This is a genomic window from Roseomonas sp. CAU 1739 (genome assembly GCF_039839775.1).
In the GTDB taxonomy this organism is placed as follows: Bacteria; Pseudomonadota; Alphaproteobacteria; order Acetobacterales; family Acetobacteraceae; genus Neoroseomonas.
On the sequence record NZ_JBDOQQ010000016.1, the window covers coordinates 1 to 113,804 of the forward strand.

99 protein-coding genes and 3 pseudogenes (1 of these 102 running past the window's edge) are annotated in these 113,804 nt (G+C 69.0%); 47 read left to right on the forward strand and 55 right to left on the reverse strand.

What is annotated here, in order from left to right; genetic code table 11:
- Window positions 1–244, reverse strand: a 244-nt coding sequence (locus AAFN86_RS22165) for a helix-turn-helix domain-containing protein (RefSeq protein ID WP_347545741.1), incomplete at its 3' end; no start/stop codon positions are given.
- A gap of 99 nt (window positions 245–343) precedes the next feature.
- A pseudogene (locus tag AAFN86_RS22170) lies at window positions 344–574 on the reverse strand (transposase); the annotation flags it as partial.
- Between the two features lie 118 nt (window positions 575–692).
- Here AAFN86_RS22170 and AAFN86_RS22175 point away from each other — a divergent pair.
- Window positions 693–839, forward strand: a pseudogene (locus tag AAFN86_RS22175) (IS3 family transposase); the annotation flags it as partial.
- A 295-nt stretch (window positions 840–1,134) separates the two neighbouring features.
- Here the strand turns inward: AAFN86_RS22175 and AAFN86_RS22180 are convergent.
- Entirely contained in the window at window positions 1,135–2,211 is a 1,077-nt protein-coding gene (locus AAFN86_RS22180; RefSeq protein WP_347545742.1) for an LLM class flavin-dependent oxidoreductase, read from the reverse strand.
- A gap of 121 nt (window positions 2,212–2,332) precedes the next feature.
- Between AAFN86_RS22180 and AAFN86_RS22185 the strand changes: the two genes are divergently transcribed.
- The 6 genes from AAFN86_RS22185 (at window position 2,333) to AAFN86_RS22210 (ending at window position 8,802) form a co-directional block, all read left to right on the forward strand.
- Window positions 2,333–3,214, forward strand: coding sequence for a LysR family transcriptional regulator (locus tag AAFN86_RS22185; RefSeq protein ID WP_347545743.1), 882 nt, complete (start codon window positions 2,333–2,335; stop codon window positions 3,212–3,214).
- A 57-nt stretch (window positions 3,215–3,271) separates the two neighbouring features.
- Entirely contained in the window at window positions 3,272–4,237 is a 966-nt protein-coding gene (locus AAFN86_RS22190; protein ID WP_347545744.1) for a tripartite tricarboxylate transporter substrate binding protein, read from the forward strand.
- 76 nt (window positions 4,238–4,313) lie between these two features.
- Window positions 4,314–4,931, forward strand: a complete 618-nt coding sequence (locus AAFN86_RS22195; protein WP_347545745.1) for a TetR/AcrR family transcriptional regulator — start codon at window positions 4,314–4,316, stop codon at window positions 4,929–4,931.
- A gap of 210 nt (window positions 4,932–5,141) precedes the next feature.
- A complete protein-coding gene (locus tag AAFN86_RS22200; protein WP_347545746.1) occupies window positions 5,142–5,912 on the forward strand; it encodes an enoyl-CoA hydratase/isomerase family protein in 771 nt (256 codons plus the stop codon).
- A 2-nt stretch (window positions 5,913–5,914) separates the two neighbouring features.
- A complete protein-coding gene (locus tag AAFN86_RS22205; RefSeq protein ID WP_347545747.1) occupies window positions 5,915–8,023 on the forward strand; it encodes an acetate--CoA ligase family protein in 2,109 nt (702 codons plus the stop codon).
- 11 nt (window positions 8,024–8,034) lie between these two features.
- A complete protein-coding gene (locus AAFN86_RS22210; protein WP_347545748.1) occupies window positions 8,035–8,802 on the forward strand; it encodes a glucose 1-dehydrogenase in 768 nt (255 codons plus the stop codon).
- Window positions 8,803–8,808: 6 nt separating this feature from the next.
- Here the strand turns inward: AAFN86_RS22210 and AAFN86_RS22215 are convergent, their stop codons facing one another.
- Entirely contained in the window at window positions 8,809–10,377 is a 1,569-nt protein-coding gene (locus tag AAFN86_RS22215; RefSeq protein ID WP_347545749.1) for an ABC transporter substrate-binding protein, read from the reverse strand.
- Window positions 10,378–10,613: 236 nt separating this feature from the next.
- On the opposite strand from AAFN86_RS22215, the gene AAFN86_RS22220 reads away from it, so the two are divergent.
- The 8 genes and pseudogenes from AAFN86_RS22220 to AAFN86_RS22255 form a co-directional block, all read left to right on the forward strand.
- Window positions 10,614–11,612 carry a tripartite tricarboxylate transporter substrate binding protein gene (locus AAFN86_RS22220; protein WP_347545750.1) on the forward strand — a complete coding sequence of 333 codons (999 nt, stop codon included), beginning with the start codon at window positions 10,614–10,616 and terminating at the stop codon, window positions 11,610–11,612.
- A gap of 27 nt (window positions 11,613–11,639) precedes the next feature.
- Window positions 11,640–12,410 carry an enoyl-CoA hydratase/isomerase family protein gene (locus AAFN86_RS22225; protein ID WP_347545751.1) on the forward strand — a complete coding sequence of 257 codons (771 nt, stop codon included), beginning with the start codon at window positions 11,640–11,642 and terminating at the stop codon, window positions 12,408–12,410.
- A gap of 5 nt (window positions 12,411–12,415) precedes the next feature.
- On the forward strand, window positions 12,416–13,594 hold the full coding sequence (locus tag AAFN86_RS22230) for an acyl-CoA dehydrogenase family protein (protein WP_347545752.1): 1,179 nt from the start codon (window positions 12,416–12,418) through the stop codon (window positions 13,592–13,594).
- Between the two features lie 4 nt (window positions 13,595–13,598).
- Window positions 13,599–14,669, forward strand: a complete 1,071-nt coding sequence (locus tag AAFN86_RS22235) for an acyl-CoA dehydrogenase family protein (protein ID WP_347545753.1) — start codon at window positions 13,599–13,601, stop codon at window positions 14,667–14,669.
- Between the two features lie 10 nt (window positions 14,670–14,679).
- Window positions 14,680–16,773 (forward strand): acetate--CoA ligase family protein, encoded by a 2,094-nt coding sequence (locus AAFN86_RS22240; protein WP_347545754.1) that lies wholly within the window; start codon window positions 14,680–14,682, stop codon window positions 16,771–16,773.
- 31 nt (window positions 16,774–16,804) lie between these two features.
- Window positions 16,805–17,785 carry a tripartite tricarboxylate transporter substrate binding protein gene (locus tag AAFN86_RS22245; protein WP_347545755.1) on the forward strand — a complete coding sequence of 327 codons (981 nt, stop codon included), beginning with the start codon at window positions 16,805–16,807 and terminating at the stop codon, window positions 17,783–17,785.
- 4 nt (window positions 17,786–17,789) lie between these two features.
- A complete protein-coding gene (locus tag AAFN86_RS22250; protein WP_347545756.1) occupies window positions 17,790–18,680 on the forward strand; it encodes an SMP-30/gluconolactonase/LRE family protein in 891 nt (296 codons plus the stop codon).
- A gap of 89 nt (window positions 18,681–18,769) precedes the next feature.
- A pseudogene (locus tag AAFN86_RS22255) lies at window positions 18,770–18,937 on the forward strand (IS481 family transposase); the annotation flags it as partial.
- 159 nt (window positions 18,938–19,096) lie between these two features.
- On the opposite strand, the gene urtE reads toward AAFN86_RS22255, so the two are convergent.
- From urtE to AAFN86_RS22310, 11 genes are all read right to left on the reverse strand, one after another.
- Window positions 19,097–19,789, reverse strand: a complete 693-nt coding sequence (gene urtE, locus AAFN86_RS22260; protein WP_347545757.1) for an urea ABC transporter ATP-binding subunit UrtE — start codon at window positions 19,787–19,789, stop codon at window positions 19,097–19,099.
- Between the two features lie 234 nt (window positions 19,790–20,023).
- Window positions 20,024–20,761 (reverse strand): urea ABC transporter ATP-binding protein UrtD, encoded by a 738-nt coding sequence (gene urtD / locus AAFN86_RS22265; RefSeq protein WP_347545758.1) that lies wholly within the window; start codon window positions 20,759–20,761, stop codon window positions 20,024–20,026.
- On the reverse strand, window positions 20,758–21,852 hold the full coding sequence (gene urtC, locus AAFN86_RS22270) for an urea ABC transporter permease subunit UrtC (protein ID WP_347545759.1): 1,095 nt from the start codon (window positions 21,850–21,852) through the stop codon (window positions 20,758–20,760). The genes urtD and urtC overlap by 4 nt, the downstream gene beginning before the upstream one ends.
- Window positions 21,849–23,420 (reverse strand): urea ABC transporter permease subunit UrtB, encoded by a 1,572-nt coding sequence (gene urtB / locus AAFN86_RS22275; protein ID WP_347545760.1) that lies wholly within the window; start codon window positions 23,418–23,420, stop codon window positions 21,849–21,851. Before urtB ends, urtC begins: the two co-directional genes overlap by 4 nt.
- 42 nt (window positions 23,421–23,462) lie before the next feature.
- On the reverse strand, window positions 23,463–24,707 hold the full coding sequence (gene urtA / locus AAFN86_RS22280) for an urea ABC transporter substrate-binding protein (protein ID WP_347545761.1): 1,245 nt from the start codon (window positions 24,705–24,707) through the stop codon (window positions 23,463–23,465).
- 291 nt (window positions 24,708–24,998) lie between these two features.
- Window positions 24,999–25,397, reverse strand: coding sequence for a hypothetical protein (locus AAFN86_RS22285; RefSeq protein WP_347545762.1), 399 nt, complete (start codon window positions 25,395–25,397; stop codon window positions 24,999–25,001).
- 4 nt (window positions 25,398–25,401) lie between these two features.
- A complete protein-coding gene (locus tag AAFN86_RS22290) occupies window positions 25,402–25,728 on the reverse strand; it encodes an NIPSNAP family protein (RefSeq protein WP_347545763.1) in 327 nt (108 codons plus the stop codon).
- Between the two features lie 17 nt (window positions 25,729–25,745).
- The gene (locus tag AAFN86_RS22295) at window positions 25,746–26,711 is read right to left on the reverse strand and encodes a tripartite tricarboxylate transporter substrate binding protein (protein ID WP_347545764.1); all 966 of its coding nucleotides are present in this window, start codon (window positions 26,709–26,711) and stop codon (window positions 25,746–25,748) included.
- Window positions 26,712–26,776: 65 nt separating this feature from the next.
- Entirely contained in the window at window positions 26,777–28,318 is a 1,542-nt protein-coding gene (locus AAFN86_RS22300) for a hydantoinase/oxoprolinase family protein (protein ID WP_347545765.1), read from the reverse strand.
- Window positions 28,315–29,388, reverse strand: coding sequence for a DUF917 domain-containing protein (locus tag AAFN86_RS22305; protein WP_347545766.1), 1,074 nt, complete (start codon window positions 29,386–29,388; stop codon window positions 28,315–28,317). Before AAFN86_RS22305 ends, AAFN86_RS22300 begins: the two co-directional genes overlap by 4 nt.
- On the reverse strand, window positions 29,388–30,047 hold the full coding sequence (locus AAFN86_RS22310) for an AroM family protein (protein WP_347545767.1): 660 nt from the start codon (window positions 30,045–30,047) through the stop codon (window positions 29,388–29,390). The genes AAFN86_RS22305 and AAFN86_RS22310 overlap by 1 nt, the downstream gene beginning before the upstream one ends.
- A gap of 120 nt (window positions 30,048–30,167) precedes the next feature.
- Here AAFN86_RS22310 and AAFN86_RS22315 point away from each other — a divergent pair, with 120 nt between their 5' ends.
- Entirely contained in the window at window positions 30,168–30,893 is a 726-nt protein-coding gene (locus tag AAFN86_RS22315; RefSeq protein ID WP_347545768.1) for a transporter substrate-binding domain-containing protein, read from the forward strand.
- A gap of 30 nt (window positions 30,894–30,923) precedes the next feature.
- Here the strand turns inward: AAFN86_RS22315 and AAFN86_RS22320 are convergent, their stop codons facing one another.
- The 7 genes from AAFN86_RS22320 to AAFN86_RS22350 form a co-directional block, all read right to left on the reverse strand.
- Entirely contained in the window at window positions 30,924–31,883 is a 960-nt protein-coding gene (locus AAFN86_RS22320) for an ABC transporter ATP-binding protein (protein WP_347545769.1), read from the reverse strand.
- Window positions 31,880–32,866, reverse strand: a complete 987-nt coding sequence (locus AAFN86_RS22325) for an ABC transporter ATP-binding protein (RefSeq protein ID WP_347545770.1) — start codon at window positions 32,864–32,866, stop codon at window positions 31,880–31,882. Before AAFN86_RS22325 ends, AAFN86_RS22320 begins: the two co-directional genes overlap by 4 nt.
- On the reverse strand, window positions 32,863–33,753 hold the full coding sequence (locus AAFN86_RS22330) for an ABC transporter permease (RefSeq protein WP_347545771.1): 891 nt from the start codon (window positions 33,751–33,753) through the stop codon (window positions 32,863–32,865). The genes AAFN86_RS22325 and AAFN86_RS22330 overlap by 4 nt, the downstream gene beginning before the upstream one ends.
- A complete protein-coding gene (locus tag AAFN86_RS22335; protein WP_347545772.1) occupies window positions 33,753–34,760 on the reverse strand; it encodes an ABC transporter permease in 1,008 nt (335 codons plus the stop codon). The genes AAFN86_RS22330 and AAFN86_RS22335 overlap by 1 nt, the downstream gene beginning before the upstream one ends.
- Window positions 34,757–36,349 carry an ABC transporter substrate-binding protein gene (locus AAFN86_RS22340; protein WP_347545773.1) on the reverse strand — a complete coding sequence of 531 codons (1,593 nt, stop codon included), beginning with the start codon at window positions 36,347–36,349 and terminating at the stop codon, window positions 34,757–34,759. The genes AAFN86_RS22335 and AAFN86_RS22340 overlap by 4 nt, the downstream gene beginning before the upstream one ends.
- Window positions 36,346–40,251: a hydantoinase B/oxoprolinase family protein gene (locus tag AAFN86_RS22345; protein WP_347545774.1), complete on the reverse strand. Its 3,906-nt coding sequence runs from the start codon at window positions 40,249–40,251 to the stop codon at window positions 36,346–36,348. Before AAFN86_RS22345 ends, AAFN86_RS22340 begins: the two co-directional genes overlap by 4 nt.
- Before the next feature lie 228 nt (window positions 40,252–40,479).
- Entirely contained in the window at window positions 40,480–41,070 is a 591-nt protein-coding gene (locus AAFN86_RS22350; protein WP_347545775.1) for a glutathione S-transferase C-terminal domain-containing protein, read from the reverse strand.
- A gap of 94 nt (window positions 41,071–41,164) precedes the next feature.
- Between AAFN86_RS22350 and AAFN86_RS22355 the strand changes: the two genes are divergently transcribed.
- The 3 genes from AAFN86_RS22355 (at window position 41,165) to AAFN86_RS22365 (ending at window position 44,101) form a co-directional block, all read left to right on the forward strand.
- Window positions 41,165–41,911 carry a dienelactone hydrolase family protein gene (locus AAFN86_RS22355; protein WP_347545776.1) on the forward strand — a complete coding sequence of 249 codons (747 nt, stop codon included), beginning with the start codon at window positions 41,165–41,167 and terminating at the stop codon, window positions 41,909–41,911.
- An 18-nt stretch (window positions 41,912–41,929) separates the two neighbouring features.
- The gene (locus AAFN86_RS22360) at window positions 41,930–43,087 is read left to right on the forward strand and encodes an MFS transporter (protein ID WP_347545868.1); all 1,158 of its coding nucleotides are present in this window, start codon (window positions 41,930–41,932) and stop codon (window positions 43,085–43,087) included.
- A 204-nt stretch (window positions 43,088–43,291) separates the two neighbouring features.
- Window positions 43,292–44,101 (forward strand): transglutaminase family protein, encoded by an 810-nt coding sequence (locus AAFN86_RS22365; protein ID WP_347545777.1) that lies wholly within the window; start codon window positions 43,292–43,294, stop codon window positions 44,099–44,101.
- Between the two features lie 365 nt (window positions 44,102–44,466).
- Here AAFN86_RS22365 and AAFN86_RS22370 read toward each other — a convergent pair whose 3' ends face one another.
- Window positions 44,467–45,504 carry an alpha/beta fold hydrolase gene (locus tag AAFN86_RS22370; protein ID WP_347545778.1) on the reverse strand — a complete coding sequence of 346 codons (1,038 nt, stop codon included), beginning with the start codon at window positions 45,502–45,504 and terminating at the stop codon, window positions 44,467–44,469.
- A gap of 22 nt (window positions 45,505–45,526) precedes the next feature.
- Complete coding sequence (locus AAFN86_RS22375; protein WP_347545779.1) at window positions 45,527–46,879, reverse strand: MFS transporter; 1,353 nt, start codon at window positions 46,877–46,879, stop codon at window positions 45,527–45,529.
- Window positions 46,880–47,004: 125 nt separating this feature from the next.
- On the opposite strand from AAFN86_RS22375, the gene AAFN86_RS22380 reads away from it, so the two are divergent.
- The 5 genes from AAFN86_RS22380 (at window position 47,005) to AAFN86_RS22400 (ending at window position 58,610) form a co-directional block, all read left to right on the forward strand.
- Window positions 47,005–49,146, forward strand: a complete 2,142-nt coding sequence (locus AAFN86_RS22380) for a peptidase domain-containing ABC transporter (protein ID WP_347545780.1) — start codon at window positions 47,005–47,007, stop codon at window positions 49,144–49,146.
- Window positions 49,147–49,151: 5 nt separating this feature from the next.
- Window positions 49,152–50,486 (forward strand): HlyD family type I secretion periplasmic adaptor subunit, encoded by a 1,335-nt coding sequence (locus AAFN86_RS22385; protein ID WP_347545781.1) that lies wholly within the window; start codon window positions 49,152–49,154, stop codon window positions 50,484–50,486.
- A gap of 157 nt (window positions 50,487–50,643) precedes the next feature.
- Window positions 50,644–54,825, forward strand: coding sequence for a heme utilization protein (locus AAFN86_RS22390; protein ID WP_347545782.1), 4,182 nt, complete (start codon window positions 50,644–50,646; stop codon window positions 54,823–54,825).
- Window positions 54,826–54,876: 51 nt separating this feature from the next.
- Window positions 54,877–56,847: an O-linked N-acetylglucosamine transferase gene (locus AAFN86_RS22395; RefSeq protein WP_347545783.1), complete on the forward strand. Its 1,971-nt coding sequence runs from the start codon at window positions 54,877–54,879 to the stop codon at window positions 56,845–56,847.
- A 2-nt stretch (window positions 56,848–56,849) separates the two neighbouring features.
- Window positions 56,850–58,610, forward strand: a complete 1,761-nt coding sequence (locus AAFN86_RS22400) for a glycosyl transferase family 1 (RefSeq protein WP_347545784.1) — start codon at window positions 56,850–56,852, stop codon at window positions 58,608–58,610.
- 116 nt (window positions 58,611–58,726) lie between these two features.
- Here AAFN86_RS22400 and AAFN86_RS22405 read toward each other — a convergent pair whose 3' ends face one another.
- The 4 genes from AAFN86_RS22405 to AAFN86_RS22420 are packed head-to-tail and all read right to left on the reverse strand — an operon-like array spanning window position 58,727 to window position 62,986.
- Window positions 58,727–59,833 (reverse strand): alanine racemase, encoded by a 1,107-nt coding sequence (locus AAFN86_RS22405; RefSeq protein WP_347545785.1) that lies wholly within the window; start codon window positions 59,831–59,833, stop codon window positions 58,727–58,729.
- 13 nt (window positions 59,834–59,846) lie between these two features.
- On the reverse strand, window positions 59,847–60,296 hold the full coding sequence (locus AAFN86_RS22410) for a hypothetical protein (RefSeq protein WP_347545786.1): 450 nt from the start codon (window positions 60,294–60,296) through the stop codon (window positions 59,847–59,849).
- A gap of 60 nt (window positions 60,297–60,356) precedes the next feature.
- Window positions 60,357–61,862, reverse strand: a complete 1,506-nt coding sequence (locus tag AAFN86_RS22415; RefSeq protein ID WP_347545787.1) for a M81 family metallopeptidase — start codon at window positions 61,860–61,862, stop codon at window positions 60,357–60,359.
- On the reverse strand, window positions 61,862–62,986 hold the full coding sequence (locus AAFN86_RS22420) for a pyridoxal-phosphate dependent enzyme (RefSeq protein WP_347545788.1): 1,125 nt from the start codon (window positions 62,984–62,986) through the stop codon (window positions 61,862–61,864). The genes AAFN86_RS22415 and AAFN86_RS22420 overlap by 1 nt, the downstream gene beginning before the upstream one ends.
- Before the next feature lie 53 nt (window positions 62,987–63,039).
- Here AAFN86_RS22420 and AAFN86_RS22425 point away from each other — a divergent pair, with 53 nt between their 5' ends.
- Window positions 63,040–64,137, forward strand: coding sequence for a M20/M25/M40 family metallo-hydrolase (locus tag AAFN86_RS22425; protein ID WP_347545789.1), 1,098 nt, complete (start codon window positions 63,040–63,042; stop codon window positions 64,135–64,137).
- A 216-nt stretch (window positions 64,138–64,353) separates the two neighbouring features.
- Here the strand turns inward: AAFN86_RS22425 and AAFN86_RS22430 are convergent, their stop codons facing one another.
- Entirely contained in the window at window positions 64,354–65,349 is a 996-nt protein-coding gene (locus AAFN86_RS22430; RefSeq protein WP_347545790.1) for an asparaginase, read from the reverse strand.
- Window positions 65,346–66,611, reverse strand: a complete 1,266-nt coding sequence (locus tag AAFN86_RS22435) for a glycosyltransferase family 4 protein (RefSeq protein WP_347545791.1) — start codon at window positions 66,609–66,611, stop codon at window positions 65,346–65,348. The genes AAFN86_RS22430 and AAFN86_RS22435 overlap by 4 nt, the downstream gene beginning before the upstream one ends.
- Window positions 66,612–66,742: 131 nt before the next feature.
- Here AAFN86_RS22435 and AAFN86_RS22440 point away from each other — a divergent pair, with 131 nt between their 5' ends.
- Together AAFN86_RS22440 and AAFN86_RS22445 are read left to right on the forward strand one after the other, a co-directional pair.
- Complete coding sequence (locus AAFN86_RS22440) at window positions 66,743–67,477, forward strand: SDR family NAD(P)-dependent oxidoreductase (protein WP_347545792.1); 735 nt, start codon at window positions 66,743–66,745, stop codon at window positions 67,475–67,477.
- Window positions 67,478–67,576: 99 nt separating this feature from the next.
- Window positions 67,577–68,071, forward strand: coding sequence for a hypothetical protein (locus AAFN86_RS22445; RefSeq protein ID WP_347545793.1), 495 nt, complete (start codon window positions 67,577–67,579; stop codon window positions 68,069–68,071).
- Window positions 68,072–68,244: 173 nt separating this feature from the next.
- Here AAFN86_RS22445 and AAFN86_RS22450 read toward each other — a convergent pair whose 3' ends face one another.
- From AAFN86_RS22450 to AAFN86_RS22465, 4 genes are read right to left on the reverse strand one after another with little or no spacing between them, the layout of a single operon-like run.
- Window positions 68,245–68,649 (reverse strand): polyketide cyclase, encoded by a 405-nt coding sequence (locus tag AAFN86_RS22450; protein ID WP_347545794.1) that lies wholly within the window; start codon window positions 68,647–68,649, stop codon window positions 68,245–68,247.
- Window positions 68,646–69,071 (reverse strand): alternative ribosome rescue aminoacyl-tRNA hydrolase ArfB, encoded by a 426-nt coding sequence (arfB, locus tag AAFN86_RS22455; RefSeq protein ID WP_347545795.1) that lies wholly within the window; start codon window positions 69,069–69,071, stop codon window positions 68,646–68,648. The genes AAFN86_RS22450 and arfB overlap by 4 nt, the downstream gene beginning before the upstream one ends.
- Complete coding sequence (gene eutC, locus AAFN86_RS22460) at window positions 69,068–69,859, reverse strand: ethanolamine ammonia-lyase subunit EutC (RefSeq protein ID WP_347545796.1); 792 nt, start codon at window positions 69,857–69,859, stop codon at window positions 69,068–69,070. Before eutC ends, arfB begins: the two co-directional genes overlap by 4 nt.
- Window positions 69,856–71,220 (reverse strand): ethanolamine ammonia-lyase subunit EutB, encoded by a 1,365-nt coding sequence (locus tag AAFN86_RS22465; protein ID WP_347545869.1) that lies wholly within the window; start codon window positions 71,218–71,220, stop codon window positions 69,856–69,858. Before AAFN86_RS22465 ends, eutC begins: the two co-directional genes overlap by 4 nt.
- An 86-nt stretch (window positions 71,221–71,306) precedes the next feature.
- Here AAFN86_RS22465 and AAFN86_RS22470 point away from each other — a divergent pair, with 86 nt between their 5' ends.
- The 5 genes from AAFN86_RS22470 to AAFN86_RS22490 are packed head-to-tail and all read left to right on the forward strand — an operon-like array spanning window position 71,307 to window position 75,851.
- Complete coding sequence (locus AAFN86_RS22470; RefSeq protein ID WP_347545797.1) at window positions 71,307–71,858, forward strand: phosphonopyruvate decarboxylase; 552 nt, start codon at window positions 71,307–71,309, stop codon at window positions 71,856–71,858.
- A gap of 4 nt (window positions 71,859–71,862) precedes the next feature.
- The gene (locus tag AAFN86_RS22475) at window positions 71,863–72,465 is read left to right on the forward strand and encodes a thiamine pyrophosphate-dependent enzyme (protein ID WP_347545798.1); all 603 of its coding nucleotides are present in this window, start codon (window positions 71,863–71,865) and stop codon (window positions 72,463–72,465) included.
- A 52-nt stretch (window positions 72,466–72,517) separates the two neighbouring features.
- Entirely contained in the window at window positions 72,518–73,486 is a 969-nt protein-coding gene (locus tag AAFN86_RS22480) for a tripartite tricarboxylate transporter substrate binding protein (protein ID WP_347545799.1), read from the forward strand.
- Between the two features lie 8 nt (window positions 73,487–73,494).
- Entirely contained in the window at window positions 73,495–74,469 is a 975-nt protein-coding gene (locus AAFN86_RS22485) for a hydroxyacid dehydrogenase (protein ID WP_347545800.1), read from the forward strand.
- Window positions 74,470–74,480: 11 nt separating this feature from the next.
- Window positions 74,481–75,851 carry an MmgE/PrpD family protein gene (locus tag AAFN86_RS22490; protein ID WP_347545801.1) on the forward strand — a complete coding sequence of 457 codons (1,371 nt, stop codon included), beginning with the start codon at window positions 74,481–74,483 and terminating at the stop codon, window positions 75,849–75,851.
- 77 nt (window positions 75,852–75,928) lie between these two features.
- Here the strand turns inward: AAFN86_RS22490 and AAFN86_RS22495 are convergent, their stop codons facing one another.
- The 6 genes from AAFN86_RS22495 to AAFN86_RS22520 all read right to left on the reverse strand — a co-directional run bounded on the left by AAFN86_RS22495 (window position 75,929) and on the right by AAFN86_RS22520 (window position 79,772).
- On the reverse strand, window positions 75,929–76,159 hold the full coding sequence (locus AAFN86_RS22495; RefSeq protein ID WP_347545802.1) for a hypothetical protein: 231 nt from the start codon (window positions 76,157–76,159) through the stop codon (window positions 75,929–75,931).
- 20 nt (window positions 76,160–76,179) lie between these two features.
- Window positions 76,180–76,350 carry a hypothetical protein gene (locus AAFN86_RS22500; protein WP_347545803.1) on the reverse strand — a complete coding sequence of 57 codons (171 nt, stop codon included), beginning with the start codon at window positions 76,348–76,350 and terminating at the stop codon, window positions 76,180–76,182.
- Window positions 76,351–76,513: 163 nt separating this feature from the next.
- Entirely contained in the window at window positions 76,514–76,720 is a 207-nt protein-coding gene (locus AAFN86_RS22505; RefSeq protein ID WP_168043352.1) for a cold-shock protein, read from the reverse strand.
- Between the two features lie 198 nt (window positions 76,721–76,918).
- Window positions 76,919–77,881, reverse strand: a complete 963-nt coding sequence (locus AAFN86_RS22510; RefSeq protein ID WP_347545804.1) for a tripartite tricarboxylate transporter substrate binding protein — start codon at window positions 77,879–77,881, stop codon at window positions 76,919–76,921.
- A gap of 98 nt (window positions 77,882–77,979) precedes the next feature.
- Complete coding sequence (locus AAFN86_RS22515) at window positions 77,980–78,957, reverse strand: tripartite tricarboxylate transporter substrate binding protein (RefSeq protein WP_347545805.1); 978 nt, start codon at window positions 78,955–78,957, stop codon at window positions 77,980–77,982.
- 32 nt (window positions 78,958–78,989) lie between these two features.
- Window positions 78,990–79,772, reverse strand: a complete 783-nt coding sequence (locus tag AAFN86_RS22520) for an enoyl-CoA hydratase/isomerase family protein (RefSeq protein WP_347545806.1) — start codon at window positions 79,770–79,772, stop codon at window positions 78,990–78,992.
- A gap of 123 nt (window positions 79,773–79,895) precedes the next feature.
- Between AAFN86_RS22520 and AAFN86_RS22525 the strand changes: the two genes are divergently transcribed.
- Window positions 79,896–81,068: a CaiB/BaiF CoA-transferase family protein gene (locus AAFN86_RS22525; protein ID WP_347545807.1), complete on the forward strand. Its 1,173-nt coding sequence runs from the start codon at window positions 79,896–79,898 to the stop codon at window positions 81,066–81,068.
- A 6-nt stretch (window positions 81,069–81,074) separates the two neighbouring features.
- Here AAFN86_RS22525 and AAFN86_RS22530 read toward each other — a convergent pair whose 3' ends face one another.
- Entirely contained in the window at window positions 81,075–81,623 is a 549-nt protein-coding gene (locus AAFN86_RS22530) for a chlorite dismutase family protein (RefSeq protein ID WP_347545808.1), read from the reverse strand.
- 120 nt (window positions 81,624–81,743) lie between these two features.
- On the opposite strand from AAFN86_RS22530, the gene AAFN86_RS22535 reads away from it, so the two are divergent.
- The 3 genes from AAFN86_RS22535 to AAFN86_RS22545 are packed head-to-tail and all read left to right on the forward strand — an operon-like array spanning window position 81,744 to window position 84,411.
- A complete protein-coding gene (locus tag AAFN86_RS22535) occupies window positions 81,744–82,922 on the forward strand; it encodes an enolase C-terminal domain-like protein (protein WP_347545809.1) in 1,179 nt (392 codons plus the stop codon).
- Window positions 82,919–83,566 (forward strand): class I SAM-dependent methyltransferase, encoded by a 648-nt coding sequence (locus AAFN86_RS22540; RefSeq protein WP_347545810.1) that lies wholly within the window; start codon window positions 82,919–82,921, stop codon window positions 83,564–83,566. Before AAFN86_RS22535 ends, AAFN86_RS22540 begins: the two co-directional genes overlap by 4 nt.
- The gene (locus AAFN86_RS22545) at window positions 83,563–84,411 is read left to right on the forward strand and encodes a MipA/OmpV family protein (RefSeq protein ID WP_347545811.1); all 849 of its coding nucleotides are present in this window, start codon (window positions 83,563–83,565) and stop codon (window positions 84,409–84,411) included. The genes AAFN86_RS22540 and AAFN86_RS22545 overlap by 4 nt, the downstream gene beginning before the upstream one ends.
- Before the next feature lie 72 nt (window positions 84,412–84,483).
- Here AAFN86_RS22545 and AAFN86_RS22550 read toward each other — a convergent pair whose 3' ends face one another.
- The 6 genes from AAFN86_RS22550 to AAFN86_RS22575 form a co-directional block, all read right to left on the reverse strand.
- The gene (locus AAFN86_RS22550) at window positions 84,484–84,957 is read right to left on the reverse strand and encodes a copper chaperone PCu(A)C (RefSeq protein WP_347545812.1); all 474 of its coding nucleotides are present in this window, start codon (window positions 84,955–84,957) and stop codon (window positions 84,484–84,486) included.
- Window positions 84,958–84,981: 24 nt separating this feature from the next.
- Window positions 84,982–85,314: a hypothetical protein gene (locus AAFN86_RS22555; RefSeq protein WP_347545813.1), complete on the reverse strand. Its 333-nt coding sequence runs from the start codon at window positions 85,312–85,314 to the stop codon at window positions 84,982–84,984.
- A 2-nt stretch (window positions 85,315–85,316) separates the two neighbouring features.
- Window positions 85,317–85,823, reverse strand: coding sequence for a YcnI family protein (locus tag AAFN86_RS22560; protein WP_347545814.1), 507 nt, complete (start codon window positions 85,821–85,823; stop codon window positions 85,317–85,319).
- A 65-nt stretch (window positions 85,824–85,888) separates the two neighbouring features.
- Complete coding sequence (locus AAFN86_RS22565; protein ID WP_347545815.1) at window positions 85,889–86,263, reverse strand: DUF2946 family protein; 375 nt, start codon at window positions 86,261–86,263, stop codon at window positions 85,889–85,891.
- 219 nt (window positions 86,264–86,482) lie between these two features.
- On the reverse strand, window positions 86,483–87,034 hold the full coding sequence (thpR, locus tag AAFN86_RS22570; protein ID WP_347545816.1) for an RNA 2',3'-cyclic phosphodiesterase: 552 nt from the start codon (window positions 87,032–87,034) through the stop codon (window positions 86,483–86,485).
- Between the two features lie 30 nt (window positions 87,035–87,064).
- Window positions 87,065–87,667, reverse strand: coding sequence for an arylesterase (locus tag AAFN86_RS22575; protein WP_347545817.1), 603 nt, complete (start codon window positions 87,665–87,667; stop codon window positions 87,065–87,067).
- 76 nt (window positions 87,668–87,743) lie between these two features.
- Between AAFN86_RS22575 and AAFN86_RS22580 the strand changes: the two genes are divergently transcribed.
- From AAFN86_RS22580 to AAFN86_RS22595, 4 genes are all read left to right on the forward strand, one after another.
- Window positions 87,744–88,472 (forward strand): ABC transporter ATP-binding protein, encoded by a 729-nt coding sequence (locus AAFN86_RS22580; protein WP_347545818.1) that lies wholly within the window; start codon window positions 87,744–87,746, stop codon window positions 88,470–88,472.
- Between the two features lie 631 nt (window positions 88,473–89,103).
- Window positions 89,104–91,602, forward strand: a complete 2,499-nt coding sequence (locus AAFN86_RS22585; RefSeq protein WP_347545819.1) for an FtsX-like permease family protein — start codon at window positions 89,104–89,106, stop codon at window positions 91,600–91,602.
- A gap of 155 nt (window positions 91,603–91,757) precedes the next feature.
- Window positions 91,758–92,360 carry a hypothetical protein gene (locus tag AAFN86_RS22590; RefSeq protein ID WP_347545820.1) on the forward strand — a complete coding sequence of 201 codons (603 nt, stop codon included), beginning with the start codon at window positions 91,758–91,760 and terminating at the stop codon, window positions 92,358–92,360.
- Window positions 92,361–92,619: 259 nt separating this feature from the next.
- Window positions 92,620–93,411, forward strand: a complete 792-nt coding sequence (locus tag AAFN86_RS22595) for a Bax inhibitor-1/YccA family protein (RefSeq protein WP_347545821.1) — start codon at window positions 92,620–92,622, stop codon at window positions 93,409–93,411.
- A 90-nt stretch (window positions 93,412–93,501) separates the two neighbouring features.
- Here AAFN86_RS22595 and AAFN86_RS22600 read toward each other — a convergent pair whose 3' ends face one another.
- From AAFN86_RS22600 to AAFN86_RS22615, 4 genes are all read right to left on the reverse strand, one after another.
- Window positions 93,502–94,308, reverse strand: a complete 807-nt coding sequence (locus tag AAFN86_RS22600) for a CarD family transcriptional regulator (RefSeq protein WP_347545822.1) — start codon at window positions 94,306–94,308, stop codon at window positions 93,502–93,504.
- A gap of 398 nt (window positions 94,309–94,706) precedes the next feature.
- The gene (gene fdxA / locus AAFN86_RS22605; protein ID WP_347545823.1) at window positions 94,707–95,033 is read right to left on the reverse strand and encodes a ferredoxin FdxA; all 327 of its coding nucleotides are present in this window, start codon (window positions 95,031–95,033) and stop codon (window positions 94,707–94,709) included.
- A 237-nt stretch (window positions 95,034–95,270) separates the two neighbouring features.
- Complete coding sequence (locus AAFN86_RS22610) at window positions 95,271–95,576, reverse strand: RNA-binding S4 domain-containing protein (protein ID WP_347545824.1); 306 nt, start codon at window positions 95,574–95,576, stop codon at window positions 95,271–95,273.
- Window position 95,577: 1 nt separating this feature from the next.
- Window positions 95,578–98,463 carry a helicase-related protein gene (locus AAFN86_RS22615; protein ID WP_347545825.1) on the reverse strand — a complete coding sequence of 962 codons (2,886 nt, stop codon included), beginning with the start codon at window positions 98,461–98,463 and terminating at the stop codon, window positions 95,578–95,580.
- A 91-nt stretch (window positions 98,464–98,554) separates the two neighbouring features.
- On the opposite strand from AAFN86_RS22615, the gene AAFN86_RS22620 reads away from it, so the two are divergent.
- A complete protein-coding gene (locus AAFN86_RS22620; protein ID WP_347545826.1) occupies window positions 98,555–99,670 on the forward strand; it encodes an MFS transporter in 1,116 nt (371 codons plus the stop codon).
- A gap of 271 nt (window positions 99,671–99,941) precedes the next feature.
- Entirely contained in the window at window positions 99,942–100,355 is a 414-nt protein-coding gene (gene rnk / locus AAFN86_RS22625) for a nucleoside diphosphate kinase regulator (protein WP_347545827.1), read from the forward strand.
- Window positions 100,356–100,422: 67 nt separating this feature from the next.
- Here the strand turns inward: rnk and acnA are convergent, their stop codons facing one another.
- Window positions 100,423–103,119 (reverse strand): aconitate hydratase AcnA, encoded by a 2,697-nt coding sequence (gene acnA / locus AAFN86_RS22630; RefSeq protein ID WP_347545828.1) that lies wholly within the window; start codon window positions 103,117–103,119, stop codon window positions 100,423–100,425.
- Window positions 103,120–103,221: 102 nt separating this feature from the next.
- Here acnA and ccmA point away from each other — a divergent pair, with 102 nt between their 5' ends.
- From ccmA to AAFN86_RS22650, 4 genes are all read left to right on the forward strand, one after another.
- A complete protein-coding gene (gene ccmA / locus AAFN86_RS22635; RefSeq protein ID WP_347545829.1) occupies window positions 103,222–103,833 on the forward strand; it encodes a heme ABC exporter ATP-binding protein CcmA in 612 nt (203 codons plus the stop codon).
- Window positions 103,830–104,489, forward strand: coding sequence for a heme exporter protein CcmB (ccmB, locus tag AAFN86_RS22640; protein WP_347545830.1), 660 nt, complete (start codon window positions 103,830–103,832; stop codon window positions 104,487–104,489). The genes ccmA and ccmB overlap by 4 nt, the downstream gene beginning before the upstream one ends.
- A gap of 815 nt (window positions 104,490–105,304) precedes the next feature.
- A complete protein-coding gene (locus tag AAFN86_RS22645; RefSeq protein WP_347545831.1) occupies window positions 105,305–109,243 on the forward strand; it encodes a Hint domain-containing protein in 3,939 nt (1,312 codons plus the stop codon).
- Between the two features lie 385 nt (window positions 109,244–109,628).
- The gene (locus AAFN86_RS22650) at window positions 109,629–109,901 is read left to right on the forward strand and encodes a hypothetical protein (RefSeq protein WP_347545832.1); all 273 of its coding nucleotides are present in this window, start codon (window positions 109,629–109,631) and stop codon (window positions 109,899–109,901) included.
- Between the two features lie 232 nt (window positions 109,902–110,133).
- On the opposite strand, the gene AAFN86_RS22655 is transcribed toward AAFN86_RS22650, so the two are convergent.
- The 3 genes from AAFN86_RS22655 to tsaD form a co-directional block, all read right to left on the reverse strand.
- Window positions 110,134–111,117 (reverse strand): NAD(P)H-dependent glycerol-3-phosphate dehydrogenase, encoded by a 984-nt coding sequence (locus AAFN86_RS22655; RefSeq protein ID WP_347545833.1) that lies wholly within the window; start codon window positions 111,115–111,117, stop codon window positions 110,134–110,136.
- 343 nt (window positions 111,118–111,460) lie between these two features.
- On the reverse strand, window positions 111,461–112,285 hold the full coding sequence (locus AAFN86_RS22660) for a 23S rRNA (adenine(2030)-N(6))-methyltransferase RlmJ (protein ID WP_347545834.1): 825 nt from the start codon (window positions 112,283–112,285) through the stop codon (window positions 111,461–111,463).
- The gene (tsaD, locus tag AAFN86_RS22665) at window positions 112,282–113,331 is read right to left on the reverse strand and encodes a tRNA (adenosine(37)-N6)-threonylcarbamoyltransferase complex transferase subunit TsaD (RefSeq protein WP_347545835.1); all 1,050 of its coding nucleotides are present in this window, start codon (window positions 113,329–113,331) and stop codon (window positions 112,282–112,284) included. Before tsaD ends, AAFN86_RS22660 begins: the two co-directional genes overlap by 4 nt.
- A gap of 204 nt (window positions 113,332–113,535) precedes the next feature.
- Between tsaD and hemC the strand changes: the two genes are divergently transcribed.
- On the forward strand, window positions 113,536–113,804 hold the beginning of the coding sequence (gene hemC / locus AAFN86_RS22670; RefSeq protein WP_347545836.1) for a hydroxymethylbilane synthase. It continues 721 nt past the right edge of the window; the window shows 269 of its 990 coding nt (coding positions 1–269); it begins with the start codon at window positions 113,536–113,538; its stop codon lies off the right edge, out of view.

Below are 113,804 nucleotides of genomic sequence, written 5' to 3' on the forward strand. Positions count from 1 at the left end.
TCGGGCCGGGCGCCTTGCGGTCGATCAGGCCCTCGGGCCCCTCGCCGTTGAACCGCACCGCCCAGTCCCTGACGATCTGCAAGGTGACGTTGCCTAGGCGCGCCGCCTCCGAGCGCGTGCCACCGTCATAAATCGCCGCCAGCGCCAGCAGGCGGCGAGCTTGCGCCGCATCCTTGCTCCGCCGCGCAAGGCGACGAAGCTCGGCAGCGCTGAAGTCGGAACGCAGGGCGATAGCGCGCGCCATGGTGAGCCTCCGATGCTCACCAGTTTGAATCACATCGCGGTCGCGTCGGGGAATCCCCCTCGTGAGTCAAAGGCTACGGAAGTTGGTATTACCCCACGCCGTGCTCTTTGGCGGCAAGTCCTTGGGCAGCGCCTGCCACTGGCAGCCCGCCGAGAGCACATAGAAAACCGCGTTCAGCACCTCGCGCACATCCACGCTACGCCGCCTGCCACCGCGCTTCGCTGGGCCGATCAGCGGCGCCGCCAACACCCATTCGGCATCCGTCAGGTCAGAGGGGTCGCGCAGCCCGCGCCGGTCCGCCGCTCGTCGATGTTCCGCTGTCCATGTCATCCCGCCCCCGCGAATCGAACACAGGGATAGCGAATCACATCCGATTCAACGGATTCAACTTCTTCTTGGACGGGCTCTAAACATCTAGCAGGCTGAAGTTTGCGAACCTGCGGTGCGGATGGTGTTGGAGCATGAGACCCAGTACCCATCGCGATGGGCGATGATCCTGTCTATCGCGGCCAAGATCGGCTGCACCAACCTGAAGCTGAACGAGTGGGTGAAGCAGGCGGAGCGTGATTGGGGCCGCAGGCCTGGCCCAGCTACGTCGCCGGCGAGCTCGAGCAGTGGCTGGCCGACAGCGCCATGGATCACGTCCGCGGTGCGCACTGACATCCGCAGACCCAAGGCAAGATCGAACAATGGCGCCAGACGTTGAAGAATCGCATCCTGCTGGAGAGCTAACGTCTGCCCGGCGTCTCGGAATCGCCGGTCGAAGCCTTCATCGCCCGCTACAACCACCAGTGCTGCCAAAAGAACCTGCGCAATCTCGCCTCAGCGAATCTCCATTTTGGCCGTAGCCAGATCATTCTGCTCGACTGTGAACGTGGATCAGCGTGCTCCTATTCTGCGGCGATCGACGAGGCGGGGCCCCGCACACCGAGTTCCTTGCGAATGGCGGGGATGATCCGATTGCCCCAGAGCTCGATCTGCCGCAGCGTCGCCCGCGCGTCGAAGTCGCCGGGTTGTACCTGGATTGCGACGTGCTTCGGCTTGAGGATGCGGATCTCCTCGACCATGCGTTCGATCACCTGGTCCACGCTGCCCACCGGCAGGTTGGCGCGCATCTGGTCGAAGGGGATGTCGTTGGGGCTCGCTTCCTCGCGCACCAGGAAGCCGTCATCGGAATGGGCGCGGCGAAACTTCAGCGCTTCCGATATGCGGCGCTGGTAGCGGGCATTCTCAAGGTAGCTCGTGATCTCGGCATCGTTGTCACTCGCGAAGGCGCAGCGCAGCAAGCCGACGCGCGTGTCGTCGATGTCGCGCCCTTCCTTCGCTGCGATGGCGGCAAGGCCATCGCGCATCTGCCGCAAGCGGTCCGCGCCATTCAACAGCGCAGTGACGAACAGGGAATGGCCCTCGCGGACCGCGAGCGCCTGCGTCTCCGGATTGCCGGTGGCGATCCAGATGGGCGGCATCGGCTTCTGCACCGCGCGCATACTGATCGAGGACAACGGGAAGCGCAGATGCTGGCCTTCATAAGTGAAGCCCTTCTGCGTCATCCCCTTCTTCAGCACCTCGAGGAATTCGTGGAAGATTGCCGGCGCATCCTCGATCTTCACGCCGAAGCGTTCGAATTCGTAGTTCTGGTAGCCGGAGCCGATGCCCAGTTCGAGCCGACCATTGGAAATTGCGTCGCAGAAGCCGGCCTCGGCCAGCAGGCGCGCCGGATGGTACATGGGCAGCACGCAGACCGCGCTGCCGAGCCGGATGCGCTTCGTCAGCCCCGCCACATGCGAGACCATCATCAGCGGCGAGGGGCAGAGCCCGTAATTCGAGAAATGGTGTTCGGCATACCAGGCGGTGTCGAAGCCGGCCTGATCGGCGGCAACGGTCTGTTCGACCGCCGCGCGCAGCACCTGGTCCGAGGTCTGATGATAGCCGCGCTGCTGCATCAGCATGAAAATGCCGAATTCCATGGAGTCCATTCCCTCGCTTTGAGCCGAGAGTAAGACCTCGCCATCCACCGCAACAATCCGGTATCTTCTCACAGTATCTGTGCGTTTTTCGTAAAGGTGACGGATGCGGCGGCTGCAGGCCATGGAGCTCTTTGCGAGCGCGGTGCGGGAAGGCAGCTTTTCCGCCGCGGGGCGCCGGGCCGGCCTGTCCCCGGCGTCGGTCTCGCGCCAGGTCGCAGCCCTCGAAGCCAGCCTGAACGTGCAACTCCTGAACCGCACCAGCCGGGCGCTCAGCCTGACGGATGCCGGGCGCGAATACCTCGCGCGGCTGGAACCGATCCTGCAGGACATCGCCGAGGCCGAGGCCGCGGCGGCAGCGCTGCAGGCCACGCCGCGCGGTACGCTGCGCGTGCATTCACGGCTGATGTTCGGCATGCGCGTCGTTGCACCCCTGATTCCTGCCTTCCAGGCCCGCTACCCTGAACTGCGTGTCGAACTGCGCCTGACCGAGCATGCAGCCCGCATGGCCGAGGACGAGGTGGATATCGACCTGCGGTTGAGCCCTTCCCCCGATGCGCAATTGATGCAGCGGCGGCTGCTCCGCTGCGAGCGGATGCTTGTCGCAAGTCCGGACTATCTGGCCCGCATGCCGCAGGTCGCGGTGCCGCGCGACCTGCGGGCGCAACATTGCCTGACCTACTGGCAGGGGCCGGACGACGTGGTTTGGCGCTTCCTCGACCAGGGCGTGCTGGAAGAACTCACCATCGCCTCGCATTTCGCCACCAACAATGGCGAGGTGCTGCGGGACATGGCGCTGGCCGGCCATGGCATTGCGCTGCTCGACGACTACACCGTCCGCGCGGATCTCGCCTCGGGCCGGCTGGCGCGGCTGCTGCCGCGGTTGCGCGTCACCAATACGGGATTCGACCTCGGCATCTATGCAGTGTTTCGGCAGGCCAGCTTGCTGCCGGCCAAGACGAGGGTGTTCCTCGACTTCCTCGTGGAAGCGGTATCCAGCGATTGACCGACCGGTCGGTCACCTTCTAGATACCGCCCGTCCAATCAAGATGGAGGAATCGTCATGGCGTTCCGCATGCATCGTCGTGCTGCCCTAGGCGCGGCCGTGGCGCTGGTCGCCGGCCGCCCGACCCTGGCGCAGGCCCGGCCGATCCGCCTGGTGGTCCCTTACAGCGCCGGCAGCGGGCCCGACCTGTTTGCCCGGCAATTCGCGCAGGGCCTCGCCGCGCGTCTCGACAGCCCGGTCGTGGTGGATAATCGCGGGGGTGCCACGACCATCATCGGGGCGGAATTCGTCGCCAGCGCGCCGGCGGATGGGCTGACCTTGTTCATGGGGACCTCCACCACCTTCCTGACCAACCCCTTCCTGTTCCGCCGCCTGCCCTACGACATCGCGAAGTTCCAGCCCATCTCGCTGCTGATCCGCACGCGGCTCGCGCTCTATGGCAGTCCCGATCTGGCGGCGGACGACATGGCAGGCGTCGTCGCGCTGGCGAAGGCGGCCACGAACCCGATGCACTACGGCATCACCGGCCGCGGCAACTCCACCCACCTGACCGGGGAGGCGCTGCAGATCGCCGCCGGCATCAGCCTGGTCGACGTGCCCTTTCGCGGTACCGGCATGATGCAGCAGGGGCTGATCCGCAATGACCTCCCGCTCGCGATCGACGGCATTCCGGCCTGGCTCAGCCTGGCCGCGGAACGCCGCGTGAAGGTGATCGCCGTGACGGGCGACACTCGCGTCGGCGCGCTGCCCCAGACGCCGACCTTCGCCGAGGCCGGGATCAGCGACCTCGGCCGGCAGCACTGGTACGGGCTGTTCTCACCGGCCGGTATCCCCGCGCCGGCCCTCGCCCGGCTGAATGCCGCGACGATCGCGACCATGCAGGATGTCGCGCCGTGGCAGAGCCTGGTCCATGACGGCGGGGTCATCGAGACCAACAGCCCCGAGGCGTTCAGCGCCATGATCGGCGAGGAGAAGGATATCTGGGGGGCCATCATCCGGCGAGTCGGGCTGACGCTGGAATGACGCCTGTTGGCGCGGTGGTTTGCCCTGTGCGACACTGCCCCCCGCTGACCGCTCGGTCGGAGGATGGAGGTATTCGATGGCGCGTGCGGCAGTGAAGGCGGTGACGGGGGAGGCGACCGACACCTCCGATCGCATGCTCCAGATCCTAGCGGAATCAGCCCGGCTCTTCGCGACCAATGGCTATGACGGGACCTCGATGCGCGACATCGCCGAGGCCTGCGGCATCTCGAAGTCGCTGCTGTACCATCACTTCACCGACAAGGACGAGATTTACGCCCGCATCGCGCTGGGTTCGACGCAACGGCTGTTCGAATTCGTCCAGGATCGGCTGCCGGAAGGTGGATCGCCGCCCGACCGGGTGCGCGCCTTCATGACCGCGACCGGCGACTACTTCCAGCGCTACCGCTCGAACTGGATCGCCTCGACCGCCGCTTTCTGGAGCGACCCGGAATTGCGCCGCCACAAGGAACGCGTGATGTGGCGCGACCGCTACGAAGGCCTGATCCGCAGGCTGATCCAGGACGCCGTCGATGCCGGCGATTTCCGGCCGGTCGACGTTCCGTTGACCGGCCGGCTGGTGCTCTCCACGCTGAACTGGATGCACCGCTGGTACAGGCCGGACAAGGGCATGACGCCGGCGCAGATCGCCGATTCCTATTTCGACCTGATCTTCAATGGCCTCAAGGCGCGCTAAAGCAGATCGCATGCGGATGGAATCATCTGAACGCGTAAAGATGACCGCAAAACAATAAGTTAGAGCAGGCGGCGTGAACGCATGCGCACGCAGCTTGGCCTAGGCGCCGGCCGGGCGGTTGCACTGCCAACGGGGCCGCTGTATGAATTGACTGACCGGCCGGTCAGCATATGCAGGCGGCCGGCTGCAACCAAGGGGAAGGAACCGTTCATGGCCGAGGACATCGTCAAGCTTGAGGTCTCCGACCACATCGCCCTGGTCACGTTGAACCGTCCCCCGGTCAACGCGCTGAACCGCGCGATGCGCGACGCGGTGATCGAGGCCTTCGACGCCGTCTCGGAACGCGACGACATCCGCGTGGCGGTGCTCACCGGCGCGGGCAAGGCCTTCTGCGCCGGTGCCGACCTCAAGGACCGGCCCGACCCGACCAAGACCGGCGCCTTCCACGCCCATAACCGCGTGACGCGCGAGACCGGCAACGCGATCCGCGAATGTGCCAAGCCGGTGATCGCAGCGGTGAACGGCGCGGCGCTCGGCGCTGGGTTGGGACTGATGGCAGCCTGCGACATTTACCTCGCCGCCGAGGATGCCGTCTTCGGCATGCCCGAAATCGATGTCGGCCTGGCCGGCGGCGGCGCGATGCTGCGCACCATCTTCGGCCGTTCGGCGATGCGCACCATGATGTACACGGGCTGGCGGCTGACCGGCGCCGAACTGTATCGCCGCGGCATCATCGAGAAGGCCACGAAGCCCGAGGAACTGCTGGCCGAGGCGATGCGCTATGCGGAAAACATCGCGAACAAGAGCCCGCTTGCGATCAACTACGCCAAGACATCCGCCAACATGGTGGATCTGATGCCGCAGCGCGACGCCTACCGCTTCGAGCAGAACTTCACCGTCGCCCTGTCGCGCACCGAGGATGCGAAGGAGGCCCGCACGGCCTTCGTCGAGAAGCGTAAGCCCAGCTTCAAGGGCCGCTGACCGTGGCGGCGCTCGGGGCCGGGCTCGAAGCCATCTTCGCCCCTCGGTCGATTGCCATCATCGGCGCGTCACAGGACGCGACGAAGATCGGCGGGCGGCCGGTGGAGTTGCTCCGCCGCTTCGGCTTCCCGGGCGCCATCTACCCGGTCAATCCTCGCGCGACGGAAGTCCAGGGCCTGCCGGCCTTCCCCTCCGTCGAGGCGCTGCCCGAGGCGCCGGACCTCGCCATCATCTCCGTCGCTGCCGAGGCCGCGAACGCGGCACTCGATGCCTGCGCGTCGAAGGGTGTGAAGGCAGCGGTGATCTTCTCCTCGGGCTTCGCCGAACTGGGCGAGGCCGGCCTTGCCATGCAGGACCGCCTGCGCGCGACGGCGCAGCGCAGTGGCATGCGCGTCCTGGGGCCGAACTGCCTTGGTGCGGCCTCCGTCGCCGAGCGCAGCATCGCCACCTTCTCCGTCGTGCTGGAAAACGGATTGCCGCCGGTCGGGCCGCTCGGCATCGCGTCGCAGAGCGGCAACATCGGCAGCTACACGGCGCTGCTCGCGCGTGAACGCGGCATCGGCGCCAGCCGCTTCATCACCACCGGCAACGAATGCGACGTCGACATCGCGGATGCGATCGCATTCCTCGCGCGCGACGATGCGACGAAGGTGATCCTCTGCGTGCTGGAAACCTGCCGCGATGCCGCGCGGCTGACCGGTGCGCTGGAGATGGCGCGCGAAGCCGGCAAGCCGGTGATCGTGCTGAAGATCGGCGCGTCGGAAGCAGGTCAGGCGGCGGCCGCCTCGCATACCGGCGCGCTCGCCGGATCGAATGCGGTGTTTGACGCTGTGTTCCGCCGCGCCGGCGCGGTGCGTGTCTACAGCGTGGAGCAACTTCTCGACCTCGGCCATGCGGCGGCCGTGCTGGGTGACCGGCTGCCGGAGGGTCGGCGCACCATGCTGCTGACGGCCTCGGGCGGCTTCGGCGTCCTGCTGGCCGATGCGGCGTCTTCCGCCGGGCTGTCGCTGCCCTCGCCGTCGGAGGCGACGCAGCGGCGTATCCTCGATGTCGTGCCTTACGCCTCGCCGCGCAATCCGGTGGATGCGACGGCGCAGATGTCGAGCCGGCCGGAAATCCTGGAGACGATCCTCGCCGCGCTGCTTGAGGACGATGCCTGCGACGCGCTGCTGGTGCTGATGTCCGCCTCGCTCTACCTGCCGCGTCTGCGCGGCGTGTACATGCCGACGCTGCGCGCGGTGCGGGAAAAGCATCCGGACAAGGTGGTGATGCTTGCCGTGCACGGCCCGGCGGATGCCGTGGCGGAACTGACCGCCATGGGATTTCCGGTGGTTGATGGCGTCGGGCCATCGACGCAGACGCTGGCCGGGCTGTGCGAGCTGGCCGCCGCGCGGTCACTGCCGCCGTTGCCTCCGGCGCTGCCACCCGCGCCGCCGCTCGATGCCGAGGCCCTGCGCACCGAAGCCGGAGCGAAGCGCATCCTGGCCGCCGCCGGCGTGCCGGTGCTGCCGGAACGCGTCGTCGCCAGCGCCGCCGAAGCCTCCGAAGCGGCAGCCGCCATGGGCTTCCCGGTGGTGCTGAAAATCGTCTCGCCCGACCTGCCGCACAAGACGGAGGTCGGCGGCGTGGTGCTCGGCGTGGGCGATGTGGAAGCCGTCGCGGCGGCGCATGACGCCATGCTGGCCCGCGTGCGCGCAGCCGCACCGCGGGCGCGCATCGATGGCGTGCTCGTTTCCCCGATGGTGCGGGGCGGGACGGAGATGATCCTCGGCGCCAAGCGCGACCCGGTCTTCGGCCCCGTCGTGCTGGTCGGCCTGGGCGGAATCTTCGCCGAGGTGATCCAGGATGTCGCCATGCGCCCCGCCCCGGTGGACGAGGCCGAGGCGATGACGATGCTGCGCAGCCTCAAGGCCTTCCCGGTCCTCGACGGCGCACGGGGGCGACCCAAGGCGGATCTGGTGGCCACCGCCGCGGCCATCGCGGCGCTGTCGCGCTTCGCCGCCCAGCACGCCGCGGACATCGCCGAGATCGACATCAACCCGCTGCTGGTTCGTGCGGCGGGTGAGGGCGCGGTTGCGCTGGATGCGCTGATCGTGGCCGACACAAAGTGACGGGGGAAATCATGGACATGCAGGACCTGGCGCTGACCGGGCGCGTCGCGCTGATCACCGGTGCGGGCAATGGCATCGGCCGCGCCACGGCGCTGCGCATGGCGGCGATGGGCGCGGTGGTCGGCGTGAATGACCTCAAGCCGGAGTTCGTCGAAGCGACGGTCGCCGCGATCGAGGCCGCCGGCGGCAAGGCCATCGGCATCGCGCAGAACGTCGGCACGCGCGACGGCATGCGTGCCGCCGTGCTGGGCCTCGCCGAGCGCACCGGCCGGCTGGACATCCTGGTGAACAATGCCGCCTGGGTGCGCTACCAGGCGGTGCCGGACATCGCACCCGAAACCGTGGACCGTATGGTCGAGGTCGGCTTCAAATCGGTGATCTGGGGCATCCAGGCCGCCGCCGAGGCGATGGACGCAGCGCGCGGCGGATCGATCATCAATGTCGCCTCCACCGCCGGGCTGCGTTCGACGCCCTCCTCCATCGTCTACAGCGGCATCAAGGCCGGCGTGATGGGCATCACCCGCGCCGCAGCGGCCGATCTCGGGGCGCGCGGCATCCGTGTGAACGCCGTCGCCCCCTCGGCCGTGCCGACGGAAGGCACGGCCAAACATCGCACGGTGGAGAAGGATCAGCGGCGCATCGCGCGCACGCCGCTCGGCCGGCTCGGCACAGTGGACGACATCGCCAAGGCGATCTGCTTCCTCGCTACCGACCAGGCGAGCTTCGTCACCGGACAGGTGCTGGCCGTGGATGGCGGCGTCACCACGACCAACATCTGAGGCGTATTACCGCGCGGCGGGTCGCACCGCCGCGGGGTCGTTGCGCTCATCCATCCGCGCCTCGTAGGTGAGGCCGCTGCGCATCGCCCACAGCGCGTTCTGCAGGTAGAGCGGTACCAGCATCCGATCGTCTAGCGCAATGGCGCTTGCGCGACGCAGCAGGTCCTCGCGCTTCGCATCGTCCATCTCAGTCTCTGCCGCGGCCACGAGGTCGTCCATGGCCGGGTTGGAATAGAGCAGCCGATTGGCCGCACCGTGGCCACGATCGCGGTTCGGCGTGCGCAGCACGGAGTTCAGCAGCACGGAAACCTCGCCCGTGGAATTGCCCCAGGTGAGTAGGGCCGCCGGTGCCTCACGCCGCGTCGCACGACCGATGAAGGTGGCATAGGGCTGCGCCTCGACCGTCGTGCGCACGCCGATGCGCGTCCACATCTGGCCGATCGCCTGCACCACGCGTGCATCGTTCATGTAGCGGTCGTTCGAGCCCATGAGCGTCAGTTGGAAGCCCTGCGGATAGCCGGCTTCCGCCAGCAGGCGGCGTGCTGCCGCGGCGTCCGGCGCGGGCACGGGGCGGTCCGGGATGAAGCTGTAGGTATCGGGCGGCATGAACTGCGTGGTGGCGAGGGCTGCACCTTCCATCACGCGATCGACCAGCTGGCGACGGTCGATCGCCATGTCCAGCGCCCGGCGCACCCGCGGATCAGCGAGCGGATTGCGGTCGCCCGCCGCCGTCAGCAACGGCACCGGCGGCTGCCGCGTGCCGTCCAGCGTGATGTACATGACGCGCAGGCTGGTCGCCTCCGCGACACGGAAGCGGTTGTCGCGTCGCAGCCGTTCAAGGTCGCTGGTCGAGATCTGGTCGATGATGTCCACATCGCCGGACAGGAGCGCAGCGGTCCGCGCCGCGTCATTGGTAATCATGCGATAGGTGACGCTGGCCCAATGCGGCTTCGCGCCCCAATACTGGTCGTTGCGCTCCATGACGATGCGATCGCCCGTTGCGTGCGAGACCAGGCGGAAGGGGCCGGTGCCGATGGCGGATTTGCCGCTGTTGAAGTCGCTGGTGGTGGCTTCGGCATGCAGGCGACGGCTGACGATCATCACCTGCGAGAGATAGGTCGGCAGCAGCGGCGCCGGTTCCGCCGTGTGCATGCGCAGCGTGCGCGCATCGACGATCTCAAGGCGCTGCACCGGGCGGATCATCGTCGAAAAAGACGCCCCGGGACCCCGCATCTGCGGAATGCGCTCGAAGGTATAGGCGATGTCATCGGCAGTCAGCGGCGTGCCGTCATGGAAGCGGACATTCTCGCGCAGTGTGAATTCCCACACAGTGTCGCTCACGGCGCGCCAGCTCTCGGCGAGGCCAGGGCGCAGCGCCGCCCGGGAATCGGTGGTCAGCAGGCTGTCGAACAGCATCTGCCCCACCTCATTGTTCGAACGCAGCAGATGATAATGCGGATCGAGCGAGGAGACCGGCGCGCCGACGCCCATCGTCAAGGTCTGCGCGGGGGCCAAGGCAGCCGTCCAGGGAAGTGCGACGAGGCCAAGCAGCCAGCGGCGGGTGCTGCGGAACATGGGCGATCTCCTCTCCTCGGTCCGCCCCGTTCATGGTGCGGATCCTGACCGTTCGGTCAATTGAGATAACGCTACGTCCGGACAGGGACAGCTGCAAGCATCCAAGGTCAGCCATGATTATTCAGAGCCTCATGGCTCTTGCCGGATCAGTCCGGTGGCGTCAAAGTCCCAACATGACTGACCGGTCGATCAGCCGTGCGCTGACGAACCGGACGGCGCGGGAAGGGAAGCGCGACATGACGACCAGGCTGGACAGATGCGGCGGGACGACGCGGCGCGTGCTTCTGGGCGGCGCCTTCGGGCTTACCGCGGGCAGGCGCCAGGCTGTCGCCCAATCCTATCCGACGCGGCCCATCCGCATGATCGTTCCCTTCGTGCCCGGCGGCGGGGCCGATCTGTCGGCGCGCCTGGTGGCCGAACCGCTTGGCACCGTGCTCGGCCAGGCGGTCGTTGTCGAGAATCGCGGCGGCGCCGGCGGGACGATCGGCACCACCGCCGTCGCCCAGGCGCCGGCGGATGGCTACACCCTGCTGTATGGAACGCCGGGGCCATTGATCACCAACCGCCACCTCATGGCGTCGCTCCCCTATGACCCAGATCGGGATTTTGCGCCGGTCAGCCTGCTGACGCGTGGCGCCTATGTCATGGCCGTGCATCGCGACGTGTCGGCGCGCAGCGTAGCCGACGTCATCGCGTTGGCCAAGGCGCACCCGGGCGAGCTCAGCTTCGCCAGCTCCGGCATCGGCGCCGGCAGTCATCTTGCCGGCGAGTTGCTGTGCATGGAGGCGGGCATTCGCATGTCGCATGTGCCGTATCGCGGAACCGGCCCCGCCTTGCAGGATGTGGCAGCGGGGCGCGTGACGATGTCGATCGATTCCTACGGCCCGATGGTGCCGCTGCTGCAGTCGGGGCATCTGCGCGCGATCGCGGTGACGAGCGCCGACCGACAGCCCGAGCTGCCGGACGTGCCTACCATCGGCGAGACCATTCCGGGCTTCGAGGTCGGCGTCATCAACTACATCTGCGTGCGCGCCGGCACGCCCGGCCCGATCATCCGGCGGCTGAACCAAGCCCTGGTCCAGGTTCTCGCGGATCCGGAGCTGAAGACGCGCATGCAGAATGCGGGATCAAGCCCGCCCGTTTCCAGCACGCCCGAGGAGCTCGGGGCCATGCTGCGCAACGAATCCGCGAAATGGGGCGAAGTGATTCGCCGCGCCGGCATCCAGGCCGGCTGAATCAGCATGCAGGGAAAGAGCACCGCCATGTCGTCCGATGTCGTCACGCTCGAGGTCACCGATCACATCGGCCTCGTCACGCTGAACCGCCCACCGGTCAACGCAGTGAATGCCGAGGTGCGCGACCGCATCATCCAGATCTTCGACCTGGCCAATGACCGCGACGACATCCGCGTGTTGGTGCTGACCGGGCAGGGGAAGATCTTCTCGGCCGGTGCCGATCTCAAGCAGCGGCCTGATCCGACGATTCCTGGCGCCTACTGGCACCACAACCGCATCACCCGCGAGACCAACAACGCCATCCGCGAATGTGCCCGGCCCGTCATCGCAGCGGTGAACGGCGCAGCACTTGGTGCCGGCTTCGGACTGATGACTGCCTGCGACATCATGATGGCATCCGACACCGCGTATTTCTCCATGCCCGAGATCGATGTCGGTCTCGCCGGTGGCGCGGCGATGGCGAATGAGTTCTTTACCCGATCCTTCGCCCGCCGCCTGATGTTCACAGGTGACAAGCTGCCGGCATCGGAACTGTATCGCCTCGGTGTGCTGGATTCCGTCTGGTCGCCCGATGAACTGCTGCCGTCCGCGATGCAGATGGCTGCGCGGATCGCGGAGAAGAGCCCGCTCGGGATCAAATACGCGAAGACGAGCTGCAACATGGTCGAACTGATGCCGCCCAAGGACGCCTATCGCTTCGAGCAGAACTTCACCTACGAGCTCTCCAAGACCGAGGACGCGAAGGAAGCCCGCACCGCGCAGCTCGAGAAGCGCAAGCCGGTCTTCAAGGGACGTTGAGCACCATGACCGCCACCATCGACTACGACGCCTTCCGCGAGGAAGTCCGCGATTTCGCGACGACCCGCTGCCCACCCGAGATCCGCGCCGTCGTGGCGACCTACCGGAAGCTGTCGCGCAAGGTCTGGTATCCCTGGCAGAAGATCCTCTTCGAGCATGGCTGGGGCGCGCCAGGCTGGCCGAAGGAACATGGCGGCACCGGCTGGGATCTGAAGCAGCGTCACATCTTCGACGAGGTGATGGCGGAATGTGACTGTCCGCCGCAATACCATCACGGGCTGCGGCATCTCGGCCCGGTCATCATCGAGTACGGGTCGGATGAGCAGAAGCGCCGCTTCCTTCCCGGCATGCTCAATGGGGAAGACTGGTGGTGCCAAGGCTATTCGGAGCCGGGTGCGGGGTCCGACCTCGCCTCGCTGCGCACGGTGGCGCGGCGTGAGGGCGATGAGTACGTCGTGGAAGGCCAGAAGACCTGGACGTCCCATGCGCATGAAGCGGACTGGATGTACACGCTGGTCCGCACCTCGAAGGAGGTGAAGAAGCAGCAGGGCATCAGCCTGGTCCTGATCCCGCTGAACTCGCCTGGCATCAGCATCCGCCCGATCCGCACCATCGATGGCTGGCACCATGTGAACGAGGTCTTCCTCGACAACGTCCGCGTGCCGGTTGCGAATCGTGTCGGAGAGGAAGGGCAAGGCTGGACCTACGGCAAGTTCCTGCTGGAGCGTGAGCGACTTGGCGGTGCCAATGTCGCACCCGCTATGAAGAACCTGGAGCGCACGCGCGCGCTGCTTGCGCAGGAACTGTCAGGGCCGCGTCATGCACTGAAGCGCAGCATGCTCGAGGAACGCTTGCTGATGGCCGAGGCCGAGTTGCGCGGCGCGCAGGCCCTGGGGCAGGAGGCGATCGCGGCAACGATGGAAGGTCGCTCGCTCGGCCTGCTGCCTTCGGTGCTGAAGCTGTCCACCAGCGTGACCTCGCAGCATGTCGGGGAGATTGCGCTGGACGCGGTCGGCGAACGCCTCGCCCCGCGCTTCCGCCCGACCGACGCTGCCGGCCCGAATGCCGAAGCACCCGGCATCGAATGGGTGCAGAACTACATGTACGGGCGCGTCCGCACGATCTACGGCGGCAGCAGCGAAGTGCAGAAGAATGTCATCGCCAAGCAGCTTTTCGGGTCCTGACGCCATGCCCTTCACAGCCAAGCCCATCATCGGCGGCGACGCCTTCGACCAGGCCCGCAGCATCGGTCTCGAAGCCGATGGCGAACTGGCACTGTTGTCCGATACGGCAGAGCAGGCCGCCTGCCTGCGACGGCACTGGGATGCCATCACTGCACTCGGCTGGATGACGACTGCTATCCCTGAGGAATCCGGCGGTGCGGGCGGCGATCTGTCCGACCTCGCGGCGTTGGTCGGTGGTGCCGGGCGCGGCGGATTGCCGCTGCCGATCGCGGCCTCCTGCGGCGTGCTGCCGATGCTTCTGGCGGGCCATCCGGAAATCCTGGCCGCCTTGGCCGAAGGCCGGTTCCGTATTGCGCTGATACCGGCCGATGCCGTCCGCGATGACGATGCCGACGTGCTGCAGCTGGCCGATGGAAGGCTGGCCGGCGCGGCCGTCGGCATCGAGACGCCGCCTGACCCGACGCATGCGCTGCTTGTTGTCGGGGACGCGCTGCTCCTGGTCTCCACCGAGGTCGCAGGTGTTGCTGTCACGCGCTACCAGCGCATCGATGGGCGGCCTTCCGCGGATTGGCGTTTCACGGGCGTCGCAGTCGATCCATCCTGGATCCTCGCGCACGACGAAGGGGTCGTGCAGCGTGCCATCGAGGCCCGCGACATCGGCGCCCTGTTGACTTGCATCGAGGCCGTCTCGGCCGCCGGCGCGTTGTTGGAGCAGACGATCGAATACCTGCTGAACCGCGTGCAGTTCGGCGTTCCGCTGGCGACGCATCAGGCGCTGCGCCACCGCGTGGCGGAAATGTATGTCGAATACGAGAACCTGCGCGGCCTGGTGGCGCAGGCGCTGCGGAGCACCACGGCGGGTGCCCCGGATGCCTGGCGCGATATCGCCTTCGCCAAGCTGCGCCTCGGCGAGGCCGGGCGCTTCATCGCGCAATCCACAATCCAGTGTCATGGCGGGATGGGCATGACCGAGGGGCTTCAGGCGATCCGCCTCGCGCGGCGGATCATGATGGCGGAGTTCGAGTACGGCGACCGCAGCTTCCAGGCGCAGCGCCTGCTCGCCGACGCGGCCTGAGGGGCATTCCATGCATCCGCTCGAGAAGATGTTCAGGCCGCGCTCGGTGGCCGTGGTCGGCGCTTCGGGCGATCCGGAGAAGCTCGGCGGCCGCACGCTGCTGCACCTGAAGGAACTCGGCTATCAGGGCCGCATCTACCCGATTAATGTCAGTGCGGCGGAGGTGCAGGGGTTGCCCGCCTGGCGCAGCGTCGCCGAACTGCCGGAGACACCCGACAGCGCGCTGATCCTGCTGCCCGCCTCACGCGTCGCGCAGGCGATCGACGATTGCGCGGCGAAGGGCGTGAAGCACGTGCAGGTGCTCTCTTCCGGCTTCGCGGAGGAAGGTGGCGAGGGCGTCGCGATGCAGGCGCGCCTTGCAGAACAGGCGCGTGCGTATGGCATCCGCCTGACCGGGCCAAACTGCCTCGGCAGCATCAGCCCGCCGGATGGATTTTTCGGCACCTTCTCGAGCCTGCTTGCAACGGCCAAGCCGCCGCCCGGCATCGTCGGTGTGGCAACACAATCCGGCGCCTACGGTTCGCACATCTACGCCGTCGCGGGCTTTCGTGGCATCGGCATCAGCCGCGCGATCGCTACCGGCAACGAGGTGGACATCGATGTGTCGGAGGCAATCGACTACCTAGTCGAGGATCCCGGCACGCGCGTCATTTGCGCTTCGCTGGAGGGCTGCGGCAATGGCGATCGGCTGCGCCGTGCGCTGCTGAAGGCCGCTGCCGCACGCAAGCCGGTCATCATCATGAAGGTCGGCAGCAGCGAGGTCGGCGCGGCGGCCGCGGCGACGCATACCGGCTCGCTCGCCGGCGAGGACCGCGTCATCGACACGGTCTTCCGCGAATGCGGTGCACTGCGCGTGTCCTCGATCGAGGAGATGCTCGACGTCGCCTATGTCTGTTCCATCGCGCCGCTGCCGCCGCTCGAAAGCGCCGGCATGATCAGCGTCTCGGGCGGCATCGGCGTGTTGATGGCTGATGCCTGTGTCGATGCGGGCCTAACCGTGCCGGTGCTATCGTCGGAAGCATTGGCCGAGATTCACGCCGTGCAGCCCATGGCGGGCGGACGTAATCCGATCGACACGACGGCGCAACTTGCCGGGCGCCTGCATGTCATCGAGACGATCAGCCAATCGATGATGCGCGGCGCCGATCTCGGTGCGTTGTTGTTCTACCTGGCGCATCTGGGCCGGGACATGCGGCGCTTCCCGAAGATCGAAGGCGCCTTCCTCGCACTCCGCCGCAACCAGCCTGACCGCACTGTCGTCGCTGTCATGACGCATATCGACGAGGTCAGGCTGCGCCTTGAAGCGCAGGGGATTCCGGTCTTCGAGGATCCGACCCGCGCGGTGCGCGCCGTCGCAGGGGCCGCACGGCTGCGTCGCCTGCAGGAGGCAGCGGAAGCCCTGCCGGTGGCCACCCCGGCCGAGCCGCTCGGCATGGCGATCGCCAACGAGGCGATGGCGAAGGCACTGATCGCCAGGGCCGGCGTGCCGGTGCCGCCCGAGGAAGCCTGCGCGACCGTCGAGGCCGCGATCGCTGCCGCCGACCGCCTTGGCTACCCGGTGGTGATGAAGATCCTGTCCGAAGACATTCCACACAAGACGGAGGTCGGCGGCGTCCTGCTGAACGTCGCGGACGGCCCGGCCGTGGCGGCGGGCTTCGCGACGCTGATGCAGCGGGCGCGGACGGCGCGGCTCGACGCACTGCTCGATGGCGTATTGGTCGCACCGATGATGCGCGGCGGTGTCGAGACGATCATCGGTACGCTGCGCGATCCGGTCTTTGGGCCGATGGTCATGTTCGGCCTCGGCGGCGTCGCGGTGGAACTGTTCCGCGACGTTGCCTTCGCCAGCGCGCCGCTGACGCCGCAGCGGGCCGAGGCGTTGATCGACGGCTCGCGCGGCGCGGTGCTGCTGAAGGGCTGGCGCGGCGGTCCACCACTCGATCGCCCGGCGCTGGTCGAGGCGCTGTGCGCCCTGTCGCACTTCGCCGCCGCGCATCACGACGAGATCGAGAGCGTCGAGGTCAATCCCTTCCTGGTGCGGGAGAAGGGGGCCTGCGCGCTGGACGCGCTGGTCGCCTTCCGAGGCACCGCAAAGAACCACTGAAGCAGTAGACGACAACGAGGAAACGATGACGATGCTTCAAGATCGTGATGCAAAGCGCCACCTTGGTCGGCGCGGCCTGCTGGCGGCACCCTTCGTGCTGGGCCTCGCCCGTTCCGCTTCGGCGCAGGGGCGGCCCCTGCGCATTGTCGTGCCGTTCAACGGCGGCAGCGAGCCGGACATCCTGGCCCGTCGCCTGGCGGCGGCCATGCAGCCCATCCTCGAGCAGCCCGTGGTGGTGGACAACCGCAGCGGTGCCAACACGGTGATCGCGGCGCAGCACGTGGCGCAGGCGCGGCCGGATGGTGAGACGATCCTGCTTACCTCCTCCTCCACCTTCGCCACGCTGCCGAATCTCTATGCGACGCCGCCGGTCCGCCTCGAACAGTTCGAGGCCATGACCATGGCGATGCGCGCGCATATGGTGCTCTACGTCAGCAACGACGTGCCGGCGAACACGATTCCCGAGTTGATCCAATGGGCGAATGCCCAGCCACAGCCGATCCTCTATGGCGCCAATGCCGGAGCGATCGGACATCTCTGCGGCGAGCTTATGAAGCAGGTCACCGGCATCAGGATGTCCGACGTCTCTTACCGTGGCTCGCTGGGGATGCAGCAGTTGTTGATGGCCGGTGACATCAAGCTGGCCTTCGACGGCGTGCCCGCGCATGCGGAGATGGTGAACGCCGGGCGGATCAAGGCGCTGGGCATCACGGCGGATCGTGCGGTGCCGATGCTGCCGAATGTGCGGCCCCTTTCCGAACAGGGCTATGGCAACATTGCCATGTCCTACTGGTACGGGATCTTTGCGCCGAAGGGCGTGCCGCAGCCGGTCCTGGCCCGGCAGATCGACGCCATCCACCACGCCCAGAAGGCCGAGGCGCTGGTCCAGCAATTCGCGGCGCAGGGCGCGGAGTTGGAGGGCAATGCACCGGATGCCTTCCGCGCGATGATCGTGAGCGAGCGCGAGAGCTGGGGCACCCTCATCCGGTCGATCAATCTGCGGTTGGAGTGAGTCCATGACTTCCAACGCAATCCGAATCACGCGGATCGGGACCACGAAGGACCGTCTCGGAGAGGGCCCGATCTGGGATGCCGAGACGCAGCGGTTGTTCTGGATCGATTCGCTGGGCGGCGCCATTCGCCGGCTGGATCCAGTCACCGGCGACCAGCGGGACTTCGCCGTGCCGTCACCAATCGGGTCGATGTCCCTGTGTCATGACGGTGGTGCGATGCTGTCCCTCCAGGATGGTTTCCATCGCTACGATTTCGTTACCGGCGTGACCGCTCCTTTTGCGCTCCTCGGCCTCCACAACACGAATGTCCGGCTGAATGACGGCAAGACCGACCGGCAGGGTCGCTTCCTCGCCGGGACGATGCATCTGCATCGCGCGGAGAACGAAGCCGTTATCGGCGGGCTGTTCCGCCTCGAACCGAATGGCAGTGCGACTTTGCTCGTCGACGACATCGCCACCTCCAACGGTCCCTGCTTCAGCCCCGATGGCCGCACCTTCTATTTCGCCGACAGCACGCGGCAGACGATCTGGGCCTTCGACTACGACACGGATACCGGGACTCCGCGCAACAAGCGCGTCTTCGCCGATCTGAGTGCATTGGGAACAGCCCCGGATGGTGCAACCGTAGATGCGGAAGGCTATCTTTGGTCGGCATTGATCCGTACCGGCACCATCGCGCGCTTCGATCCTGCCGGACGGATCGTGACTCGCATCGATTTCCCGGTGCGCTACCCGACCAGCGTTGCGTTTGGCGGCGCGGATCTCGACGTGCTGTATGTCACTTCGATCTCGAAGAGCGTGCGCTTCGAGGACACGGTGCCGGATGCCGGCGGGTTGTTCGCCATTGAAGGCCTGGGCATCAAAGGCTTGGCCGAGCCGCGCTGCGCACTGTAACAACGGGCACTGCCGTCGCTGCTACCCGGCTGCAAGCAGGAGGAGCCCGCCAAGGCCACGGCCCCGCAGCCGGTCCCCGAGGCGACAGCCGCGGCCACCTCGCCCTATTTCTAGACGCCTACAACTATGCCCGTCGACTCAACACCCTGAAGGGCGTCTCACTCTATGAATTCATCTGCCGCTCATGGGCCAAAGAGCCGCATGAATTCAAGGGGAATCCACACCACGAAATGCCGGGACCGAACATCCAGGAGTAGGCCTCGTGGAAGGAACGCAACTGCGTCGAGCGCTTCTTCAATCAACTTAAGAAGTTCCGCCGCATCGCCGTCCGCTACGACGTACTATCGGCCAGCCTTCGGGGCCTCCTGCCCATCGCCGTCATCGTCATACCACTCGCCCGAATTCGGGCACGTCGCCTAAACCGTCAACAGCGGCCGCACCGCTTCCTCCGACAATTCGCCGGCCTGCCCTTGCAGCACCACCTCCCCGCGCACCATCACAGTGATCAGATCGGCGAGCTCCCGGGCGAAGTCGTAGTATTGCTCTACGAGGACGATCGCCATGCCGCGATCGCGCGACAGGTGGCGGATGACGCGGGCAATGTCCTTGATGACGGAGGGTTGGATGCCCTCGGTCGGCTCATCAAGAATCAGCAGGCGTGGCCTGGCACACAGCGCGCGTGCGAGGGCGAGTTGTTGCTGCTGCCCGCCGGACAGGTCGCCGCCGCGGCGTCGAAGGAACTGCCGCAGGATTGGGAACAGGTCGAAGATGTCGCCGGGCACGCCGGAACCGCGCGGCGCGGCGGCGAGCGCAGTCTCCATGTTTTCCTGCACGGTCAGGAAGGGGAAGATCTCGCGACCCTGCGGGACGTAGCCGATGCCCGCCCGCGCGCGTTCCGCCGGACCTAGGCGGGAGATGTCGCGCCCTTCCCAACTGATGCTGCCGGCCTGGATGCGCTCGAGACCCATGATGGCCCGCAGCAGCGATGACTTGCCGACGCCGTTGCGGCCGAGGATGGCGGTCACCTTGCCGGGTTCCGCGATCATGGACACGCCGCGCAGGCAACGGCTGGCGCCATAGGAAAGATCGATGTTGGCGACGTCGAGCATGTCAGCCTCCGAGCCACGAAGGCTGACCGCGGCCGCAGTCGTGAATGGGGCGCACATAACAGCGGCCCGTACTTCCGACCCTCCTGCCCGATGCCGTGCATCGGGCCGGGAGCGCACGGCGCGACGGTGCCGAGACAGTCCGTTGCTGCCAGGTCGCCAGTGCCTGGCGCACAAGCCAAGCGCCCGGATGGACGCGGCGGCGTTTGAGGCAAAACACGAGCGAGCGGATCATGGTCAGCGCCCCAGATACACTTCGACCACGCGCGGGTCGTTCTGCACGTGGTCGATGGACCCTTCCGACAGCAGCGTGCCTTCGTGCAGCACCGTCACCTTGCAGCCAAGTGCGCGGACGAATTCAAGGTCATGCTCGACGACAACAACGCTGTGCTTGCCGGCGATGCGACCGAGCAGCTTGGCGGTGTGTTCCGTCTCGGCATCCGTCATGCCGGCGACGGGTTCGTCCACCAGCATCAGGTCGGGATCCTGCATCAGCATCATGCCGATCTCGAGCCACTGCTTCTGCCCGTGGGAAAGGATGCCGGCGCGGTCATGGGCACGTTCGGTCAGGCCGATCTCGCTGGTGACTTCCTCGATCCGCGTGCGGCCGGCGCCGGGCAGCAGCCAGCGCAGGCAGGGGATCGGGCCGCGCGGCGCCTTCAGGGCGAGCTCGAGATTCTCGAACACCGTCAGCGCGTCGAAGACGGTCGGTTTCTGGAACTTCCGCCCGATGCCAAGATTGGCGATCGCCGCTTCATCCATCCGCGTCAGATCGAGATCGCCGAAGGTGACGATGCCCGCGGTCGGGCGCGTCTTGCCGGTGATCACATCCATCATGGTCGTCTTGCCGGCACCGTTGGGGCCGATGACGGCGCGCATCTCGCCGGGTTCGACGACGAGGGCGAGGTTGTTCAGAGCGCGGAAGCCGTCGAAGACGACCGACACGCCGTCGAGATACAGACGCCGGCCCTTCATTTCGCGCGCCCCTGCAGCAGACCGACCAGACCTTTCGGCAGGAATAGCGTCACCGCCACGAACAACCCGCCGAGGACGAACAGCCAAAGGTCCGGTGCCGCGCTAGTCAGCCAGGTCTTCAGGCCGTTGACGCTGAAGGCGCCGAGCACCGCCCCAACCAGCGTGCCGCGACCGCCGACGGCGACCCAGATCACCGCCTCGATGGAATTGCCGGGGCTGAATTCGCCGGGGTTGATGATGCCGACCTGCGGGACGTAGAGCGCACCAGCCAGGCCCGCCATCATCGCCGAGGCAACGAAGGCGAACAGCTTGTGGCTGGTCGTGTCGTAGCCGAGGAAGCGCACGCGGTTCTCGGCATCGCGGATCGCGGTCAGCACGCGGCCATACTTCGTGCCCGTCATCCACAGGCAGAACAGATAGCACCCAACCAGCGAGACCAGCGAGGCATAGAACAGCGACGCTCGTGCCGCGCTGGTGTTGAGCGGCATGCCCAGCAGCTCCTTGAAGTCGGTAAAGCCGTTGTTGCCGCCGAAGCCCATGTCGTTGCGGAAGAATGCGAGCATCAGCGCGTAGGTCATCGCCTGGGTGATGATCGACAGGTAGACGCCGGTGATGCGGCTGCGGAAGCACAGCCAGCCTAGCACCAGCGCCAGCACGCCCGGCACCAGCAGCACCATCAGCATGGCGAAGGCGAAGTGGTCGAAGCCGAGCCAGTACCAGGGCAGTTCCGGATAACCCAGGAACACCATGAAATCCGGCAGCACCGGATGCCCGTAGGATCCGCGCGGCCCGATCAGCCGCATCAGATGCATGCCCATCGCATAGCCGCCGAGGGCGAAGAAGGCGCCGTGGCCGAGGGAGAGGATGCCCGCATAGCCCCACGCCAGATCGAGCGACAGGGCAAGGATCGCGTAGCAGATCCACTTGCCGGACACCGAGACGAGGAAGTCCGACACATGCAGCGCATTATCCCGCGGCAACATGTTCAGCAGGGGGAAGGTGGCGAGTATCAGCACCGCCGCGATCATGATCGCGCGCAGGCCGATCCTGGCGCGCGATGGCGATCCGCCTTCGAGTGTGGTCGCGCTCATGCCTCGGCCGCCCGTCCCTTTTGCGGGAACAGGCCGCGCGGGCGGCGCTGGATGAACACCATCACCGCCACCAGCACGAAGACCTTGGCGAGCACGGCACCTGCCCAGGGTTCCAGCATCTTGTTGATGACGCCGAGGCCGAAGCCGGCGATCAGCGTGCCGGCCAGGCTGCCCACTCCACCGAAGACGACGACGAGGAAGCTGTCGATGATGTAGGCGGTGCCGAGATTGGGCGAGACATTGTCGATCTGGCTGAGTGCGACGCCCGCGATGCCGGCGATGCCCGACCCGAACGCGAAGGTCAGCGCATCGACACGCCCGGTGCGGATGCCCATGGCCGCGGCGATCGGCCGGCGCTGCGTGACGGCGCGCATCTCAAGCCCGAAGCGCGTCAGGCGGATCGCGGCCAGGATCAACCCGAAGATCACCAGGGAGAAGCACAGGATCCACAGCCGGTTGGCGGTGACCGGCACGTCGAAAGGCAGCATCAGCGTGCCCTGCATCCAGGGCGGGGAGATCACCTCCCGGTTCTGCGCACCGAAGGCCAGCCGCACCGCCTGCTGGATCATCATGCCGACGCCGAAGGTCAGCAGCAGGGTTTCCAGCGGACGGCCATAGAGGTGCCGGATCAACCCGCGTTCCATCGCCGCGCCGATCGCGGCGGTGACCAGGAAGGCGGCAGGGACAGCCAGCGGCAGCGACCAGGGCTGCAGCCAGGGAATATCGCGCGCCAGGTCCTGCACCACCACGGTGGTATAAGCGCCGAGCATGACGAACTCGCCATGCGCCATGTTGATCACGCCCATGACGCCGAAGGTGACGGCGAGGCCAAGGGCGGCCAGCAGCAGCACGGAGCCGAGCGAGAGACCCTGGAACAGCGTCTCGGCCGCGCGGCGGATCGCCAGGCGCTGGTCGATGGCGGCCACCGCCGCTTCGATCTGCGGCAGCACCTCCGGATTGGCGGCGCGGGCTTCGAGCAGGATGGATCGCGCTTCGGGCGAGGCCGTCGCGCCAAGGGCCTCGATACCGGCGCGTTTGGCCGCCGGATCGGTCGCGACCAGGCGTGACGCTGCAAGGGCCAGCGCGATGCGGTCGCGGATACGCGCCACGCTCTCCCGCGCCAGCGCGGCTTCAAGGAGCGGCACGTTCTCGGCATTGCGGCTGCGAAAGATCGCCTCCGCCGCGGCAAGCCGTTCGGCGGGATCCGGCGAAATGATTTGTAACTGCCCGAGCGCGCCGCGCAGAGCGCCGCGGACGCGGTTGTTGATGGAGATGCGTTGCGTGTCGGCCTCGACCGCCTGCGCCGGCGCGCCAGTCGCGGCATTGGTCAGCGTGGCGCCATCGCGGATCAGCAGCGTGCCATCGGCCAGGCGCAGGAGCCTTCCGTCGGACAATGCTCGCAGGGCGGGCAATGCGCGAGGGTCGCCCAGCGCACCGAGCCGTTCCACCGCTTCGACCTGGGCACCGAAACCGCCGCCGAGGCCGGGCAGCGCGGTGAGGAAGGCATCCTGCGCGCGCGCCGGCACGGCGGCGAGCAGCAGGAACAGCAGGACGATGATCCGGTTCATGGCGATGCGGGCGGGACGCGCAGGGCGCCCCGCCCAATCCGCTCAGCCGCGGCGGCGGTTGGCGTTCTCGGGGATGAAGCGCGACCAATTCTCGGCCGGCACCACCTCGGGCGTCTTGTAGACGATGTTGAACTGACCATCGGCCTGGATCTCGCCGATCATCACCGGCTTCGACAGGTGGTGGTTCGGCAGCATCTCCTCGGTGTAGCCGGCGGGGGCGGCGAACTTCTCGCCGATCACCGCGGTGCGAACGGCATCGACCGCCGTCGTGCGGGACTTCGCCACCGCCTGCGCCCACATGTTGAAGCCGGTATAGGTGGCTTCCATCGGGTCGTTGGTCACGCGGCGCGGGTTCTTGATGTAGGCCTGCCAGAGGTTCTTGAACTCGGTATTCGCCGGCGACTGCACCGACATGAAGTAGTTCCAGGCCGCGAGGTGGCCGACCAGCGGGCGGGTGTCGATGCCGGCGAGTTCTTCCTCACCGACCGAGAAGGCCACGCAGGGGATGTCCTCGGCCTTGATGCCCTGGTTGCCGAGCTCGCGATAGAACGGAACGTTCGCGTCGCCGTTGATGGTTGACACGATCGCAGTCTTCTTGCCCTCCCCGGCGAAGCGCTTCACGCGGGCGACGATGCCCTGCCAGTCGCTGTGCCCGAACGGGGTGTATTCCTCCATGATGTCGGCATCGGTGATGCCCTTCGAATTGAGGAAGCCGCGCAGGATGCGGTTGGTGGTGCGCGGATACACGTAGTCGGTGCCGAGCAGCACGATGCGCTTCGCCTCGCCGCCGTCCGGGCCCATCAGGTATTCAACCGCCGGGATCGCCTGCTGGTTCGGCGCGGCGCCGGTGTAGAAGATGTTGCGGCTCTCCTCCTCGCCCTCGTACTGGACGGGGTAGAACAGCATGCCGTTCAGTTCCTCGAAGACCGGCAGCACCGACTTGCGGGACACCGAGGTCCAACAGCCGAAGGTCACATCGACCTTGTGGACCTGCAGCAGCTCGCGGGCCTTTTCGGCAAACAGCGGCCAGTTGGAAGCGGGATCGACGACGACCGCCTCCAGCCGCCGGCCGAGCAGGCCGCCCTTGGCGTTCTGGACTTCGACCATCATCAGCACGGTGTCGCGCAGCGCGGTCTCGGAGATGGCCATGGTGCCCGACAGCGAGTGCAGCACGCCGATCTTGATCGGCGCGGCCTGCGCGAAGGACGGGCGGAATGCCGGCATCGCCAAGGCGGTGGACAGGCCCGCCAGCGCCGCGCGACGCGTGATCTTCCTGGTTTCGGTCATCGGTCTCTCACCCTCAAACGTTCCGGGCGCGGGGCGGGACAGTCGCGGCCGAGGGTTCGGCGTGCCGTCGCGTTGCGCACGAAGTTTCGGGTAGCGAAAGCCGTGCCAGTGCAATGCGGGCGGGGATGGGCAGGCTCCGGCGCTATTGTATGCACGCGACACACGCAAAGCCGCCAAAGAAGGCAGCGGTGCGCTTAGATTCTAGGCAGAAATCCGGAACGTCGACCGATCGGTGCTTTCCGAAGCCAAAAGGGAAGACGGGGGAGGAACACCTCCCCCGACCTTACCTTCCTACAGCCCCGCGACGTCGCCATACTCCGCCAATTTCGGCAGCATCGCCTCGATGACGAAATCGACAAAGGCCGCGGGCACGTCGAGGAAGAACTCCCGATCCGAATAGGCGCCGACGCTGGCCTCCAGGCCCCGCGTCGCGAACCACTCGGCCAGCGCTTCCAGATCCTGCCTTGGCGTGTCGCTGAGGAAGGAGATCTGGGAGCGCCGCTTGTCCTCGTCGCGCTGCGACGTCTCGCTACGGCTGAATTGCAGGTCGATGTTGGTGCCCGGCTGGCGCAGCCAGATCGCGCGTTCGGTACGCCGCAGCTCGACGAAGCCGAGCCGCGTTTTCAGCATCGTCACCACCGCCTCGAAATGCCGGGCATCGAGGCGGTTGGCGACGTGGTTGAAGCGCACGCCGCTACTTCACCGAGGAGAAGGATGTCGGCTGCAGGAAAGCGTTCGTCACATTGGCGACGATGGCGCCATCCTTCTCCGTCCCCGCGCGCTTCTCGATCCATTCCGGATCGGACTGGAAGGCCGTCCATTTTTGCTCGCGTTCGGCCATCGAGTCCCATTCGAGCAGGTAGAACAGGTCCTGGCTCGATTCGCCCACGATGGTCGTCCAGAAGCCGGCCTGGCGGATGCCGTGCTTCTTCCAGATGCCCAGCGTGATGGTGTCGAAGCGCTTGAGCAGCGCCGGCAGCCGGCCGGGTACGCAGCGGTAGACGCGCAATTCGTGGATCATGATGGAGGCTTCCTTCCCTATTCAGCCGTTGCGCCGGAGGCGCGGATGATCGGTATCCAGATGCGGAACTGCTCGTCCCAGAAGGTCGCGAGCTCCTCCGCACCCGTGCCACGCGGATCGACGCCGAGATCGACCAAGCGCTGATGCATGGCCGGCGCGGCGACGGCATTGCGCAGCGCGCGTTCCAGTCGTGCGACGATCGGCGCCGGCGTACCGGTGGCAACGAAGACTGCGTGCCAATTGCTGGTTTCATAGCCGGGGAGGCCGGCTTCCCCGGCGGTCGGCACATCGGGCAGTGCTGCGCTGCGCGTGCGCGACGCCATGGCCAGCGCGCGCACCTGCCCGCTGCGCACCAGCGCGACGTAGGGCGGCAGCGTATCCACCATTACCTGCACCGTGCCGGCCATCAGGTCAGTGAGGGCAGGGCCCGAGCCGCGATACGGCACATGCACCATCTCGGCACCGATGGCATTGGCTAGCATCTGGCCCGACAGGTGAACGATGGTCCCAGGGCCGGAGCTGGCATAGGTGATGCGCCCCGGATTCGCGCGCACCAGCGAAATGAGATCCTGCAGCGTCTGCGCCGGAACGCGCGGATTGACGACGATGATGTTGGGCACCGTGCCAACCAGCCCGACCGGCGCGAAGGCGCGGCGCAGGTCGAAGGGCATTGACCGATACAGCCCGGCATTCATCACCCCGGATGACAGCGTGTGCAGGACGATGGTGTAGCCATCCGCCGGCGAGGCAAGTACCGCCTGGGATCCGATGATTCCGCCGCTGCCGCCGCGATTCTCGACGACCACAGGCTGGCCGAGATCCTCGGACATGGCCTGTGCGGTGATCCGCCCGACGACATCCGCGGCGCCACCGGGCGCGAAGGGGATCACCATGCGTATCGGGCGATCCGGATAGCCGACCTGTTGCGCACGCGCCGGCAGCGCCGCGAGCAGCAAGGCCAGGCAGGTGGCAACTCGACGCATGCTTTCCCCCACTGTCTTGTTGGCCAAGCATGGCGCGGCGTTTCACTTCGCGCCAGCGGCGGCGTTCATCCGCCGGCGATCTCCCCCACGACGCGGGCGCGCACGCGCAGCGCGCCGCCGGGTAGATAGGCGATGGGCAGGTCCTCGATATCGACCAGCGCGAGGGTCGCAGCATCTGCGCCGGCCTCCACCGCGCGGTTGCAGGCGATGCGTTCGGCGGCGGCCATCGCCTCGGCCCGCGTCAGTCCTTGGAAGACCTGGTCGGCCTCGCCGCTGACTTGTGCGATGGCGGCGCCGACCGCATTGGCGACGGCGGCGTGGGCCGGGCGCACGACCTTCGAGGCGCCGGGCAGGCGGTCCGGCACCAGGAAGGCACCACCGCCGACGGCGAGCAGCGGAACCTCGGCCGCTTCGGTCTTCATGCGATCCACGGCTTCCTCCAGCATGCGGGCGGCCTCGGCCAGCGTGTCGCGCGTGAAGTCCTGGGCGATGTCGGCGACGCGCGATGCATCGCCGAGCGATAGAAGGCCGGCATGCACCGCGATGTCGCTGGTGGTCAGTTGCGGCCCGCCGAAGATGCGGGCGAGCTCCGGCAACCGGAAACCGACGCTGCGCGGGCCGATGGCGACGCGCCCGTCCCGCAGTTCGACATGTGAGCCGCCGCCGAGGCCGATCGACAGCAGATCCGGCATACGGAACAGCGTGCGCACGCCGCCGACATGCACGATGGCATTGGCCTCGCGCGGAAAACCGGCCTTGAGCGCTCCGACATCGGATGTGGTGCCGCCGACATCGACGACCAGCGCATCCTTCAGCCCGGTGAGGAACGCCGCGCCACGCATGGAATTGGTCGGGCCGGAGGCGAAGGACAGCACCGGGAACCGCGCCGCCAGTTCGGCGCGAATCACCGTGCCGTCATTCTGGGTGATGAAAAGGGGTGCGGCGATGCCGGCCTGGCGCAGTGCCTCCCCGAAGGCCTGGACCGTGTGGTGCGCCAGCGGTGCGAGGCAGGCGTTCAGCAGCGCGACATTCTCGCGTTCAAGCAAGCCGATGCGGCCAAGGTCATGCGACAGGGTGATCGACGCGCCCGGCATTTCGGTGTGCAGGATCTCTGCGGCACGATCCTCCATGGCGGGGTCAAGGGGCGAGAAGATGCTGCTGATCGCGACGCAGGAAATCCCCGCCGCCGCCATCGCACGCCCGGCGGCGGCGACGGCACGTTCATCCAGCGGCATGATCGGCCGGCCGTCGTAGTCGTGCCCGCCTTCGATCATGTGCACCTGGCCGCGCACGATGGCGGCAAGGTCCGCCGGCCAGTCGCAGAAGGGCGGCAGGGAAGCCGATGCCGGCAGGCCTATGCGCAGCGCGCCGACCGGTGCGAGATCGCGGCGCTGCACCACCGCATTCACGAAATGCGTGGTGCCGATCATCACCGCCTGCACGGGGTCGTCGCCCATCGCGTGCGCGGCACTTTCCAAGGCAAGGCGCACGCCGGTCAGCACATCGGCCGTGGTCGGCGTCTTGACCGCGTGCAGCACGCGGTCGTCCTGCAGCAGCACCGCATCGGTATTGGTGCCGCCGACATCGATGCCGATGCGCCGCTTCATGCGAACACCGAGCGGAAATCCAGGTCGTAGCCGAAGGCACGCGGCCCGACGAAATCCAATCCGCGCGGTGAGAGGAACACCGGCGGCGCCGGCAGCGCGACCACCGTCACGCGCTGGCCGTAGCGCGCCACCTCCGTTCCGATCGCCTCCCCGCTGACGCTGTCGAGCACGCAGATCAGGTCCGGGGTCATCACCTGTGCCACGCCGTCGAGCCAACCCACCGCCCATTCGTTCTGGAAGGCGAGTTCGAAACCATGGCCGCGCGATTCGTCCAGGCCTTCGAGCTTTACCGTGCCGCGCAGGAAGCCCTCCGTTGTGCGCCGTGCGATGTCGGCGATCTTGCCGCGGAACAGGAGCATGCCCCTTTCCTGTGCCAGAATGGCCTGCACCGGGTCGCGGTGTTCCTTCTGCGCCAGGCGGATCGCCTGGCCGAGCTTGATCGCCTGGGTCGTGGTGCGCGGGATCCCCCAGCGCTTCACTTCTGCCCCAGTGCGCGGGGCCTTGCAGGTGGCGGCGATCGAGCCGACCTCGACGCACATCTTGCGAGACAGGCGTTCCATCCATTTCCAGGACGGCACTTTCGCCACGATACCTTCAATGCCGCGCGGATCGACGAGCGACAGCGGCCAGGGCTTCAGGTCGCCCACCGCGAAGGATGTCATCTGCGCTTCCGGGTAGGCGCGGCCCATCGCGTCGGCATCAACCACGGGCTTGCCGGTCTCCGCGGCGGCGAGGAAGGGTTGCACGCCGTTGTTGCCGCCGATCTCGACGGACATGATCGCGCGGAAGGGGCGGCCGAGATACTCCTCCATCAGCGTCACGGCGCGGCCGATATTGGCGCTGTCCACCAGGCGTTCCTGGCCGACCAGCGGCGCGCCCATGTTGGAGACGACGGCGACCATGTCGTCGTCGGCCAGTTCATCCGGGTCCATCAGCGATACGCGATGGCCCGCGTCATACAGTCGCCGCATGTTGAGCAGGCCGAGATAGGGCGAACCGCCACCGCCGGTGCCCAACACCCAGGCGCCGACCGCCAGCGCCTCGATCTCGTCGATCGTGATCTCGCGCATCAGGGCTCCGGCAGCAGGGATGCGGCAGCGCGGGCGGCCACCGCGACCGAGAGAAGGACAGGGCAGGACATCACTGCAACCGCTGCCGCCTTGTCCGCCCGCGTATAGGAAATGCAGTCCAGCAGGACGAGGTCGGGCGCTTCCGCCGCCATGGCGCGCATTGCTGCTTCGCGTGTCGCATCGTCCGAATGCGGGCGCAGTGCATGGACCACAAGCGTCAACCCATCCCGCGCACGTGACGCACCGAGGGCCGCCGCCTGCTCCGGCAGCGGCACGAACAGGCCCAAACGTCCACGTGGCAGCAACGCCTCCGCCATGCCGTTCAGCACGGCGGAAGGCTGCACGAGGTCCGGCCGGTTTGGAAGGCCCTTGAAGGCGCCGGTGCAGGCAAGCAGCACCGGGCCGCTGGCTTCTGCCAGCATCGCCGTAATGCGCGTTGTCACGGCGGCCTTGGAGATGGACACCGCTTCGCCGGACGGCAGCATGGTGAACAGGGTGTCGGCGCCGTCATGCGGCGGAATGGCGGCGATGTCCTCCCGCGTCAGGCCGTCCAGCGCACCGCGCATGGCGATGTGAAGGCCAGGCGCGGCGGCGGCGATCTCGGCGACGAGGTCCGGACGCGGCGCCTGGCCGATGACGAAGACGGGAAGCGCCGTCATGCCTGTCCCCTGTGAAGCGACGCGCCATGATGAGGCCTGCGCCACCGGCTGCAAGCCCCGCCGGCTTGCAGGGGCGCCGCCCGCGGCTTCTACTGCCGTGAACGGAGACGGAAGCTGCCCATGTCGCCTGAGATCATCGCCCAGCTCGCGCCGCATGGCGTGCTGCGCGCCGGCATCAACCTCAGCAACTTCCTGCTTGTCACCGGGCGGGATGTGTTCGGCAGCCCGGAAGGCGTGTCGCCCGACATGGCCCGCGCCGTGGCGGAACGCCTTGGCGTGGCGGTGCGGCTGGTGCCCTATGCCTCGCCCGGGCTGGTGGCCGACGCGTGCGGAACCGATTCCTGGGACATCGCGCTGATCGGCGCCGAGCCACAGCGCGCGCAGACGATAGCCTTCTCCGCCGCCTATGCCGAGATCGAGGCGACCTACCTGGTGCCGGCGGGTTCGCCGATCGCGACGATCGCCGACGTGGATCGGCCTGGCGTGCGCATCGCCAGCACCGCGCGCGCAGCCTATGACCTTTGGCTTGAGCGCAACATCGCGCAGGCGACGCTGCTGCGGGCGGAAGGGCTCGACAGTGCGCTGACCCTGTTTACCGCACAGAAGCTGGAGGCCCTCGCCGGTCTGCGCCCGCGACTGTTGAAGGACGTCGAGGCGCTACCCGGCGCGCGCATCCTGGACGGCCAGTTCAGCGCCGTGCAGCAGGCGATCGGGACAGCCCGCGCGAATGCCGCCGCCGCGGACTTCCTGCGCAGCTTCGTCGAGGAGGCGAAGGCGAGCGGCCTTGTCGCCCGGCTGATCGAAAAGCATGGCGTGCGCGGGCTGTCGGTGGCGCCGGCGGCGTAGTGTCGCGCCGGGGCGGCGCCAGGCCACCGGTCACGCCGCGCGCGGGCAGCGCAGGCGGTGTCCATCGCCGCGCGTCGCCAGCGCCGGCATCGCGGCGCGACATTCGGGTGCCACGATGGGGCAGCGTGGGCTGAATGCGCAGCCGGGCGGCGGCGAGGCCGGGTTTGGCGGCTCGCCCGGTGCGGCCGGTGGCACGCCGCGCGCCTCCAGCCGGGGCACGGAAGCGAGCAGCGCGGTCGTGTAGGGATGGCGCGGTGCGCCGAGCACGTCGGTTGCGCTGCCTTCCTCGACAATGCGGCCGAGATACATCACCGCCACGCGCTCGCAGACCTGACGGACCACAGCGAGGTTGTGGCTGATGAACAGGTAGGCGAGGCCGCGGCGCGCCCGCAGCGTTTCCAGCACATCGAGGATCTGCGCCTGCACAGATACGTCGAGCGCGGAGGTCGGTTCGTCCAGCACCAGCAGGTCGGGTTCCAGCGCTAGAGCGCGCGCGATGCAGACGCGCTGTTTCTGCCCGCCGGACAGTTCATGCGGGAAACGATGCAGGAAGGCGGAAGGCAGGCCCACCTCGGCGAGCAGCGCGGCGACGCGGTCGCGCAGCACCTGGCCGGTGGCAACGCCATGGATGCGCAGCGGCTCGGCGACGGCGTCCTCGGCGGACAGGCGCGGGTCTAGCGCCGCGGACGGATTCTGATGGATCAGCTGCATGCGCCGGCGCAATGGACGCATCCGCGATTCGTCGAGGCTGGTGATATCCTGACCATCGAACGTGATGCGACCCGCAGAGAGCGGAATCAGCCGCAGCAAAAGGCGCGCCAGGGTGGATTTTCCGCAGCCGCTTTCCCCCACGATGCCGAGTGCGGCGCCACGGTCGAGGGTGAGATCAAGTTCGGCCACCGCACGCACCTGCGGCGTCTGGCGGAACATCCGGCGACGGCCCTCGAAGCTGCGGGAGAGGCCCTCGGCGCGAAGCAGCGGTTCCGTCATGGCGTGGCGTTGTGGCAGGCGACGCTGCGGCCCAGCAGGATGTCTCGCCTCAATGGCTTCTCCTGGCGGCAGCGATCGGTGGCGGCGGGACAGCGTGGATGGAACCGGCAGCCCGATGGCGGCGTGATCAGCCCGGGGATGCTGCCGGCGATGCCCTGCGGGCGATGCTCCGGCCGGTCGAGATCCGGCACCGCCGCGATCAGCCCGCGCGCGTAGGGATGCAGCGGACGGTCGAGCAGCTCGGCGGTCGGCGCTTCCTCGACCACCGTGCCGGCATACATCACCGCGACGCGCGCGCAGGATGCCGCGACGACGCCGAGGTCGTGGCTGATCAGCATTAGCGCCAAGCCGCGTTCGGCCACCAGCCTCGCGATCAGCGCCAGCACCTGCGCCTGCACCGTGACGTCCAGCGCCGTGGTCGGTTCATCCGCCACCAGCAGCGCCGGATCGCCGGCCAGCGCCATGGCGATCAGCACACGCTGGCGCATCCCGCCCGAGAGCATATGCGGATGGCTGTCGAGCAGCCGCGCGGGTTCCGGCAGCCCCACCGCGGCCAGCAGTTCTGCCGCCCGTTTGCGCGCGGCGGATCGCGGTCGCTTCGAAGCCCCCGCGGCCGCGTCCTGGCCGCGGATCGCATCTTCCATCTGCGTGCCGATGGCGAGCAATGGGTTCAGATACGACGCGGGGTCCTGGAAGATCATCGCGATGGCACGCCCGCGCAGCCGGCGCATGCCGCGTTCGGGCAGGCGCAGGATGTCGTCCTCACGAAAGCGGATCGCACCGCTGACCACGCGCGCGGGCGGCGAGGGATTGAGGCCAAGCAGGCTGCGCGCCAGCACCGACTTGCCGCAGCCCGTCTCCCCCACGATGCCGAGCGTCGCACCCGCTTCCAGCGTCAGGTCGATGCCGTCCAGCACCTGCGCCGTGCCGTCGAAGGTGTCGAAGGCAAGCCGGTAGTCCTGGATTTCCAGCAGCGCGCTCACCCGCGGTTGCTCCGCGGGTCGAGGATGTCGCGCAGCCCGTCCCCCAGCAGGTTGAAGCCGAGCACGGCGAGGTAGATGAACACCCCCGGCGCCATTGCGTACCACCACCAATCCGGCAGGTAGCCGCGCGCGATGGAGATCATCGCCCCCCATTCCGGCGTCGGTGGCTTGGCCCCCAGCCCGATGAAGCCGAGCGAGGCGACGGCGAGGATCGCCTGGCCGATATCCATCGACATCTTCACGATCAGCGGGGAGATGCTGTTGGGCAGCACATGCCGGCGCAGGATGCGCGCGCGCGATGCGCCGGCGACGCGCGCGGCCTCGATGAAGGGTTCCTCGCGGATTGACAGCGCCTTGGATTCCGCAAGGCGCACATAGCCCGGCCACCAGACCAGGATCAGCGCGATCATCGCGTTGCCGATGCCGGGGCCAAGGGCCGCCACCAGCGCGATCGCCAGCACCAGGCCGGGGACGGACAGGAACAGGTCGGTGAAGCGCATGATCACTTCGCGCAGTCGCCCACCCGCGAGGCCCGCCAGGATGCCGAGTGGCACGCCGATCACCGCCGCCGCGACAGTGATACCGATGCCGACCAGCAGCGAGATTCGCGCACCGATGATCACGCGGGTGAGGATGTCGTTGCCGACCTCATCCGTGCCGAGCCAATGCGCCGCCGAAGGCGGCTGCAGCTTGTTCGCGAGATTGATCGCGCCCTGCACATGCTCCGGATAGGGCACGATCCACGGCCCGGCCAGCGCGAGGGCCACGATCACAACGACCAGGAACAGGCCGAGCATGGAGGAGAAGGACCGCGTCAGCAGCCACAGCGCAAGACGCAGGCGGCGGCGGGGCGGGGCGGCGACGGTTTGTTCGGCGGCGGCGGACATCACGCCCTCCGCAGGCGCGGATCGAGCACGCCATAGAGGAGATCGACGATCAGGTTCGCCACCATGAAGTTCAGCCCGACGATCAGGGTGACGCCCATCACCGGCTTGAAATCTCCCGCGATGGCGGATGAAACGGCATAGAGCCCGATGCCCGGCCAGTCGAAGACGGTTTCCACCAGCACGGTGCTGGACATCATCCAGCCCCAGCGCAGGCCGATGATGGCGAGCGTCGGCAGCATTGCGTTCTTCAGCGCATGCACCATGACGATGCGCCAGGGTGTGACGCCATGCGCGCGGGCGGCGACGACGTAGTCCATCCGCAGCGCTTCGACCATCTCGCTGCGGTTCACGCGCAGGATGGAGGCCAAGCAGGGCAGAGACAGCACGATCGCCGGCAGGATGACGTGGGACAGCGCCTCGGTGAACAGCGCTGTGTTGCCGCGCAGCAGGCTGTCCACCAGAAGCAGGCCGGTAATCGGGTCAGGTGGCTCGGTGAAGACCGACAGGCGGCCGCTGGTCGGCAGCAGGCCCATCCAGGTGGCAAAGGCCAGTTGCAGCAGCAGGCCGAACCAGAAAGGCGGCAACGCGATGCCCGAGACGGCGAAGATGCGCGTCACGTGATCCGCCGGCCCATCTTTGCGCAAAGCGGACAACACGCCGAGCGGCACGCCGACCAGCACGCCCATCAGCATCGCCAGGATTACCAGTTCCAGCGTTGCCGGAAAGTATCGCGCGAGATCGGTGCCCACCGACCGACCCGTGGCGATCGATCGTCCGAAATTCCCCTGCGCCAGGTCGGTGACATAGCGCAGGAACTGCTCGGGCAGCGACTTGTCGAGGCCATAGTCGCGTCGCGCCTGTTCGATCTGCGACCGCCCCGCATCCGGCCCGGCTGCAAGCGCGGCCGGGTCCGAGGGCGCCACATTGGCGATGACGAAGGTCAGGCAGACCAGCCCGAACAGCATCAGCCCCGCAAGGGCGATGCGGCGAAGGACGTAGCCGATCAACCGACGGCCCAGAGCGGGTAGAGGTCGATCTCCCCGGTGAATCGCACGGGGCTGAAGGCAAAGCCGCGCACATAGTCGCGCCGTGCCCAGTGCCGGTTCGCCACCATGCCGAAGATCTCCGGCTGGTCGGCGACGATCTGCGTCTGGATGCGCGCATAGAGCGCCATGCGCTTGGCATTGTCCGTCTCGCCGCGCGCTTCGTCGATCCAGCGCGACACCTCGGCGTTCTCGTAATGCGCGGTGCCGTAGTACAGGCCCCAGGAGGCGCGGTGATACTGGTAGGCCACGGTATCCGGGTCGGTGCCGACCGGCGTGACGTAGATCGACATCATGTTCGGCGCCGTCTCAGGCTTCGATCCGCGGCTCGTCATGGTGGGCCAGGGCTGGCCGACGATGTTCACGCGGATGTCCAGCGCGCGCAGGCTGTCGAGCAGCGCGAGGCCGATGCGCCGGGCCTCTTCAAGCCCCTGGACGTGGACGTATTCGAGTTCGATCCCGCCATTCGGCGTGCCGGACCGCTTGAGGAAGTCGCGCGCCTTGTCGAGGTCCTTCCGCGGGATCCCCGGCACGTCGATATGCCCGGCCATCGACGCCGGGAAGGGGCTCGTCATCAGCACCGCCGCGCCGTTGCTGACGGCCAGCAGACTGTCGTAGTCGAAGGCATAGGCGATCGCCTTCCGCAGGTTGATGTCGGCGGTCGGTCCCTGCTGGCAGTTGAACTTGATGCCGAAGGTGGTCGATCCCTTGTGGTTCTCGATCACCACGCCCGGCACGCGGGCGAGCTGCTCGGCATCGTCGGGCGTGATATTGGTGATGATGTCCACCTCGCGCCGCTGCAGCGCGGCCTTGCGCGGTGCCGCCTCGCGGATGATGCGGTAGATGATGCCCGAGACGCGTTCCCCATCCGCCATCGGCCAGCCCTTCCAGTAGTCGGGCACGGCATCGAGGTGGATCAGCGCATTGCCATCGAAGCGGCGCAGCTTGAAGGGGCCGGAACCGGCGCCGTTCTCGGTCAGCCATTTGCGGCCGAGATCGTTGCCGTCCTGGTTCGCCATCACCTGCTTCGGATTCACGATGTACCACCAGGGCACATAGGAAATGAACGGCGCGAAGGGCCGGTCGAGCGTGAAGCGCACGGTGCGCGCATCGACCGCCAAGATGTTCTCGGGCTTCAGGAAGTCCTTGAGCATCCATGCGATGCCGGCATTCAGGCGCAGGCCGCGCTCGAAGGAGAAGCGCACCGCCTCGGCATCCACCGGATCGCCGTTATGGAACTTCGCATTGCCGACCAGGTGGAAGGTGTAGGTCAGCCCGTCACCCGAAACCTCATGCCGTTCCGCCAGCCAGGGCACGATGCGCGGCGGATCGCCTTCGTACTTCAGCAGCGCGTCATAGACGCCCTGCTGGATCATGCGCGTGGACCAGTCGTAGCGCACATGCGGGTCGAGCACCGGGACCTGTTGGTTGCCCGAGAAGACCAGCACCTTGCGGCTGCCGTCGCGTTCGAACGCCCAGGAGACTCCCGGCGCCGCCAGGCCAAGCGCCGCGGCGCCCGCCAGCAGCCCGCGTCGAGAAGGATGATCGTTCATGCTGAACCCTCGGTCGTTGCCGCCATGTCCCTGTCTGCACTCGCCATCTTCGCCCGTCGCCGGGCGGTGGCGACGGGATCTATCCGCCCGTCGGCGCCGAGCACGACACCATAGTCCTGCATCGCGCCTTCAGGGGTGATGTAATCATCGTCGAGATCGGCCTGCACGGCCTCGATCGCGCGGTCGCGCGGATCACCGAAGCCGGAGCCGCCGGCGATCCGCCCCTCGATCTCGGTGGCAGGGTCGAACAGCGCGACCATCTCGCCATTGCCGACATCGCGGAAGGTGATGTCATCCGGCCCCTTCACGCTGCCGCGCCCGGGGGCGCCGGGGCGGCCGCCGAACAGGCCCTCCGGCTTCAACCCGACGCCTTCGGGATACAGCCCGACCATGATCGGGTCCGCGGCACCTTCCAGCCGCCGCGCGCGCATCCGCTGGCCAAGGCCGCCACGTTGCCGGCCCGCGCCGCCGGTATCGGCGACCAGGCCCTTTTCCATCACCAGCACCGGCATGCGGGATTCCAGCAATTCGACCGGCGTATTCGCCGCGCTGGTCGGGAACAGCAATCCGGATTTGCCATCGGCCTTCGAGGACGCGCCCTGCCCGCCGCCCATGAAGAAATGGTCCGAGGCGACGCGTCCCTGCCTGTTGCGCCCATAGAAGGCGTAGGATTTCGGCAGGCCGGTGAAGGCCTGCACCTTGTCGGGGATGGCCGGGGCAAGCGCGCGGTACAGGTTCGGCCCGATGAACCACGACAGCCGCGTGCGATAGGCGACGGCCGCCGGCGGCTTGCAGTTCAGCGCCGAGCCCTCCGGCGCCGTTACCGTGATCGGCGCGTAGCAGCCGGCATTGCCGCGCACGCCCGGCGTCAGCATGCATTTCAGCGGATAGGATGAATGCGCCGCCGTGACGTTCATCGTGCAATTGAGCCCGCCGCGCGGCAATGTTGGCGGGGCCTCGACATGCTCGACGTAGATGTCCTCGCCCTTCTTGTGGACACGCACGCGATAGCGCAACGTTTCGCCGAGCGGGCGGTTCTCGATCTCGCTTTCATAGACACCGTCGGGCACGGCGCGGATCGCGGCGCGCGTCGCGGCCTCGCTGCGGCCCTGCACCACGGCGGCCAGGGCCGCGAGGTCCTGCAGGCCGTATTCCTCCATGAACGCCACCAGCCGCTGCGCGCCGAGCGCATTGGCCGTCACCATCGATTCGACGTCGCCCAGCACCTGGTCGCTGTTGCGGATGTTCTGTGCCATCAGGCGGAACAGCGACCGGTCCGGCACGCCGGCCTCGTACAGTTTCATCGGCGGGATCTGGAATCCCTCGTCATAGATCTCGCGCGCCGCCAGCGGGTCCTTCACCCCACCGATGTCGCTGACATGACCGACCGTGCCCATCAGTGCGACCACGCGGCCTTCGTGGAACACCGGCGTGACGAGCGCGATGTCGAACAGATGCCCCGCGCACAGCCAAGGATCGTTCGTCACCAGCACGTCGCCCGGCCGCAGCGTGTCCGCTGGGAAATGCTCCAGCAGCGCCTTTACGCAGCGGGTCAGCGTCAGGTTGAACAGCGGCATCGCGCGCGGCGAATGCGCCAGCGGATTGCCCTGCGGATCGAGGATCTCATTTGCGAAATCCTGTGCCTCCGCAATGATCAGCGAATAGGCGGTGCGGCAGACCGTCTGCCACATCTCCTCCACCACCGAGATCAGCCGCGACCACATGATCTCGAGCCCGATCGGATCGGCTTCGATGCGCGCCATTGCCTGTTCGAGCGGCATGCCGGGTGTGACCAGCGCCTCGGCTTTGCCGGTTGCGGCGACGGCAATGCGCAGGTTCATCACGGCATCGACGGTCAGCGCATCGCCGGGGCCGATGATCGTGGTGGCCTCACGCTCCTCGATGATGGCCGGGCCGGCAATAACGTCGCCGGGCCTGAGGCGATAGCGGTCATGCATCGCCGCGTCGTGCCAGGCGCCGTCGAACCAGGCGCGGCGATGACCCTTCAGGGAGGCGCCTTCGCCGGCCGCGCCGCCCACCGCGCCGGTGACGCTGATCTCGGGCTCCGGTCCCAGCACGCGGACGCGCAGCGACAGCAACTCGATCTCGGCGCTCTCGACGACGCGGGTATAGAGCCGCTGGTAGGTCTCGACGAAGGCCGCGCGGATATCCGCCAGACGATCCGCCGTCAGCGCGCCGTCCGGCAGCGCCACCGTGATCTGATGCAATTGGCCGATCAGCCGCATCTCGGCGCTGCGTTCCACGCGCATCGCGGTGTCTGCCACCCCGGCGCTGCGCAGCCTGGCGCGGGCTTCGGATTCCAGCCCCGCCAGGCCGACATTGACCGCGCCCCAATCCGCCTGCGCGCCGAGCGGCGCGATCAGGCTGCGCGACTGCTCGAAGGCCAGCGGCGCGGCGAGGAACCCGAGTGCCGAGGCAACCCCCGAGGCCGGCGGCACCAGCACGTCCCTAATGCCCAGGATACGCGCGACGCGCGCCGCATGGCACGGCCCCGCACCGCCGAAGGCGACCATAGCATAGGCGCGCGGATCGCGGCCCTTCTCGACCAGATGCACCCGGGCCGCACCGGCCATCGCCTCGCACACCACCGCGTGTACGCCCCAGGCTGCTTCGATGGCCGACAGGCCCAGCGTGCCGCCCAGCCGCGTCAGCGCGGCTTCCGCTGCCGCGAGGTCGAGCGACATGGCACCGCCGAGGAAGAAGCTTGGGTCATAGTAGCCGAGCAACAGGTTCGCGTCCGTCACCGTCGCCGCCATGCCGCCACGGCCATAGCAGGCGGGACCCGGATCGGCGCCCGCCGAATGGGGGCCGACCTTGATCAGTCCGGTTTCGTCCACGCCTGCGATGGAACCGCCGCCGGCGCCGATCTCGATCATGTCCACGACCGGGGACCGGATCGGCAGGCCGGACCCGCGCTTGAAGCGATGCACGCGCGCCGCTTCCATCATCGGCGCCACCTCGGCGCGACCATGTTCGATCAGGCAGGCCTTCGCCGTCGTGCCGCCCATGTCGAAGGCGAGCGCGTCGGGTAGACCCGCCGCGCGGGCGAACAACACGGTCGCCAGCGCACCGCCGGCCGGGCCGGATTCGAGCAGACGGATCGGGAAGGCGCGCGCCACCTCGGGCGCGCAAAGCCCTCCATCGGATTGCATCAGCCGCAGCGTGCCGACGAAGCCGAGCGCGTCCAGTTCCTTCAGCAGCCGCCCCAGATAGCGGTCCATCAGCGGCTGCACGAAGGCATTGGCACACGTCGTCACGCTGCGTTCGTATTCGCGAATCTCGGGTGCGACCTCGCTCGACAGGCTGATCGACAGCGTGGGGAAGGCTGTGCGCAGGATGGCAGCGGCGGCCTTCTCATGCGCCGAATTCGCATAGGCATGCAGGAAGCAGATGGCGATGGCGGTGCAGCCCTCGGCAACCAGCTTCGCACCCGCCGCGCGCACCGCTTCGCTGTCCAGAGGCGTCACAACCGCGCCGTCGCTCGTCAGGCGCTCCGCGATCTCGATACGGTGGCGGCGCGGTACGATCGGGTCGGGAAATTTGAGGAACAGGTCATAGATGTCGTAGCGTTGCTCGATGCCCAGTTCGAGCACGTCGCGGAAGCCGCGGGTCGTCAGCAAGCCGGTGGCGGCGCCACGCCTTTCGATCAGCGCGTTCGTGACCAGGGTCGTGCCGTGCAGCACCTCCGACAAATCGGCCACCGCGATGCCGGCCTGTTCCGTGATGGCACGAATGCCGGTCAGCGCGCCTTCCGCGGGGTCGGTGGGCGTGGTCAGGCATTTGAACAGCCTGATACCGCCCGTCGCGGCATCGAGCAGCACGAAGTCCGTGAAGGTGCCGCCGATGTCGAAGCCGAGGCGGTAGCGGCCGGAAACAGACATCACGGAAACCTCGCAGCATCAGAAGGGCGCGAGGCTATGCGCGGTGCCACGATGCAGCAAGGCCAGGGCGGGCGCCTGCAAACAAGGCAGGTGATGCCCATGCCGCGTGCCGGTCAGGCTTGGCATGCGATCCCTGCCAATACGGCCATCCGGACACCGGTAACACTGGTGCCCGGATGCAGCAGCATGGCCTGGACACCCGCCCCAAGCGTGTGTCCAGGCGGACGATCAGGCCGGTGGCATGGTCTGCGCCATCGGCGGCAGCTTCACGACGCGTTCGTACCACGCAGTGAGCTTCGGATGCCCCGGGCGCCACGGTTCGTTCGGATAGCGGAAATCGAGATAGCCCAGCGCGCAGGCCACCGTGATGTCGCCGATCGTCTCGAGGTCGCCGAGCGTCTCCTTCTCCAGCGCGTCCAACGCGCGCGTCACCTTGGCCTGCTGGCCGGCGATGTATTCCTTGCGGCCGTCATCCTGCGGCAGCGCGATCTCGCGCCGGCGCGGCTGCGTCGCGTCCAGGATACCGTCGCCCAGCGCCGCCAGGGTCAGCGCGCGCCAGCGCGCCGGGCCGGAGGCCGGGATGCAGGGCGGCGCATCGCCCAGGCTGTCGATGTATTCGCAGACCACCGGGCTGTCATACAGGACCTGGCCGTCATCGGTGATGAAGGTCGGGATCTTCGACAGCGGGTTGAGCGCGGCGAGTTCCGGCGAGGAGGTGGCGATCGTCCACATCTCGATCCGATCCGCCACGCCGCGCTTGATGGCGAGCGCCCGGGCCTTGCGGACATAGGGGCTGGCGGGCGACATGGTGAGCTTCATGCGGCGTTTCCTCTGTTGCGGATGGCGAGACTGTCCCCCGCCCATCGCCATCCGTCCAGACGGGGGCTAGCCTGCCCAGAACGGAGGGTGCGGCATGATCGAGACCATCGAGGACGTCCCGACGCGCGACGGCGCGATGGAGACCTTCATCGTCCGCCCCGAGCGCGGCGGCCCGTATCCCGCCGTGCTGATGCTCATGGACGCGCCCGGCATCCGTGAGGAGCTTTTCGACATGGCCCGACGCCTCGCGACGTCGGGCTTCTGCGTGTTGCTGCCGAACCTGTATTACCGCGCCGGGCGCGACACGAAGTTCGGCCCCGGCGTGCTGGTGATGGGCGACCCGGAGCGCGATCGCATGCGCGCCATCCGCACGAAGATGACCATTCCGCCCGTGATGGATGATGTCGCGGACATGATCGCCCATCTCGATCGCACCGGCATCGCCGCGCCCGGCCCGATCGGCGTCCATGGCTACTGCATGAGCGGCCCCTTCGCGCTCGCCGCCGCCGCGCGGTACCCGGGGCGCATCGCCGCCGCCGCGTCCTTCTACGGCACCTGGCTTGTCAGCGATGCCGAGGAGAGCCCGCACCTGACACTCGGGAAGGGCCGCGCAGAGCTCTACATCTCCTGCGCCGAGCATGATGAGCTCGCGCCACTGCCGATGGTCGCGGAATTGCGCGTGCTGTTCGATGCTTCCGGCGCGGCGGGCGAGTTGGAGATCCATCCCGCCGTGCATCACGGCTTCGCCTTCCCGCAACGCCACTGCTACGACAAGCCGGCGGCGGAACGGCACTGGGAAAGACTGATTGCGCTGTATCGCCGGCGGCTGGGCGGGGGCTGAGGCCGCCTCGTGCCGGGCATGCCCTGGGCGCTGCTCGCGGCGGCCTGCCTTGGCATGTTCGCTGCCTCCTCCTCGGGCACCACGCGCGCACCGTTCCTGCTCGACATGGCGCGCGACCTGTCCACCAGCCTGACCATGGTGGCGAACCTGATGGCGGCGACCTCGATCGCCTGGGGCATCTCCTCGGTCTTCGCCGGGGCGGCGTCGGATCGCTGGGGGCGGCGCCCCTTCCTGGTCGGCGGGCCACTTGGCCTCGCCGCCGGGCTGGTCAGCCTGTCGCTGGCGGACACCTATCTTGGCGTAGCCCTTTCCGCGACCGCGGCCGGCGCCTGCGCGGGCGCCTTCACCGGCGTGATCATGACCGAGGCCTCTGCCCGCACGGTGGACCGCCAACGCGGGCGGGCACTGGGCTGGGTGATGTCGGGGCAGTCGCTCGCGTTGCTGGTGGGCGTGCCGCTGGCGGCCTGGATCGGATCGTCGATCGGATGGCGTGGGGTGAACCAGGCGGTGGCAGCGGTGGCGGTGCTCGCCGCCCTTGGGCTGTTCGTCACCACGATGCGCCCGACCGATGGGCCGGCATCGGCCACGCGGGCGAAGCAGGCGGGGATGCGCGGCGCGATGACGGGGCCGGTGCTGCGGCTGCTGTCGATGGGTGTGGCGGAACGCGTCTGCTATGGCCTGACAGTCGTGTATTTCGCCACCTTCCTGCAGACGACCTACGGGCTGACGCCGGCCGGCGTGGCGATCCCGCTGGGCATCATGGCGATCGGCAACATCCTCGGCACCATCCTGGGCGGCCAGGCGGCGGACCGGTTGCCGGATCGCTCGCGTACCTTTGCCGTCGCCATGGTCGCCTCGGGCGGCGCGGCGGTGGTGTTGTTCGGCTGGACGCCGAGCCTGGCCGGCACGGTGGCGCTCGGCTTCGTCTATGCGACCTGCAGTGCAATGTCGCGGCCCAGCCTGATGGCGTCCCTCGCCAATGTGCCGGAGGAGGTGCGCGGCACTGTTCTCGGGCTGAACGTGACGGCGGCGAGCCTCGGCTGGCTCGGCGCGGCGTCGCTCGGTGGCTGGCTCATGGCTGAGATCGGCTTCGCCGCCTTCGGCCCCTTCGCCCTGGCCGTGGCGCTGCTTGCGGCAGTGCTGGCACTGACGGGGCGCAACCTTCGCGGGGTTTGACGCGTCATACGGCAGCGGGACGGGCTGTTGCCTGCCGGAATGGCAGCTCCGGCCGACGATCCGCCGATACAGGGCAGGATCATCCGCGCCCATGGCATGCGCCGTGATACAGTGTCCCATCGCGCGCCAGGATGATGAAGGTCCGCGTCCCCGCCGCCGGCCGTTGGTTCCGCCATCGCCGATTCCACCCCGAAGGACTTTGCGATGCATATCAGCGCAGGCTGCCAGATCATCTACGACTGCCCGCAACCGACGCCGATGCTGCTGATGGTCAGTCCGCATCCGTCGCGCCTGCCGGACCTGATCGGCCCGCACCGCGTTGCCTTCGATCCGCCGCTGCCCTTCCTCGACTACACCGACGCCTTCGGCAATCGCTGCACCAGGATTGTCGCGCCGCAGGGTCGTACCACCATCTCGACACAGCTGCTGATCCAGGATTCGGGCATGCCGGACCGGCACGTGCCGGCGGCTTGGCAGCGGCCGGTCGAGCAATTGCCGGATGAGATCCTCGTCTACCTGCTCGGCAGCCGGTACTGCGATACCGACAAGCTGACGGAGGTCGCCTGGTCGCTATTCGGCCATGGCCCGACCGGCTGGGCGCGTGTGCAGGCGATCTGTGACTTCGTGCACAACCACATCGTCTTTGGGTACGAGCATGCCAGCTTCACACGCTCGGCCTCGGAAGCCTTCGCGGAGCGTCGGGGCGTGTGCCGCGACTATGCGCATCTGGCGATCGCGCTGTGTCGCTGCGTCAATATCCCGGCCCGCTACTGCACCGGATATCTCGGCGATATCGGCATGCCGCCACCCTATGGCGTGATGGATTTCGCCGCCTGGTTCGAGGTGTATCTCGACGATCGCTGGCACATCTTCGACGCGCGCAACAACGAGCCGCGCATCGGACGCATCCTGATGGCGCGGGGGCGCGACGCGACGGATGTGGCGATCGCGACAACCTTCGGGCCGTGCACGCTGGCAGGGTTCACGGTGTTCACGGATGAGGTGGTAGGCTGAGGTGGAAGAACCCGAGAGGGCCTTTTCCCCTTCGGACCGCTCCCAAAGGCCCGCTGGCCTCTAGTCGGGTGGCTTGGAGGAATGAAGCCCCATAAGCGCGCAGATTGGAGGGGCGCTGCCCCTCCAAACCACCCCGCCAGGAGCCAACGGGCTCCTGGACCGCGGGATTTTGACGCTTTGCATGGGGGACAGAGCGGGGCTGGAGGGGCGCGAAGGATGGCACCGCGGTGTTCAGCGCCAAAACCGAGGTTTCCAAAGGCCTTAAGCCTTTGGTGGGGAGAGGTTCGGAGAGGGGCAAAGCCCCTCTCCGAGGCGCCACGGCGCCCAAACTTTGCGCGAATGGGGCGAAACCCCTCCAGCCTTGATCATTCGTCGAGAAACGCCCGCACCGCCCGTTGCAGAAACCCTGCATCCTCCCGGTTCGCCACCGGATTACCCGCGCGATGCCCCCAGATCGATGGGATGGGCGCCAATGTCCCTTGCCTCAGATCCGGCAATTCGGCCGCGTTGTCAGCCACCCGGAAATACAGGTCGGTTTCGGACGGCATAAGCAGCACCCGTGCCGTGATGGCGCGCAGCGCGGCGGCCAGGTCACCGCCATCGGCGATGTCCCCCGCATCCCAGCAGCGCAGCTGCGCCAGCAGGTCGGCGGCGGCGCGCCGCGCGAAGCGTTCCTCCCAATCCGTGCGCAGGAAGGTGTCGAGGTCGGGCGCGCCCAGTGCCGACAGGTGCAGCCCGGCGCGATAGAAATCCTGGCTCAGCGCCCAGCCGGCATAGAGTCGGCCGAAGGCACGCAACGCCGCCGCCGGCTGGGCCGAGAACAGCGCCGTGCCGTCGTATTCCGGAGCTGCCTCCAGCACCGCCATCATGCCCTTAAGGAAGACGCGGTTGTGCACGCTGGTGCGTGCGCTGCCGCAATTCACCACGATGCGTTGCACGGCATCGGCGAAGGTCGCCGCCCAGTGATAGGCCTGCTGCGCACCCATCGACCAGCCATAGACGGCGTGGACGCGATCGACGCCGAACACTTCGGACAGCAGGCGGCGTTGCGCGGCGACGTTGTCCCAGGCGGTGACCAGCGCGGGCCAGGGCTTGGTATTGCTGGGTGACGACGAAAGCCCGCTGCCGAACATGTTCGGGATGACGATGAACCAGCGTGTCGGGTCGAGCACGCTGTCCGGCCCGATCAGCCATTCCAGGTCCGGATGCTGTGCCCCGTAGCTGGTCGGATAGACGATGACGTTGTCGCGCGTTGCGGACAGCGTGCCATGCGCGCGCCAGACAATCCGCGCACCCGGCAGCGTGCCGCCCTTGCGCAAGGCGATGTCGCCGAGCTCGAAAACGCCGTCCTGCACCGGCCAATCCATCGCGCGCCCCTGAAACTGCCGCGCGTAGCCTGCCATCGCGGCGACGCGCCGCCTACCGTCAACCGCGCTGGCGCAGCAGCAGCGGCAGCACCAGCAGCGGCAGCGCCCCCGCCAGCAGGAAGGCCAGGCCGAAGGCGGTGAGGAACGCCTCGGGCGCAGGGCGGCTCTGCGCCAGCATCGTCGCCTCGGTCGCGCCGAAGATCAGCGTCAGCAGGGATGCCGCGGCCACCACGCCGAAGGTGCGCGTCAGCATGGTCAGGCTGCCCGCGACGCCGCGATCCTCCCGCCGCATCGTGGCCGTCACGCGGTCGGTATACGCCAGGGTGAACAGCCCGACGCCCACGCCCTGCAGCAGCAAGGCCGCAACCAGCAGCGGCGGTGACGTGCCGATACCCCAGGCCGCAATCGTGAAAAGCCCCGACGCCGTGATGGTCGCGCCCACGATCAGCACCGCCCGCGCCCCGAAGCGCCCCACCGCCGGCCCACCCATCCATGCCCCGGCCATCCCGCCCGCCGGCCCGGCGGCCAGCACCAGCCCGAGCAGCACCGGCGGCAGGCCGGCGATGCGGGCCAGGTAGAAGGGCACCAGCAGCAGCACGGAAAAGCCGGCGAAGCCCAGCACCGCATTGGACAGGTTCAGCGCCGCGAAGCCCGGGCGTCGGAACAGGCCGAGATCGATGATCGGTCGCGGCGCATGGCGGCTGCGCCAGACGAAACCGCCGGCGGAAGCCACCGCCACCGTGGCAAAGGCCAGGGCGATCGGGGCGGGCGCGCGGTTCACGGCCAGCAGCGCCGTGGCGACCGCCGCCACCAGCAGCGCCGCGCCTGGGGCATCGAAGGGTTCGCGCGCCCCGCTGCGCGGCGCGGCGGGCAGCCGCCAGGACAGCAGCAGCGCCGCCAGCGCGATCGGTGCGCGGAACCAATAGACCGCCTGCCAGCCAAACCCCTCGACCAGCATGCCGCCGAGCAGCGGGCCGATCGTCGATCCCGCCGCCAGCGTCGTGGCATAGGCGGCCAGGGCGCGGGCGCGCATTGTCTCGGGGAACAGCCCGGTCGCCAGCGCCGGGCCGCAACCGAGCACCAGCGCCGCCCCGACGCCTTGCAGCACCCGGCAGGCCAGCAGCGCCCCGAAGCCCGGCACCAGGGTCAACAGCAGATAGGCCACGGCACTCCAGGCCAGGCCGAAGCGGAAGACGCGGGCATGGCCGAAGATGTCGCCCAGCCGCCCGACCGCCAGCATCAGGCTGCCATAGGTCAGCACATAGCAGATCACCACCCACTGGATCTCGGGCACCGCCAGGCCGAAGGCGGCGGCGATGGCCGGGAAGGCGATGTTCACCGCGCTGTCCAACGGCACGATCAGCGTCCCCAGCGCAACCGGCGCCAGGCGCAGCAGGGCCTGACCCGTCATATGCGCGTTCCCCCTCGCTTCGGGCGGCAGCATCGCCGATCGGTGGGTTCGGCGCACCCCTCCCCGGCTTAACGGCCGCGTAACGGGCCCGCGCCTAGCATCGCGCCGGATCCGGGCCGGACAGGATGTTGGCACCAGAACACACAGCGCTGCGGTGCCTGTTCCTCCTCGCCATGCATCACGGCTTGCACCTGGCGCCGGAGGAACTGCCGACCGCCCAGGGGCCGGAGATGCTGCCGGCCGTGCTCGGCACGCTGCGGCGGCTGGGGCTGAAGGCGCGCGCGCTGACCGGGCGCGGGTGGGATACGGCGGCGGGGCTCGGCAGTGCCTATCCGGCGCTGGCGGTGCGGCGGGACGGGTCCTGGGTGGTGCTGGTGCATGTCATACCGGGGCCGGATGGCGCGCCGATGGCCGCGGTGCTCGACCCGGAGGATGAGGCCGCCGGCGTGCAACTCATCCCGCGCGACCGCTTCGTCGCCGACTGGTCCGGCACGCTGGTGCTGTGCCGCCGCCGCGCGCAGGCGACGACGGATGCCGACCGCCCCTTCGGCCTGTCCTGGTTCCTCCCGGAGATCGCCCGCCACCGCGCCTTCTTCGCCGGCATCGCCGTCGCCGCGCTGCTGTCCAACCTGATCGGCTTCGCCATCCCCCTGCTGTTCCAGGTGCTGATCGACAAGGTGGTGCCGCACCAGGCCTGGCAGACGCTGACGGTGGTGGTCGGCATCTTCGTGATGCTGGCGGTGTTCGACGGATTCTTCGCCTATGCCCGGCAAAGGCTGATGATGCTCGCGACCAACAAGGTCGATGCGCGGCTGGGGTCGCGCACCTTCGCGCATCTGCTGTCCCTGCCGCTGGCCTTCTTCGAGATCCATGCGGCCGGCGTGCTGGTGCGCCACATGCAGCAGACCGAGAAGCTGCGGCATTTCCTCACCGGCCGGCTGTTCCAGACGATGCTGGATGCGGCGCTGCTGCCGGTGCTGCTGGTGTTGCTCTCGGTCTATTCCGGCGTGCTGACGCTGGTGGTGCTGGGGTTCTCGGCGGCGATCGCGGCGGTGATCGGCACCATGGTGCCGGCCTTCCGGCGGCGGCTGAACACGCTCTATGCCGCGGAGGGTGCGCGCCAGGCGCATCTGGTCGAAACCCTGCACAACATGCGCGCGGTGAAGTCGCTGGTGCTGGAACCGGTGCGTCGCCGCGCCTGGGATGGCCAGGTCGCGACCGCCGTGCGCGCCCATGCCGAGGTCGGGCGCATCTCGGCGGCCGGCTCGGTCGCAACGGTCGTGCTGGAACGGCTGATGCAGATCAGCGTGCTCGGCCTGGGCGCGGTGCAGGTGTTCGATGGGCACCTGACCATCGGCGCACTGGTCGCCTTCACCATGCTGTCGGGCCGCGTCACCGGGCCGTTGGTGCAGATCGTCACGCTGATCAACGAATATCAGGAAGCCGCGCTGTCGGTGCGCATGCTCGGCACGGTGATGAACGCGCCGCCCGAGGCCCGGTCCGGCCAGCGCCTGACCCGCCCGCCCATCACCGGCGCGCTGCGCTTCGAAGGCGTGACCTTCCACTATCCCGGCGCGGTGACGCCGGCTCTCGACCGCGTCTCCTTCGCCGCCGAGCAAGGCCAGGTGATCGGCGTGGTCGGTCGCTCCGGCTCCGGCAAGACCACGGTGACGCGACTGATCCAGGGCATCCATGCACCGCAGGACGGCCTGATCCGCTTCGGCGATGCGGATATCCGCACCATCGACCTCGAACACCTGCGCCGCCATGTCGGCGTCGTGCTGCAGGAGAACTTGCTGTTCCGCGGCACCCTGCGCGACAACATCGCCGCCGCCCGCCCCGAAGCCAGCCTGCCCGAAGTGATCGAGGCCGCCCGCCAGGCCGGCGCGCTGGAATTCATCGAACGCCTGCCACACGCCTTCGACACCATGGTCGAGGAAGCGGCGAGCAATTTCTCCGGTGGCCAGCGCCAGCGCATCGCCATCGCCCGCGCGCTGATCACCCGGCCACCGCTGCTGATATTGGACGAGGCAACCAGCGCGCTCGATCCCGACAGCGAGGCGATCATCCAGGCCAATCTCAAGGAGATCGCGCGCGGGCGGTCGCTGATCGTGGTGTCGCACCGGCTGTCCTCCCTGGTCGGATCGGACGCGATCCTGGTACTGGAACAGGGGCGCGTGCTGGATTTTGCACCGCATGCGGCGCTGCTCGACCGCTGCGACGTCTATCGCCATCTTTGGCAGCAGCAGACGCAGCATCTGCGATGAGCGCCATGCCCCGCAGGCTGCCGCGCCGCCGCGCACCACAGCACCTGACCGCCGATGCCGTACCCTTCCAGGACCCGCTGGAGGCGCTGATCGCCGAGCCGGCACCGGGCTTTCTGCGTGGCATGCATTGGCTGGTCGCGGGCATGTTCCTCGGCCTGATCGCGCTCGCAGCGCTGGCGCGAGTGGATGTGGTGGTGACCGGGCCGGGTCGCCTCGCCCCCGATGCGCCGCCCATCGTGGTGCAGCCGATGGAACGCGCGGTGATCCGCGAGATCCGCGTCCGGCCCGGCGAGGTGGTGCGGCGCGGCGATGTGCTGGCGTTGCTCGACCCATCCTTTGCCGAGGCGGATCGCGCCGCCCTTGTCGCCCAGCGCCGGGGCCTGGCGGCGCAGCGCGCGCGGATCGAAGCGGAACTGGCCGGCCATCCCGCCCCGCCGGCCGAAGACCGCGATGCCGCCCTGCAAGCCGGCTTGCAGGCGCAGCGTGCGGCCTTCCTCGCCGCGCGACAGGACGCGCTGGGCGAGGAGATGCGCGCCCAGGAAGCAGCCATTCGCACGCTGGAAGAAGCCGATGCCGCGCTGGCCGAACAGGTGGCGATCGCGCGCGACGTGGAGACGCTGCGCGTCCGGCTGCTGGAAGGCCAGGTCGGATCGCGGCTGCAATACCTTGAAGCGCGTGCACGGCGCATCGCCGCCGAGCAGCAGCGCGACCAGGATCGCGGCCAGCTTGCGGGGCTGCGCCACGCGCTGGCGCAGAAGCGCGCGGAGCGGCAGGGTTTCCTCGATGACTGGCGGCGCCAGCTGATGGAGGACCTCGCGCGGTTGCGCGGCGAACTGGATCGGGTCGAGGAATCCCTCGCCAAGGCGACGCGCCTGGCGGAGCTGACCGTGCTGACCGCACCGGCGGATGGCACGGTGCTCGAGGTCGCGCGCCGCTCGGCCGGATCGGTGTTGCGGGAGGCCGAGCCGCTGGTCACCCTGGTGCCCGCCGGCACGTCACTGATCGCCGAGATCCTGCTGCGGTCGGCCGATATCGGACAGGCGCACATCGGCGATCCGGTGGTGGTGAAGGTCGATGCCTTTCCTTTCCAGCGCCATGGCACGCTGCCCGGCACGCTGCGCGCCGTTGCTCAGAATTCGCAGCAACCACGGGCGGAAGGCGAGCCCGTGGGCGCGCATCACCGTGCCCAGGTCGCCATCGGAGACGCGGCCATGCCCGGGTCGCGGCCGCTGCCCGGCATGACGGTCACGGCGGAGATCCATGTCGGGACACGCAGCGTGCTCGCCTATCTGCTGCTGCCGCTGATCCGGGGCGTACAGGAAAGCTTGCGCGAACCCTGACGCCGACGGGCCGTTTACCGTCGGGAAAGTGGGCGCGCCGCATCCTGCCGGGAACACCAGGCCGACAGGACGTCCAAGTCAGGTGCCAAAGCCGCCGCCCGCCCCCGCGGGCGGTTGCCGCTGTCCGCCACGGATGCCGGCCTCCTGGGAGTCTGCGATGCCCGTCATCTCCGCCCTCAACACGACCCAGATCCAGGGCCTGACCACGACGACGATCGCGGGGCTGACCACCGCGAACATCGCCAGCCTGGCGACCACGCAGATCGCGGCGCTCACCACCACGCAGGTGGCGGTGTTGAAGGCCACGCAGGTCGCGGCGCTGAGCACCACGCAGGTCGGGGCGATCGAGACCACCGACCTGGCAGTTCTGAATACCACCCAGGTGCGGGCATTGGCGGCGACGCAGATCGGCGCACTGACCACGACCCAGGTCGGCGCACTGACCACCACCCAGGTCGGCGCCCTGTCCGGCACGCAGATGCTGGGCATGGAGACGACGGACATCGCGGCTTTGTCCACCACGCAGATCGGTGCGCTTTCCACAACGCAACTTGCCGCGCTGAACGCCGCACAGGCCCGCGCGATTGAGACGACCGACCTCGCCGTGCTGACGACCACGCAGATCCGCGGTCTGTCCTCGGCGCAGATGGCGGCGCTGACCACCACGCAGGTCGGTGCGCTCACCACCACGCAGGTCGGCGCGCTGACCAATACGCAAGTCGCTGCGCTCGGCACCGCGCAGGTTTCGGCGCTGACGACGACGCAGCTTGGCGCACTGACCTCGACTCAAGTGGGCGCGCTGGCGCCGGTGCAGTTCCGCGGCTTCGACACCACCGACATCGCCGCGCTGACCACGACGCAGGTCGCCGGGCTGCGTAGCAGCCAGATTGCCGGGTTGACCACCACCCAGGCCGCGGCGCTGGAGACAACCGATCTCGTCACGCTGACCACGACGCAGCTGCTCGGGCTGACCACCGGGCAGGTGGCGGCGCTGTCCAGCACCCAGGTCGGCGCGCTGACCACCACGCAGGTCGCCGGGCTGACGGTGACGCAGGTCGCCGCGATCGACACCACGGATATCGCGGCGCTCACCACCACGCAGATCGGCGCGCTGTCCAGCACACAGCTGGGTGGGCTTGGCACCGCGCAGGTCCGCGCATTGGAGACGACCGATCTTGCGGTGCTGACCACGACGCAGATTCGCGCGCTCGGCGCCACCAGGATCGCGGCGCTGTCCACCACCCAAGTGGGGGCCCTGACCACCACGCATGTGGCCGCGCTGACCACCACGCAGTTGACCGGGCTGACCACCACGCAGGTGGTCGCGCTGACCACGATGCAACTTGGCGCGCTGTCCTCGACCCAGGTCGGCGGTCTGTCCACGGCGCAGCTGCGTGGCCTCGACACCACGGATGTGGCCGGGCTGACCACAACGCAGGTGACGGGCCTGAGGGCGGCGCAGATCGGGTCGCTGACCATCACGCAGTTGGCTGCGCTTGAGACGACTGATCTTGCGACACTGAACACGACGCAGATCCGCGGCATTGCCGCATCGAGCATCGCCGCGCTGACGACGACGCAGGTTGGTGTCCTGACCACCACCCAGGTCACCGCGCTGACCACGGCACAGGTCGCCGGGCTGGAAAGCACCGACCTCGCCGCGCTGACCACCACGCAGATCGGTGCGCTGACCAGCGCCCAGGCGCGCGCCCTGGGCACGGCGCAGCTGCGTGGGCTCGAGACCACCGACCTCGCCGTGCTGACCACGACGCAGTTGGCCGGTCTGCTGCCCAGCCAGCTCGCCGTCCTGACGACAACGCAGGTCGGCGCGATGACGACCACGCAGATCAGCGCGCTGACGACGACGCAGATTGGCGGGCTGACCTCCACCCAAGTCGGCGGGCTCACCACGACACAGCTGGGGGCAATCACCTCCACCCAGATCCGAGCGCTGTCCACCGCGCAGCTGGCCGGACTCAACACCACCGATGTGGTGGCGCTGACCACGACGCAGGTGGGCGGGCTGGCGGCGACGCAGATCGCCGGCCTGACAACCACGCAGATGGCGGCGCTGGAGACGACCGACCTCGTCGTGCTGACCACGGCGCAGTTGCAGGGCCTCACCGTCTCCCAGGTCGCGGGGCTCAGCACCACGCAGGTCGCGGCACTGACGACCACGCAACTATCGGGCCTGGCCACGACGCGCATCGCTGCCTTCGAAAGCACCGATATCGCGGCTTTGACCACCACCCAGTTCGGTGCGCTGTCCAGCACGCAATTGGGCGGCCTGACCACCTCGCAGATCCGCGGATTGGAGACGACCGACCTCGCGGTGCTGACAACGACGCAGATCCGCGGCCTGTCCTCGGCGCAGCTGGCCGGCCTGAACGCCACCCAGGTCGGCGCGCTGACCACTCCCCAGGTCGGGGCTTTGACCACGACGCAGATCGCCGGGCTGGATTCGGCCCAGGTGTCGGCGATGACGACGACGCAGCTGGGCGCGCTGTCCTCGACGCAGATCGGCGGGCTGACCACCGCACAGCTGCGCGGCTTCGACACCACTGACGTCGCCGGGTTGACCACCACCCAGGTGGCCGGGTTGACGGCGTCGCAACTGGCCGGGCTGACCACCACGCAGCTCGGCGCGATGGAGACAACCGATCTCGCCACGCTGTCGACGACGCAGGTGCGTGGCCTTGGCGCGACGCTGGTGGGGGCGCTGATAACCACCCAGGTCGGGGCGCTCACCACCACGCAGGTGGGGGCGTTGACCTCCACGCAGATGGGCGGGTTGACGACCACGCAGGTCGCCGCGCTGACCACCACGCAACTTGGCGCGATCGGCACCACGGCACTCGGCGGCCTGGCATCCAGCCGTATTGCGGCGCTGACCTCGACGCAGGTTGCCTCTCTGGCCACCACGCAGATCGGCGCCTTGACCGCGGCGCAGGCCAGTGGGCTTGAAAGCACCGACATCGCGGCGCTGACCACCACCCAGATGGGCGCGGTCACCACTACCCAACTCGCCGCGCTGACCACGACCCAGCTGCGCGGCTTCGAGACGACCGACCTCGCGGTGATGACCACGACGCAGATCCGCGGGCTTGGGGCGTCCCAACTGGGCGGGCTGACCACGACGCAGGTGGGCGCGCTGACCACCACCCAGGTGGGGGCGCTCTCCACGACGCAGATCGCCGGGCTGACCTCGACCCAGGTCTCTGCGATGACGACGACGCAGCTGGGCGCCTTGACGTCGACCCAGGTCGCCGGGCTGACCACAGCGCAGCTGCGCGGCTTCGACACCACTGATATCGCGGGGTTGACCACCACGCAGATCGCCGGCCTCGACAGCACGCAGGTGGCGGGCCTGGCCACCACCCAGGTTGCGGCGCTGGAGACGACTGATCTCGTGACGCTGAGCACGACGCAGGTGCGTGGCCTGACCACCACCCAGATCGCGGCGTTGAGCACGACACAGGTCGGCGTGCTGACCACCACGCAGATCGCCGGGCTTGCCTCGGCGCCGGTGGCGGCGCTGACCACCACGCAGATCGGTGCGCTGACCACCACCCAGATCGGCGCGCTGACGCGCACTGTGATCGGGGGGCTCAACACCACCCAGCTCCGCGCGCTGGAGACGACCGACCTCGCCGTTCTGACCACGACGCAGTTTGGCGGCTTGACCGGCAGCCAGGTGGGTGCGCTGACCACCACCCAGATGGGCGCGCTGACCACCACCCAACTGGCCGCGCTGACCAGCACCCAGGTGACGGGACTGACCACGACGCAGGTCGGCGTGCTGACCACGACGCAGGTCGGCGGCCTCGGCACCACGCAGGTCCGGGCGCTGAGCTCATTGCAGGTCGCGGCGCTGACCACCACTCAGGTTGGCGTGCTCACCACGACGCAAATCGGCGCGCTGGGCGTCACCCAGGTGCGCGGCGTCGAGACGACCGACGTCGCCGTGCTGAACACCACGCAGATCGGCGCGCTGACCTCGACTCAGATCGCCGCGCTGACCGGAACCCAGGTCGCCGCGCTGACCACGACGGGCATCGGTGTGCTGACCACGACGCAGGAGGCAGGGCTCGGTTCCAGCCAGCTCGCTGCGCTGACCACTGCGCAGGTGACGGCGCTGACCACGACGGCGGTCGCCGCGTTGACCACAAGCCAGGTTGCCGGGCTGACGACAACGCAGATCGCCGCCTTCACCACGACGCAGATCGGCGCGCTGGAGACCAGCGACATCGCCGCGCTGACGGATGCCCAGGTCGCCGGCTTCACCACCACCCAGATCGGCGCGATGGGCACGGCGCAGGCCAACGCGCTGTTCGCCTGACAGTGCAGGGCCCGGCGCGGCCCCGCGGAGACCATGAAGGGAGACCACCGCATGGCCAGAATGGGCATCGCCGACTTGGTGGGCAGCGCTCAGGCGTTGTCCGCCTCGGGGCAGGGGGCGCTGGCGGCAGAGCTGTACCGCGACTGGGCGTCGCTCAATCCGGATGACCCGCTGCTGCATGCGGTGCAGTTCAATCGCGGCGTGCTGCTCGCCGATGCGGGTGAACTGCCCGGCGCGGTGGAAGCCTTCACGGCCGCGATCCGTCGCAAGCCGGACTTCCTGCCGCCTTACATCAATCTCGGCGCGGCGTGCGAAAGGCTCGGAGCCCGGGCGCAGGCCTACGACCATTGGGCACATGTCTCGACCAGCCTGGGCGGCGTGAACGGCGAGACCGTCGCTTACAAGGCCGCCGCACTGAAGCAGATGGCGCAGGTGTTGGAAGGCGGCCGGCAGCTCGCGGCGGCGGAGGACGCGCTGCGCCAGGTGGCCGAACTGGCACCCTTCCAGCGTGACGTGGTGCAGCACTGGATCAGCCTGCGGCAGCGGCAGTGCCAATGGCCGCTGTTAACGCCGATTGCCGGGCATGACCGCGCGGCGCTGCTGCGGCGGATCGCGCCGCTGTCCATGGCCTGCCTGGCGGATGACCCGTGGATGCACCTTGCCGTCGCTGCGGCGCATATGCGTGAGGATGTCGGCCAGCCCTCGACTTTCCGCACCGATGCCGACTTTGCGGCACGCTGCGCCGAAATCCCCGGGCGGCGACTGCGCATCGGCTATCTCTCCTCCGACCTGCGGGAACACGCCATCGGGTCGCTGATGGCGGAAATGTTCGGCCTGCATGACCGCGATGCGGTCGAGGTCTTCGCCTATTACTGCGGCATCCCGCAGGAGGATTCGACCAAGGCCCGCATCCGCGGCGCCGTCGAGCATTGGCGCGATATCGCCGCGCTGGACGATGCGGCGGCGGAGGCGATGATCCTCGGCGACGGCATCGACATCCTGGTGGATGTGAATGGGCATACGCGTGGCGCACGGACGCGGCTGCTGACGCGCCGGCCGGCGCCGATCATCGTCAATTGGCTCGGCTATCCCGGCAGCATGGGCAGCGCCTGCCACCACTACATCATCGCCGATCCGCATATCGTGCCGGAGGGCAGCGAGGGCTTCTACTCCGAGCGTGTGGTCCGCCTGCCTTGCTACCAGCCGAATGACCGCCGGCGCCCGACGCAAGCCGCCACCGACCGTGTCGCACACGGGTTGCCCGCGGATGGGACGGTGTTCTGCTCCTTCAACGGCACGCAGAAGGTCACGCCCTTCGTCTTCGCGCGCTGGATGGCGATCCTGCACGGCGTGCCCGACAGCGTGCTGTGGCTGCTGAAATCCTGCGAGGAGGTCGAGGATCGGTTGCGCGCCCGCGCCATCAAGGCGGGGGTCGCGCCGGAACGCCTGGTCTTCGCGCCGATCGTCGGCGCGCATGACCACCTGGCGCGGTATCCGCTGGCCGACCTGTTCCTCGATACGCTGCCCTATGGCGCGCACACCACCGCGTCCGATGCGTTGTGGATGGGCGTGCCGGTGCTGACGGTGCCGGGCCGCGGCTTCGCCGGCCGCGTCTGCGCAAGCCTGGTGCAGGCGGCGGGGCTACCCGAATGCGTGTGTGCCACCGCCGAGGACTATGTCGCACGGGCCATCACCCTCGGTCGGGACCGCGCCACCTTGGCGCCGCTGCGAGACCGGCTGCTCGCCGGACGCGACAGCGCGCTGCTGTTCGATACGCCGCGCCTGGTGCGGGAACTCGAATCGCTGTTCCGCGCCATGTGGGGCGATTTCGCCGGCGACCGGCTGCCGCGACCGGATCCAGTGAACCTCGACACCTATCTGGAACTCGGCGCGGCCATGGACCATGGCGCGGAGGAGACATCCTTCCTGCCGGACTATGAGGCCCGATGGCAGGCGGCGGTGGCGCGCCGGGATGCCTATGCGCCGCTGCCGCCGGACCGGCGCCTGGCCAGGGGGCGTTGACCATGGCACCGCTCGACGCCGCATCGCCCGTGACGCCGGCGAACCTGCCGTTGGAGGCCCTGATGCCGGGGCTCGAGGTCCTGCCACCCATCCAGGCGGTGGCGGCCTATCGCGCCTGGTTGGCCGCTAACCCGGCCTCGCCGCAGCGTTTCGCGGCCTGGTTCAATCTCGGCGCCCTGCTCGGCGCCACCGGCGACCGCGCGGCGTCGATGATCGCCTATCGCCAGGCGCTGGCACTCAAGCCGGACCTGCACCAGGCGGCGGTGAATCTCGGCCTGGCGCTGGAAGCGGAAGGTCGGGCGGAGGACGCGCTGGCGCTGTGGACCGACGCGCTGCAATCCGATGCGGCGCGCACCGCGCTGCTGAATCAACGCGGCCGCCTGCTGGAATCCCGCAAGCAGTATGCGCAGGCCGAACGCGCCCTGCATGCAAGCCTGTTGACCGATTCGCGGCAGCCGGACGTGATCCAGCACTGGGCCCATCTGCGCCAAAAGGGCTGCCTCTGGCCCCTGTATGGGGAGGGCATACCGGGCCTGAGCGAGGACGCGCTCGCGCTGCAGGGTGGGCCGCTCGGCGCCCTGGCCCTGACCGATGATCCGGCGCTGCAGCGGCGCATCGGGGAGGCCTGGATCGCCCGCAAGATCCCGCCCGCGCCGGAACACCTAGCGCCGGTGCGGGGCTATGCGCATGACCGTATCCGGCTTGGATACCTCTCCTCGGATTTCTGTCGCCACGCGATGGGGTTCCTGATCGTCGAGTTGCTGGAACGCCATGACCGTACGCGCTTCGAAGTGTTCGGCTACTGCTCGACGGTCGAGGATGGCAGCGCCTTGCGGCGGCGCATCGTCGGCGCGCTGGATCATCATGTCCCGATCGGGCATCTCCCCGAGGAAGACGCGGCGCGCCGCATCCGCGCGGACGAGATCGATATCCTGATCGACCTGAACGGATTGACCGCAGGGGCGCGTCTTGGTGCGCTGCGCTGGAAGCCGGCGCCGGTGCAGGCGACCTATCTCGGTTATGTCGGGCCGGTGCCGCTGCCGGAACTCGACTGGATGATCTGCGACGCCGTGGTCGTCCCGCCGGACCAGGCCATGCACTACGCACCGCGCCCGTTGCCGATCGCGGGCTGCTACCAGGCGAATGACGGGTGTCGGCCAGCACTGCCGGAGGTCACCCGCCCGACGGAAGGGCTGCCGGACGATGCCGTGGTGTTTTGCTGCTTCAACAATTTCTACAAGATCACGCCCCCGGTCTTCGCTGCCTGGCTGTCGATCCTGCGGGCGGTGCCGCGAAGCGTGCTCTGGCTGACCGAAGACAATGCGACCGGCATCTGCAATCTGCGCCGCGCGGCGGCGCAGGGCGGCATCGCACCGGACCGCCTGGTCTTCGCGTCGCGCTGCGACCCGCAGCTCTATCTGGCGCGGCTCGGCTTGGCGGATCTTTTCCTCGACACCTTTCCCTACAATGCGGGAACCGTGGCGTCGGACGCGCTGCGCATGGGGCTGCCGATCGTCACGCTGCCGGGGCGCGCTTTTGCGTCCCGCATGGCGGCCAGCCTGCTGACGACGGTCGGCGCGACGGAAGGCATCGCGACAACGCTCAGCGACTACGTCGCCAAGGCCGTGACCCTGGCGGCCGATCCGGCCCGGCGGTCGGCCGCGCGCACGCGCGATGCGTGGGCGCGCAGTCTTGGCGACACGGCAGGCTTCGCGGTACGGATGGAAGCGGCATACGAGACGATACGGCTGCGCCCGTCCTGAAGCGGTTGGCGTGCGACTGCGCGGACCCGGCCCACGCAAGCGCCTGTCGCTCGCCTGCGTGTGTTCCTTCGGGCGGGGATCTGCTCAGTCGCCGGTGCGGCGTTGCGTCGCCGCGTTCACCAGCCGTTGACGCGGTCCCAGGTGGCGATGACCTCCCGCCCGCCATCGACGACGTGATACCGGTCATGCGCCGCGACTGTCAGGCAGGTGTGGTTCGGGGCGATGCGCACCAATGCGCCGATCGGAAGGCTGCCGAAAGGCAGCGGACCGTCGCCGCGCACCTCGCCGTGTTCCTGGTGCGTGCGGGTGACGATGGCATCGCCGAAGCTGGGCTTGCCATCCAGGTCCAGCATCAGCCCGAAGCCGAAATCCTTCGGCGCCTTCTCGGTGGAACGGTCCTTCGACAATGCGATGGCCCCGGCATCGACCAGCACCGCATTGCGGTCCGGCTTGCGGCCGGTGACGGCGGTGAGCACGGTGACGGCGATGTCGGCCATGCCATGGGTGCCGATCTGTGCCTGGAACAGGTCGCCGAACATGTAGACGCCGGCGCGGATGTCGGTGATGCCCGCCATGTCGCGGCCATGCAGCGCGGTCGGCGACGAACCGAGCGAGACGACATCCACCGTCGCCCCCATCGCACGCAGACGTTCGGCGGCGAGGACCGCGCCGCGATGTTCGGCCTCCGCCACCGTGGCAACGCCCTCGGTGCTGCGCTCGGCATAGGAATGCCCGGCATGGGTCATCACCCCGGCGCAACGCGCGCCGAGGTGCCCGGCGATGGCGGTCAGCAGGTTGGAATCGGGCGTGACGCCGCCGCGGCCCTCGCCGCAATCGACCTCGACCAGGGCGCGCAGTGGGCCGGGATGGGCGGCGATGGCGGTGGCGACGTCGATGTCGTCGGTAATGACCTTTACATCGCCGCCCTGCGCGTTCAGCGCCGCGATGGCATCGAGCTTGGCCGGCGTGACGCCGACGGCATAGATCTGGTCGCGGAAGCCGCCGCCGGCGAAATAGCGCGCCTCGGCCACGGTGCTGACGGTGATCGGCCCCTTGCCGGGTGCAGCGAGCGCGGCCACCGCGAGCGACTTCGCGGTCTTCATGTGCGGCCGCAGCATCAGGCCTGGATGCCGCGCCACCGCCGCCTGCATGCGGGCCAGGTTCGCCTTCAGGATACCGAGGTCGAGGACCAGGCAGGGGGTCGGCAGGTCATCAAGGGTCACGGCGCGGCGTCCCTTACCAGCGCGAGGCGATCGAGAGTTCGACGAGCGATTCCGGCACCTCCCCGCCGCCATCGGCGACGCGCAGGCCGACGATCGCGTATTGCGTCTGCCAGCGGGCCTGGCTGCCGCCGCCGCCCGGATTGACGCCGAGGAAGCTGGCTTCCGTCAGGCAGGCGCCGACCTCGCGCTGCAGGCGGGTGAAGTGCTGCTGTGCCTCGGCGGAGGGGCCGTTGTGGCTGTACATCACGGCGTAATAGACGCCATGCGGGCCGCTGGAGTTTTCCTCGACGCCGCGCCGTTCCCTGATGGAACCAGGGATGTTGCGCCCGGTCGTCGGCAGCCAGTCGAAGCGGCTTTGTGCCGCGTTGACGAGGCCTTGCAGCCCCTCGCAGAAGGCGCGGTCGGCCTGTGCTTCGATGGGCAGGCTCGCGAGCAGCGTCAGGACGAGCAGGTGGCGGCGCACGGGGCGTCTCCCGGGACGAGGGTTGGCGGACAGGGGCGCGCGGCTGAGCGCAGGCATCGCTTAAGGCCAGCGCGCCTCGGCGTCGATGGGCAGCACCGGGCGCGGCAGATGCTGCCAGTCGAAGCGCGAGAGGATGGGGGAGGTGAGGCCGGGACAATCGACTTCGACAATCCGGTCATGGTCGAAGAACTCGTCGAATCCGCCGCGGAAATGGCCGCGGGACTTCACCACGACACAGCGTGCGGCGCCGATGTCGAGGCCGAGATGCTCGAAGAACACCGGGTCGGCGCATTGGGCGCGGCCCTCGGCGACCACCACCGACAACCCGCCGATCTGCAGGCAGGCCATGCGACCCATCGTCATCGCCGTGCCGGCGTAGATGCCGCGCCGGCCGGTGACGTTGCCGTCCGAGACGGCGCGGACCACGGCTTCGGCCTCGAAGCGGCGGCTGAAAGGGTCATCGGCGGCCATGTCGCGGTTGAAGCGGGCGGTGAAGCGGGTGCCGATGCCAAGGTCATGGGCTTCTATCGCGAGCGGCGCATCCAGCATCATGCCGATCAGCGCGCCCTGCACGCCGGCCTTGTGGAAGGCGTCCAGGATCCAGGTCGTGTTGCCGCGCCCGCCGCCGCCGGGATTGTCCGCGACATCGGCGAAGGCGAGCGGCACCGTGCTGTCCTTGGCGCGGCGCACCGCCTCATCCAGCGGCGTCAGATGCGCGACGAAGCGGGCGCGCCGGCCCCAGGCCGCCCCGGCCAGCGTTTCTGCGAGGTTCTCGGCGGCCGTGGCATCCGTCGCGGTCACGATCACCGCCATGCCGTTGAACGGCGTGTCGCCGTAGGCGAAGCCGCCCATCACCGAGACATTGGCAATACGATCGTCCCTCGTCGCCAGCTCCTGCCCAAGATTGATGACCTCGGCATAGGGCCCCTGCGCCGTCAGCATCGAGACGGTGGGGGCGACGATCGGCAGGCGGCGGAAGGCGCGGGTGAAGCGCTCGCCGGCCAGCAGGCGGCGCAGCAGCTGCGCGCTTTCCGCGCCGCACTCGCGCATATCCATGTGCGGGTTCGTACGATAGCCGACGAAGGCATCCGTGGTCGCCACCATGCGATCCGAGACATTGGCGTGCAGGTCGTAGGAACAGACCAGCGGGATGTCGCCCAGGATGTCCCGGATCATCGCCTGGATGGTGCCCTCGGGATCGAGGTCCTCCGTCGTCAGCCCGGCGCCATGCATGACGCAATAGACGGCATCGACCTGGCCCTTCGCGGCCACCAACCCGGCGCGCCAGATGGCCATCATCTCGGCGAAGAAGGGTGCTTCGACCGGCCCGTTCGGCTCGGCCATGGCGAGCAGGATCGGCACCGGCTGCCAAGGCCCGGCGGCGTCCATGTCAGCGACGAATCCGGGCATTTCGGCCAGGGCGCGCGGCGCTGCGCTGCGGGCATCGGCGAGAATGGCCTCGCCCTCCAGGTAGCAGCGGCCGGTGAATTCGGCACGGCCCGCCGGCGGCGCGAAACGGTTGCACTCGATGGAGAAGCCCAGCAGGACGATGCGCGGGCCGGCCATCAGACCGCGACCCCGAGCAGTTCGGCGATGCGCGGCGTGGCCTTCAGCCCGGTGCCGGTCAGCACCACCACGGTCGTCTCATCGGCGCGGATGGTCCCGGCCGCCAGCAGCCGTGCGAAGGCTGCCGCCGCCTGCGCGCATGTGGGTTCGACATAGATGCCGCTGCGCGCAAGTTCCAGCGTCGATGCCGCGATTTCCTCCTCGCCGAGCATGACGGCGCCGCCGCCGGATTCGGTCAGCACCTGGTTGACCTCGACGGTGCGCAGCGGCTGCGCGATGGCGGTGCCCTCGGCGATGGTGGGCAGTGCCGGCACCGCCGCTTCGCCCAGGAAGGCGCGGGCGATCGGTGCGCAATTGGCCGGCTGGGCGGCGAAGATCCGCGGCAGGCGGGTGATTTCACCCGCGCGCAGCAATTCCCCGAAGCCGATGCCGCAGCCCAGCACGTTCGACCCCGCGCCGCAGGGCACGATGACGTTGTCCGGGGCGACGAAGCCGAGGTCCTCCCACAATTCATAGGCCAGCGTCTTGGTTCCGTGCAGGAAGAAGGGATGCCAGTTGTGGCTGGCGTAGAAGATCCGCGCGGATTCCGCGAGCGCCGCATCGGCGCAATCCTGACGGCTGCCGGGGATCAGCCGGATCGTCGCGCCGGATGCGCGCGACTGCACCGTCTTGGCCGGCGATGTGCTGGCGGGGACGAAGATCGTCGCGGCCATGCCCCCCGCGGCGGCATAGGCGGAAACCGCCGCGCCGCCATTGCCCGAGGAATCCTCCAGCACATCCGAGACACCCTGGGCGCGCAGCAGGGACAGCATCACCGAGGCCCCACGGTCCTTGAACGAGCCGGTCGGCATGAACCATTCGCATTTCAGCAGCGCCGACGCCCCACCGATCACGCGCGGCACCAGCGGCGTGCAGCCTTCCCCCATGCTGATCGGATCGTCCGGGATGAAGGGCAGGGCGGCGGCATAGCGCCACAGGGACCTGTCCTCGGCGCGGATCGCGTCGCGGGTGATGCCCGGCAGCGGCGTCAGCAGCAGCGGCGCCTGGTCATCGCCGCACCAGCGCGGCGTTTCGAGGGGATAGGTGCGTCCCGTACGGGGGTCGAGATAGGCGATGTCGGTCATGGTGGGCGGAGCCTCGCTTGCCCCGGCCCGCACGGCAAGGGATGCTGCGGGCCATGAGCGCAGATGCCGATGCCGTCCTTCGTCTCGCCGCCGACCTGGTGGCGATCGACAGCCGTTCCTCCGTGTCGAACCTGCCCGTTGCGGACCGTATCGAGGCCGAACTGTCTGGCTTCGAGGTCGAGCGCGTGGACTATGCCGACGCCAATGGCGTGGCCAAGCGCGTGCTGATCGCCCATCGTGGGCCGAAGGGCGGTCATGCCCTGTCCGGCCACATGGACACGGTTCCGGAGACGGGCTGGACCGACCCGCCCTGGACACCGCGCGTGGTGGATGGCGTGCTGCATGGGCTGGGCAGCGTGGACATGAAGGGGCCGGTCGCAGCCTGTATCGTCGCCGCGCGTGGCATGCCGGCCGATGTCCCGGTCACGCTGCTGCTCACCACCGATGAGGAGACGAGCAAGCAGGGCGCGCGCGCGGTCGCCGCATCGGCCCTTGCGCGGTCGCTGGCGTTGAAGGGCATCGTGGTGGCGGAACCGACCGGCCTCGCGCCGGTGCGCGGGCATCGCAGCCATATCGAATACACGGCAGTGGCGAACGGCGTGCAGGCCCATTCCTCGACCGGGCAGGGGATGAATGCCAACTGGGCGCTGATTCCGTTCCTCGCCGAGATGAAGTCGGTGTTCGAGCGGCTGCGCCACGACCCGGCCTTCCACGATGCGGGGTATGATCCGCCCTTCTCCGACTTCAACCTGGTGATCGACAATCACGGCACGGCGGTGAATGTGACGGTGGCCAGGGCGACCGCACGCATCAAGTTCCGCCGCAGCCGCAGCATCGACTATTCGGGTATCGAGGCGGCGGTGAAGGATGCCGCCGCGCGCGCCGGCGTGACGCTAAGCGAACGGCGCGAGGGCACGCCGCCGGAATTGCCGGTGGACCATCCGCTGATCGCGCTGGGTGTCGCGGCGACGGGCCTCGCTGCGCGCACCGCGCCCTATGGCACCGATGCCAGCGAGTTGCAGGAGTTGGCGCCGTGCATGGTATTGGGTCCGGGTGGCATCGGAACGGCGCATACACCGAATGAATGCGTCTCGGTCGCCGACCTTGTCGCGGCGATCCCGCTGTTCCGGCACATTCTTTCGGCGGGGTGAATCCCGGAGGGGCGCTGCCCCTCCAGACCTCCCCGCCAGGGGGCTACGTCCCCCTGGACCGTGGGATCTTGGCGTCCAATGCCTAGAGCAGATCGCGTTCAGATGGAATCATCTGGACGCGTCAAGATGCTCTCAAAACAATAGGCTGGAGCATGTGGCGTGAGCACATGCGAACGCAGCATGCTCTGAGGATCGCAGTCCAAAGGACCCTTCCGCCTACGCCGGCAGCGTTACCTTGACCGTGCCGACGGGATTGCCGTTGCTGTCGCGGATGTCGCCCTCGATGGCTTCCGCCAGGCTGTCCGCCGCATCGGCCAGCCCCAGGCGCCCCAGCAGCGCGGCGAAGACCCCCATCTTTGCGCGCGAGGCGCCATCGGCGAACTTCACCGCGATGCCAAGGCCCTGTTCCGGCACGAAGCCCACCACGAAACCCTCGGCGCCGCCCTTCAGCAGCACGCGCCCCTGCGTCGCGCGGACGATCTGCCCGGTGGGCGACCCGCGGCCCGACAGGTGGTCCGGATAGGCACGGATCGCGCCCTGTAGGCGGCGGATGGCGTTGCGGCGTGACTCGGTCGCCACCTTCGCCGCGGCCCAGCGTGCCGCGGCACGCGCCATCGTCGCCATGGGAAGTGCCACTGCCGGCAGGCCGCAGCCATCGGTGCCGCGCGGCAGTGCCGCCGCGTCCTGCCCGATCAGTTCGGAGAAGGCTTCGAGATAGAGGCGCTGCGCCGGATGCGCCGGATCGTTGTAGGACGCGACCGGTGCGCCGAGATGCTTCGTCAGCGTCAGGAAGCCGCAATGCTTGCCGGAGCAGTTGTGATAGATGCGCGACCGGTCGCCGCCGGCGCGCCAGATCGCCGCCTGGTCGGCCTGGCTGCGCGGCATGTCCGGCCCGCAGACCAGTGCGGATTCCGTGAGGCCCAGGCGTTCCAGCCAGCCGCGCACCAGGGCGACCTGGAAGTCCTCGGCGCTGTGCGATGCACAGGCCAGCGCCAGGTGTTCCTCCGTCAGCCCCGCCGCATCCGCCGCGCCGGTCTCGACCAGCGGGATCGCCTGGAACGGCTTGAGCGACGAGCGCGGGAAGGTGACGAAGGACGGGTCGCCCCAGGATTGCAGGATGCGCCCTTCGGCATCGGCAACCACCGCGACGCCGTGGTGCAGGCTTTCGAGGATGCCGCCGCGGCGGATCTCGGCGAGGGGGAGGAAGGTCATGGCATTGCCTCCGGTGTGGGGATGGCGGTGCTGCCGGGGCGGCCCTGCAGCACGGCGTCGAACAGCTTCACCTGCTGGGGCAGGCAATGGGCATGCAGGTCGAAGCGTTCCAGCATCGTGCGTCGCGCGGCCTTGCGCAGTGGCTGGTAGCGGTCGGGATTGGCGATGGCATCGACCACCGCATCGGCCATGCGGGCATGGTCGAAGAAGGGCAGCATGATGCCGTTCTTCTCGTGCTGCATGACCTCGGCGAGCGGTGGCGTATCGGATCCGATGATCAGCGCCTCGCAGCCCATTGCCTCGACCAGGGACCAGGAGAGCACGAAGGGATAGGTGTAGTAGACATGCGCCCTGGTCAGCCGGAACAGCGCGACCAGGCCTTCATGCGGAATGCGCCCGGTGAAGTGCACGCGGGAGAGGTCGAGCGTCTCCCCCACCTCCTCCAGCATCGTGGCCTTCCATGACTTGCCGGTTTCGGGCAGCCGGCCATAGCCGCGCTCCTCGCCGCCCACGATCACCGCATGCGCGTTGGGACGTCGCGCCAGGATCTCCGGCAGTGCGCGCATGAACACATCGAAGCCGCGATAGGGTTCGAGGTTGCGCGAGACGAAGGTGACGATCTCCTCCTGCTTCGTGGCCATGAAGCCGTCGGGCAGCTTGACGTTGGCCGGGCCATTGGGCGTGGCGAAATTGGCGTCCACCCCTTCATGCACCACCGATGTCTTGGCCCGGATGAATTCCGGATAACGGCTGCGCTGCCACAACGTGGGCGAGATGCCCCAGTCGGTCGCCTCGAGCGACTGCAACTGCGTCATGTTCAGCGTGCGCACGCGCGCCATCTCGTCCAGCGTGACTTCCTGCTTCGGGTCGAAGCCGACATCGCCGCCGGTGGCCTGGTAGTAGAACTCGCAATACTGGAGGACCTTCGCGTCGGGGAAGACATCGCGCAGGTACAGGCCTTCGCCCCAGCCCGGATGGCAGCAGATGATGTCGGGCACGAAGCCTTTCTGCTTGAGCCCGATCAGCGACCGGGCGACCGCCTGGCCGCGGCGCACCGCGGCTTCGACCGGGCGGAGGTAGCGATGGGTTTTCTCACCGGCCCCTTCCGGCGCGGGGTAGCGCAGATGGGTCGGGCCCGGCGGCGACTGGTTGGCGCGTTCGCCCAGGCCGACGACCCGCGCGCCCTTCCGCTGCGCGATCAGCGGCGCGAGGTGCCGGTATTGGCCCGGGAAATTCTGGTGAAGGAACAACGCCTGAACCACGCGCCTCGTCTCCCGTGTGCCACGCCCCTGCGCCTGAATGCCGCCAATCCCGCGGTCGGGCAACCTCGCGTCTGGCCGGCCCGGCCTGGGCGGGCCAGGATGCGCGCCATCGGGATACGGGATGGGGTGCGATGGGATTCGACTTTGCAGGCAAGCGGGTGCTGGTGGCGGGCGGCAGCCGCGGGATCGGGCGGTCCATCGCGCTCGGCTTCGCACGGGCGGGCGCCAGGGTGTCGGTCTGTGCGCGCGGGGCCGAAGGGCTGGCCGCGCTGACGCGGGACGGCATTGCCCATGTGCAGCCCACCGACCTGGCCGACGCCGGGCAGGTCGCCGCCTGGGTCGCCGCCGCGGCCGCGGCGTTGAGCGGGATCGACGTGCTGGTGAACAACGCATCCGGCTTCGGCGCGCCGGATACCGAGGAAGCGTGGAAGCGCGGTCTCGATGTCGATGTGATGGCGACGGTGCGCGCCACCCACGCCGCGCTGGCGCATCTGCGGGCGTCGAAGGGGTGCATCGTCAACACCACCTCGATCTCAGGCTATGCGCCATCGACGCGTTCGCCAGCCTATGCAGCGGTGAAGGCGCTGCTCATCAACTACACCGCATCCCAGGCGGCGATGTATGCGCCCGATGGCATCCGGGTGAACGCGGTGGCTCCTGGGTCGATCGAATTCCCCGGCGGGTCTTGGGAGAAGCGGCGCACGGATGACCCGGCGCTGTACAACCGCATTCTCGCAGGCATCCCGTTCGGCCGACTTGGCGAGCCCGAGGAAGTGGCGGATGTGGCGTTGTTCCTCGCATCGCCGTTGGCGCGCTGGGTGACGGGACAGACCATCGTGGTCGATGGCGGGCAGATGCTGACCTGACGGCGCAACCGGGGCGTGCAAACGCATTGCGAAGCATTTCGGCTGCGACGTCGTTGCGGTTCACGATAGAATATCCGCGTCGGGACAAGGAACGGCGCGGTGACGCAGCGGGGATGGGCAGGTTTGGGTGGGCTGCTGGCCGCCGCCCTTTGCATGGTGGCGCCGGCCTCGGCGCAGGATCTGGACCCCCGCATCTCCGGACCGCTGATGCAACTCATTCAAGGGGCCGGGATTCAATGCCAGGCGGGCAACCAGCAGGCCTGCACGATGGTGCCGCAACTCCAGCAGGCCGGGAATGAGCTGATCCAGGCGCAATATGCCTGCCAGCGGGGCAACCCACAGGCCTGCCAGATCTTCCAGATGGGCGCGCAGCAGGTCATGGTTGCGTATCAGCAGGCCTTCGGCGGCGCCATGCAGCCGCAAGCGCCGATGCAGCAGGGCCAAGCCTATTCCCAGCAACAACAGAACTGGGACCATCAGCAGCGCATGATGCAGCAGCAGAACCAGTTCCAGCAGCAACAGCAGCAATATCAGCAGCAGCAGCGCGCGAACGACCTGCAGCACCAGCGGTTCATGGACCAGCTGCGGCGATAGAGCATGATCGGTTCACATTCGTTCACCCATCACGCTCCAACCTATTGTTTGATCGCGTGATTCAGACCTCCGGTGCATTCGCACCTGTGGCCATCACGCTCTAAGCCGGCGCCGACGGGACGCAATCAGCCCGCCGGCCTCGAACATGCGGGCGTCGGGCACACGTCGCACGATCAGCGCGCTTCCAGCAGGCGCTTCAGCGTCGCGAGGTCGGCCGCCACCAGGCCGGCATCGCGTTTGAAATCCTCGGCTGTCATGGCGGGTTGGCGGAACAGGGTGAACAGCACCTCCGCCCCGGTCCCATTGCGCACGACGCGCATCGGCACATCCACCTCGGATCCGTCCAGCAGCGTCACCGCATGGTCCAGCACGCCGTAGTCGTTGATGGGTGCGAAACGCAGCCGCAGCCGGCCGAGCGGCGCATCCACCACCCACCCATCGCCATCGCGCGCGACGTCGCTCCCCAGCCCCGCGGCCCAGAGCGGCAGGTTCTGCGGCTGCGAGGCGAAGGCATAGACCGCGGCGGCATCGCGCTCGATGCCGATGGTCAGCGTGCGGCTTTCGCGGGTTGGCATCACTCCTCCCCGGTCCTGCCGCCGCGCAGCCTTTTGGTGGTGCCGCGGCGGGTCTTCTCATCGACGCGGCGCGCCTTGGCGGCGCGGGATGGCTTGGTGGGGCGCCGCGGCGGCGGTGGAGGCGTCGCGGCCTCGCGCAGCAATTCCACCAGGCGCTCCAGCGCATCCTCCCGGTTGCGTTCGCGCGTGCGGTGGCGCTGGGCGGTGATGACCAGCACGCCCTCCTTCGTGATGCGCCGGCCCGCCAGCGTGGCCAGGCGTTCCTTCACCGCCGTCGGCAGGTTGGGGGATGCCATGGCGTCGAAACGCAGCTGCACCGCCGTCTCCAGCTTGTTGACGTTCTGCCCGCCGGGGCCGGAGGCGCGCAGGAAGTCTTCCTGCAGCTCATCCTCGGCGATGCTGATGCGGTGGGTGATGCGGATCATGGGGCGGGCAATGCGGTGGCGGGCATCTCATCCTTCAGTGCGACGCCGGTGGCACCCAGCCCCTGCGCGGCGCGCAGCAGCCAGGCGGTCTTGGCCGCGGCGTCGTCATACCCCAAGCCGCCGGGGCGGACATTGCTGATGCAGTTGCGCTCGGCATCGGTGCGGCCGCGCCGCGGCGCCCAGGTGATGTACAGGCCGAGGCTGTCGGTGGCGGACAGGCCGGGACGCTCACCGATCATCACCACCACCGCCGCCGCGCCGATGCGTTCGGCGATGTCGTCGCCGAGCGCGACGCGGGCCTGCTCGGCGATCACCACCGGGCCGGGCGGCAGGGCGAGCAGCGGGATCAGCCGTTCCAGCACGGCAGGTGCGTGGCGCTGCACACCGATGGCGCAGAGGCCATCCGCGATGACAAAGGCGACGCTGCCCGGCGCCTGTGGCAGCGCCGCGCCATCGGCCAAACGTCGCCCGAGATCCGGCCGCAGCAGGTAGGTCCGGCGATCCGGCGCGTTGCTGTGGACGCGCGTGGCGGGCAGGCCGATTGCGGCTTCCAGGGCCGGCACGTCCAGCGCCGACCACACCGCGTCGCGCGCCCGCGCATGGGCTTCCTGGAAGTCGAGATGGGCCGCGGTCGGCACCGCCGTCCCCGCGCGCCCGAGCCCGACCCGCGCATCGGTGAAGCGGCGCAGGTCGCGCCAGAGTGCGGGGGCCTTCGTCTGGCCCGGCCGATCCGGATCTCCGCGCCCTTCGTGGGGTGCATCGGCGCTGCGATCATCGGACGTGCTCATTCCAACCCGATCAGCGCCGGCGACAGCCGCGCCGGGATGCGTTCCGCATCAAGCCCGATGCCCATGCGCGTCAGCCAGTCCTCGAATTCCGGCGCGGCGCGCTTGCCCAGCATGGCGCGCGCCGTCAGCCCATCGTGGAAGGAGGTCGATTGGTAGGCGAGCATCACGTCATCCGCCCCGGGCACGCCCATCACATAGGTCACGCCCGCGACCGCGAGGCAGGTCAGCAGTGTGTCCATGTCGTCCTGGTCGGCTTCGGCATGGTTGGTGTAGCAGACGTCCACGCCCATCGGCAGGCCAAGCAGCTTGCCGCAGAAATGATCCTCCAGCCCCGCGCGCAGGATCTGCTTGCCGTCGAACAGGTATTCGGGGCCGATGAAGCCGACCACGGTGTTGACCAGCAGCGGATGGAATTCCCGCGCGACGGCATAGGCGCGGGCTTCGATCGTCTGCTGGTCCACGCCGTGATGCGCCTCGGCGGACAGGGCGCTGCCCTGGCCGGTCTCGAAATACATGACGTTGTCGCCGATCGTGCCGCGTTTCAACGCCAGCGCCTGCTCGCGTGCCTCGCGCAGCGTGGACAGCGACACGCCGAAGGAGGTGTTGGTCGCCTCGGTCCCGCCGATCGACTGGAACACCAGGTCGACCGGCGCGCCGCGGTCCATCGCCAGCATCGTTGTCGTCACGTGCGACAGCACGCAGGTCTGGGTCGGGATATCGAAGCGGTCCCGCACCGTGTCGAGCATGTCGAGCACCCGCATCACGGCCTCGACATTGTCGGTGGCGGGGTTGATGCCGATGACCGCATCGCCCGCGCCAAGCAGCAGCCCATCCAGCACGCCGGCCGCAATGCCGCGTGGGTCGTCGGTCGGGTGGTTGGGCTGCAGGCGGATGGACAGCCGTCCCGGCAGCCCGATGGTGTTGCGGAAGCGTGTGACGACCCGGCATTTCGCGGCGACCTGGATCAGGTCGGCGACGCGCATGATCTTGGAGACCGCCGCCGCCATCTCCGGCATCAGGCCCGGCGCCAGCGCGGTGACCGCGGCCGGTTCCGCCGCCAGCAACCAGTCGCGGAACCCCCCCACCGTCAGGTGCCGCACCGGGGCGAAGGCCGCCAGGTCCTGGCGATCGATGATCAGCCGCGTGACCTCGTCGGCCTCATAGGGGATCACCACCTCTGACAGGAAATGCGCCAGGGGCAGGTCGGCGAGGGCACGCTGCGCGGCGATGCGTTCTGCCGCGCTGCCGGCCGCGACGCCAGCCAGCGCATCGCCCGACCGCAGCGGCGTGGCCCGCGCCATCAGGGTTTTCAGGTCGTCGAAGACGAAGCGTGTGCCGCCGATGGTCTGCGCGAAGGGCATGGCCGACATGATGCCGCGTCCCGGGCCTGTCTTGCCAGCCTGTCGCCTAGCCCTAGGATGCGCGCCGGAAACTCCCTGAGGAAGCAATGGACGCCGACGCGATCGACAAGGCCCCGGATGCGGCCGCCGCCTGGCCCGACCAGATCTACGAGCTGCTGAAGAAGCATGAGATCCGTCAGGTCTGCCTGGTGCCGGATGCCGGCCATTCCCGCCTGATCAAGCGCTGCCTGGCGGACAACGAGATCACCGTCACCACCCTGACGACCGAGGAAGAAGGCATCGCCCTGATGCAGGGCGCCTGGCTCGGCGGCGACAAGGCGGTGCTGCTGATGCAGTCCTCGGGTGTCGGCAACTGCATCAACATGCTGTCGCTGTCGCAGATCCATCGCTGCCCGATGCCGATGCTGGTGACGATGCGCGGCGATTTCGGCGAGTTCAACCCGGCCCAGGTGCCGATGGGCAACGCCACCCAGGTGGTGCTCGAAGCCATGGGCACGCTGGTGAAGCGCGCCGACACGCCGGAGGACATCGCGCCGACGGTCGATGCCGTGATCCGCATGGCCTTCAACACCTTCCGCCCCGCCGCGGCCCTGATCGGCCAGCGCGTCATCGGCGCCAAGACCTTCGGCAAGGACTGAGACGATGCTCGCGGAATCCGGAAAGCTCGACCGTCGCGAACTGACCCGCGCGCTGCTCGCGGATCGTGGCGAACTGGCGGTGATCGCCGGCCTTGGTGCGCCGTGCTGGGACATCACGGCGGTGGGCGACCACAAGCTGAACCTGCCGCTGTGGGGCGGCATGGGGGCGGCGGCGATGATCGGCCTTGGCCTCGCGCTGGCGCAGCCGACGCGGCCGGTGCTGGTGCTGACCGGCGATGGCGAAATGCTGATGGGCATCGGCGCGCTGGCGACCATCGCGGTGAAGAAGCCCAAGAACCTCGCCATTGTCGTGCAGGACAACGAGCATTACGGCGAGACCGGCATGCAGGAGACGGCGACGAAGTATGGCGTCGATCTGGTGGCCATGGCGCGCGGTGCGGGTTTCAAGAACACGATGTTCGTGACGAAGCCTGAGGAAGTGCCCGCCCTGCGCGCGGCCATCCATGCAGGCGACGGGCCATTCTTCGCGGTGGCGAAGATCGATGCATCGAGCAAGAAGCTGGTCCTGCCGCCACGCGACGGTGCGGCGATCCAGCATCGGATGCGGGAAGCCATCCTGGGACCGGCGGCCTATCACCAACTCTGACGCGCCATGCAAACCGGCAAAGACCGGCAGGCGCCAATACGGGAGGAACCACATGAATCGCCGCAGCCTGATCGCCGGGATCGCCGCTCTCGGGGCCGCGCGCCCGGCCCTGGCGCAAGGGGCCTGGGCGCCGGACCGCCCGATCCGGCTGGTGGTGCCCTTCGCGCCGGGCGGCAGCACCGATGTCACTGCGCGGCTGGTGGCGGAGGCCATCGCGCCGAAACTCGGCCAGCCGGTGGTGATCGAGAACCGCCCCGGCGCGGGTGGCAATATCGGGTCGGAAGCGGTGGCGCGGTCGGCGCCGGACGGCCACACGCTGGTGATGGGCACCAGTTCCACACACGCCACCAATGTCGCGCTGTATCGCAACCTGCCTTACCAGCCGCTGCGGGATTTCGCGCCGGTCAGCCAGGTGTCGTTCATACCGAACCTGCTGGTGGTGAACCCCGAACTGCCCGCGCGTGACCTTGCCGCGCTGATCGCCCTGGGGCGCGCCCAGCCGGGCCGGCTGAATTTCGGCAATGCAGGGTCGGGCACATCGCAGCATCTGTCGGCCGCAATGATCGCCTCCAAGGCGGGCATCGAGGTCACGCATGTCGCCTATCGCGGCGGTGCGCCGGCCGTGACCGACCTGCTGGGCGGGAAGATCCAGGCCATGGCCGCGCCGCTGGTCGAGGTCATCGTCCACGTCCAGGCTGGGCGCCTGCGCGCCATCGCCATCACCACCGCGCGCCGTTCGCCCCTGCTGCCCGAAACGCCCACCATCGCCGAGACCATCCCCGGTTTCGAGGTCGCGCTGTGGAACGGCTTCTTCGCCCCGGCCGGAACGCCGCCCGCGGCCGTGCTGCGGATCGCCACCGCGATCAGTGAGGTCCTGCGCACCGACGACATGCGCGCGAAACTCGCCCAGCAGGGCAGCGAGCCGGTCGGCTCCACGCCCGAAGCCTTCGCCACCTTCATCGCCGCCGAAATCCCGAAATGGGCGGAACTCGTCCGCATCTCCGGCGCCACCGTCGAATAGGAAGCCCCATGCCGCATATCGTCTGCCTCCGCCCGCTGCATCCCGATGCCATGGAGCGGCTGCGTGCCGAGCCTGGCTACAAGATCACGATGCTCGACCCTGTGACGCCGGAGACGCTGGCCGAGCCGATGAAGACGGCGGATGCCATCATCGTGCGCGCGACGAAGATCGACCGCGCCTTCCTGGCCAATGCGCCGGCCCTGCGCATCTGCGCCCGCCACGGCGTGGGATACGACGCGGTGGATGTCGAGGCGCTGACCGAACGCGGCATTCCGCTGACCGTCACGCCAGATGCGAATGCGGTGTCGGTCGCCGAGCACGCGATGATGCTGATGCTGACGACTGCGCGTCGCACCGTGGACTACAACGCTAACACCAAGGCGCTGGATTGGGGCCCGAAGCCGTCGCTGCGGACGCTCGACCTCGCGGGGATGACCGTGCTGGTGGTGGGTTTCGGGCGGATCGGCGGGCGCGTCGCGCGGCTGTGCCAGGCCTTCGGCATGGATGTGCTGGTCCACGACCCCTATATTCCGCAGAACACCATCAAGGGCGCGGGGTTCAAGCCGGTGAAGGTGCTGCATGAAGGCCTGGCCGCGGCGGATGTCGTGACCACCCACCTGCCGTCGAACACCGAGACGCGGGGGATGGTCAACGCCGCCTTCTTCGCTGCGATGAAGCCGGGTGCGGCGTATATCAACACCGCGCGCGGCACGCTGGTCGATGAAGCCGCGCTGACCAATGCGCTGAAGTCCGGGCATCTCGGCGCCGCCGGCCTCGACGTATTCTGGGAGGAGCCGGTGACGACGAAGTTGCCCTTCCTCGATTTCCCGAACGTCGTCGTGTCCCCGCATTCCGCCGCGGCGACCGACCAATCCACCCGCCGCATGGGCCTGTCCTGCGCCGAGAGCATCTTCGCCCATCTCAAGGGCCAGCTCGACCCCGACGTCGTCATCAACAAGGAGGTGCTCCGCGGCAACGCGTGAGCAGCACGACCATGACGAATCCGCTCCTGATCCTTGCCGACCACGCTGCCACCTGGAAGTCGCGGCCGCTTGATGCCGAGGTCGCGCATCACGCGCGCCGCGCGCTGGTGGATTGGTTCGCCGCCTTGCTGGCCGGTGCCTGGCGCGAACCGGCCACGCTGATGTCGGCGGCGCTGGAGGACGAGACGCGCGGCGGCGGCGGTGCCGTCTGCTACGTCACTGGCCGGCGCGTGCCTGTGCGCCATGCCGCGCTGATCAACGGTACGGCGTCGCATACGGTCGAGTTCGACGACATCTATCGCTACGCCGTCTATCACCCGGGCTGCCCGACCATCGCGGCGGCCCTCGCTGCCGCGCAGTCACGCGGGACGGACATGGACACGCTGCTGCGCGCACTCGCCGCGGGGTATGAGGTGTCCTGCCGCATCGGCCTCGCGGTGCAGCCCTCGCACTACGATTTCTGGCACACCACCGGCACGGTCGGCACCTTCGGTGCTGCGGCGGCGGTGGCGGTGCTGTTGGACAGCGATGCGACGCGCATCGCGCATGCCATCGCGACCGCCGCGACCATGGCTTCCGGCCTGCAGCAGGCCTTCCGCGGGGAGGGCATGTCGAAGCCGCTGCATCCGGGCCATGCGGCCGAAGCCGGCGCGCTGGCCGCGATGGCCGCGGCAAAAGGCATGACCGGCGCTCTGGATGTGCTGCATGGGTCGGCGGGCTTCGCGGCCGCGACCAGCGAGGACACCGGCAAGTGGGAAAAGTCGCTCGCCAATATCGGCAAGCCCTTCGCCATCACCGACATGACCTTCAAGAACCATGGCTGTTGCGGGCACATCTTCGCGGCACTCGACGCGGTGCGCGACCTGCATCTGGAAGCCGGCTTCAAGCCGGAGGATGTCGTGTCGATCGCTGTCGGCGGCTACAAGGCCACCAAGGACGTCTGTGATCGCCCGGCGGCGCAGACCGAGCAGGATTGCCGCTTCTCCACGCAGTTCACCGTGGCGACCATGCTGCTGCATGGCGGCGTGCGGCTGGTGGCCTTCACGCCGGATCGGCTGGTCGATCCTTCGATCCGCGCACTGATGGCCAAGGTGACGGTGTCGCTCGACCCGGAATGCGCCGCGGCCTTCCCGTCGAAGCGGTCAGCCAAGGTGACGATCACCCTGAAGGATGGCCGCGTGCTGAATCGCCATCAGCACACGCGCAAGGGCGATCCCGATGCGCCGCTGAGCGACCAGGACCTGTCCGACAAGTTCCTGGAACTGACATCGGATGCCGTGGGCCCCGCCCAGGCGAAGGCGCTGCTTGGGCAATTGTGGACGGGTTCGGTCCTGCCGGGGATCGTGCCGTTGGTGGTGAACCAGGCCCGCGCGGCGGAGTAGAGCGTGATGACCGAAGGGGCGCAGGCCCCGGAGGTCTGAATCGCGCCGAGGGGGAGGATCGCCCTCCCCCGGGCCAGTTACTTGCGCTTGCCGCCGACGCGGACGAGTTGCGAGATTGCCAGCGCGGCCCGGCCGGACGCCTTCGCGATCTCGTTGTCCTGTTCCTCGATGACCTTGCGGGCCGGCTCGTCGCCGTCCAGTCCGCCCAGGATCTCCGCGGGAACCTTGCGATTTGAACGCCGGCTGCCGTCTTCGTAGAACACGTCGAACAGCACGAAATTGGCTTTGCTGCCTGGTTTGGCGGCCATGTCTGTCTCTCCTCCGCGCGTCAGTCGCGCGCGGGTTCCTCGGCCTCGGTGGTCTCGGGCTCGTCGGGCTCTCCGGAAGCCTTGCGCTTGGCGACCGCTTCTTCGCGCTCGCGCTGCTTGGCTTCCTTCTTGGCCTGCTTGGACCGGTTCACGTCGGCACGCTGTTGGCCGTAATTGGGCTTTCGCGCCACGGCGATTCTCCGCGTGTCTAGAGCACATCGCAGCTGACCGAGATCAGTCAGGCGCGTCAGGATGCTCGATCAAGCAAAGGTCTGGGTTGCCGCGCCTGTGACCATGCACGCGCGCGACGACCCAAGATGGAAAGGGCGGCCCGGAGGCCGCCCCTTGGAAGTCTCAAGCGAGGCGGAGGTTGCCCGCCGAGATCTTGCCCTGCTGCCCGCGCTGCAGCTCGAACTCGACCTTGTCGCCTTCATTCAGGCCGTTCAGGCCCGAGCGCTGCACGTCGGAGATGTGGACGAACACGTCCTTGCTGCCATCTTCCGGCTGGATGAAGCCGTAGCCCTTGGTCGCGTTGAACCACTTGACGGTACCGATGCTCATGCCGATGTCTCCGGGTTGAGCGTTGCCGCCGCACGACATGCGCGACGGAAAAGCCGGCGCGCTGTAGGGGCGCGACGGGCCAGCCATCGCTGAGGCTCAACCATAGGTAAGGCACGGAGAGCAGGTCCGCGGACGGACCGGACGAGGTGACGGAGGGGATATGCGCGTTCCCTCATCCGAATGCAAATCCAATCGGCGTCAGCCCGCACGCGCCCCGGTTGCACGCAGGATCGGAAGCCAGCGATCCATCTCCGCTTTCAGGAAGTTGCGCAGGACGGTCGCATCGCCGGCGCGCGGTTCGACGCCGCGCTCGACGTAGCGCTGCTGCACGGCCGGATCGGCCAGCACGGCAAGCGTCGCTTCGCTCAGCATTCGAACGATGGCGGGTGGTGTCGATGCCGGCGCATACAGCGCCTGCCACGAGGATGTTTCATATCCCGCCACGCCGGCTTCCTGCAGTGTCGGCAGGTCCGGCACCATGCGGGATCGTTGGGCCGTCGTCACCGCCAGGCCGCGGGCGCGACCATCCTGCATCAGCGGCGCGATCAACGTCTGGCTGTCGATCATGAACTCCACGCGGCCGGCGACGAAATCCGTCACCGCCGCCGGCGTGCCGCGATACTGCACGATGGTGAAGTCCACGCCCGCGAGCGACTTCAGCAGTTCCCCCGCCAGATGCGATGCCGCGCCGATGCCGGTGGTGGCGAAGGTCGCGTCCCCGCGCTTGCCGCGCAGCCAGGCCAGCAGGGATGGCACGTCGTTCGCCGGCACGGCGGGATTCACCGCCAGGATGAAGGGCTGTTCGCCAAGCAGCGCGACCGGCGCGAAATCCGCCACGGGATCGACGCCGGCATCGGGGAATAACGCGGGGATGACGCCCTGCGCCGCACCGTTCAGCAGCAGCGTGTAGCCATCCGGCGCGGCGCGGGCGGCGTTGCGCGCGCCGATGGTGCTGCCCGCGCCGGGGGTGTTCTCGATGACGATGGGCTGGCCCAGCCGCCGAGACAGCGGCTCGGCGACGATGCGCGCCACCACGTCGATGATGCCGCCGGCGGCGAAGGGGACGACGACGCGGATGGCGCGCGATGGATAGCCACCCTGCGCCCGCGCCACGGCGGGTGTGGTCAGCGCAGCGACGAGCAGGGCGCGTCGGTCAAGCATGGCAGGGCTCCCGGTTGTCGCGGCGAGCGTAGCAGGCTACCCGGGCCGGGAAAGGCGGGATGCGGCGGGCGCGGTGCCGAAGCCCCGCGCCCGGCGCTTCAGTCCAGCCGGATGTTCGCGCCGCGTACCAGGGCTGCATAGCGATCGGCGTCGCCGGTCAGCATGCGCGCCGCGTCCTGCTGCGTGCCGCCACCGATGACGAAGCCGGCATCGCTGATGCGCTTGCGCAGCGTCTCATTGCCATAGGCCTTGTTCACCGCGGCCACCCAGCGATCGGCGATCGGCTGCGGGATGCCAGGCGGCGCCACCAGCATGTACCAGACCACGGCGTCGAAGCCGGGGAAGCCGAGTTCGGCCACGGTCGGCACGTCGGGCAGCCATTCCACGCGCTGCGGCATCGTCACCGCTAGCGCGCGGACCGCACCCGAGCGGATATGCGGCAGGTAGGTCGGGAAGGTGTCGATCGCGAGGTCGATGCGCCCCGCGAGGATCTCGTTCACCGCCTGGCCGGTACCGCGGAAGGGCACATGCGTCATGCGGACCCCGGCCTGGGAGGCAAGCAGTTCCGCCGCCAGATGCTGCTGCGTCGCGACGCCGGAGGAGGAGTAGTTCAGGACGCCGGGATTCTCCTTCGCGCGCGCCAGCAGTTCGGGCAGCGTGCGGGCCGTCGAATTGGCCGGCACCACGGCGACGAGGGGCACGGTCGCGGCGTGCACCACGGCCGTCTGGTCGCGGTGGATGTCGAAGGGCGGCGGCGTCATCAGCGGCGGCACCACGGCGGACGCGCTGATCGTCGTCATCAGCATCGTGTAGCCATCGGGCCGCGCGCGCGACATCGCCAGCACCGCCAGCGTGCCCGAAGCACCCGGCCGGTTCTCGACGGCGACGGCCTGGCCGAATTCCTCCTGCAGCGCGGGGGCGAGGAAGCGGGCGATGATGTCGGTCCCGCCGCCGGGGGCGAAGCCCACCAGCATGGTGATGGTGCGGGACGGATAGGCCTGTGCGAGCGCGGGCGCGGGGAGCAGCGGCGCCAGCGCCGCCGCGCCCAGGGCGCGGCGGGTGATGCGGATCGTCATACTTCGTTTCCTCCGGTCGGCAGGTGCCGCCCTTACTTGCCCTTGAAGTTGGGCGCGCGCTTGTTGAGGAAAGCGTCAACGCCTTCCTGGAAATCGGCGGAGGTGAAGCACATGGTCACCAGGTCGTCGCCCTCGACCTCGCCGGTCGCATGGCGCAGCCGGCGCAGCGCCATCTTGGTCGCCTTCAGCGTCAGCGGTGCCAGGGTGGACATGGTGGTGGCGAGTTCCATCGCCCGCGCCGCGACCGCATCCGGCGTGTCCAGCACTTCCGACACCAGGCCGAGATGCTTGGCCTCGGCCGAGGAGAACAGCCGCGAGGTCATGATCATCTCGGCGATCGCCGCCGGGCCGACCAGCGCGTAGAACCGCGCGAAGTTGTTCATGTTGAGAATGTTGCCGAGCGTCTTCGCGATCGGCAGGCCGAAGCGCGCGCCGGTATCGCAGATGCGGATGTCGCAGCACCCGGCGATGCCGAGCCCGCCTCCGGTGCAGGCCCCGGCGATCGCCGCGATGATCGGCGTGTTGCAGTTCTCGAGCGCGCCCAGGACCTTGTCGATTCGCGCCTCGTAGCCCAGCGCGTCCTCGGCGGTCTTGAATTCGCGGAACTGGGAGATGTCGGTGCCCGAGGCGAAGGCCTTGCCACCGGCGCCGGTCAGCACCCAGACGCGGATCGACGGGTCGTTGCTGATCTGCTCGGCCAGTTCCTGGATCCGCTGGTACATCGGGAACAGCATGGCGTTGCGCGCCTGCGGGCGGTTGAAGGTGGTCCAGGCGATGCCGCCCTCACGGACCTCGTGCAGAATATCGTCGCTCATGGTGCTCCGTCCCGATCGGTGTTCGGACCAAGGCGTAGCGTGCCGGGCCGGGCCGTCAAGTCGCTGTCTTGCCGATCCGCCCGGGCGGTGCGAACACGCGCGCAACCCGAAGGAGCCACGCCCATGATGCCGCTGTCCCGATTCACCGTGCTCGACCTGACCCGCGTGCGTTCGGGGCCGACCTGCGTGCGCCAGCTCGCCGACTGGGGTGCGAATGTCATCAAGATCGAGGCGACCGACGAGGTCGACACCGGCAAGGGCCTGGGCGGCGAGCGGGACGGGCCGGATTTCCAGCATGTCCATCGCAACAAGCGCGGCATGACACTGAACCTGAAGGCGCCAGAGGGCCTGGCCGCCTTCCGCCGCATGGTGGCCCGCGCCGATGTGGTGGTCGAGAACTACCGGCCGGATGTGAAGACGCGCCTGGGTGTCGACTACGACGCGCTGGCAGCGATCAATCCGCGCATCGTGCTGGGGTCGATCTCCGGCTTCGGGCAGGACGGCCCCTATGCCAGGCGGCCGGGCTTCGACCAGATCGCGCAGGGGATGGGTGGGCTCATGTCGGTCACCGGCCTGCCGGGTCAGGGGCCGGTGCGCGCTGGCATACCGGTCGCGGACCTGACGGCGGGGCTGTATTGCGCGCTCGGCATCATGGTCGCGCTGCTGGAACGCGAAGTGACCGGCAAGGGTCGCTGGGTGCATGTCTCCCTGCTCGAAGCCATGATCGCGATGATGGATTTCCAGGCGACGCGCTGGACCATGAAGCATGAGGTCCCGAAGCAGGCCGGCAACGACCACCCCACCACCATCCCGACCGGGCTGTTCCGCACATCCGATGGCGTGATGAACATCGCCGGCGGCGGCCAGGTCATGTGGGACCGCATCGTGAAGGTGCTGGGCATCGAGGAGGCGGCGAAGGACCCCGACATCGCCACCGACAAGCTGCGCAGCCAGAACCGCACCAAGGTAAATGCGCTGCTGGAGACGGTGACGCTGACCGATACCTCCGCCAACTGGGTCGCGAAGTTCAACAAGGAAGGCGTGCCCTGCGGCCCGGTCTACGCCATGGACCAGGTCTTCGCCGATGAGCAGGTGAAGCATCTCGGCATCGAGATGACGGTGCAGCATCCGCGCCTCGGCGCGCTGGCGGTGGTGCGCGCGCCGATGCAAATCGAAGGCGTGGATTGCGCCAAGAACCCGACGCCGGAACGCGGCGAGCACACCGACGCTGTGCTGGCCGAATTCGGCTTCAGCGCCGACGAGATCGCGGCGCTGAAGGCGGCCAAGGCGGTCTGAACCGCCTCAGTCGCGCGTGAGGCGGATCTCCACCTCGCGCGTGACGTAGCGCCATTCGGCGGTCGCGCGCAGGCGGGTGACCAATGCGTCGAAGCCAGCCTCGTCTTCCGGCGTGAATTCGAACCAGGTCAGGAAGTCGAAGGGCTCGCCGAGGTCGCGGCAATGGACCAGTCGCCGCGCCACTGCCGGCAGGTATTCCAGGCCGATGGCGATGTGGTGGGACTGGTCCTCCAGCACCGCACGGCGGGCATCCTGGGCGAGGTCCCACCAGGCGTCCGATTTGCGGATCGGGATCAGCGCCGCGCGTGTCGCCCGCGGTCGCCCAAGGCCCTGCTGCACGCTGGCGAGCATCGCCCGCTCGGCCTCCGCCGTATAGCGCAGATTGCTGGTGACGCCGCGCAGCCGCCAGGCACCGGCTGGAGCCGTTGCCGGGCCATCCTCGACTGCCAGCCGAGCCGCGGGCGCCAATGGATCGCCGCTGACCGGGCGGATCGCGGTAACGCGCCAGGGGCCGGTCGCTCCGGCGGTGATGCAGACAGGCAAGGGGGCGGCCATGGGGCAAGGCTAGATGCCGCAGCGCAGCATGCACAAGCGCTTCGTGCTACCGTGCCCGGTTTGCGCCATGGCCGCCGCGCCTGTAGGACTTCGCGCCGCCATCAGCCGAGGAAGCCGCCCATGCGCATCGCCTCCATTCGCCAGGGCGTGGTGCCCATCAGCAGCGCCATCGCCAACGCCTATATCGATTTCTCGAAGATGACGGCGAGCGTCGTCGCCATCACCGTGGAGGACGGCGCCGGAACGCGCGCCACTGGCTACGGCTTCAATTCCAACGGCCGCTACGCGCAGCCGGGGCTTCTGGTGGAACGCTTCGTGCCGCGCCTCGAGGCTTGCACGGAAGCGGAGCTGACCGCCGCCGACGGCAGCCTGAACGTCGCCGGCGCCTGGGCCGCGATGATGAAGAACGAGAAGCCCGGCGGCCATGGCGACCGCTCCGTCGCGGTCGGAGTGCTCGACATGGCGCTGTGGGATGCGGCGGCGAAGCTGGAAGGCAAGCCGCTGTGGCGGCTGCTCGCCGATCGCTTCCGCGGCGGCGAGGCCGATGAGAGCGCCTGGGTCTATGCTGCCGGCGGCTACTACTATCCCGGCAAGGGCGTCGATGCGCTGGTCGAGGAGATGAAGCGCTATCTCGGCCTCGGCTACACCACGGTGAAGATGAAGATCGGCGGCGCCCCCGGCACGCCCATCAAGGACGCGCTGCGCGAGGATGTCGCCCGTATCGAGGCCGTGCTGAAGCTGCTGGACGGCGACGGGTCGCGCCTGGCGGTCGATGTGAATGGCCGCTTCGGCCTACATGCCGCGCTGGCCTATGGCGCGGCGCTCGAGCGCTTCAAGCTGCGCTGGTATGAGGAGCCGCTCGACCCGCTGGACTACGCGACGCATGCGACGCTTGCCGAACACTATGGGCCGCCGCTGGCGACGGGGGAGAACCTGTTCTCCATGCTCGATGCGCGCAACCTGATCCGCCATGGCGGGCTGCGACCGGATCGCGACATCCTGCAATTCGATCCCGCACTGTCCTACGGCCTGGTCGAGTACCTCCGCACCCTGGAGATGCTGCAACTTCATGGCTGGTCGCCGCGGCGCTGCGTGCCGCATGGCGGGCATCAGTTCGCGCTGAACATCGCGGTGGGGCTCGGCCTCGGCGGCAACGAATCCTACCCGGAGGTCTTCGCACCCTTCGGCGGCTTCGCCAACGATACGCCGGTGGTCGATGGCCGCATCCGCATGCCGGATGCACCCGGCATCGGCTTCGAGCACAAGAACGACCTGTGGGCGGTGCTGAAGGATCTGTGACGCCCCGCGCGCGGGACCTTGCCGGGGCGGTCGCCGCCCGGCACGTCGGTCGCGCCGCGCAGGGCTTCGCACGTGGCAAGCTGCGCAGGGATCCGGTGCTACCGGCATTGCTCGCGCAGCCGCCGTTGGGCGACGTGCTGGATCTCGGCTGTGGCCGCGGCCTGATCGCGCTGGCCCTCGTGCTGGCCGGCCGCGCGCGCAGCGTCACCGGCCTCGACCTGGATACCGGCAAGATCGCGCGTGCGGCCGTGGCGGCGGATGGGCTGCTGGCTCGCTTCGCCGTCGCCGATCTCGCCACCGCCGAAATACCGCCCTGCGACACCGTCCTGCTGATCGACGTGCTGTCGCAGATGCCGCCCGACGCACAACATGCTCTGCTCGCGCGTATCCTCGCCGTGGCACCAGCGCGCATCATCATCCGCACGCCCGACCCCGAACGCGGCTGGCGCAGCGCCGTTGGCCTCGCTGCCGAGCATCTGCGCCGTTGGTTCGGCGCCGATCGCGCGGGATACCGCGCAGTGGCGCCGCTGCTGCCGCATGATTTGACCGCCCCTCTCGAAGCCGCCGGCTACCGCATCGCCATCACGCCCTGCTGGGCTGGCACGCCGCTGCCGAATGTGCTCATCCTGGCGGAACGCCCATGATCCGTCGCATCGCGCCATTCCTGATCTACGCCGCCGCTGCGCTGCCCGCCCGCGCGCAGCAGCTGCCGGTCTTCGAGGTCGGCATCGCGGGTGGTGGCGGCACCGTGCCGGCCTATCCGGCGTCCAGCCAGAACCAATGGCGCGGCCTGGTGGTGCCCTACATGATCTATCGCGGCGACATCTTCCGTGCCGATGATGGCGGGATGCGCGCGCGGGCGAGCCTCGCCGACGATATCGAGCTGTCGGTCAGCGCCTCCGGCGGCTTCCACGCCGCGTCCTCCGATGTGACGGCGCGGCAGGGCATGCCGGATCTCGACTGGCTGGGCGAGATCGGGCCCAATCTGCGCTTCACCGTCTGGCGCGGGGAGAACGAGGCATCGCCGGCGCGGCTCGTGGTTGATACGCCGGTGCGCGCGGTGTTCTCGACCGACTGGTCCTCGATCTCCTTCCGCGGCTTCACCTTCGCGCCCGACATCGCCTACGAACGGCTGCACGTCTTCTCGCAATATGCGCGGCTGCGCGTCGCGGCGGGCGTGCTGTTCGGGACGGACCGCTACACCGACTATTTCTACGGCGTGGCGCCGGAATACGCGACGCCCGGACGACCGACCTATGACGCACGGGCCGGCTATGTCGGCGCGCGGCTGACCCTGTCCTATCGCTTGCCGATCACCGAGCGGCTGTCTGTCGTCGCCGGCGGCCGGGTCGAGAATTTTTCCGGCGCCACCAATGCCGACAGCCCGCTGTATCGCAGCCGCTGGAACGGATCCCTGGTGGTGGGCTTCGCCTTTTCCCTGTGGCGGTCGGACGCACAGGTGGACGTGTCGGCCCAGCCCTTCGACTGACGGCGCGCATCGCGGCTTCAGCCGACGCCGGCGGCAGCACCCGCCGGCGCCGGCCATGGCGATGTCCCGGGATCAGTGGGTATGCGTGCCGCTGCCGCGCGCACCCGCGGCCTCGACGGCCAACTCCACCTGCACCTCTCCCGCGCGTTCGAAGCGCAGCGTCAGCGGTACGCGGCTGCCTTGGGCCAGCGGGGCGGTCAGGCCGACCATCATGATGTGGAAGGCGCCGGGCTGCAGCGCCACGGTCTGGCCCGGCAGCACCGGGATGTCCTGCACGGGACGCATCCGCATCACGTCGCCGTCGCGCGTCATGGTGTGCAGTTCGACCGTGCGCGCGATCGGGCTGGACGCCGAGAGCAGCCGGTCGGGCTGGCCGCCGGTGTTGCGCAGTTGCATGAAGGCCGCGCCATTGCCGTTGGCACCGGCGGCGCGCGTCCAGGGATGGCCGATGGCGACGTCGCCGGCGGTGTAGTCATGCGCCGCGGCGGGCAGCGCGGCGATGGCGCCGGCGGCGATCAGCAGCGTGCGGCGGGTGATGGGGGTCATGGCGGTTCTCCTTTTGTCGACGTGTCAGCGGCTGGCCAGGCGATCGGGCCAAATCGGCTCGGCCTGCCCAGTGCGGGCTTCGATGCGACCGGCGAGGCGCGCGATACGCACCGTCTCCGCCGCGCCGGCGGCCGGGTCACCGGTCTCGCAAGCGGCCGTAGCGGCGGCGATGGCGCGGTCCAGTGCCGCTCCCTCCACCGCCGTCGCCTGGGCGCGCAGCGCAGCCGCCCAGGCTGTCGCGGGTCGCAGGGCCGCCGTGCAGACCGCGGTCAGCTCGGCGTTCAGAGCCTCGGTATCGCAGGCGCGGGCCAGCGGCGGGGCGGCGAGCACGAGGCCCGCCAGCAGGATGCTGCGCATGGTCAGCGCGGCGCCAGACGGATGGCGGCGGCCGGCGTCGGGTAGTCCGACAGCCGCGTCCCGGCCGCCGGCACCTGCGACCAGTCGGTGACGCGACCGCCTTCGCAGTCCTGGCGCACCGGGAACCAGATGGTCTCCCCGGCGCTGTCGGGCATGCGGATGCGCAGCACGAACTCGTCATAATGTTCGTTGGGAAGCCGGCCGCCTTCCCAGGTGACGGTGGCGAGATCCGGTACCGCGCCGTGGCCGGCGGGCGCTGCGGCGCCCGGCCGCGGCGTCAACACCAGCGTCCAGCCCGGCTTGGGCATGGGGTGCGTGGCCGTCACGCCCTCCGGCAGGGTGACGGTGATGCGCGTGGTGGCGGCATCGCCGCAGCCATGCGGTACGCGCAGTGTGGCACGCACATAGGCGAGCGGCGCGGCCTGGGCCGGGTCGAGCGTGACATGGGCGAAAGCAGGCGTTGCGGACAGGGCGGCGCACAGTGCCGCGGCGGCAGGAATCCTGGGCATGGGAAAGACCTTCGTCGGACGAGCGGAGAAAACCGCGCGCGCGGGCACGCGGCGGGCGGGGGTCGTCAGACGAAGGCGGGTGGGGCCCTGGGTGCGAAGGGCGGTGCGCGGGCCGCCTGCTTCAGCCCATGCGACGGCGTGATTTGCCAGCCAGACGTGATGGCGGTCCATGCCGGGCTGGCGACGATCGGCGCGGCAGGCAGGACGGCTTCCGGCAGCGCATGGCAGGCCGGGCAGAAGCCGTCGGTCGCCTCAGGTGCCGGCACTGCCGACCCATCCGGGCCAACATGCAGCGTGCGCATCCCGTCGGGCGAGCAGATCACCGTCTCGAGCCCCGCGGGTGCTGTGACCATCGCCAGGCAATGCGCTGGCGCCAGCACGACCTGCAGAAACAGGATCAAGGCAATCAGGCGCGCGACGGGGCGGAACACGGCGGTCACGCGCGAAGCCGTAACGCGGACCGATGCGGGCGGCAAGCACGACGCCGGCCGTCCCCCTTCTGCTCGATGCGGGGCATCGGGCCGCGAGCGCACAGCGCGCCCGCGACCTGACCGACCGTGGCCGCCAATGCAACGGTTCCTGGCGTGCAAGCCAAACCGGCGCCCGAGGTCAAGCAAGACTCAGTCCGGTGCCGCGTGATGCGCGTCTCGGATCGGGCGTCAGGCCGCCTTGCGCGCCATCAGGTCGTACTCGACCTCCGGCGTATAGACCGATGCCTCCTTGCCCAGGCGGGAGGAGAACAGCGTGAAGTATTCCACCTGCAGCGGTGCCGCGCGGAACAGGTTATGCGCCTGAACATAGGCGATGACCTTCTCCGGCGGCGCCCGGTCCGTCCGCGCGATCGTCACATGCGGGGAAAAGCGTTTGCGCTCGGGCGGTAGGCCGATGCGCTGCAACGCGGTCTCCACCTTGTTCTGCAGATGCGTCAGCGCGTCGTTGCGTTCCGCGCCGACCCACAGCGCATGGATCCGCCCCGCCTTCTCGAAGGTTCCGACGCCGCGCAGGGACAGGTCAAAGGCGGTGCCGCGGATGACGGAAAGCGCGTCGTCCACTTCTTGCGCGCGCCAGTTCTCGATCTCGCCGATGAAGCGCAACGTCAGGTGGTAGTTGTCGGGCGGAACCCATTTCGCCCCGGGAATGCCGCCCGCCAGGGCGGAAAGGTCGGCACGGCACTCGGCTGGAAGGCCCAGGGCAACGAACAGGCGCAGCATCTCTCGGCCCCCATTCAGGCCGGAAACGGGTCAGCCCGCGGGCACCCGCCCCAGCAGCGACTCGACTGACGGAATCATGCGACGGACCAGTTCCGCCACGCCAGCCTCATTCGGATGGATGCGGTCGGGCTGGTTCAACGCCGGGTTGCCGGCCACCCCATCCAGCAGGAAGGGATAGAACACCACCTCCGGCCGCGCCCCCGACAATCGCGTGAAACTGCCTGCGAATTCCCGCCCGTAATCAGCGCCGAGATTGGGCGGTGCGAGCATCCCCGCCAGCATCACCGGCAGCCCCCGCGCCTTCAGCGCATCGAGGATGGCGGCCAGGTTGGCCTCGGTGGCGCGCGGTTCGATCCCGCGCAGCCCGTCATTGCCGCCGAGCGCGACGATCACCGCATTGGGCCGTTCCGCCAGTGCCCAGTCGAGCCGCGCCCGCCCCCCCGCCGTGGTGTCGCCCGACACGCCGGCATCGATCACCGTCACCTGGTGGCCCTTGGCGCGCAGCGCAGCCTGCAACTGCGCCGGCAGCCCCTGCCCACGCGCCAGCCCATAGGCAGCGGTGATGGAATCGCCGAGCATCAGCAGCCGCAGTTCGGCCGCCTGTGCCGGGATGGCAGCGAGCAGCGGCAACACTCCGAAACAGGCTGAAAGTTTGCCAATGACGGCGCGGCGCCCATATCGGTTGGGAAGCCGCGGAATTCTGAACGACATGGATGCCCTTCCAAAGACCACCCCGACCACCGAGGGGCGCCAGGCCGGTGCGTCGCTGATCCTCGCCGCCGACCTGCATTTCAAGGTGAGGGCCCAGTCCGGCGAGATCAATATCCTGCACGGCATCGACCTCGCGGTCGGCACCGGGGAAGCCGTGGGCATCGTCGGGCCATCGGGGTCGGGCAAGACCTCGCTGCTGATGCTGCTGGCGGGGCTTGACCGCCCGACCGGCGGAACGCTGTCGGTCGCCGGCCACGACCTGACGCGCATGGATGAGGACGCGCTGGCCGTCTTCCGGCGCGAAACCGTCGGCATCGTCTTCCAGGCCTTCCACCTGATCCCCACTATGACGGCGATCGAGAACGTCGCCGTGCCGCTGGAATTCGACGGCCGCACCGATGCCTTCGACCGCGCGGAGGCGGCGCTCCGGAGCGTCGGGCTGGGCCATCGCCTGACGCATTACCCTGGCCAGCTTTCGGGCGGGGAACAGCAGCGCGTTGCCCTGGCGCGCGCCTTCGTCGCCGAACCGAAGCTGCTGCTGGCGGATGAGCCGACCGGCAATCTCGACCGCGCCACCGGCGCGCAGGTGATGGATCTGCTGTTCGGGCTGCGGGAGGCCTTCGGCACGACGCTGCTGCTGATCACCCACGACCCGCTGCTCGCCGAACGCTGCGAGCGGCAGGTGCGGATCGAGGATGGGCGGATCGTGGCGGACGGGGCGCGGTGATGGCGGGCTGGGGTGCGGAGAGGGACGCCGCCCCAGTGGCGCGAAGTTCGGGCACGGCGGCGCCTCGGAGAGGGGCTTTGCCCCTCTCCGGACCTCACCCCACCAAAGGCCTAAGGGCCTCTGGACACCTCGATTTGGCGCTGAACATCGTTGTTCGGCACGAGGGCGATGGTGCCATGCATGGCACCGATCGGGCTGGGCACAGTCCTCTGCGCAAAGCGCCAAAATCCCGCGGTCCAGGATTCCGTTGGCTCCTGGCGGGGTGGCTTGGAGGGGCAGGGCCCCTCCGATCTTCGCGCCTATGGGGCCTTGCCCTTCCCGGGACCTCACCCCGCCAAAGGCCGGTGGGCCTTTGGAAACCGATGCCCGGTGTTGGGCAAATCGGGCGGTTCGCCACGATGAAGGACGAGCCGCGCACGATCCCATTCCCCAATGGTGGTGCCCACCGCACAGTGCCGGTTCCCAGCTGCCCCGCCGTACCCAGCACCACAACCCGGCATTCCAAAGGCACACCGGCCTTTGGTGGGGGAGGTCCGGAGGGGGCAAAGCCCCCTCCGCTTCGCTGCCGCGTTGTCGCGCAACCGCGGCGACCTGCGGCACCCGTTCAACTCCCGCGCCTGGTCGCCACGCCATGAAGACCTTTGGCCTCGCGCTGCGCTTCGCCCGCCGTGATCTGCGCGGCGGCGTGAAGGGCCTGCGCATCGTGCTGGCCTGTCTTGCCCTTGGCGTCGCCGCCATTACCGCCGTCGGCACGCTGCGCGCGGGGGTCGAGGCCGGCATCACCGCCGATGGCGCGCGCATCCTGGGTGGCGAGGTCGAGGTTGCCTCCCAGCAGGGCCCGCTGCCGCAGCCGGCGGTCGACTGGCTCGCCGCGCACAGCGCGCGGCTGTCGCGCGTCACCGCCATGCGCGCCATGGCCGTAGCGCCCAGCGGTGATCGCACGCTGGTCGAACTCAAGGCGGTCGACGACGCTTATCCGCTGTTCGGTACATTGGTGCTCGACCCGCCCGGCCGCCTCGCGCCGAGGGAGGTGGTGGTGGAGCCCGTCGTCATCGACCGCCTCGGCCTCGCGCCGGGTGCCGAGATCCGCATCGGCGATGCGCGCTTCATCCTGCGCGGCACCGTCTCGGCCGAACCGGACAAGGTGGCCAGCCCCGCCATCTTCGGTCCACGGGCCATGATCGCCATGGCCGATCTCGAAGCGACGGCCCTGGTCCAGCCGGGCAGCCTGGTCACCTTCGAATACCGCGTGGCGCTGCCCGAGGGCGCCGATCGCAATGCCTTCGTGGCAAACTTCGGCGCCGCCTTCCCGCAGAATGGCTGGCGCATCCGCACCGCGGACGCCGCCGCGCCCTCGGTCAACCGCTTCGTGGACCGCGCCGCCTTCTTCCTGACTCTGGCGAGCCTGACGGCGCTGCTGGTCGGCGGCATCGGCGTGGCGACGGGCGTGCGGTCCTGGCTGGACCAGCGGGCGCGGACCATCGCCACGCTGCGCTGCCTCGGCGCGTCGCCGGGGGTGATCTTCACGACTTACCTGATGCAGGTGCTGGCCTTGGCCGGCGTCGGCATCGCCATCGGGTTGGCGGTCGGATTCGGGCTGACCATGGCTGCGGCGACGGCGCTGGCCGATGCGCTGCCGGTGCCGCCGCGGCTCGGCTTCTACCCCGCCGTGCTCGGACTTGCCGCGCTGTACGGGCTGCTGACGGCCTTCGCCTTCGCCATGTGGCCGCTCGGCCGGGCGATGGAAATCCCTGGTGCGGCGCTGTTCCGCGACACGCTGCAACCTGCCGGGGTACGCCCGCGCCTCGCATTGGTGGCGGCGACGGCACTGGCGGGCCTCGCGCTTGCGGTGCTGATCATCGGCACGGCGGAAAACCGCGCCTTCGCCGCCTATTTCGTCGCCGGCGCGGTGGCGACACTGATCGTCTTTCGCATCGGTGCCCTGGGGCTGATGGCCATCGCCCGACGCTTCCGCGCGGTGCGGCGGCCTTCGCTGCGGCTCGGCCTGGCCAATCTGCACCGGCCGGGCGCACCGACGCCGCTCATCCTCGTCTCGCTGGGCATCGGACTGACCACGCTCGCCGCCGTCGCGCTGATCGAGGGCAATATCCGCCGCCAGATCGCCGACCAACTGCCGGCGGCGGCGCCGAACTTCTATTTCATCGACATCCAGTCCGATCAGGCGCGCGACTTCGACCGCGTGGCGGCGGCGCAGCCCAGCGTCAGCGACGTCCGCCGGGTGCCATCCATGCGCGCGCGGATCGTCGCGGTGAATGGGGTGCCCGTCGAACAGGTCCGCGCCACGCCGGAATCCGCCTGGGCGCTGCGCGGCGACCGTGGCCTGACCTACGCCGCCACGCCACCCGAGGGTACGCGCATCGTCCAGGGCGCCTGGTGGCCGGCCGACTACCGTGGCGAGCCGCTGGTCTCCTTCGACGCCAACCTCGCGCGCGGCTGGGGGGTCGGGATCGGCGACACCATCACGGTCAGCGTGCTCGGCCGCGACATTCCCCTGCGCATCGCCAATCTGCGCGACATCGCCTGGCGCGGGCTGGGGCTGAACTTCGTGCTGGTCGCCTCGCCTGGCCTGCTTGAGGCCGCGCCGCACACCCACATCGCCACGCTGCGGTCCGATGCGGCACGGGAAGGCGCGGTGCTGCGCGCGATCAGCGAGGCTTTTCCGAACGTCTCCGGCATCCGGGTGCGCGATGCGCTGGAACAGGTGGCGGCCCTGCTGGCGCGCATCGGCACGGCGCTGTCGGCCACGGCGTCGCTGACGCTGGCGGCCGGGGCGCTGGTGTTGGCGGGGGCGGTGGCGGCCGGGCAGCGCCGCCGGGTGCGCGATGCGGTGGTGCTCAAGACCGTGGGCGCGACGCGCGCGCAGATCCGCCGCGCCTTCCTGGTGGAATTCGGGCTGCTGGGCGCGACCGCCGGGGTGATCGCCGCCGGCATCGGCACGGCCGCGGCCTGGGGCGTGGTGCGCTTCGTCATGGGGGGCGACTGGATCTTCCTGCCCGGGACGCTGGCGGCGGTGGTGCTGGCCTGCACGGCGCTGACCTTGGCGTTCGGCTATGCCGGCACGGCGCTGGCCTTGCGGGCACGGCCTGCGCCACTTCTGCGTAACGAATAGGCAGGCGGGCCGCGACAGGACCCCTCCGAACCGGCTGGAATCCCGCGTAGAATTCCGAAATCGGCCCGCTGCCGTGCCTACCGCATGCATGGCGCTTCCTGTAAGGTCCGCGCGGCCGAATTCAACCGGCTCCAGAATTCCATCGAGGATCTGCCATGTCGCAAACCCCCCGCTCGCGCCTGAAACTGGCGGCGATCATTGCCCTTCCGCTGCTCGGGCTCGGCGCCTGCGCCAGCACGCCGCCGCAGCCGGTCGAGCCGCCGGCGCCGACCGTCGTGTCCACCGCGAAGGAGGCCGTGGGCGTCGTCCGCAGCGTCAACGCGCGCACCCGGCAGATCGCCATCCGCACGCCGAGCAACGAGACGGTCACCGTCGTCGCCGGCCCCGAGGTGCAGAACTTCGCGCAGATCCGCCCCGGCAACCGCGTGCGCCTGCGCTTCGAGGAAGCGGTGGCCGTCCAGCTGACGCCGCGCGGCACGAACCTGCCGGCCGAAGTCGATGTCGGCGCCGCCCGCGCCGCCCCCGGCGGCCGCCCTGGCGCTGCGGTCGTGACGACGGTGCGCGACACCGTGACGATCAACTCGGTCGACACCACGGCGAACACGGTGACCTTCACCTCCTCGCGCGGCGTGCGCCGGACCCTGCCGGTCCGCACCCCGGAGATGCAGGCTTTCATCCGCACGATCCAGCCGGGTCAGCGCGTGAATGTCGCGATCTCCGAGGCGGTCGCCCTGTCGGTCGAGCCGGCCGAGCGCTGAGCCTGGTCAGGGGCCGCACCCGCGCGGTGTGGCCCCGGCATGGATGGCCGGCGTTCACCCGCCGGCCATTCCGGCATGCGATCCTGATCAGGACGGCAAGCCCAAGGGGGATGCAGCCAGGCGGCGCGCATCCCATATTTGCTGCGGCACTGACCGTCACCGATCCGCGGGCGCCTCGGTCTCCCGTTGATCAGGATGAAAAAGTGTCCATATTCTGTGTCAGCGGGGAATTATCCCCTTCGGAGGAGTTTTCCACACCATGGCCTTAGGTCCCGACACTCGATACACGACGGGTGCGCCTGGCTGGGGTCGCACCGCGACCGCCGACGCCGCCGCCGTCGATGCCGGCCTGCGGTCCTACATGCTCCGGGTCTACAATTGGATGGCCTCGGGGCTGCTGCTGACGGGCATCGTCGCCTATGTGGTCGCCTCGACCCCGGCGTTGATGAACATGTTCTGGTCGGTCGGCTTCGCTGCCAACGGCATGCGCGTCGTCAACCCGACGCTGCTCGGCTGGGCCGCGATGCTCTCGCCGCTCGCCTTCGTGCTGGTGCTGTCCTTCGGCATCAACAAGATGTCCAAGAGCACGGTGCAGATCCTGTTCTGGGCCTTCGCCGCGGCGATGGGCGCCAGCATGTCGAACATCTTCCTGCGCTACACGGGGCAGTCGATCGCCACGACCTTCTTCGTGACCTCGGCGATGTTCGCTGGCATCAGCCTGTACGGCTACACGACGAAGGCGGACCTGACGAAGCTGGGCAGCTTCATGATGATGGGCCTGATCGGCATCATCATCGCGTCGCTGGTCAACATGTTCCTGCAGTCGGGTGCGATGGCCTTCGCCATCAGCGTCATCGGCGTGGTCGTGTTCGTCGGCCTGACCGCCTATGACACGCAGCGGATCAAGGCGGACTACATCGCCTATTCCTACGCGGAAGGCACCGAGGAAGCCGGCAAGCGCAGCGTGATGGACGCACTGGCGCTGTACCTGAACTTCGTGAACCTGTTCCAGCTCCTGCTGTCCTTCATGGGCCAGCGCCAGAGCAACTGATCCTGGGCGCCGCAAGGCGGCCCAAATGAAAGGCCCCGGGGAGCGATCCCCGGGGCCTTTTTCAGTCTCGGTCCCCGTGGGGGCGCCGCTTCAGTCCTCGGCGTCGTCCAACTTGTCGCCGGGATCGCCCTTGGCCCCTTTGTCGGCCTTGCTGAGGTAGCTGAGGATCTTGTTGATCGCCCCTTGCTTGTCGGTCGCGTCGATCGCCGCGACCTCGGCGGCGAGGCGGTCCAGCGCCTGCTCGTAGATCTGGCGTTCGGAGAAGGACTGGTCTGGCTGGCCGGCGTTGCGATGCAGGTCGCGCACCACCTCGGCGATCTGCAGCGGGTCGCCGGAATTGATCTTCGCCTCATATTCCTGGGCGCGGCGGGACCACATGGTGCGCTTGATGCGCGCGCGGCCCTTCAGCGTGTCCAGCGCGATCTGCATCGCGGCCCCGGCGGCCAGCTTGCGCAGGCCCGAGGACGCCGCCTTGTTCACCGGGACGCGCAGCGTCATCCGGTTTTCCTCGAAGGTCACCACGATGACCTGCAGGGAATAGCCGGCGGCTTCCACCGTCTCGATGCCCTGGACCTGGCCCACGCCATGGGTCGGGTAGACGACATGGTCGCCGGCCTTGAAGTCCTCCTTCTGGCGCGGCGGCGCCTTGGCCGCGGCGGCGACCATCGCCGGCGCGGCGGACGGGCGCTGCGGCGGGCGATGCGGCGGCGGCGGGGAGACGATGGCGCGCGACGGCGGCGGCGGGATCGGCGTGCGTGACGGCGGGATCGGCGCGACGGGCGTTGTGACAGCCGCCGGCGGGTTGGCCGAGGGCGGCCGCGGCGGCGTCACAACAGGGGTCGGTGCCGGTGGCTTGGCGCTGGCCTTCGTCACCGGCTTGGCCGCGGGCTTCGTCACGGGGGTCACCTTGGTTGCCTGCGCCTTCGGGGCCGGCTTCGCGGCGGCCTTGGGCGCGGTCTTGGTCGGTACCTTGACTGCCTTGGCGGCAGCCTTCGGCTTGGCTTTCACGGCCGGCGCCGGGGCTTTGGTCTTTGGCTTGGCGGCGGGTGTCGCCTTGGCAGTGGTTCGGGACTTGGTCGGCGCCTTCGGGCGGGCCGTTGCCTTCATCGCGGAGTCGCTCCTGCTCCCGCGACGCCGGAAAGCGTCACGGTCGAGCCCATGCCTGAACGGGCGGGGCCGAAAATGCCGAGACCGTGGCGAACCACAGCCATGCATTTGAAACTATAGCAGAAAAAACCGTCCCCGTCACCCCGCGGAGAGGGACGGGCAACCGGCCACCCATGGCGGCCGCCCGATCATCCCGGATTCGGGCTGAACAGGTCCTTCTTGCCCGGCTTGTCCTTCCATTCATCCGCATCGTCGGGCGCTTCGCCCTTGCGGGTAATGTTCGGCCACTGGGTCGAGTAGGTCCGGTTCAGTTCAAGCCAGGCCGTCGCCTTGTCGTCGCTGTCGGGCACGATGGCCTCGGCCGGGCATTCCGGCTCGCAGACACCACAGTCGATGCATTCATCCGGATGGATGACCAGCATGTTCTCGCCAACGTAGAAGCAGTCCACCGGACAGACCTCCACGCAATCCATGTACTTGCACTTGATGCAGTTCTCGACGACGACGTAGGTCACGGGCGGAAAGCCCCCGGCGGTTGAGGTTGCGGCGCACACAAAATGGCTGCGCCATGGCGCGCTAGCAAGCCACCCGGCGCACATCGCGTTTCGATGACCGCAATAACCGGGCGCATCCGCGCGAACGCCTGGCTCGTGCGCCCTGCCTTGGAGCGCCGTCGAAGGTTGGCGGCCGGGCGCGGTCGCCCCGGCCCGCTGCGGGGCACCGGGCCGATCGGCGACAACCGGGGAAGCCGGCTATTGGCCGGGTTCGGCCGGCTCGGACAGGTCTTCATACAAGGCCCGCGCAATCGTCGCCGGTCCCCGCCGTTCGGCCAGCGCCAGCACGCGCCATATGGCGATGCGGCCGGCCTCGCCACGACCTTGGGCGATGGTCAGCACATCCCCCGGACGCACCCTCGCATGGGCCTTGTCGGTCGGCTGGCGGTTGATGTGCACCGCGCCGGATTCGATCAGCGTGGCACAATCGGCGCGCGTCTTGCGCAGGCGCGCGCACCACAGCCAGGCATCGAGGCGTTGCGCCTCGCGCCCGTCCTCGACCACGTCAGTCCTTTTTCAGCAGGCTGGCCAGGACGGCGAAGGGGCTGTCCGGGCGCGGCATGGAGGGTAATTGCACGCGCTCCTCCCGCGGGCGGCGCGGGCGGTCGCGGTCGCCGCCGGCATAAGCCGGCTTGCCGCCCTGACGCTGGTCGTTGCGTGGCGGTCGCTGATCCTGCCGCGGGGGGCGCTGGTCCTGGCGGGGCGGACGCTGGTCCTGGCGCGGCGCCTCGGTGCCGGCCTCGGCGGCGGGCGCACCTTCGGCAGCCGTTTGGGCGGCGTCCGGGCGGGGGCCACGACGGTCGTCTCGCCGCGGGCCACGCTGGTCGTCCCGCTTCGGGCCACGCTGGTCGTCGCGGCGTGGGCCGCGCTCCTGACCATCTGGGCGGGCGCCGCGCTCCTGCCCATCCCGGCGCGGGCCGCGGTGGTGCTCCTGCCGCGGTGGGCGGGCATGCGCGATGCGGGCCGGGGCCGGCGGACCGAAGGCGGTCTCCTCCAGCAATTCGGCCGGCATCAGGCGGAAGCCCATGGCGTCCAGCACCGGGCCGAGCATGTCGCCCTTGATACCCAGGCGGCTCGCGAGGTCGCCTGGCAGCAGCGCAGGTGCCCGGCGAGTCAGGTGCCCGATCTCGCCGGCGATGCGTTCCGCGACGTCGAGGCGCAGCAGAACGGGACCGGCCGGCAACCAGCCCATCGTCTCGGCGAAGCCGCGCGGCCAATCCTCCCGCACGGGGATGGCGATCAGGCCGCCGCCGGGCAGCTTCGGCGCCTCGATTCCGCGCAGCAGCGACCAGAGCTGCGCACGCAGCGCCATCGCCTTGGGCTTCATCGCCTCCGGCACGAACAGGGCATAGCGCCCGGCGCGGATGCCGATGGTCTTGAGCTTCTGGCGCAGGTCCGGCCGGATTTCCGGGTCCGTCCGGCCCATCGCCAAGCCCAGTTCCTCACGCAGCCGGAAGGCCGGGCCGCGCAGGGTGTTGTCCTCGGACGCCTTGCCCTCGGCGGTGAAGACAGCGCCGAGCTCGCGCTTGATCAGCGCCTCGAGCCAGGTCGCCAGCCGCTCGCGGATGCGTTCGCGCTGCGCGCCGTCGAGGAACTCGGAGGGAAGCACCTCCACCTGCGGCTTCGAAGGTTCCGAGCCGGGCTTGAGCTTCGCCACCTCGGCAATGTCGCCGAGGCCCGCCGGCATGTTCGGCGCGTGGGAATAGGCCCAGGTGACCTTGTGCGACGGCGTCAGCGCGAAGGCGTCGTCCTTGGCCGATTCCAGCATGGCGACGCGGCGGGGGATCTCGGCCGCGAGCGCACGGCGGGCGGCGCGGAGGACGACGCGGCGTTCATCCTCCTCGACCGTCGCGGAATCGGGTTCGAAGGCGAAGCCCTTCACCGTGCCGACCGGATGGCCTTCGACGACCACCTCGCCACGGCGGGTGACGGCGGAGAGCAGTTCCTCCTCGCCCTCATCCATCTTGCGGATGAGATGCGCGGCGCGGCGGTCGACGAAGCGGGCGGTCAGCGTCTCGTGCAGCGCGTCGGAGACCATGTCCTCCGCGCGCCGGGCATCGGCCTGGAGCGCGGGTGCGTCGTCGATCCAGTCGTTGCGCGCGGCGATGTAGGCCCACACCCGGATCGCGGTGATCCGCGCCATCAGCGTGTCGAGGTCGCCATCGGTGCGTTCCAGCACCGCGAGCGAACCCGTCACCCAGTCGCGCGGCAACTTCCCGTCGCGCGCCAGATGCGTGAACAGCTTGCTGCACAGCGCGGTGTGGCTGTCATCCGCCAGCTTGCGGAAATCCGGCACCTGGCAGGCTTCCCACAGCAGCCGCACGCGCGACATGGTGTCGGCCAGGCCACGCACATCCTGGTCGCGCGAGAGCGCTTCGAGCGTGATGTGATCGACCGCGTCATGGCCCTTGGCGAGGCCCGCCTGCGGCGGATTTTCGGCAAGGCTGCCGAGCAGCCCGTCGATGGACGTGAAATCGAGATCCGAATTGCGCCAGGCGAGCTGGGCGATCGGTTCGAATGCGTGGGTTTCGACCGCGGCGACGATCTCATCGGGCATGGCGGGGCATTCGGCGGTGGTGCCGAAGGATCCGTCCTTCATGCCGCGCCCGGCACGGCCGGCGATCTGCGCGACTTCCTGCGCGGTCAGCGGGCGGGGCTGCTGGCCGTCGAACTTGGACATGGCGGCAAAGGCGACATGGTCCACATCCATGTTCAGGCCCATGCCGATCGCGTCAGTCGCGACCAGGAAATCCACCTCGCGGTTCTGGTACAGCGCGACCTGCGCATTGCGCGTGCGCGGCGAGAGCCGGCCCATCACCACGGCGCAGCCGCCGCGACGACGGCGCACAGCCTCGGCGATGGCGTAGACCTCCTGCGCGCTGAAGGCGACGATGGCCGAGCGCGCGGGCAGGCGGGTCAGCTTGGCCGGGCCGGCATAGGTCAGCTGGGACAGGCGCGGGCGCGTCTCGATCTCGGCGCGCGGCACCAGCCGGCGCAGCAGGGGCGCGATGGTCTCCGCACCCAGGAACATCGTCTCGACCATGCCCCGCGCATGCAGCAGCCGGTCGGTGAAGACATGCCCGCGATCGGGGTCGGCGCAGAGCTGGATCTCATCCACCGCGAGGAATTCGACCGGGCGGTCCAGCGGCATCGCCTCGACCGTGCAGGCGAACCATTTCGCCTCGGGCGGGACGATCTTCTCCTCACCCGTGATCAGCGCGACGTGCTTTTCGCCCTTCTGCGCGACCATGCGGTCGTAGTTCTCGCGCGCCAGCAGGCGCAGCGGGAATCCGATGATGCCCGATGAATGCGCCAGCAGGCGCTCGATCGCGAGATGCGTCTTGCCGGTATTGGTTGGGCCGAGAACGGCCCGGACCCGAGGTTCAAACATTGCGCGCGGACGTTCCGAATTGGGGGGCGCGGCTTCCGTCGCATGGGGCGCGGCACTTGTCCATGGCGGGGGCGTCCGGCATGGCTGCAGCGTGACAACCTCCGCCCCGCGTTTCGCCATGTTGTTCATCGCGCAATTCGGCGCGGTGGGCGTGATGATGCCGTTCATTCCGCCGCTGATGGCCGCGGCGGGGCTGTCGGCCGGGCAGGTCGGCGGCGTGCTGGCGACGGGGGCGGCGGTACGGCTGGTGGCCGGGCCGGTGGGCGGGCGTGTCGCCGATGCGCTGGGACGACCGCGGGCGGTGATGGCGGGGGGCGCGCTGATCGCGGCCTTGGCAGCGTGCCTGTACGGCATCGCGCAGGATCTGCCCGGGTTGCTGGCGGCGAACCTGCTGATGGCGATGGGATTCGCGTCGGTCGTGCCGCTGGGCGATGCCTTGGCGCTGCGCGCGGCGCGGGAGGAAGGCTGGGATTACGGACGCGTGCGCGCGTTGGGGTCGGTGGCGTTCATCATCACGGCGGGCGCGGGCGGCTGGCTGGCGGAACGCGCCGGGGCGGGCAGCGTGGCCTGGCTGCTGGCGGGTGCGATGGCGACGGCCGGGCTGGCCGCGCTGGCGGTGCCCGTGGCGCGCGTGCCGGCGCGGCGCGGCGGCGGTGCGTTTCGCGCGGTCGTCGCCTTGCCGGAGTTCCGCCGGATTCTGTTGGTGGCGGGGCTGATCCAGGGCAGCCACGCGGCCTATTACGCATTCGGGTCGATCCATTGGGAACAAGCCGGGGTGCCGGCCACGGTGATCGGGCTGCTGTGGTCGTGGTCGGTGGTGGCCGAGGTGGCGCTGTTCGCCTGGGGGCGGGGGCTGGCGGATCGGTTGGGGCCACGGGGGCTGGCGCTGGTTGCCGCAGGCGCGGGGCTGATCCGCTGGGGGATCACGGCGCAGACCGTGGCGCTGCCGGCGCTCGTTGTGGCGCAGGCGCTGCACGCGTTGACCTTCGGGGCGATGCACCTGGCGACGATGCGGGTGATGCAGCAGGCGATCCCGCCGGCGGTGGCCGGGACGGCGCAGACCTTGTTGGCCGCGGGGATCGGGGCGGTGATGATGGTCGCGACGCTGCTGGCCGGGCAGGCCTATGCGGTCTTCGGGGCGGCGGTGTTCTGGGGCATGGCCGCGATGTGCGGCGCGGCCATCCTGCTGCGGCTGCGCGCCGCGTGACGCAACGCCCCGCGCGGTTCAGCGCCGCGTCTGCGGCGAGCAGCCGAGCGGGAAGCGGCCATAGTCTGGATTGTTCTTGCCGCTGCCGGCCTTGATCGCGCTGCGAGGCGGGCCGATCTATGGGGCATGGTGCTGACCGCCACTCTCCGTCGCCGTCTTGCCCATGCGGGGTGCCTGATCGCGGGCCGCTGACCCCGGAGGTTGCGCGCGCCCTGCGCCGCCGCCGCCGGGGACCGCTTCATCCCGTCACCGCGATACCCACGGATTTCCCATGATCGAAGCCACTGTCCGGCGCGCCGCGCCGCGCCGCCCGTCCATCCTGCTGTCCGAGGACGACCACGGCATCCTCGTCGGCCTGGCCATCCGCGATGCACGCCGCAACCCCGAAGCCGCCCGCCTGCTGATGGAGGAAGCCGACCGCGCCGAGGTGGTGCCGGCCGCGCGACTGCCGTCCAACGTCGTGGCACTGGGGTCCCATGTCGTCTTCACCGACGAGGCGCATGGCGTCACCCGGACCGTGCAACTCGTGCTGCCCTCGGAAGCCGATATCGGCCAGGGGCGCATCTCGATCCTGTCGCTGGTCGGCGCCGGGCTGATCGGGTTGAAGGCCGGACAATCGATCGACTGGCCGACGCAGGATGGCCGGTTGCGGCGGCTGAGCGTCACGCAGGTGACGGCCGGCTGAACGCGCGAAGGGCGCGGCACCCAATGGCGCCGCGCCCTTCCCTGAATTCCGGCGATGTCGTCGCGGCTTACGCCGCCTTCGCCATCCCGCGCAGCACGTAGTGCAGGATGCCGCCGTTCTTGTAGTACTCGACCTCGTCCGCCGTATCGACGCGGCACATAACCTGCGTCTTCACCTGCGTCCCGTCGGCCCGGGTGATGACCACATCCATCATCATGCGCGGGGACAGGTTCTCCACGCCCAGGATGTCGATGGTCTCGTCGCCGGTCAGGCCGAGCGTCGCGCGGCTCTCGCCTTCCTTGAACACCAGCGGCAGCACGCCCATGCCGACCAGGTTCGACCGGTGGATGCGCTCGAAGCTTTCCGCGATCACCGCCTTCACGCCGAGCAGGAAGGTCCCCTTCGCCGCCCAGTCGCGCGACGACCCGGTGCCGTATTCCTTGCCGCCGAGCACGACCAGCGGCACGCCCTCAGCCTTGTACTTCATCGCCACGTCGTAGATCGGCGCCACGGTGCCCGACGGGTAGTGCTTGGAGATGCCGCCTTCGACGCCCGGCACCATCTCGTTCTTGATGCGGATGTTGGCAAAGGTGCCGCGCATCATGACCTGGTGGTTGCCGCGCCGCGCGCCATAGGAGTTGAAGTCGTCCTGCCGCACCTGGTGTTCCAGCAGGTATTCACCCGCCGGCGACGCCTTCTTGATCGAACCGGCCGGGGAGATGTGGTCGGTGGTGATGCTGTCCGCCAACTGGGCGAGGATGCGCGCACCCTTCACGTCGCCGGTCGGCTTCGGGTCCATCGTCATGCCCTCGAAGTAGGGCGGGTTCTGGACGTAGGTGGAGCCCGAGTTCCAGCGATAGGTGTCGCTGTCCGCATCGACGCGGATCGCCTGCCACTGCGCCGGGCCCTTGAACACGTCGCCGTAGCGTTCCTGGAACATCTCGCGCGTGACGACGGCGTGCACCGTGTCGTTCACTTCCTTCTGGGTCGGCCAGATGTCCTTCAGGAACACCGGCTGGCCATCCTTGCCGGCGCCGATCGGTTCCTTCGACAGGTCCTTCTTCACCGTGCCGGCGAGCGAGTAGGCGACCACCAGCGGCGGGGAAGCGAGGTAGTTGGCGCGGACATTGGCATGCACCCGGCCTTCGAAGTTGCGGTTGCCCGACAGCACCGAGGTAACGACCAGCTTGTTGCCCTCGACCGCATCGACGATCGGTTCGGCCAGCGGGCCGGAATTGCCGATGCAGGTTGTGCAGCCATAGCCGACGGTCTGGAAGCCCAGCGCGTCGAGATAGGTGGTGAGCCCGGACTTGTTCAGGTACTCGGTCACCACCTGCGACCCGGGCGCGAGCGAGGTCTTCACCCACGGCTTCGCCGTCAGCCCCTTCTCCACCGCCTTCTTGGCCACCAGGCCGGCGGCCACGAGCACATAGGGGTTGGAGGTGTTGGTGCAGGAGGTGATCGCCGCGATCACCACGTCGCCATGGCCGAGGTCGTAATTCGCCCCCGCCACCGGCACGCGCAGCTCGGCCTTGTCGCCCGGCACGCCCATCGTCCCGGCCGCGAGGTCCTTGCCGAAGGCAGTGCCAACATTGCTCAGCGCCACGCGGTCCTGCGGACGCTTCGGCCCGGCCATGGAGGGTTCTACGGTGGACAGGTCGAGTTCCAGCGTGTCGGTGAACACCGGATCCGGCGAATCCGCCTCACGGAACATCCCCTGCGCCTTCAGATAGTCGCGCGTCAGGTTGATGCGGTGCTCGTCACGCCCGGACAGGCGCAGGTAGTCGAGCGTCGTCTCGTCGACCGGGAAGAAGCCGCAGGTGGCGCCGTATTCGGGGGCCATGTTGCCGATCGTCGCGCGGTCGGCCAGCGGCAGATGCGCGAGGCCGGGGCCGTAGAACTCGACGAACTTGCCGACCACGCCCTTCTTGCGGAGCATCTGCGTGACCGTCAGCACCAGGTCGGTGGCGGTCATGCCTTCCTTCAGCTTGCCGATCAGCTTGAAGCCGATGACGTCGGGGATCAGCATGGCGATCGGCTGGCCGAGCATCGCCGCCTCGGCCTCGATGCCGCCGACGCCCCAGCCCAGCACGCCGAGGCCGTTGACCATGGTGGTGTGGCTGTCGGTGCCGTAGCAGGAATCCGGGAAGGCGAAGGTCTCGCCGGTGTCGGTCGCGGTCCAGACAACCTGCGCGAGGTATTCCAGGTTCACCTGGTGGCAGATGCCAGTGCCGGGCGGCACGACGCGGAAATTGTTGAAGGCTTCCTGGCCCCAGCGGAGGAATTCATAGCGCTCGCCATTGCGCTCGAACTCGACATCGACGTTCTTCTGCAGGGAGGAGGCGGAACCCGAGAAATCCACCATCACCGAATGGTCGATGACGAGGTCGACCGGCACCAGCGGGTTCACCTTGCGCGGGTCGCCGCCAAGCTTGAGCAGCGCGTCGCGCATCGCGGCGAGGTCCACCACCGCGGGCACGCCGGTGAAGTCCTGCAGCAGGATGCGGGCGGGGCGGAATGGCACTTCCTTTGTGGAACGGCCTTCCTTCACCCACTCCGCGATCTTCTTCGCGTCGTCCACGGTGTAGGACCGGCCATCCTCGAAGCGCAGCACGTTCTCGAGCAGCACCTTGAGGCTGTAGGGCAGGCGGGTGATGTCGCCGATGCTCTTGGCCGCCTCGGGCAGGCTGAAGTAGTGATAGGTCTTGCCGTCCACCGCGAGGGTACGGCGGGTCTTCAGGCTGTCCTGCCCGATCATCCGCATGGCTGAGGTGCCCTTCCTTGCTTCAAGACCGCCGTTCGCGGCCGCACAAACGGCGGGTTTAAAGCATGGCGGCCGGCGGCGGTCCATGGATGGGGGCGGGTTTTGGCTGAACCGGGCGATACGGTGCTTGCGGCGCGCGACCTCGCCTGCCTGCGCGGGGAGCGGGCGGTCTTCGCCGGCCTGTCCCTGGCCGTTCCCCCCGGTGCGGCGCTGCTGCTGACCGGGGCCAATGGCGCCGGCAAATCCACGCTGCTGCGCATCCTGGCCGGGCTGCTGCGCCCCGCCGAGGGCGCGGTTACCTGGGCCGGGGCCGACATCGCCGCCGAGCCCGCCGCCCATGCCGCCAGGCTGCGCTATCTGTCGCACCAGGATGCGCTGAAGCCTGCGCTGACGGTGGCGGAAAACCTCGCCTTCTTCGCGGGGCTGTGGGGCGGGGCGGTGGGCCCGGCGCTGGACGCCCTGGCGCTCGGCGCGCTCGCCGACCTGCCGGCGCGGGTATTGTCCTCCGGCCAGAAGCGGCGGCTGGCGCTGGCGCGGCTTGCGCTGGCCCCGGTGCCGCTGTGGCTGCTGGATGAACCCACCACGGGGCTCGATGCCGCTTCGGTGGATCGGCTTGGCCCGCTGCTGGCGGCCCATCGCTCGGCCGGGGGCATCGTCGTGGCGGCGACGCATATTCCGCTGCCATTGCCCGATGCGCGGGAAATTCGGCTGTGAGGGCTTTCGCCGCGCTGCTGGGGCGAGAGATCCGCCTCGCCCTGCGCCACCCGGCCGATACGCTGGCGGCGGTGCTGTTCTTCGTGCTGGTGGCCGCGCTGTTCCCCTTCGGCGTCGGGCCGGCGCCGGAGACCCTGGCCCGCCTCGCTCCGGGGGCGTTGTTTGCGGCGGCACTCCTGGCTGCCCTGTTGCCGCTCGACCGACTGTTCGGCGCGGATGCGGAAGATGGCACGCTCGACCAATTGCTGCTGTCGGGCCTGCCGCGCGCGGGAATCGCGGCGGCCAAGGCGCTGGGGCATTGGATCACCACCGGCCTGCCGCTGCTCGCGGCCACGCCGGTTGCCGCCGCCCTGCTGAACCTGCCGGTCGAGGCCTGGGGCGCGGCTTTGGCTGCGCTGGCGCTGGCGACCGCGCTGCTGTCGCTGCTCGGGACAGTCGGGGCGGCGCTGACGCTGGGCGCGAGGCGGGGCGGCGTGCTGCTGCCGCTGCTGGTGCTGCCGCTGGCGATTCCGGCGGTGATCTTCGGTGCTGCGGCGATCGAGGCGGCGGCGGCGGGATTGTCGCCGACACCCTTCCTGCTGTTGCTCGCGGCCGGGGTGTCGCTGGCGGCGCCGTTGGCGCCGCTCGCGGCGGGGGCAGCGCTGACGGCGGAATAGCCGGCTCGGCATGCGCCGGTGGCCGTTCACAATCCGAGACCTGCCGCGCGAATCACAACAAGTTGAAAGCCTGCCGAGGCGGTTGTCCGGTGCCCGAACCCCGCGATCCACGGCGTTGGATGCACGCGCAGCGTGAAACGGAGCTCCGGCCAGCGAGCTTGCCTCGGTCCCGGAATGGCCGGGACCCGGCGGTTAGGGGTTATTCGTTACGAAATTGAATTATCATGCAATGTTTGAATGCAACTATAGCGTGTAATTAAAGCGGATTTGCTCAATGGGCGAACACGCTGGACACACATTCTCGTATTTGCGACAGAGCAACGCGGTTTGCGGAAGCAAATCGTCTCAAATTTCCTCTTTAGGCTGATTTATGTATCATTCCGTCGCCCGATCTGACCGAGCGAATGCCGGTTCCGCCGTCCCGGCGGGCCGTCGATCCTCGGCGCGGATCGCGCGGCGGCTGACCGTCGCGGCTCGGCGCGGGGCGCGTCTCGCTCCACGCGACGCCGTGCCGGCACCGGTCTTCACCGCTGCACCGGATGTGCAGCCGGAAGCCAAGGCACTGTCCACCCAGCCGGTCGCCTCGCCCAGCCACGCCGCGGCGCGCGCACCGCGCCGCGCCGCGAGGCCTGCCGCGCACCGGACTGCCGGCGGAACGTCGGGCCGACCAGGCCCTTCGCGGCGCCCCGCGGCGCCCGATCAGCATTCGTGCAGCCCTTTCGCCCCGCCGCGGTCCCGCGCGCGGGCCGTTTCCCGTTTCCACACCGCTTTGCGCCCGGCCGTGCCCGGCGTGACCTGTTCCTGAGGAGAGAACGATGTCCGGCACATGGACCCCTGGCCCCGGCGCAACTGCAGGCAATGACACCTACGCGGGCACCACGGGCAACAACACGGCCGACGGTCTCGCCGGCAATGACAGCCTCTTTGGTGACGCCGGCAATGACAACCTCTCGGGCAGCGCCGGCAACGACACCCTGGTGGGTGGCGCCGGCAACGACTCGCTGCTCGGCGGCGCCGACAATGACTGGGTCGATGGCGGCGCGGGCACAGACACGCTCGACGGCGGTGCCGGCAACGACACGCTGAGCTACGCGAACGACACGGTCGGCGTCGGCATCGACCTGACGCAGACCGGCCGCAGCATCGTCACCAACACGACCGGCGGAAGCGAGGCCCGTCCCACCAACGCCAACAGCCGCGACAGCATCGTTGCGGGCAGCTTCGAGAACGTGGTCGGCGGTTCCGGCGATGACACGCTGGTCGGCGACACCGGCGCAAATCTGCTCAGCGGCAATGCCGGCGATGATTCGATCTCAGGCGGCGGCGGCGCCGACACGCTGCTGGGCGGTGCCGGCAACGACACCCTCACCGGCAGCACGGGTGCCGAAACTATCGACGGCGGCGCGGATGACGATGTCGTCGTCGCCAGCGCCGGCAATGACAGCCTCGTCGGCGGCACGGGCACCGACCTGATCGACTACTCCGCCATCACCGGCGCGGTGACGGTTGACCTCGCCGCCGGCACCGGGACGGGCGGCGCCGGCACCGACGTGGTCAGCGGCTTCGAGAATGCGACCGGCGGCACGGGCGCCGACATCATCTCGGGCGGCGCGGACAGCGTGACGACGGCCAATGTGCTGTCCGGCGGCGCGGGCAACGACACGCTGAGCGGCGGTGGCGGCAACGACACGCTGCTCGGCGGCGCCGACAACGACAGCATCGTCGGCGGCGATGGCAATGACAGCCTGCTCGGCGAGGCCGGCAACGACGTCCTTCGCGGCGGCGCCGGCACCGATGTGCTGAATGGCGGCGATGGCAACGACACGCTTGAAGGCGGCGCCGGGGCCGATACCTTCGTCGACAGCGGTGGCAACGACGAACTTTCCTACGCGTCCGACACGACCGGCGTGACGGTCAGCCTGGTTGCGGGCACCGCTTCGGGCGGCGACGCGCAGGGCGACAGCTTCGCGGCCAACACCTTCGAGAACCTGCGCGGCGGCTCGGGCAATGACAGCCTGACGGGCAGCACGCATGCCGACAACCAGATCTTCGGCGGCGCCGGCAACGACACCATCGTCACCAACCTCGGCGACACCGCATTCGGTGAATTGGGCGATGACTCGATCTTCGGCAGTACCGGCACGGGTGCCGGCGACGCCGACTTCCTCGATGGCGGCGACGGCAACGACACCATCGCCGGCAATGGCGGCATCGACTCGATCTTCGGCGGCGTCGGCAATGACCTCCTGTCCGGTGGCAGCACGAACGAGACGATCGACGGTGGCGCGGACAACGACACCATCCTCGCCTCGCTCGGCAATGACAGCCTGGTCGGCGGCACCGGCATCGACCTGATCGACTACACTGGCATCACCGGCGCGGTGACGGTCAACCTGGAGACCGGGACCGGGACCGGTGGTGCCGGCACCGACGTGGTCAGCGGCTTCGAGAACGCCACCGGCGGCTCGGGCGCGGACAGCATCGTCGGCAGCAGCGCCGCGAACGTCCTGCTCGGCGGCGCCGGCAGCGCGAACGACACGCTGGTCGGCGCGGCGGGCAATGACAGCCTGGGCGGCGGCGACGGCAATGACAGCCTGGACGGCGGCGCCGACAACGACACGCTGAACGGCGGCGCGGGCAATGACAGCCTGCTGGGCGGCGCGGGCATCGACCTCGCCGACTACAGCGCGGCGACCAGCAACGTCACCGTGGCGCTCGACAGCATCGGCAGCGGCACCGGCACGGGCGGCGCCGATGTCGGTTCCGACAGCATGACCGGCATGGAGAATGTCACCGGCGGGTCGGGCAACGACCTGATCACCGGCGGCGTCGGCGGCACGCTGGCCAACGTCTTCGATGGCGGGGCCGGCAACGACACGCTGCTGGGCGGCGGCGGCAACGACACGCTGATCGGCGGGTCGGGCAGCGACTGGGCCTCCTATGCCGGTGCGACCGGCGGCGTGACCGTGTCGGTCGACGGCTCGGGCAACGGCTCCTCCTCGGGTGCCGCTGGAACCGACAGCCTCTCGGGCGTCGAGAACATCCTCGGCAGCTCCAACGCGGATTCGCTGTCGGGCGGGTCGTCGGCCAACACCATCGACGGCGGGTCGGGCAACGACACCATCGTGGGCGGCGGCGGGGCCGACAGCCTGGTCGGCGGCGCGGGCGATGACAGCCTGGTCGGCGGGTCGGGCAACGAGACGATCGACGGTGGTGCCGACAACGACACGGTGGTCGGCTCGGCTGGCAATGACAGCCTGGTCGGCGGGTCGGGCACCAATACGCTCGACTACACCGGCTCGACCGGCGGCGTGACGGCCAACCTGAACACCGGCATCGTGCAGGACGGCCAGGGCGGCACCGACACGGTGTCCGGCTTCGGCGTCGTCAACACCGGCAACGGCAATGACAGCATCGTCGGCGGCACGGGTGCCGAGACGATCAACGCCGGCGGCGGCAACGACACGGTGGTCGGCTCGGCTGGCAATGACAGCCTGGTCGGCGGGTCGGGCACCAATACGCTCGACTACTCCGGCTCGACCGGCCCGGTGACCATCAACCTGAACACCGGCATCGCGCAGGATGGCCAGGGCGGCACCGACACGGTGTCCGGCTTCGGCGTCGTCAATACCGGCAACGGCGCGGACAGCATCGTCGGCGGCACGGGTGCCGAGACGATCAATGCCGGCGGCGGCAACGACACGGTGGTTGGCTCGTCGGGCGACGATAGCCTGGTCGGCGGTGGCGGCACCAACACGCTCGACTATTCGGGCTCCACCGCGCCGGTCTTCATCGACCTGAGCGGCGGCGTCGACACCGTCAATGACGGCCAGGGCGGCATCGACACCATCTCCGGGTTCCAGAGCTACGAACTCGGCGCGGGCAACGACACCTTCGTGGCCGGAAACGGGCCCGACACGGTCGACTTGGGTGGCGGCAACGACAGCTACGTCTGGCACGATGGTGGCGGCAACGACACCATCTACCTCGGCGGCGGCACGGACACGATCGACCTCGAGGGCTGGAACCCGGGCAACAACCCGTGGACGGTGACCGGTGGCGGCAGCGATAGCGTCCCGTCCATCTTCACCAACGGCACGGATACGCTGACCGTCTACGGCTACACCCCCGGCGACGACACCATCACCTGCTTCGCCGAGGGCACGAGGATCGCGACCGTCCGCGGGGAAGTGGCGGTGGAGGATCTGCGCGCCGGCGACCTGGTGGTGGTGGCCCATGGTGGAGCGCCGCTCCAGCCGCTGGTCTGGGTCGGCCGCACCCAGGTGAATGTCGCGCGCCAGCGTGATCGTTCGAAGGCGGCGCCGATCCTGATCAAGGCCGATGCGCTGGCCGACGGGGTGCCGTTCCGCGACCTGCGCGTCAGCCCGGAACACGCCATCTTCATCGACGGCCGCCTGGTTCCGGCGCGGCTGCTGGTGAACGGCAGCTCGATCGTGCAGGAACTCTGGGTGCGTGAGGTCACCTATTACCACGTCGAACTGGAGAGCCACGGGCTCGTGGTGTCCGAAGGCGCGGTGACCGAGACCTACTTCGACGACGGCAACCGGCACCTTTTCGACAACGCGAAGGTGACTGCCCTGGTGGTCGACTTCGAGGCGAAGCGCGGCAATGGCAGCTATCTGGCCGGCGCCTGCGCGCCGGTGGTCTTCGAGGGTTCGCCGCTGCTCGGTACCATCCGGGCCCGGATCGCCGCGCGGGCCGAGCAGCCGGCGCGCCGCACACGGGCGGGCTGAAGCAACGACAGGGCGTGGGGACAAGGCTCCCCCGCCCCGTCTGCGGGCCGTGATCCGCCCTGCAAACGCAACCGATGCCGCGAATGTGTAGCGAAGCCGGGCCGCGCCGCCGCAACCGCAAGGCGGCCACGACGGACCCAGGCGGGGCCTCGGTTTCCGCCCTGCCGCAGCATGCAGCGCGGCTGCCGAGGGGGCGGCTCACAGAACCTGGGGGTGAAACTTACTGCGCTACGCTACCGCTGATCGGTGGCACCCGACTCTGCCCGATTCTATGGCGGTGAAACGATAATCCCGGTGCGGCGCCGCGTCGCGCCGGGGTCTTCCGAACGGACGCCGCCAGAAGGGCGGCGCCGTGTCCGGCCCACCTTCGAAGGACACGACGCCCATGGCCGAATCGACCGACCCCTCGCCCGACGACGTCATTATCACGCTGCGCCCCGTCGCCGGCGGCGCCAGCACCATCGAGATCGACCGCCTGCAGGACGGTTCCTATCGCGCAACCCATCGCGCCGGGCTCGGCTCACTCGAACTGTGCCGGACCGACGACCTGGAACGCCTGCTGCGCCAATTGAACGAGGCGCTGATCTCCGGCACGCAGTCCGGCTACGTCGCCGCTGTGCGCAACCTGCACGATTCGGAATTGGTCCGCAGCGCCTGAAACCAGCGGCCCGATGTCTTGCCTCGGGCCGAGGCCGGAATGCGGCCCGCCGGTAGTCCGGCGAAAGCCAAGCAAACCGGAGGTTTGCGCCCGGCGTCTGAGGGCATGAAAATATGGATACCAACAGTCGAAGAATTCGGCCGTTGGTATGAGGCGCCCGGTCCGAAAGCATTTCGGCAATCTCGCCCGGCCAGGCGAGGCCTCGGGTGGCCGCAGCGCGGCGTCGGACGGGCTACTCCGCGCGCTGTGGGCGCGCCAGCAGCCGCGCCATCGCTTCCGGCAGCGTGATGCGCTGGGCGACCAGGTCGGCCACCGCTTCGCAAATCGGCAATTCCACGCCCACCATCGCCGCACGCGCGACGATGGCCGGGGCGGTCGCCACACCCTCGGTCACGCCTGCGCGGCCTGCGAGCACCGTGGCAAGGCTCTCTCCCCGGCCCAGCGCCAGGCCGAGGGACATGTTCCGGCTGCCTGTGCCCGCGCAGGTCAGCATCAGGTCGCCCAGCCCGGTCAGCCCGGCTGCCGTCTCCGCCCGGCCACCAAGCGCCACGGCGAGTCGCGACAATTCGGCGAGGCCGCGCGTGACCAGGGCGGCCCGTGCATTCTCCCCCAATCCCGCCCCGATCACGGCACCGGCGGCGATGGCGATGACGTTCTTGGCCGCCCCGCCGACCTCGGCGCCGATCGGGTCTTCCCCGCCATACAGCCGGAAGGCGGCGGAGGAGAGCAGCGCCAGCCCGGCATCGCGCAAGGCGGGGTCTGCCGCCGCAACGACGGCGGCGGCCGGCAATCCGCGCGCGACCTCATGGGCAAAGTTCGGCCCCGACAGCACCCCGGCCGGCACGCCCGGCCGCAACGCCGCGAGGATTTCGAGCGGTAGCCGGAGCGAACCCGCTTCGACCCCCTTGCAGCAGGCCAGCAGGGGCACCGCGCGCCGTGGCAGCCCCAGCAGCACGGTGCCCAGCGCCTGCGCCGGCACCACCAGCAATGCCAGCGCGGCCCCTTCGAGGGCCGTTGCCCCGCCGGCTGTGATCGTCACCGCATCCGGGAGCGCGACACCGGGCAGGTAGCGCGTGTTCTCCCGCGTTGCGGCAAGCGCGGCCGCCACGGCCGGGTCGCGTGCCCAGAGCATGACGGATTGCCCGGCCCGAGCCGCCTGGATGGCCAGCGCCGTGCCCCAGGCCCCGGCGCCGAAAACGGCGATGCGCGCGGTCATGGTCGTCGCCTCTCATCCGGGGGCAAGCGCCGTGCGGATCGCGGGTTGCCGGTCTCGGGGGTGGACAGGCCAAAGGGGGCCTTACGCTCTCCGAACCTCCCCCGCCAAAGGCCGATGGGTACTTGGAATCCGCCACCTGGTCCGGGGCATGGTGGTTCACCCAGACGTCGAAGACCCATTGGCCGCATGGCCGGGCCTTGAGGTCGATCCCGCCCTCGCCGCCCGGTGACAGAGGATCGCGGTCCAGGGGCCCGCTGGCCCCTGGCGGGGTGGCCCGGAGGGGCAGGGCCCCTCCGGTATCCCGAACGCCCCAGGACCGCAGCCGCGCCATCGTGCCCGGCGTTCATTCCGCCGCCACCCGGTTCACCGCGACCCCCGCTCCGGCTTCGGTCTCCAGCGCCGCCAGCAATGCCGGCAACACCTGACGCGCAGCGTCCTCGAAGCCGAAGGGCGCGTTCACCACCAGCAGCCCGCTGCCGTTCAGGCGGCGTGGATCGGTCGGCTCGCGCAGCCACATCTCGGCGGCGATCACGTCCCGCACCCCGGCGGCGCGCAGCGCGTCGTGGAAGTCGCGCACCGGCGCGCGGTGCTTCACCGGATACCAGGCGGCGACGATGCCGGCGCGGAAGCGGCGCTGCAGTTCGGCGACCGCATCGGCGAGACGACCGAACTCGTCCTCCGCCTCGAAGGGTGGGTCCAGCAGCACCAAGCCGCGGCGCTCGGGGAACGGCGTCAGGGCACGGATCGCCTCATAGGCATCGCGCAGATGGACGGCGACCTGGCGGTCGCGCGCGAAATGCGCGCGCAGCGCGGCGCAATCCTCGGGGTGCAGTTCGCAGCAGGCGAGGCGGTCCTGCGGGCGCAGCGCGGCGTGGATCAGCGCGGGCGACCCCGGATAGCGCGCCGGAAACCCCTGCGCCGCCAGCGCCGCGACGAAGGGGGCGAGCGGCCCCGCGGCGATCCCCTGCAGCCGCAGCGCGCCATGGGCGGCCTCGCCGGTGCGCGCCGCCTCATCGGCGGAAAGGTCGTAGATGCCGCGCCCGGCATGGGTGTCGAGCACGGCGAAGGGGGCGTCCTTGCGCTTTAGCGCATCGAGCAACAGCAGCAGCAGCGCGTGCTTCAGGCAATCGGCGTGGTTGCCGGCGTGGAAGGCGTGGCGATAGTTCATGCGGCGCCGCTCAGTTCCGCAAGCGGCCAGCGCGGCCGGGGATTGTGGTCCATCGGATCGGTCAGCCCGGCGCGCAGCCGCTCGATCCCCGCCCAGGCCACCATCACGGCGTTGTCGGTGCACAGCCGCAGCGGTGGCGCCAGCATTGGCACCCCGGCCGCCGCCGCGGCACCGGCCAGCGCCGTGCGCACCGCGCCGTTCGCGGCGACGCCGCCGGCCACCACCACGGCCGTCGCCCGCGGCAGCATCGCCAGCGCATGCCGCGCCCGGTCGGCCAGCACCGCGGCGACCGAGGCCTGGAAGGATGCCGCCACATCAGCCGGCCGCGCGCCCTGCGCCAGCGCCCGCGCCACGGCGGTCTTCAGGCCGGAGAAGGAGAAATCGCAGCCTGGCCGGCCGAACAGCGGCCGCGGCAACGGCACCGCCCGCGCATCGCCGGTCGCCGCCAGCCTTTCCAGATGCGGCCCACCGGGCCAGGGCAGGCCCATGAGCTTGGCGGCCTTGTCGAAGGCCTCGCCGACCGCGTCATCGAGCGTGGTGCCGAGCCGGCGATACCGCCCAAGCCCCTCCACCGTGACGCATTGGCAATGGCCGCCCGACACCAGCAGCAGCAGATAGGGAAATTCTGGCGCGCCTTCGGGCAGCAGCCCCGGCAGCCGCGCCGTCAGCGCATGCGCCTCCAGGTGGTTCACCGCGACGAAGGGCAGCCCCCGCGCGATCGCCACGCCCTTGCCGAAGCACGCGCCGACGATCAACCCGCCGATCAGCCCCGGCCCCGAGGTCGCCGCCACTGCGCCAAGGTCGCCATAGCCGAGCCCCGCCCGCTGCAGCACCGTCCGCGCCAGGCCGGGCAGGGCGGCCAGATGCGCGCGCGCGGCGATCTCCGGCACCACCCCCCCGAAGGCGGCGTGTTCCTGCTCCTGGCTCAGCACCGCCTCGGCCAGGATGGCGCCATCCGGGGCGAGCACGGCGGCGGCCGTCTCGTCGCAACTGCTTTCCAGCCCCAGCACGGGGCCGTGCAGCGTGATCCCATCTTCCGCGTCCATGGGCGGGGTTCTTAGAGCAGATCCCGATCGGGTGGCAGCGCCTGATCGGGCGACGCTGCTCCGGCAAACGCCGTGGGGGAGGGCTGGCGCGCAGCGCGGCGCATGGCCGGGGCTGCAGGGCACGGGGCGCGCCCCCGCACGACATCGACGGCGCTACGGGCCGGCGCCGTTTCCGGCCGTGCGGAAAACGCCTATGACGCTTCCATGGCCCTTGCCCATCCTGTCAGCGCCATGGCGCCGCATCGTCGCTCCTTGCCGCTGCGTGTCGGCACGCGCGCTTCGCCGCTCGCCCTGTGGCAGACGCGGGACTTCCTGGACCGCATTACCCGCTTCTGCCCGGTGCTGCGCGACGCCAAGGCGTTCGAGGAACACGCGATCAGCACCTCGGGCGACCAGATCCAGGACCGCAGGCTCGCCGAGATCGGCGGGAAGGGCCTGTTTGCCAAGGAGATCCACGAGGCGCTGCTCGACCG

What these genes read in the sequence shown, in the direction of transcription:
- AAFN86_RS22180 (WP_347545742.1), bottom strand. Translation starts at nt 2,211, where the DNA reads ATGGAATTCGGCATTTTCATGCTGATGCAGCAGCGCGGCTATCATCAG.
- AAFN86_RS22185 (WP_347545743.1), top strand. Translation starts at nt 2,333, where the DNA reads ATGGAGCTCTTTGCGAGCGCGGTGCGGGAAGGCAGCTTTTCCGCCGCG.
- AAFN86_RS22190 (WP_347545744.1), top strand. Translation starts at nt 3,272, where the DNA reads ATGGCGTTCCGCATGCATCGTCGTGCTGCCCTAGGCGCGGCCGTGGCG.
- AAFN86_RS22195 (WP_347545745.1), top strand. Translation starts at nt 4,314, where the DNA reads ATGGCGCGTGCGGCAGTGAAGGCGGTGACGGGGGAGGCGACCGACACC.
- AAFN86_RS22200 (WP_347545746.1), top strand. Translation starts at nt 5,142, where the DNA reads ATGGCCGAGGACATCGTCAAGCTTGAGGTCTCCGACCACATCGCCCTG.
- AAFN86_RS22210 (WP_347545748.1), top strand. Translation starts at nt 8,035, where the DNA reads ATGGACATGCAGGACCTGGCGCTGACCGGGCGCGTCGCGCTGATCACC.
- AAFN86_RS22215 (WP_347545749.1), bottom strand. Translation starts at nt 10,377, where the DNA reads ATGTTCCGCAGCACCCGCCGCTGGCTGCTTGGCCTCGTCGCACTTCCC.
- AAFN86_RS22220 (WP_347545750.1), top strand. Translation starts at nt 10,614, where the DNA reads ATGACGACCAGGCTGGACAGATGCGGCGGGACGACGCGGCGCGTGCTT.
- AAFN86_RS22225 (WP_347545751.1), top strand. Translation starts at nt 11,640, where the DNA reads ATGTCGTCCGATGTCGTCACGCTCGAGGTCACCGATCACATCGGCCTC.
- AAFN86_RS22230 (WP_347545752.1), top strand. Translation starts at nt 12,416, where the DNA reads ATGACCGCCACCATCGACTACGACGCCTTCCGCGAGGAAGTCCGCGAT.
- AAFN86_RS22235 (WP_347545753.1), top strand. Translation starts at nt 13,599, where the DNA reads ATGCCCTTCACAGCCAAGCCCATCATCGGCGGCGACGCCTTCGACCAG.
- AAFN86_RS22240 (WP_347545754.1), top strand. Translation starts at nt 14,680, where the DNA reads ATGCATCCGCTCGAGAAGATGTTCAGGCCGCGCTCGGTGGCCGTGGTC.
- AAFN86_RS22245 (WP_347545755.1), top strand. Translation starts at nt 16,805, where the DNA reads ATGCTTCAAGATCGTGATGCAAAGCGCCACCTTGGTCGGCGCGGCCTG.
- AAFN86_RS22250 (WP_347545756.1), top strand. Translation starts at nt 17,790, where the DNA reads ATGACTTCCAACGCAATCCGAATCACGCGGATCGGGACCACGAAGGAC.
- urtE (WP_347545757.1), bottom strand. Translation starts at nt 19,789, where the DNA reads ATGCTCGACGTCGCCAACATCGATCTTTCCTATGGCGCCAGCCGTTGC.
- urtD (WP_347545758.1), bottom strand. Translation starts at nt 20,761, where the DNA reads ATGAAGGGCCGGCGTCTGTATCTCGACGGCGTGTCGGTCGTCTTCGAC.
- urtC (WP_347545759.1), bottom strand. Translation starts at nt 21,852, where the DNA reads ATGAGCGCGACCACACTCGAAGGCGGATCGCCATCGCGCGCCAGGATC.
- urtB (WP_347545760.1), bottom strand. Translation starts at nt 23,420, where the DNA reads ATGAACCGGATCATCGTCCTGCTGTTCCTGCTGCTCGCCGCCGTGCCG.
- urtA (WP_347545761.1), bottom strand. Translation starts at nt 24,707, where the DNA reads ATGACCGAAACCAGGAAGATCACGCGTCGCGCGGCGCTGGCGGGCCTG.
- AAFN86_RS22290 (WP_347545763.1), bottom strand. Translation starts at nt 25,728, where the DNA reads ATGATCCACGAATTGCGCGTCTACCGCTGCGTACCCGGCCGGCTGCCG.
- AAFN86_RS22295 (WP_347545764.1), bottom strand. Translation starts at nt 26,711, where the DNA reads ATGCGTCGAGTTGCCACCTGCCTGGCCTTGCTGCTCGCGGCGCTGCCG.
- AAFN86_RS22300 (WP_347545765.1), bottom strand. Translation starts at nt 28,318, where the DNA reads ATGAAGCGGCGCATCGGCATCGATGTCGGCGGCACCAATACCGATGCG.
- AAFN86_RS22305 (WP_347545766.1), bottom strand. Translation starts at nt 29,388, where the DNA reads ATGCGCGAGATCACGATCGACGAGATCGAGGCGCTGGCGGTCGGCGCC.
- AAFN86_RS22310 (WP_347545767.1), bottom strand. Translation starts at nt 30,047, where the DNA reads ATGACGGCGCTTCCCGTCTTCGTCATCGGCCAGGCGCCGCGTCCGGAC.
- AAFN86_RS22315 (WP_347545768.1), top strand. Translation starts at nt 30,168, where the DNA reads ATGTCGCCTGAGATCATCGCCCAGCTCGCGCCGCATGGCGTGCTGCGC.
- AAFN86_RS22320 (WP_347545769.1), bottom strand. Translation starts at nt 31,883, where the DNA reads ATGACGGAACCGCTGCTTCGCGCCGAGGGCCTCTCCCGCAGCTTCGAG.
- AAFN86_RS22330 (WP_347545771.1), bottom strand. Translation starts at nt 33,753, where the DNA reads ATGTCCGCCGCCGCCGAACAAACCGTCGCCGCCCCGCCCCGCCGCCGC.
- AAFN86_RS22340 (WP_347545773.1), bottom strand. Translation starts at nt 36,349, where the DNA reads ATGAACGATCATCCTTCTCGACGCGGGCTGCTGGCGGGCGCCGCGGCG.
- AAFN86_RS22345 (WP_347545774.1), bottom strand. Translation starts at nt 40,251, where the DNA reads ATGTCTGTTTCCGGCCGCTACCGCCTCGGCTTCGACATCGGCGGCACC.
- AAFN86_RS22350 (WP_347545775.1), bottom strand. Translation starts at nt 41,070, where the DNA reads ATGAAGCTCACCATGTCGCCCGCCAGCCCCTATGTCCGCAAGGCCCGG.
- AAFN86_RS22355 (WP_347545776.1), top strand. Translation starts at nt 41,165, where the DNA reads ATGATCGAGACCATCGAGGACGTCCCGACGCGCGACGGCGCGATGGAG.
- AAFN86_RS22360 (WP_347545868.1), top strand. Translation starts at nt 41,930, where the DNA reads ATGCCCTGGGCGCTGCTCGCGGCGGCCTGCCTTGGCATGTTCGCTGCC.
- AAFN86_RS22365 (WP_347545777.1), top strand. Translation starts at nt 43,292, where the DNA reads ATGCATATCAGCGCAGGCTGCCAGATCATCTACGACTGCCCGCAACCG.
- AAFN86_RS22370 (WP_347545778.1), bottom strand. Translation starts at nt 45,504, where the DNA reads ATGGCAGGCTACGCGCGGCAGTTTCAGGGGCGCGCGATGGATTGGCCG.
- AAFN86_RS22375 (WP_347545779.1), bottom strand. Translation starts at nt 46,879, where the DNA reads ATGACGGGTCAGGCCCTGCTGCGCCTGGCGCCGGTTGCGCTGGGGACG.
- AAFN86_RS22380 (WP_347545780.1), top strand. Translation starts at nt 47,005, where the DNA reads ATGTTGGCACCAGAACACACAGCGCTGCGGTGCCTGTTCCTCCTCGCC.
- AAFN86_RS22385 (WP_347545781.1), top strand. Translation starts at nt 49,152, where the DNA reads ATGCCCCGCAGGCTGCCGCGCCGCCGCGCACCACAGCACCTGACCGCC.
- AAFN86_RS22390 (WP_347545782.1), top strand. Translation starts at nt 50,644, where the DNA reads ATGCCCGTCATCTCCGCCCTCAACACGACCCAGATCCAGGGCCTGACC.
- AAFN86_RS22395 (WP_347545783.1), top strand. Translation starts at nt 54,877, where the DNA reads ATGGCCAGAATGGGCATCGCCGACTTGGTGGGCAGCGCTCAGGCGTTG.
- AAFN86_RS22400 (WP_347545784.1), top strand. Translation starts at nt 56,850, where the DNA reads ATGGCACCGCTCGACGCCGCATCGCCCGTGACGCCGGCGAACCTGCCG.
- AAFN86_RS22415 (WP_347545787.1), bottom strand. Translation starts at nt 61,862, where the DNA reads ATGGCCGGCCCGCGCATCGTCCTGCTGGGCTTCTCCATCGAGTGCAAC.
- AAFN86_RS22420 (WP_347545788.1), bottom strand. Translation starts at nt 62,986, where the DNA reads ATGACCGACATCGCCTATCTCGACCCCCGTACGGGACGCACCTATCCC.
- AAFN86_RS22425 (WP_347545789.1), top strand. Translation starts at nt 63,040, where the DNA reads ATGAGCGCAGATGCCGATGCCGTCCTTCGTCTCGCCGCCGACCTGGTG.
- AAFN86_RS22430 (WP_347545790.1), bottom strand. Translation starts at nt 65,349, where the DNA reads ATGACCTTCCTCCCCCTCGCCGAGATCCGCCGCGGCGGCATCCTCGAA.
- AAFN86_RS22440 (WP_347545792.1), top strand. Translation starts at nt 66,743, where the DNA reads ATGGGATTCGACTTTGCAGGCAAGCGGGTGCTGGTGGCGGGCGGCAGC.
- arfB (WP_347545795.1), bottom strand. Translation starts at nt 69,071, where the DNA reads ATGATCCGCATCACCCACCGCATCAGCATCGCCGAGGATGAGCTGCAG.
- eutC (WP_347545796.1), bottom strand. Translation starts at nt 69,859, where the DNA reads ATGAGCACGTCCGATGATCGCAGCGCCGATGCACCCCACGAAGGGCGC.
- AAFN86_RS22465 (WP_347545869.1), bottom strand. Translation starts at nt 71,220, where the DNA reads ATGCCCTTCGCGCAGACCATCGGCGGCACACGCTTCGTCTTCGACGAC.
- AAFN86_RS22470 (WP_347545797.1), top strand. Translation starts at nt 71,307, where the DNA reads ATGGACGCCGACGCGATCGACAAGGCCCCGGATGCGGCCGCCGCCTGG.
- AAFN86_RS22475 (WP_347545798.1), top strand. Translation starts at nt 71,863, where the DNA reads ATGCTCGCGGAATCCGGAAAGCTCGACCGTCGCGAACTGACCCGCGCG.
- AAFN86_RS22480 (WP_347545799.1), top strand. Translation starts at nt 72,518, where the DNA reads ATGAATCGCCGCAGCCTGATCGCCGGGATCGCCGCTCTCGGGGCCGCG.
- AAFN86_RS22485 (WP_347545800.1), top strand. Translation starts at nt 73,495, where the DNA reads ATGCCGCATATCGTCTGCCTCCGCCCGCTGCATCCCGATGCCATGGAG.
- AAFN86_RS22490 (WP_347545801.1), top strand. Translation starts at nt 74,481, where the DNA reads ATGACGAATCCGCTCCTGATCCTTGCCGACCACGCTGCCACCTGGAAG.
- AAFN86_RS22495 (WP_347545802.1), bottom strand. Translation starts at nt 76,159, where the DNA reads ATGGCCGCCAAACCAGGCAGCAAAGCCAATTTCGTGCTGTTCGACGTG.
- AAFN86_RS22505 (WP_168043352.1), bottom strand. Translation starts at nt 76,720, where the DNA reads ATGAGCATCGGTACCGTCAAGTGGTTCAACGCGACCAAGGGCTACGGC.
- AAFN86_RS22510 (WP_347545804.1), bottom strand. Translation starts at nt 77,881, where the DNA reads ATGCTTGACCGACGCGCCCTGCTCGTCGCTGCGCTGACCACACCCGCC.
- AAFN86_RS22515 (WP_347545805.1), bottom strand. Translation starts at nt 78,957, where the DNA reads ATGACGATCCGCATCACCCGCCGCGCCCTGGGCGCGGCGGCGCTGGCG.
- AAFN86_RS22520 (WP_347545806.1), bottom strand. Translation starts at nt 79,772, where the DNA reads ATGAGCGACGATATTCTGCACGAGGTCCGTGAGGGCGGCATCGCCTGG.
- AAFN86_RS22525 (WP_347545807.1), top strand. Translation starts at nt 79,896, where the DNA reads ATGATGCCGCTGTCCCGATTCACCGTGCTCGACCTGACCCGCGTGCGT.
- AAFN86_RS22530 (WP_347545808.1), bottom strand. Translation starts at nt 81,623, where the DNA reads ATGGCCGCCCCCTTGCCTGTCTGCATCACCGCCGGAGCGACCGGCCCC.
- AAFN86_RS22535 (WP_347545809.1), top strand. Translation starts at nt 81,744, where the DNA reads ATGCGCATCGCCTCCATTCGCCAGGGCGTGGTGCCCATCAGCAGCGCC.
- AAFN86_RS22545 (WP_347545811.1), top strand. Translation starts at nt 83,563, where the DNA reads ATGATCCGTCGCATCGCGCCATTCCTGATCTACGCCGCCGCTGCGCTG.
- AAFN86_RS22550 (WP_347545812.1), bottom strand. Translation starts at nt 84,957, where the DNA reads ATGACCCCCATCACCCGCCGCACGCTGCTGATCGCCGCCGGCGCCATC.
- AAFN86_RS22555 (WP_347545813.1), bottom strand. Translation starts at nt 85,314, where the DNA reads ATGCGCAGCATCCTGCTGGCGGGCCTCGTGCTCGCCGCCCCGCCGCTG.
- AAFN86_RS22560 (WP_347545814.1), bottom strand. Translation starts at nt 85,823, where the DNA reads ATGCCCAGGATTCCTGCCGCCGCGGCACTGTGCGCCGCCCTGTCCGCA.
- thpR (WP_347545816.1), bottom strand. Translation starts at nt 87,034, where the DNA reads ATGCTGCGCCTGTTCGTTGCCCTGGGCCTTCCAGCCGAGTGCCGTGCC.
- AAFN86_RS22580 (WP_347545818.1), top strand. Translation starts at nt 87,744, where the DNA reads ATGGATGCCCTTCCAAAGACCACCCCGACCACCGAGGGGCGCCAGGCC.
- AAFN86_RS22585 (WP_347545819.1), top strand. Translation starts at nt 89,104, where the DNA reads ATGAAGACCTTTGGCCTCGCGCTGCGCTTCGCCCGCCGTGATCTGCGC.
- AAFN86_RS22590 (WP_347545820.1), top strand. Translation starts at nt 91,758, where the DNA reads ATGTCGCAAACCCCCCGCTCGCGCCTGAAACTGGCGGCGATCATTGCC.
- AAFN86_RS22595 (WP_347545821.1), top strand. Translation starts at nt 92,620, where the DNA reads ATGGCCTTAGGTCCCGACACTCGATACACGACGGGTGCGCCTGGCTGG.
- AAFN86_RS22615 (WP_347545825.1), bottom strand. Translation starts at nt 98,463, where the DNA reads ATGTTTGAACCTCGGGTCCGGGCCGTTCTCGGCCCAACCAATACCGGC.
- rnk (WP_347545827.1), top strand. Translation starts at nt 99,942, where the DNA reads ATGATCGAAGCCACTGTCCGGCGCGCCGCGCCGCGCCGCCCGTCCATC.
- acnA (WP_347545828.1), bottom strand. Translation starts at nt 103,119, where the DNA reads ATGCGGATGATCGGGCAGGACAGCCTGAAGACCCGCCGTACCCTCGCG.
- AAFN86_RS22645 (WP_347545831.1), top strand. Translation starts at nt 105,305, where the DNA reads ATGTCCGGCACATGGACCCCTGGCCCCGGCGCAACTGCAGGCAATGAC.
- AAFN86_RS22650 (WP_347545832.1), top strand. Translation starts at nt 109,629, where the DNA reads ATGGCCGAATCGACCGACCCCTCGCCCGACGACGTCATTATCACGCTG.
- AAFN86_RS22655 (WP_347545833.1), bottom strand. Translation starts at nt 111,117, where the DNA reads ATGACCGCGCGCATCGCCGTTTTCGGCGCCGGGGCCTGGGGCACGGCG.
- AAFN86_RS22660 (WP_347545834.1), bottom strand. Translation starts at nt 112,285, where the DNA reads ATGAACTATCGCCACGCCTTCCACGCCGGCAACCACGCCGATTGCCTG.
- tsaD (WP_347545835.1), bottom strand. Translation starts at nt 113,331, where the DNA reads ATGGACGCGGAAGATGGGATCACGCTGCACGGCCCCGTGCTGGGGCTG.